Genomic DNA, 111,799 nt, shown 5'->3' on the forward strand with positions numbered 1-111,799 from the left:
GGTGGGCGTGACGCCCGACCTGTTCGACAAGGTGATCGACGGCGCGATGGCCGACCACTGCCACAAGACCAACCCGCGCCTCGCGACGCGCGACGACTACCGCGAGATGCTCGAAGCCTCGATGTGAGGCACGCGCTTCAGAGCGACGGCGCGATCGCCTCGGCGTACTCGTAGAGCAGGCCCAGCAACTCCTCGCCTTGTTCGTCGGCCGTTTCGGCCGCGGTGTCGATCTCGGCGAAGAACTGGTCGACGTTGCGCGCCCCGCCCTCGCCTTCGAGCAGCCGCGCCGCGCGGTGCGCCTCCCAGCGCTCGGCCTCTTCCTCGGTCAGCGTGTCGAGGAAATTGCGCGCGCGGTAGCGGAAGAAGATCTCCTCGAGCCGCGGGTCGTCGAAGCCGGTGCGGGCCTGCGCGAGCGCGGCCGGTGCCAGTTCACGCAACTGGTTGAGCCGCCGCCGGTCGGCGTTGCCCACGAAGCCGCCATACAGATCCTCGTCCACGTCGGGCGTGGCCTCCTTGGGCCGTGCGTACACCTGCGGCCAGATCGCGCTCATGTCGGGCAGGCCGGCCGCGATCTCGGCGTTGCGCAGGGCCGCCTCGAGGTCGATGTTCCAGCGCTCGGCCATGGCCGGCGCCAGCGTCCGGAGCTTGCCCACCACCATCGGCGACTTGTTCAGGTGGATGCCCTTGACCGGCAGCCGCGTCACGCCTTCGGGCAGGTCTGCGCTGCGGGTGAACAGGCGCAGCCGCAGGGTCTCGACGTCGAGGTCGCGCAGTTCCGACGGATCGTGCGCCAGGTCCCAGGCGATCAGTTCGTTCTTGTTGGTCGGGTGGCTGGCCAGCGGCCACATCACGGCCAGGCAGCCCCGCTCGGCCGGGAACATGCCCGAGACGTGCAGGAAGGGCCGCGCGGTCTCGCGCGTCGCGGGCAGGCCGAGTTCGTTGGCCACCCGGTCCTTGCGGTGCAGGCCGAAGGCGAAGTCGAACAGCTTGGGTTGTCGGTCGCGGATCAGCCGCGCCAGCGCGATGGTGGCGCGCACGTCGGACAGCGCGTCGTGCGCCGCTTCGTGCAGCAGGCCGTTGGCACGCGCCAGGTCGCCGAGCTTGAAGCTGGGCTTGCCGTCTTCCTTCTTCGGCCACGTGATGCCTTCGGGGCGCAGCGCATAGGTCAGCCGCACCACGTCGAGCAGGTCCCAGCGGCCGCAGTCGTTCTGCCACTCGCGCGCATAGGGGTCGATCAGGTTGCGCCAGAACAGGAAGCGCGTGACCTCGTCGTCGAAGCGGATGGTGTTGTAGCCCACGCCGATGGTGCCGGGCTGCGAGAACACGCGCTCGACTTCGGCCGCGAACTGGTGTTCGGGTACGCCACGCTCGAGCGCGAGCTGCGGCGTGATGCCGGTGATCAGGCAGGCTTCGGGGCTGGGCAGGTAGTCGGGCGCAGGCTGGCAATAGAGCATCAGCGGCTCGCCGACTTCGTTCAGCTCGGCATCGGTGCGGATGGCGGCGAACTGCGAGGGCCGGTCGCGGCGCGGCACGGCGCCGAAGGTTTCGTAGTCGTGCCAAAGGAAGGTGTGGGAGGCCATGAGGATGCGGAGTCAGCGGTCGTGCAAAGACAAGGAGAATACTTTCATTGGCCGCCCGGGCAGAATCGCCGCCAAAAGGAGACGACACATGGACCCCTGGCTCAAAGCGGCGATCGACTACATCCCGACCTGGATGGCACTCCAGATGCAGGTCACGGAGCGTCCCGGGTGCGCCGTCGCCATCCATCACAAGGAGCGCACGGTGCTCGACCTGGCGCTGGGCCAGGCCGACATCTCCACCGGCGCGGCGCTCACGACCCGCCACCGGTTCCGCGCCGCCTCGCACTCGAAGACCTTTGCCGCTGCCGGCATCCTCAAGTTGCGCGAACAGGAGCGGCTGCAGCTGGACGACCGGATCGGTGAGCACCTGGATGGGCTGCATCCCGAGATCGCGAAGGTCCGCATCGCGCAGCTGCTCTCGCACGGCGCGGGCGTCACGCGCGACGGCGCCGACAGCGGACAGTTCGTCGACCGCCGGCCCTTTCTCGACGCGGCCGCGTTGATGGAGCAGCTGGCACAGCCCGCGGTGCTGCCCGCCAACACGCGCTTCAAGTACTCCAACCACGGCTATGCCTTGCTGGGCCTGCTGGTCGAGAAGCTGAGCGGCGAACCCTACGTCGACTGGCTCCAGCGCGAGATCATCGACGCGGCGGGCCTGACGAACACCCGGGCCGATGCCGTGCCCGGCGAGCGGCTCGGCCTGGCCTCGGGGCACAGCGGCAAGGCCCTGCTCGGACATCGCGTGGTGATCCCCGGCGACATGCCGACGCATGCCATGGCCGCCGCTGCCGGCATCGTCAGCACCGCGGCCGACCTGGCGCATTTCTATGGGCAGCTGGCGCCCGAGGCCCGGCGCAGCGTGCTCAGCCGTGAAAGCCGCCACGACATGCTGCAACGCCACTGGCAAGCGCCCCACACCACCGTGCCCGGCTGGTACGGCCTCGGCGTGATGCAGGGCAACGGGATCCCCGGCTGGGACTGGTTCGGCCATTCCGGCAGCCTGCAGGGCTACATCACGCGGACCTGCGCGGTGCCGCAGCAGCAACTGACGATCTCGGTGCTGACCAACTCGATCGACGGCTTTGCCTGGCCCTGGGTCGACGGCATCCTCCAGATCCTCCAGCGCTTCGCCACCCATGGCGCACCCAGCGCCCGCACCCGGGCCTGGTCGGGTCGCTGGTGGAATCTTTGGGGGCCGATCGACCTGGTCCCCATGCGCGACAAGGTGTTCGCCGTCTCGCCGACGCTGGCCGCGCCCTTCACCGACGCGACCGAACTCACGGTGCTGGGCAAGGACCGCGCCGTGATGAGCCTGGCCAGCGGCTATGCGAGCCATGGCGAGCCCGCACGGCTCGAGCGCGATGCGCGTGGCGAGGTCAAGGCGGTCTGGCTCGGCGGCTCCTGCCTGCGGCCACGCGCGCAGGTGGCGCGCGAAGTCAGGCGACGCTACGAGGACTGAGGCTCACAACAAGGGCGAGAACAGCCTTGCCACCGCATCGCCGAGTCGGCGCGGGAAGGTCTGCGGCCGGTTCAGGCGCACCGACGCCGCGCTGTGCAGGTCGGTCTCGAACTGGGCCGCCAGCGGGCGCGCCAGGGCCGGACCGTAGACCACCGCCATCACCTCGAAGTTGAGTCGGAAGCTGCGGTTGTCGAAGTTGGCGGTGCCGATCATCGCGCAATGGTCGTCGACCACCAGCGTCTTGGAATGCAGCATGCGGGCCTTGTACTCCCAGACCTTGACGCCCGCCGTGATCAGCTCGTCGTAGTACGAGCGCGCGGCCGCGCTCACGATGGCCGAGTCGCTGCGGCGCGGCACCAGCAGGCGCACGTCGACACCGCGCAACGCAGCGCTGGTCAGCGCCATCAGCGCGGGCTCGCCGGGCACGAAGTACGGCGTGGTCAGCCAGGCGCGCTGGCTGGCCGAGTGGATGGCCTCCACATGCATCCGGTGGATCGCCTCGAGCGGGCTGTCGGGGCCGCTGGTCACGATCTGCGTGGGGATCTCGCCGGCCGTCATGCGCGGCAGCATGTGCTCGAGCGACTCGTCCACCACGCGGCGCGCGCTCTCGCCGGTGGCGTAGCTCCAGTCCTCGAGAAAGGTGGTCTGCAGCCAGCGCACCGCGCTGCCCTCGATGCGCAGGTGCACGTCGTGGTAGGCGTCGGGCTGGGTGCGCCGGTCTTCCTCGTCGGTGATGTTCACACCCCCGGTGAAGCCCACGTGCCCGTCGCATACCACGATCTTGCGGTGGGTGCGGTAGTTGGTCACGGGCCGCAGCCGGCGGCCGATGCGCGTGTCGTGGAACAGCGCGACGTGGATGCCGGCCGCGTGCATGGGCGCCATGAACTTGCGGCCGATGCGCTTGGAGCCCAGCGCGTCGAGCAGCAGCCGCACCGTCACGCCCTGCTGCGCGCGCTCGATCAGCAGGTCGCGCAGCGCGGTGCCGATGCGGTCGGGTTCAAAGATGTAGTACTCGAGGTGGACATGGTGGCGCGCCGCGCGCACCGCCTCGAAGATCGCGTCGAAGGTGCGGGCACCGCCCGACAGCAGCTGGACATCGGTGGCACTCGACACCGGGATGCCGCAGGCGGCCGTGCTCAGCGCCGCCATGTGCCGCAGTGCGGGCGGCGCCTTCTCCGCCCCTTCGCGCAGCAGCGCGATGTCGGCCGGCGCCTGGGCGATGGCCCGGCTGCGCAGCCGCTTGAGCCGCTGCTTCTTCAGGCGCTGCGGTCCGAGGAAGTAATAGACCAGGAATCCCGCGAAGGGCAGCAGCGCCATCGACAGGATCCAGCTCATGGTGGACACCGGCGCACGCTTCTGCAGCACGATCCAGATCGACAGCACCGCGATGTAGCCGCTCCACGCCAGGGAGAGGCCGGTTTTCCATTCCTGGCTGAGTTGGGGGAGGATCAAGGCTGAAGTGCTGCCGGTAGAAGGGATGGCGGGCCGGCACCACGGACGCCCAAAGAAAAAGGCCGGCAGCGTGATGCTACCGGCCTTTGGCCGTCATGCCAGACGGGATGCTCAGCCCGCCGCGGCCTCTTCAGGCTCGGGCTTGGCGCCACGGCCTTCCTTCTTCGGCAGCGGCTGGATGTCGAGCTGGACTTCGTCCTTGTCGTCGATGTCCACCGTCAGGCGGCCGCCGTCCTGCAGGCGTCCGAACAGCAGCTCGTCGGCCAGTGCACGACGGATCGTGTCCTGGATCAGGCGCTGCATCGGGCGGGCGCCCATCAGCGGATCGAAGCCCTTCTTCGCCAGGTGCTTGCGCAGCGCGTCGGTGAAGGTAACGTCGACCTTCTTCTCGGCCAGTTGCGTCTCGAGCTGCAGCAGGAACTTGTCGACCACCCGCAGGATGACCGTTTCGTCCAGTGCCTTGAAGCTCACGGTCGCGTCCAGGCGGTTGCGGAACTCGGGCGTGAACAGGCGCTTGATGTCGGCCATCTCGTCGCCCGATTCACGGGCGTTGGTGAAGCCGATGGTCGCCTTGTTCATGGTCTCGGCACCCGCGTTGGTCGTCATGATGATGATGACGTTGCGGAAGTCGGCCTTGCGTCCGTTGTTGTCCGTCAGCGTGCCGTGGTCCATGACCTGCAGCAGCACGTTGAAGATGTCCGGGTGCGCCTTCTCGATTTCGTCGAGCAGCAGCACCGCGTGCGGCTTCTTGGTGACGGCCTCGGTCAGCAGGCCACCCTGGTCGAAACCGACGTAGCCCGGAGGCGCGCCGATCAGCCGGCTCACCGCATGGCGTTCCATGTACTCCGACATGTCGAAGCGCATGAGCTCGATGCCCATGATGTAGGCCAGCTGCTTGGCGGCTTCGGTCTTGCCGACGCCGGTGGGGCCGCTGAACAGGAAGGAGCCGATCGGCTTGTCGCCCTTGCCCAGGCCCGAACGCGCCATCTTGACCGCAGAAGCCAGCACTTCGAGGGCCTTGTCCTGGCCGAACACCACGCTCTTCAAGTCGCGCTCGAGCGTCTGCAGCTTGCCGCGGTCGTCGTTGGAGACGTTGGCGGGAGGAATGCGCGCGATCTTCGCCACGATTTCCTCGACCTCGGCCTTGGTGATGGTCTTCTTGCGCTTGCTCGGCGCCAGGATGCGCTGGGCCGCACCGGCCTCGTCGATCACGTCGATCGCCTTGTCGGGCAGGTGACGGTCGTTGATGTACTTGGCGCTCAATTCGGCCGCGGCCTGCAGGGCCGCCACCGCGTACTTCACGCCATGGTGCTCCTCGAAGCGCGACTTCAGGCCCTTGAGGATGTCGACGGTTTCCTGCACCGTCGGCTCGACCACGTCGACCTTCTGGAAGCGACGCGACAGGGCCGCATCCTTCTCGAAGATGCCGCGGTACTCGGTGAAGGTGGTCGCGCCGATGCACTTGAGCTGGCCGCTGGAGAGCGCCGGCTTGAGCAGGTTCGATGCGTCCAGCGTGCCGCCCGATGCGGCGCCCGCGCCGATCAGCGTGTGGATCTCGTCGATGAACAGGATCGCGTTCGGCTTGTCCTTGAGCGACTTGAGCACGCCCTTGAGGCGCTGCTCGAAATCGCCACGGTACTTGGTGCCAGCCAGCAGCGCGCCCATGTCGAGCGAGTAGACCTGCGCTTCGCCCAGGATCTCGGGCACGTCGCCCTGCGTGATCCTCCAGGCCAGGCCCTCGGCGATCGCGGTCTTGCCCACGCCGGCCTCACCCACCAGCAGCGGGTTGTTCTTGCGCCGGCGGCACAGGATCTGGATCACGCGCTCGACCTCATACTCGCGCCCGATCAGCGGATCGATCTTGCCGTCCTTGGCCATCTGGTTGAGGTTCTGGGTGAACTGCTCGAGCGGCGAGGCCTTCTCGCTCTTCTCGTTGCCGCCCTCCTCGCCCTCGTTCGAAGGCGACTCGGCGTTGCCCTTGGCGGCTTCCGGCGGATCGCTCTTCTTGATGCCGTGGGCAATGAAGTTCACCACGTCGAGGCGGGTCACGCCTTGCTGGTGGAGGTAGTACACCGCGTGCGAATCCTTCTCGCCGAAGATCGCGACCAGCACGTTGGCGCCGGTGACTTCCTTCTTGCCGTTGCCGGTGGACTGCACGTGCATGATGGCGCGCTGGATCACGCGCTGGAACCCGAGCGTGGGCTGGGTGTCGACGTCGTCGGTCCCTGCCACCTGGGGCGTGTTGTCCTTGATGAAATTCGTCAACGACGCGCGCAGGTCGTCGACGTTGGCCGAGCAGGCCCGCAGTACTTCCGCAGCGCTCGGGTTGTCCAGCAAAGCGAGCAGCAGGTGCTCCACCGTGATGAACTCGTGGCGCTGTTGCCTGGCCTCGACAAAGGCCATGTGCAAGCTGACTTCCAGTTCCTGGGCAATCATGAGATTTCCTTTTGCCTTGCTGTAAATAACTTCTTCTCAAATGGGTCAGAGTCCGATTTATTCAACCGGTTCACTGACACATTGCAATGGGTGGCCGGCCTGGTGCGCCGCCTCCATCACCTGGTTGACCTTGGTGGCGGCCATGTCGCGCGAGTACACACCGCAGACGGCACGGCCGTCGAGGTGGATCTTCAACATGATCTGGGTCGCCGTCTCGCGGTCCTTGTTGAAAAATTCCTGAATGACGACCACCACGAACTCCATCGGGGTGTAGTCGTCGTTGAGCATCACCACTTGATACATCTGTGGCGGGGCGGTCTTCTGCGGCCGGCGCTCCAGGACGACTGCATCGCCGTCACCCCGACCCGGCTTCTGGGCCGGTGGCGTGGTGGGTTTGGAGGGGATTCTGGTTGCCATGAAAATCATTCTATCGAGCGAGCAAGCGCCATGCCGACGCCAGAGGAATTGGTGGCGGGTTTCGGAGAAAACAAGGGCCGGCGAAGCGCACAAATTGCGTTCTGCGCAAAGAAAAAACCCCGGCATCCTTGCGGACGCCGGGGCGGGATCGGGCCGGCGCCCCGCCCGGCACAGGGCCGGGAGGCGCGCGTCGGCGATCGGGATCAGCCGTGCACCGCTGCGAGCGCCGCGTTGAGCGTCTCGCTGGGGCGCATCACGGCGTCGCACTTGGCCTCGTCGACCAGGTAGTAGCCGCCGATGTCGACCGACTTGCCCTGCACGGCCTGCAGTTCGGCAATGATCTTCTGCTCGCCGTCGGCCAGCGCCTTGGCCAGGCCGGCGAACTTCGCCTGCAGCGTCTTGTCGTCGGTCTGGGCGGCCAGTTCCTGGGCCCAGTACAGCGCCAGGTAGAACTGGCTGCCGCGGTTGTCCAGCTGACCGGTCTTGGGCGACGGGTTCTTGTTGGTGTCCAGCAGCTTGCCGGTGGCGGTGTCCAGCGTCTTGGCCAGCACCTTGGCCTGCGCGTTGCCGGTCTTCAGGCCCAGATCCTCCAGCGAGACGGCCAGCGCGAGGAACTCGCCCAGCGAATCCCAGCGCAGGTGGTTTTCCTCGACCAGCTGCTTGACGTGCTTGGGGGCCGAACCGCCCGCGCCCGTCTCGTACATGCCACCGCCGGCCATCAGCGGCACGATCGACAGCATCTTGGCGCTGGTGCCCAGTTCCATGATCGGGAACAGGTCGGTCAGGTAGTCGCGCAGGATGTTGCCGGTCACCGAGATGGTGTCCAGGCCGCGGATCACGCGTTCCAGCGTGTAACGCATGGCGCGGACCTGCGACATGATCTGGATGTCCAGGCCCTTGGTGTCGTGGTCCTTCAGGTACTTCTGCACCTTCTTGATCATCTCGGCTTCGTGCGGGCGGTACGGATCGAGCCAGAACAGGGCCGGCATGCCCGAGTTGCGGGCGCGCGTGACGGCCAGCTTGACCCAGTCGCGGATCGGGGCGTCCTTGACCTGGCACATGCGCCAGATGTCGCCGGCTTCCACGTCCTGCGACAGCAGCACTTCACCGGTGGCGAGGTCGACGATGTTGGCCTGGCCGGCTTCCGACACCTCGAAGGTCTTGTCGTGCGAGCCGTATTCCTCGGCCTGCTGCGCCATCAGGCCCACGTTCGGCACGGTGCCCATGGTCACCGGGTCGAAGTTGCCGTTGGTCTTGCAGAAATTGATGATTTCCTGGTAGATGCGGGCGAAGGTGCTCTCCGGGATCACCGCCTTGGTGTCCTTGGGCTTGCCGTCGGCGCCCCACATCTTGCCGCCGATGCGGATCATGGCCGGCATCGAGGCGTCGACGATCACGTCGTTGGGTGCGTGCAGGTTGGTGATGCCCTTGGCCGAATCCACCATCGCCAGCTCGGGGCGGTGTTCATGGCAGGCGTGCAGGTCACGGATGATCTCTTCCTTCTTGCTCGAAGGCAGCGTCTCGATCTTCGTGTACAGGTCGACCATGCCGTTGTTCACGTTCACGCCCAGCTCGTCGAACACCTTGCCGTGCTTCTCGAAGGCTTCCTTGTAGAACACGCGCACCGCGTGGCCGAACACGATGGGGTGCGACACCTTCATCATGGTGGCCTTGACGTGCAGCGAGAACATCACGCCGGTCTTGCGCGCGTCTTCCATCTCGTGCTCGTAGAACGCCAGCAAGGCGTTCTTGCTCATGAACATGCTGTCGATGATCTCGCCGTCGAGCAGCGACACCTTGGGCTTCAGCACGATGGTCTTGCCACCCTTGGTGACCAGTTCCATCTTGACGTCGCGCGCCTTCTCGATGGTGAGCGACTTTTCGCCGTGATAGAAGTCGCCGTGCTTCATGTGCGCCACGTGGGTGCGCGAAGCCATGCTCCATTCGCCCATGCTGTGCGGGTTCTTGCGGGCGTATTCCTTGACCGCCTTGGGTGCGCGGCGGTCCGAGTTGCCTTCGCGCAGCACCGGGTTCACGGCGCTGCCCAGGCACTTCGAGTACTTGGCGCGGACGGCCTTTTCCTCGTCGGTCTTGGGATCTTCCGGGTAGTCGGGGATCTTGTAGCCGCGCGCCTGCAGCTCCTTGATGGCGCTGGTCAGCTGGTGCACCGAGGCGCTGATGTTCGGCAGCTTGATGATGTTGGTGTCCGGCAGCAGCGTCAGACGGCCCAGCTCGGCGAGGTTGTCGGGCACGCGCTGGGCGTCGGTCAGCGCATCGGGGAACTGGCCCAGGATGCGGGCAGCCACCGAAATGTCGCTGGTGGTCACGTCAATGCCCACGGGCGCCGTGAAGGCGCGCACGATGGGCAGGAATGCGCGGGTCGCGAGCGCGGGGGCTTCGTCGGTCAGCGTATAGATGATGGTTGGTTGCGTCGTGCTCATGCGCCTACATCCTTGATTCGTATGGTCTGTGTGTTCACCGGTTTTCACCGGAATTTGCAATTGTCGCCGCTTGCCGGGCACGCCCGCCGTTCGGGTGTCCGATGAGCTTGCCGGAGGAAGGGCGACCGCGCCTTGTCGGCGGTCAGGAAAACGCGTGTGGCCGGGGGGCCGGCCTCACATGTTCTCGATCATCTCCCGCCCGAAACCCGAGCAGCTGACCTGCGTCGCGCCTTCCATGTTGCGGGCGAAGTCGTAGGTCACGCGCTTGCTGGCGATCGATTTCTGCAGCGCGCTGATGATCAGGTCGGCGGCCTCCTTCCAGCCGATGTGCCGCAGCATCATCTCGGCCGACAGGATCTCCGACCCGGGGTTGACGTAGTCCTTGCCCGCGTACTTGGGTGCCGTGCCGTGCGTGGCCTCGAACATCGCGACCGTGTCGCTCAGGTTGCCGCCGGGCGCGATGCCGATGCCGCCGACCTGGGCCGCCAGCGCGTCGGAGATGTAGTCGCCGTTGAGGTTGAGCGTGGCGACCACCGAGTACTCGGCCGGGCGCAGCAGGATCTGTTGCAGGAAGGCGTCGGCGATGCTGTCCTTGATCGTGATGTCCTTGCCGGTCTTGGGATTCTTGAAGCGCATCCAGGGGCCGCCGTCGAGCAGCTCGGCGCCGAATTCCTTGGCCGCCAGGCCATAGGCCCAGTCGCGGAAGCTGCCTTCGGTGAACTTCATGATGTTGCCCTTGTGCACGATCGTGACCGAGGGCTTGCCGTTGTCGATCGCGTACTGGATCGCCTTGCGCACCAGGCGCTCGGTGCCTTCGCGCGAGACCGGCTTCACGCCGATGCCCGAGGTGTCGGGGAAACGGATCTTGTGGACGCCCATTTCCTCCTGCAGGAACTTGATGAGCTTCTTCGCCTTGTCGCTCTCGGCCTCGAACTCGATGCCGGCGTAGATGTCCTCGGAGTTCTCGCGGAAGATCACCATGTTGGTCTTCTCGGGCTCCTTCACCGGGCTGGGCACGCCCTTGAAGTACTGGATCGGGCGCAGGCAGACGTACAGGTCGAGCTGCTGGCGCAGCGCCACGTTGAGCGAGCGGATGCCGCCACCGACCGGCGTGGTCAGCGGGCCCTTGATCGAGATCACGTAGTCGCGCACCGCCTGCAGCGTCTCCTCGGGCAGCCAGACGTCGGGGCCATAGATCTTGGTCGACTTCTCGCCGGCAAACACCTCCATCCAGTGGATCTTGCGCTGGCCCCCGTAGGCCCTGGCGACGGCCGCATCGACCACCTTGAGCATCACCGGCGTGATGTCACGGCCGGTGCCGTCCCCCTCGATGAACGGAATGATCGGCTGGTCCGGCACATTCAGCGTGTTGTCGGCGTTGACCGTGATCTTTTGACCCTCGGTCGGGACGGTGATGTGCTGGTAGGTGGACATGGGCGGAGGGGCTCCCGGGGAACGTTGATGGCTGAAGGAATTCTCAGCGCTGAAATGGCGGCGCGGAATGACCGCATAAAGGCCGTAGAATTTTAAACGCAGGCAATGAAATCGCAGGCGCTGTCAACCGCGGCCGGATTGGCTTCGTTGTTTGCAGACCTTCTGCTGGGCGGAAGGCGTCTTCATCTAACTTCTCGAGGAATTCCTAAATGAACAAAGCTCTCGCAGTCATGATCGCCGGCCTTTTCGCAGCGGGCGCCTACGCTCAGAATCCGCCCGGCGCGTCGGCTGAACAGTCGGCTGTGACCAACACCAAGCCCCAGGCACGTGCCGATGCCAAGGTCGCATCCAAGCCCGCAGGCCAGGTCAAGGCCGGTGCTGGTGGCGACATCAACAAGACGCCTGAAGGCGGCGCCATCGGCACCGACAAGGCAGCTACGGCCGGCGAAAAGCGCGCTGAAACGCGCGACAACCGTCGCCGCGCCAAGGACGGCAGCGTGAAGCGCAAGTCGACCCAAGGCGGCACGCCTAACTGATCGACCCCGGTCGATTGAAAAAAAGCGCTCTTCGGAGCGCTTTTTTTTTCGCCCGCGTCCGGTCCCCGTCAGGCAGAGCGCGCTCGCAATTGCTACGCTTCGGTTTGATCGTCAGAAAGAAGAAAGCTGATTCCATGTCATTGCGTCTCCCCGCCCTCCTCTCGGGGCTTCTCGCGCTCTGGATGTCCACGACCTCCGCCTTCGCCCAGGATCCGCAGATGGACCTGCAGCGCACCCGGATCTCGGCCGGCATGTACCAGATCGACGCCCAGGTCGCCCTCACGCCCCAGCAACAGCAGACCGGCCTCATGTACCGCAAGGAAATGCCCCAGGCCGAGGGGATGCTGTTCGTGTTCGAGCAACCCAGCACCCAGTGCTTCTGGATGAAGAACACGCTGCTGCCGCTGAGCGCGGCCTTCGTGGCGGACGATGGGCGCATCGTGAACCTGGTCGACATGCAGCCGCTGACGCTCGACTCGCACTGCTCGGACGAGCCGGTGCGCTATGTGCTCGAGATGAACCAGGGCTGGTTCGCCAAGAAGAACATCAAGAAGGGCACCAAGCTCACGGGCGCGCCCTTCCAGGTGCGGCGCTGAGGCGCGCGGGCACCATCAAAAAAGCCGGCTGCGAGCCGGCTTTTTCATGGCTTGCCCGAAGGCATCCGCGGGCGATCAGCCGAAATTCTTCTCGGCGAATTCCCAGTTGACCAGCTTGGCCAGGAAAGTCTCGACGAACTTCGGACGCAGGTTGCGGTAGTCGATGTAGTAGGCGTGTTCCCAGACGTCGACGGTCAGCAGTGCGGTGTCGGCGGTGGTCAGCGGCGTGCCGGCAGCGCCGGTGTTCACGATGTCGACCGAGCCGTCGGCCTTCTTCACCAGCCAGGTCCAGCCCGAACCGAAGTTGCCCACGGCCGACTTCACGAAGGCTTCCTTGAAGGCGTCGTAGCTGCCCCACTTGGCGTCGATGGCCTTGGCCAGCGCGCCGGTCGGAGCGGCGCCGCCTTGCGGCTTCATGCAGTTCCAGAAGAAGGTGTGGTTCCAGATCTGGGCGGCGTTGTTGTAGATGCCGCCGCTGGCCTTCTTCACGATCTCTTCGAGCGTCAGGGACTCGAACTCGGTGCCCTTCTGCAGGTTGTTCAGGTTCACGACGTACGCGTTGTGATGCTTGCCGTAGTGGTACTCGAGGGTTTCCTTCGAGTACTCGGGCGCCAGCGCGTCGAGTGCGTACGGGAGAGGAGGAAGAACGTGTTCCATATTTTTTGCTCGTGGGTTGGTTGAAGGACTCAAGGATTCTAGAAAGGATTCAATGCCCCTGCGTCGGCGGACGCCGCGTCGTGGCCGGTGTCACGGTGAGGTCCAGGGTGCCGTCGGCCAGACGCGCACGCAGCGCCTCGCCGGGCTGCGCTTGCGCGACGCTCGTGAGGGCCTGGCCCTGCGCATTCTCGAGCCAGGCATAGCCGCGTTGCAGCACCTGCGCCGGATCGAGCAGGCGCAGCCGCGCCGCCAGCCGGTCGAGCCGCTCGGCCTGCGCGCGCGTGCCGTCTTTCCAGGCGGTCGGCCACGCCTGCTGCACGGCCTGCTGGCGCAGCGCCAGACGCTCGCGCTGCGCGGCCACGGCGTAGCGCAGCCGCTGGGCCTGGTGCGTCAGGCGCATCTGCTGACGCAGCACCAGAGTCGAAGGCCGGCCCATGCGGCCGGTCGCGAGGTCGAGCCGCTGGCCGAGCGCATCGAGGCGCCCGCCGACCGCATCGCGCAGCTTCTGCTCGATCAGGTCCAGCGCGCCCAGCCACACATCGCGCGGCGCCGACACCAGTTCGGCCGCTGCCGTGGGCGTGGGCGCGCGCAGGTCGGCGCAGAAATCGGCGATGGTGAAGTCGGTCTCGTGGCCGATGCCGCTGATCACCGGCACCGGGCTCTCGACGATGGTCCGGGCCAGCGCTTCGTCGTTGAAGGCCCAGAGATCTTCGATCGAGCCGCCGCCGCGCACCAGCAGGATCACGTCGACCGGCGCAGGCATCGCGTAGAGCGCGCGCAACGCACGCACCAGTTCGGCCGGCGCCGCGGCGCCCTGCACCGCCGCCGGCGCGAGCACCACCTGGATGTGCGGCACGCGCCGGCGCAGCGCGGTCACGACGTCATGCAGCGCGGCCGCACCCAGCGAGGTAACCAGGCCGATGGCGCGCGGCAGGGTCGGCAGCGCACGCTTGCGCGCCGGGTCGAACAGGCCCTCGGCCTCGAGCATCGCCTTGCGCTGGAGGAACTGCTCGAACAGCGCGCCCTGCCCCGCGCGCGTCAGGCTCTCGACGATGAGTTGCAGGTCGCCACGCGGTTCGTAGACCGCCAGCCGGCCGCGTACCTCGACCTGGTCGCCCTCGCGCGGCGAGAAGTCGATCAGGCCTGCCGCGCGCCGGAACATGGCGCAACGCAACTGGCCGCTGGCGTCCTTCAGCGAGAAGTAGCAATGCCCGCTGGCAGCCCGCGAAAAGCCCGAGATCTCGCCACGCACCGTGACCGGATTGAAGCGCGCATCGAGCGCATCGGCGACCGCATGGCACAGCGCGCCAACGGCCCAGATCCGCGGTCCGGCCCCCAGGGAATTTTCGCGCCCGCTCATGCCGCGCGCGCGCTGGACGGCGTCACTCTTCCACAGTCGGCCTCTTGCGGTCGTGCCCGACCAAAAGACCACCCCGGCACGCACAGCTTGTGGTGCAACTCATTGATTTGAAAGAAGAAATAGCTGCTCAAAATTAAGTCGAATCAATGACAGGGCCTGTTCATGCGGGTTGGGGCCCGCTGCCCACGCAGTTAATCACAAAGTTATCCACAGAAACTGTGCGTCGCTGCCTACAGCCGGACGACCGCCGCCGCGCCACGCCGCTCGGTGATAATCGCCGCGCATTTGCAGTCCACGGGCCGGAGGGATTCCTTGTTTTCCATCATAGTTGCTGCGGGTTGGCCCATCTGGCCGCTTCTCGCCTGTTCGGTGCTCGCACTGGCGCTCGTGATCGAGCGTTTCAGCAGCCTCAAAACCTCTCGCGTGATCCCGCCCAAGCTGCTCGACGAGGCCATCACGGTCTCGCGCAACACGGTCCCCGGCCCCGACGTGGTGGCCAAGCTCGAACAGAATTCGGCGCTCGGCGAGGTGCTCGCCGCCGGTTTTCGCGCGCTCAACGCCAATCCGCATTGCGCCGAGGACGAGCTGCGCGCGGCCATGGAGGCCTCGGGCCGCACCGTGGCGCACCGGCTGGAGCGCTGGCTGCCGGCGCTGGCGACCATCGCCTCGGCCGCGCCGCTGCTGGGCCTGCTCGGCACCGTGATTGGCATGATCGAGATCTTCGGCGCGCAGTCGCCGGCCGGCGGCGCGGTCGGCTCCGGCAACCCGGCCCAGCTCGCGCACGGCATCTCGATCGCGCTCTACAACACGGCCTTCGGCCTGATCGTGGCCATTCCCACGCTGATCTTCTGGCGCTACTTCCGCACGCGCGTCGACGCGTACCTGATGAACCTCGAGCTCGCCGGGGAGCGCTTCGCCCGGCATCTCAACGCCTTGCGCAAGTGACGCGATGAAGCCCGGCCGCATGCACTTTCGCCACGGTTCGCGCGACGAGCCGGAGATCAACCTGATCCCCTTCATCGACGTGCTGCTGGTGGTGCTGATCTTCCTGATGCTCTCGACCACCTACAGCAAGTTCACCGAGATGCCGCTGCGCCTGCCGGTGGCCGACGTCGATGCACAGCGCGACCATCCCAAGGAAGTGATCGTCGCGGTGTCGGCCGACGGCCGCTATTCGATCAACCGCAACGTGCTGCCCGACCGCAGCGTCGAGACGGTCACGGCCGCCCTGGGCGCCGCGACCGGCGGCAACCGCGAGGCCGTCGTGATCATCAGTGCCGATGCCAGTGCCGCCCACCAGACCGTGATCACGGTGATGGAGGCTGCGCGCCGTGCCGGCCTGATGCAGATCACCTTCGCCACCCAATCCACCGCGCAGGCGGGGCGCTGAGTTGGCGCTGCAGCGCGCCTGGCGCAAGCGCGGCCCGCTCGCGTGCCTGCTGTGGCCCGTCTCGCTGCTGTTCTGGGCGCTGGCGGCGCTGCGGCGCGCGCTCTACCGGCTCGGCTGGCTCGCCACCGAGCGCATCGACGTGCCGGTGATCGTGGTGGGCAATGTGGTGGCCGGCGGCGCGGGCAAGACACCCGTGGTGATGGCCATCGTGCAGCATCTCCAGGCGCGCGGCATGGCGGTCGGCGTGATCTCGCGCGGCCATGGCCGCCGCACCGACGACTGCCGCGAAGTCCGCGCCGACAGCGATCCGCGCGACGTGGGCGACGAGCCGGCGTTGGTGCGGCGCGCGACCGGCGCGCCGATGTTCGTGGCACGCCGCCGGATCGAGGCCGCGCGGGCGCTGCGCGCGGCCTACCCGGCGGTCCGCGTGCTCGTCAGCGACGACGGCCTGCAGCATCTGGGGCTGGCGCGCGACATCGAGATCTGCGTGTTCGACGACCGCGGCATCGGCAACGGCTGGCTGCTGCCCGCCGGCCCCCTGCGCGAGCACTGGCCGCGCCCTGCCGACCTTGTGCTGCACACCGGCGCACACCCGGCCTTCGCGGGCTACACGGCAAGGCGCGCGCTGGCCGACGTGGCGCGGCGCAGCGACGGCACGTCCGTGCCGCTGTCGACCTTGCGCGACCGCCCGCTGATCGCGGTTGCCGCGATCGCGAAGCCCGAGGCCTTCTTCGAGATGCTGCGCGGGCAGGGCCTGGCACCGTCGTCCTGCATCGCCTTGCCCGACCACCATGACTTCGAGGATTGGGCGCCGGTTCCGGCGGCACGGGCCACGGTGCTGTGCACCGAGAAAGACGCCGTGAAGCTCTGGCGCCACCAACCCGATGCGCTGGCCGTGCCGCTGCGCTTCACGCCCGAGCCGGCCTTCCTCGCGGCACTGGATGCGCAGCTATCATCGCTCGATGGACACCAAGCTTCTTGAACTGCTCGTTTGCCCCGTGACCAAGGGGCCGCTGCAATGGGATGCCGACAAGCGCGAACTGGTCTCGCGCAGCGCGCGCCTGGCCTATCCGGTGCGCGACGGCATTCCCGTGCTGCTCGAAAACGAAGCCCGTACGCTCTCCGACGAAGAACTCGGCCTCTGAAGGCCGCCGCGGCGCCGCGGCCCTCCGGTCTTCGCACCTTTCTCCTGTCGTCACCATGCACGTCCCCTTCACCGTCCTGATCCCGGCGCGGCTCGCCTCCACACGCCTGCCCGACAAGCCCCTGGCCGACATCGGCGGCCTGCCGATGGTCGTGCGCGTCGCGCAACGGGCGCGCGCCTCGGGTGCGTCGCGTGTGGTGGTGGCGGCGGACGACCGCCGCATCGTCGACGCCTGCACCGCGCATGGCGTCGAAGCCCTGCTCACGCGCACCGACCATCCGAGCGGCAGCGACCGGCTGGCCGAGGCCTGCACCCGGCTCGCGCTGGCCGACGACGCCATCGTGGTCAACGTGCAGGGCGACGAACCGCTGATCGACCCCGCGCTGATCGACGCCGTGGCCAGGGTGCTGGCGGCGCAGGACGAAGCCGTGATGAGCACGGCCGCCCACCCGATCGGCAGCACCGAGGAGTTCGCCAATCCCAACGTGGTGAAGGTGGTGCTCGACGCACGCGGCCACGCGCTCTATTTCAGCCGGGCGCCGATTCCCTGCTGGCGCGACGGCGCGACGCTCGAAGGCGCGCCGGCCCTGCCGCGCGACCCGGCGCCGCTGCGTCACATCGGCATCTACGGCTACCGCGCCGGCTTCATCCGGCGTTTTCCGAGCCTGCCGCCGGCACCGGTCGAAAGCACCGAGGCGCTGGAACAGTTGCGTGCGCTGTGGCACGGCTTCCGCATCGCGGTGCACGTCAGCGCGGACAACCCGGGCCCGGGCGTCGACACGCCGGAGGACCTGGCGCGCGTGCGCGCCCTCTTCGCCAGCGGCTGAGTCCCTGTCCCGCGCGGCATTTCGTCACGAAAAACGCATGCTATCCTCGACGCAATTCCGTCTTGCAGAGGGCCGCTTTGGCGTGCACGACGTGACAGAAATCTAAGAACCGTCCGAGGACACCATGAGACTGATTTTGTTGGGCGCCCCCGGCGCAGGTAAAGGCACGCAAGCCGCTTTCATCTGCCGCAAATACAACATTCCGCAAATCTCCACCGGCGACATGCTGCGCGCCGCCGTGAAGGCCGGCACGCCGCTGGGCCTGCAGGCCAAGGCCGTGATGGACGCAGGCGCGCTGGTCAGCGACGACCTGATCATCAACCTGGTGAAGGAGCGCATCGCGCTGCCCGATTGCGCCAGCGGTTTCCTGTTCGACGGCTTCCCGCGCACCCTGCCGCAGGCCGATGCCATGCGCGCGGCCGGCGTCAAGCTCGACTACGTGCTCGAGATCGACGTGCCCTTTGGCGACATCATCGAGCGCATGAGCGGCCGCCGCTCCCATCCCGCCTCGGGCCGCACCTACCACGTCAAGTTCAATCCGCCGAAGGCCGAAGGCAAGGACGATGCGACCGGCGAGGAACTGATCCAGCGCGAAGACGACAAGGAAGAGACCGTGCGCAAGCGGCTCGACGTCTACAGCCAGCAGACCCGTCCGCTGGTCGACTACTACGCCGCCTGGGCCAAGGCCGAGCCGGCACTTGCGCCCAAGTACCGCGCCATCAGCGGCGTCGGCACGGTCGACGAGATCACCCAGCGCGCGCTGGCCGCCCTCGGCAACTGATCGGGCAAGGGCTCGATTCGCCGGACGGCGTCACGCCCCCGGCATGGCCAGCAGGAGCGCCAGCATCAATGCGATGCGCGCCTTCACCGGCGTGAGCGCGCCGGCATCGCGCAGCACGGCCTGCGGGGTGGCGAGAATCCGGCCTTCGCAGCAACGCGTGGCACGCACCACCGCCACGCCCTCTTCCTGCGCCGTCAAGGCCGCACTCTCCAGTCCCTGATGCAGCGAGCCATTGCCCGTGGCCGCCAGCACCAGGCCCTGCACGGCCTGCGCAACGCCTGAGCGGCGTTCCTGCAGCAGGGCCTCGACCAGGCGCCCTCCAGCACCAGCGTGGCTGGTGAGGATCTCGACGCGCGGCCAGTCCGCGACATCGGTCCGCAGCACGCACGCCAACCGCCGGGCCGCCTCGCGGTCGTTGTCCGGCCCGGTGCGAAGCCATCGAACCGCCCCCTCCTCCACGTAGCCCAGCGGGCCGGCATCGCCCGAAGCGAAGGCGTCGAGCCGGTAGGTGTGAACCTTCTGCACGTCGAAGGCGCCATGCACCGTGCCGGCGCAGACGGCCATCACGCCATGCGGGCCGGGCGTCGCGGCCACCGCGATCGCATCACGCAGGTTCTGCGGTCCGTCGGGTGCCAACGCGGTGGCCGGGCGCATGGCGCAGGTCAGCACCACGGGCTTGGTGGGCGCCAGCACCGATTGCAGGAAGAAGGCCGTTTCCTCGAGCGTGTCGGTGCCGTGGGTGATCACCACGCCGGCCACGTCGTCGCGCGCGAGCCAGTGGCTGCAGCGCGCCGCCAGCGCCTGCCACACCGAGAAGTCCATGTCCTTGCTGTCGAGCTGGGCGACCTGTTCGCTCTTCAGCGTCAGTCCGTCGGGCAGCGCCAGCTGCTGCACAAGCGCTTCGACCCCGATCTGCCCCGCGACATAACCCAGGTTGTCGCCCGCGGAGGCCGCCTGCCCGGCGATCGTGCCGCCGGTTCCCAGCACCACCACGCAGGGGCTTGCTTCACTTTTTGTCACCATGGCTTGCAAAGTCCAGAAAACTGTTTAAAAATACAGGCACTGGATATACAGACAGTACCAAGGAGATTCACCATGCAGTTCGCCGCCAAGCTTACCGCCCGTCAGCAGCAGATTCTGGACCTGATCCGCGCCACCATCGCCCGGACCGGGGCGCCGCCGACGCGCGCCGAAATCGCGACCGAACTCGGTTTCAAATCCGCCAATGCCGCCGAGGAGCACCTGCAGGCCCTGGCGCGCAAGGGCGCGATCGAACTGCTCAGCGGCACGTCGCGCGGCATCCGGCTCAAGGGCGATGCGCTGCGCTCGCTCAACCAGTCCCGCGACAACCAGTTCTCGCTGTCCCTGCCGGGCATGGCGCAACTGGCCCTGCCTTTGGTCGGCCGCGTGGCTGCCGGCTCGCCGATCCTGGCCCAGGAACATGTGGACCAGACCTACTACGTCGAGAACACCCTGTTCCAGCACCAGCCCGACTACCTGCTCAAGGTGCGCGGCATGTCGATGCGCGACGCCGGCATCATGGACGGCGACCTGCTGGCCGTGCAGTCCACCAAGGAAGCCCGCAACGGCCAGATCATCGTGGCCCGGCTCGGCGACGAGGTCACCGTGAAGCGGCTCAAGCGCAACAAGCTGGTGATCGAGCTGCATGCCGAGAACCCCGACTACCCCACCATCGTGGTTCAACCCGGCGAGCCCTTCGAGATCGAAGGCCTGGCCGTCGGGCTCATCCGCAACACGATGCTGATGTAGTTTTTTCAAACACATCCAAGACAAACGGCTGCGACAGGTGGCGGGCGTATGGCGAGAGGCCATCACCCTGTCGCAGCTGGATCGACGCAATCCTGCCTGTGTTCAACCTCTGACTTCTGGAGTTCGCATGGGATTCGTTTTACTCACTTTCGTGGATCTGCTCTCGCCGCTGCAATCGCTGGCTGCCCGCTGGATGCCGGCGCAACGTGCACGCCGCAGTGGCGGCATTGACCTTCACTCGGACCTGCGCTATGTGGCGGTACGGCCCTCGTGCGCGGCACAGGCCAACGAAGCGCCGCACACGGCGACCGGCACGTCGCGCGTCACGCGTCCGCTGCGCGTGGTGCGCACGGTCGACGCGCAGCAGCCGGGCCGCCGCGCCGGGCGTGTGGTGATCTCGGGTCGTCTGGCCGATGTCTGCGCCGAACTCGACCGCCTGGCCGCACTCGAGGCCGCAGAGAACATGCACAAGCCGCACGCACTGCACTGAGCCCCACGACAGTGGGACAGGGGCCTTCGGCGCGCAGCGCCACGCCCCTGTGCATTCCGTTACGGGTCGTCGATGTCATGGCATGCGCGTGCTTTCGGATGACGCGAGGCACAATGGCACGCCATGAACATTGTGATTCTTGACGACTACCAGGATGCGGTGCGCAAACTGCAATGCGCGGCCAAACTCGATGCCTACGCGGCGAAGGTCTACACGAACACAGTCAGGGGCGTCGGCCAACTGTCGGTGCGGCTCAAGGATGCCGACGTGATCGTGTTGATCCGCGAGCGCACCCAGATCTCCAGGCAACTGATCGAGAAGCTGCCCAAGCTCAAACTGATCTCGCAGACCGGCCGCGTGGGCAGCCACATCGACGTCGGCGCGTGCACCGAGCAGGGCGTGGCCGTGGCCGAAGGCAGCGGCTCACCGCTGGCACCGGCCGAATTGACCTGGGCCCTGATCATGGCGGCGATGCGCCGCCTGCCCCAGTACATCAGCAACCTCAAGCACGGGGCCTGGCAGCAGGCAGGGCTCAAGTCGGCCTCCATGCCGGCCAACTTCGGGCTGGGCTCGGTGCTCAAGGGCAAGACGCTCTGCATCTGGGGCTATGGGCGCATCGGCCGCATGGTCGCGCGCTATGGGCAGGCTTTCGGCATGCAGGTGCTGATCTGGGGCCGCGAACAGAGCCGCAGCCAGGCCCGTTCGGACGGCTTTCAGGTCGCCGCCAGCCGGGAGGCCTTCTTCGCGGCCGCCGACGTGCTGACCATCCACTTGCGGCTCAACGACGAGACCCGCGGCATTCTGACGCTGGAGGACCTGTCGCGCATGAAGCCGACGGCCCTGTTCGTCAACACCTCGCGCGCCGAACTGGTCGAACCCGATGCCCTGCTGGCAGCCCTGAACCGCGGGCGGCCCGGCATGGCCGCCATCGACGTGTTCGAGAGCGAACCGCCGCTGCAGGGCCATGCCCTGTTGCGCCTCGAGAACTGCATCTGCACGCCGCACATCGGCTATGTCGAGCAGGACAGCTACGAGCAGTACTTCGGGCAGGCCTTCGACAACGTCGTGAGCTTCATTCGCGGCAACCCCACGAACATCGTGAACCCGGGCGCGCTGCAGGTCAGACGCTGACGTGCCGCGGAGGGAGCGCCACGCTGGCGCGCCCTTCGTGCCTGATTCCGCCCTTCACTTGCGCCGCTTGGGCTTGGGCGCGATCTCGGCTTCGGTGGCCGGATCGAAAAGCTGCAGGTCCAGCGGCGGGGGCGCGGGCGTTTCGATGTCGAACGACAGCCAATCGGATGGCGCCGGCGTCGGCCGCTGTGACGCGTCCGCAGGCTCCAGCCCGGCCGGCGTCGTCGTGGCGAGCAGCGTGGTGTCGAAGTCGATGATGCCGTTGGCCGCCTCGCGCTGCGCGCGCTCGATGGCGGCGAGTTCCGTGTCGTGCGCCATGCCCGCGTCGAGCGGGCCGTAGATCGATGGCAGCGATGCGCCCGGCACCGTGACCGCCGCATCGTCGCGCAGCACATCCGGCTGCGTATCCTGCATCTCCTGACGCGCCTGCAGATCGACCGCCAGCATCCTCGACTCCAGTGCGGCATCGTGCGTGTCCAGAAAGGACAGCGGCGTCACGGGCGTCGGCGGCGCACTGTGGGGGTCGATCACCTCCTTGGCCACCGAATACAGCAGCAGCAGTTCGCGATAGGCCGCCAGATCGAAACTCTCGTCGCTGCCGCGGGCGCCCGGCTTGCGGAACACCAGTTCCTCGATCAGGCCCAGCGTGCCCGGCCCCGGCCATTGGGCCTCGATGCGCGTGAGGGCGTCACGGTAGTGCTCGAGGCCGTTGCCCACCTCGGCGAACTGCTCGAAGGCCGGGACTTCGGCATTGAAGGCGCGCTCGAATTCGCTGGCCACCCGTGCATAGTCGTCGCGACGCTCCAGCGAGTGGAAGATGCGCAGCAGGTCCAGGTAGGCCAGCGCGCTGGTCTCCGGGTTGTCGGCAATGTGCTCGCTGAGCACCGCGATGGCCTGGTCGTGCTGACCCAGCGAGACGAAGAAGTCCGACTGCTGCTGCACATCAAAGAGTTCCTCGGTGTTGACATAGCGTGCCGGCATGTCGGCCTCGTCCAGCGACTGCGGCACCGTGTCGTCGAAATGCCCGTGGTGCACCACGGGCTCGGCGCTCAATGCACTCACAGCGCTCGACGAAGACAGGACGACCGGCCGCGGATCGGCATCGATGCCGCCGTACACGGCACTCGCGACAGGAGGCTCGATCGCCTCGGGCGCGATGCTGCTCGGTCCGCCGTCGTCCTTGAGTGGCGCGTCGCCCCACCATGCGGGTCGATCGCCACCGTTGCGCACCAGGCGCCACAGCAGGGCCAGCGCGATGAGCGCGAGCAGCAACAACAGGACCAGCAGGTAGACCAGCGGATTGGCATAGCGGCTGTCGCGCGACTCGGCCAGTTCGCTGCGCATCTCCATCAGCATGCGCTGGTTCTGGGCGCTTTGCTCACGCAACGCCTTGAGTGTCGCTTCGAGGGATTGCAGGCGCTCGTGGGCACGCTGCAGTTCCTCGGTCTGCGCGGTGGCCGCGGCAACCTCTGATGCTGCAGGGGCCGAGGCGCCCTGGGCCGGCGACGGCGCGGCCGCCGAAGCGCCCGTGACCGGCGCGGACGCGGCGGCTGCGGGATTGCGCAACGACGCCGAATCCACCCCTTCGAGTTGCAGTCGCGCACCGCTGGCCGGGGCCTGAGGTGCCTGTGCGGCGGCGGACGGAACGGCAGGTGCGGCCGATGCGACCACGGGCGGCTTGGCCGACGCCACGGCGCGGCGCGGCGCGGCGGCCCGCTGCACCGGCCGACGGGCTTCGCCGGCGTCCGCAGCGCGATTGCGCACGGTCGCCGGTCGCGGTGCCGGCGAACGGACGCGCTCGCGGGGCGTTGGCGCCGGCAGCGCTGCAGCACCGTTGTCCGCATCGCTTGCCGAGGCGGAAGAGGAGGAAGACACGCCGCTGCGCGTGCCACCGAAAGGCTCGCTGCGGGCACTGACGGAGGGAAGCGCGCGCGCCGCGGCCGCGTCCGGCCCACCCACCACGCCCACATCGGAGGGCATGTCGGCCAGCATCACGTACTGGCGCGACGAGTTCATCGCGCAGCCGGCGCGAACGGTCAGTTGCAACACCGGCTCGTCGACGGGCACGCTCGAGCGCACGTGCAGGCGCACGGTGTTCGGCGTCGCACCCGCGCCTACAGATACAGTCACGCGTCGATCATCGACGCGCGTGCTGCCATGCATGAGTTCGGCTTCCGCGCACAGCGCGTCCCGGCTCTCGCCTTCTGCCAGCGACACCGGGATCACGACGTCGAACGGACGGCCGACCCAGGCCACCCCCTGCGGCTGGCCCAGCGTCAGTGCGACAGATGGCAGGGCAAAGCCGAGTAAAAACAGGGGCGCCGCGAGTTTGTGGAAGTGCAAGATGAACCCAGAAGGCAACCTAAAGTAAACACATTTTGACACGTTTGTCACGTCACCCATTACACACCGGATATTTATCGAAATGATTGTGAACTATTCCAAAGTGGCCTTGGTCGGCGCCGGCGCCATGGGGCGAGGCATCGCCCAGATCGCGGCCCAGGCCGGCAGCACCGTGCTGATCTTCGACAGTTTCGCCGGTGCGGCCGAACGTGGCCGCGGCGCCGTGGTCGCGCAATGGCAAAAGCTGCACGAGAAGGGAAAATTTGATGCGGCTCAGCTGGCCGCGTTGAGCGAACGGCTGCACGCGGTCGCGTCCTTGAGCGATCTGGCCGGTTGCGATCTGGTCATCGAAGCCGTGGTGGAAGACATGGCGGTCAAACGCCAGCTTTTCCATGACCTGGAGGCCGTGGTGGCGCCCTCGGCCACGCTGGCGACCAACACCTCCTCGCTGTCGGTCACGGCGATCGCCGCCGGGCTCGCGCATCCGGAGCGCGTCGCCGGCTTCCACTTCTTCAATCCGGTCCCGTTGATGAAGGTGGTCGAAGTCGTCGCAGGCTTCAAGACCGATCCGGCCGTCTGCCGGCAACTGGCCGCGTATGCGGTGCAGATGGGCCACAGCGCGGTGCAGGCGCAGGACACACCCGGCTTCATCGTCAACCATGCCGGACGCGGCTTCGGCACCGAGGCGTTGCGCATCGTGGGCGAAGGCGTGGCCGATTTCGCGACGGTCGACCGCATCCTCAAGGACCAGGCCGGTTTCCGCCTCGGCCCCTTCGAGCTCATGGACCTGACGGCACTGGACGTCTCGCATCCGGTCATGGAATCGATCTATCGGCAGTACTACGAGGAACCGCGCTACCGCCCCAGCGTGATCACCGCGCAGCGCCTGGCCGCCGGCGCGCTGGGCCGCAAGACCGGCGAAGGCTTCTACCGCTACGTGGACGGCGCCGCGCAGGTCGCGCCCGAGCCGGCAGCGCCCACGGTCGACGCACTGCCGCCGGTCTGGGTGTCGCCGCGCGCCGCACGCCGCGCCGAACTGCTCAAGCTGATCCACACGCTGGGCGCACAGATCGAAACCGGTGCCGCGCCCTCCTCGCAGGCCTTGATCCTGGTGGCGCCGCTGGGCTTCGACGTAACCACCGTGGCGGCGGTCGAGCGCCTCGATGCCACGCGCACCGTGGGCATCGACCTGATGATCGACGACGCCGCGACCAAGCGCCGCGTGCTGGCCACCAACCCCGCGACGCGCATCGACATGCGCGACGCGGCGCACGCGCTGTTCGCGCGCGACGGCAAGGCGGTGAGCGTGATCCGCGACAGCGGCGGCTTCGTGACGCAACGCGTGGTCGGCACCATCGTCAACATCGCGACCGACATGTGCCAGCAGCGCGTCTGCTCGCCGGCCGACCTCGAGACGGCGGTGCGCCTGGGCCTGGGCTACCCCCGCGGTCCGCTCGCGATGGGCGACCTGTACGGTCCGACCAACATGCTGGAGGTGCTGTTCAACCTGCAGACCGTCTACGGCGACCCGCGCTATCGCCCGAGCCCGTGGCTGCGCCGGCGCGGCGCGCTGGGCCTGAGCCTGATGCACGAAGAAGAATAGAACAAACACGACACAAGACCAGAGACAGCCATGACCGCCGAACTCAAGAGCACCACCGAAGGCAGCACGATGGTGCTGACCCTCTCCAACCCCTCGCTGCGCAATGCGCTCGATCCGGCCATCTATGCGGCCGGCGTCGAGGCCCTCAACGGCGCCGAGAACAGCGCCGAGATCCGCAGCGTGGTGATCGTGGGCGAAGGCCCGTGGTTCTGTGCCGGCGGCTCGCTCCAGCGGCTGCAGGCCAACCGGCAGCAGCCCGCTTCGGTGCAGGCCGAGTCGATCGAGGGCCTGCACAACTGGATCGATTCGATCCGTACCTTCCCCAAGCCGGTGATCGCGGCGGTCGAGGGCGCGGCCGCCGGCGCCGGCTTCTCGCTGGCGCTGGCCTGCGACCTGCTGGTGTCCGCACGCGATGCGGTGTTTGCGGCCTCGTACGTCAACGTCGGCCTTTCTCCCGACGGCGGCATGAGCTGGCACCTGGCGCAGGCGTTGCCGCGCCAGCTGGCGACCGAATGGCTCATGGGCGGCGAACGCATCGGCGCAGCACGCCTGCATGCGGCCGGCCTGGTCAACGAGCTCGCCGACACTGGGCAGGCGCTGTCGGCCGCGCTGCGCCTGGCGGCCCACCTGGACGGCAAGGCGCCCAATGCGCTGGCCAGCATCAAGGAGCTGCTCAACGAGGCGCGCGGCAACGCGCTGTCGACGCAGCTCGCGCAGGAGCGCGACCACTTCGTGCGCAACCTGCACCATCCCAACGCCGGGATCGGCATCGAGGCCTTCCTCGCCAAGCAGAAACCCCGCTACGCCTGACACCCCACGCGTCGCTCCCGGGACATCTTTGCCCCTTTCAGTCTCCGACAGGACAGACCTATGGACGAGCCCATTCTTACCATCGACGAACGCGAGGCGATCAACAACGGTCGCTGGTTCTCCTCTCTTTCTCCCTCACTGCGACACGACATCCTCCGATGCGCCTACGTCAAACGTCACAAGGACGGCGATCTGCTCTGCGCCCGCGGCGACCCGCCCGAGCAATGGATCGCCTGCGCCCGGGGCGCGGTCCGCGTGAGCTCGACGACGGTGTCGGGCAAGCAGGTGACGCTGACCTACGTCGAGCCGGGCATCTGGTTCGGCGACGTGGCGATGTTCGACGGGGACCGGCGCACCCACGATGCCTATGCGCATGGCGACACGACCACGCTGAACGTGGCGCGCGCCGACTTCCAGAAGATCCTGGCCAACCACGTCGAGCTCTACGAAGCGCTGATGCGCCTGCAGGCGCGGCGCATCCGACAGCTGTTCGGACTGGTCGAGGACCTCAACACCCTGCCCTTGCGCGCACGCCTGGCCAAGCAGCTCACGCACCTGGTGCGCAGCTACGGTGCCCCGGCGCTGGACGACGGCAGCCACATGCGCATCGGCCTGCACCTGGCGCAGGAAGAACTGGCACAGCTGCTGGGCGCCTCGCGCCAGCGCGTCAACCAGGAGCTCAAGGCCATGGAGCGCGAGCACATCATCCGCATCGAACAGGGCGGCCTGGTGGTGCTCGACCGGGCCGGGCTCATGCGCCTGTCCGAAGCCGATCTTTGACGACGAACCCCATCGCCACCTCATGACCCAGCAGGACTTCAGCAACTTCATCGGCACCCGCGCGGTCTCGCAGCAGCACGCCTTCGACGTCGACACGCTCACCGCGTGGCTCGAGGCCCATCTCGACGGCTTCAAGGGTCCGCTGACGGTGGAGATGTTCAAGGGAGGCCAATCCAACCCGACCTACAAGCTGGTCACGCCGACCAAGAGCTACGTGATGCGCGCCAAGCCCGGCCCGGTCGCCAAGCTGCTGCCCTCGGCCCACGCGATCGAGCGCGAGTTCAAGGTGATGAGCGGGCTCGCCGGCACCGACGTGCCGGTGCCGCAGATGCACTGCCTGTGCGAGGACGAGTCGGTCATCGGCCGCGCCTTCTACGTGATGGAATTCAAGCAGGGCCGCGTGCTCTGGGACCAGGCCCTGCCCGGCATGGACACCGCCGAGCGCAGTGCCATCTACGACGAGCTCAACCGCGTGATCGCGGCGCTGCACAAGGTGAAGTTCGCCGAGCGCGGCCTGGCCGACTACGGCAAGCCCGGCAACTACTTCGAGCGCCAGATCGGTCGCTGGAGCAAGCAGTACATCGCCTCGATCACCGAGCCGATTCCCGAGATGGACCGCCTGATGGCATGGCTGCCTGCCAACATGCCCGACAGCGCGCGCGACGCGTCGATGACCTCGATCGTGCACGGCGACTACCGGCTCGACAACGTGATGTTCCACCCGACCGAGCCACGCGCCATCGCGGTGCTCGACTGGGAACTGTCGACGCTGGGCCACCCGCTGGCCGACTTCAGCTACCACTGCATGTCCTGGCACATCGCGCCCGGTGCCTTCCGCGGCATCGGCGGCCTCGACGTCGAAAGCCTGGGCATCCCCACGCAGAGCGCCTACATCCGACGCTACTGCGAACGCACCGGCCTGACCACGCCCGAAGCGCTGGCGCCCGACTGGAACTTCTACCTCGCCTACAACCTGTTCCGCATGGCGGCCATCCTGCAAGGCATCGCCAAGCGGGTCGAGGCCGGCACCGCCTCGAGCGAACAGGCCGTGGCATCGGGGCGCGGCGCGCGCCCGATGGCCGAGATGGCCTGGGCCTTCGCCAGCAAGGCCTGAGCGCCCGCATTCACACCCGTTCACCCCAGGAGACGACAAATGGACTTTGAGTATTCCGCCAAGACCAAGGAACTGCAGCAGCGCGTGAGCGCGTTCATGGACGCGCACATCTACCCCGCCGAGTCGGCCTACACGGCCGAACTGGCCGCGAACACGGCCGCCGGCAAGCGCTGGACCGCGCTCAAGACCGTCGAGCAGGTCAAGGAGAAGGCCAAGGCCCAGGGCTTGTGGAACCTGTTCCTGCCGGTCGACAGCGCTGCCGCTTCGGGCTATGAAGGTGCGGGCCTGACCAACCAGGAATACGCGCCGCTGGCCGAGATCATGGGCCGGGTGCCATGGGCCAGCGAGGCCTTCAACTGCTCGGCGCCCGACACCGGCAACATGGAGACCATCGCGCGCTACGGCTCCGAAGCCATCAAGGCGCGCTGGCTCAAGCCGCTGCTCGAAGGCCAGATCCGCTCGGCCTTCGCGATGACCGAGCCCGACGTGGCCTCGAGCGATGCGACCAACATCGCCACCCGCATCGAGCGCCAGGGCAACGAGTACGTGATCAACGGCCGCAAGTGGTGGATCTCCGGCGCCGCCGACCCGCGCTGCGCGGTCTACATCACCATGGGCAAGACCGATCCCGAAGCGGCGCGGCATTCGCAGCAGAGCATGGTGATCGTGCCGGCCGATGCCAAGGGCATCAAGGTGATCCGTCCGCTCAACGTGCTGGGCTACGACGATGCGCCGCACGGCCACGTCGAGATGACCTTCGAGAACGTGCGCGTGCCGGTCGACAACATCCTGCTGGGCGAAGGCCGCGGCTTCGAGATCGCCCAGGGTCGCCTCGGCCCGGGACGCATCCACCATTGCATGCGCCTGATCGGCCTGGCCGAGCGCGCGCTCGAGCTGATGTGCCGTCGCGCCTCGTCGCGCGTGGCCTTCGGCAAGACGGTCGCCTCGCAGACCGTCACGCAGGAACGCATCGCCGAAGCGCGCTGCAAGATCGACATGGCGCGCCTGCTCACGCTCAAGGCCGCCTGGCTGATGGACGTGGCCGGCAACAAGGTCGCGAAGAACGAGATCGCGATGATCAAGGTGGTGGCGCCGTCGATGGCCTGCCAGGTGATCGACTGGGCCATGCAGGTCCATGGCGGCGGCGGCATGTCCGACGACTTCCCGCTGGCCAACGCCTACGCCCATGCGCGCACGCTGCGCTTCGCCGACGGCCCGGACGAAGTGCACCGCAATGCGATCGCCAAGTGGGAGCTGGGCCGCTACGCTGCCGACAAGCGCGAGATCGAGCCGCCCGTCACGCGCTTCTGATCCACCCGCGCCATGAAGCCGCCCGCGCCTTGCGCCGGCGGCTTTTTTGCTGGTGCGCGCTACAGCGGCTTCTGCATGAACAGCGCCGAGCCGAAGGCCGGATCGAGCTGGTAGCCCGCGAAGCCTTCACGCTCGTAGGCGCGCACCGCCGGCGCATTGCCTTGCAGCACTTCCAGCGTGAGCTTGCAGGCGCCGCGCGCCACGGCCTCTTTCTCCACACGCGCGAGCATGCGCTGCGTGATGCGCTGGCCGCGATGGCTGGCCGCCACCACCACGTCGTGCACGTTCACCAGCGGACGGCAGGCGAAAGTGGAGAAGCCCTCGATGCAGTTGACCAGCCCGACAGCCTCTTCACCGTCGAAGGCGAGCACGCTGAAGGCCTGCGGCCGGGCTGCGAGCGCGGCCGGAAGCGCCGCCAGCACGGCCTCGCTCAGCGGCGTGCCGCCACCGGCCGGATCGCGCGCGTAAGCATCGAGCAGGTTCACCAGGGCGGCGGCGTGGACAGGATGGCCGTAGTCGGCCAGGACGATATCGATCACACAGGCTCCAGTCGCCGGGTGATGCCCGCCGGCATTTCGATGCGGATGGGGTCGCCGCTTCGGACTTCCCCGCCTTGGCAGACAACCGCCATCACGCCCGCCTTGCGCACCAGCTCGCCCTGGGCGTCGCGCGCCAGCGTAGCGGCCATCAGGCCGCGCTGGAAGCGGTCGATCTGGCTGCAGGGGTTGCGCAACCCGGTCAGCTCGAGCACGGCGGCTGCGCCGAGGTGCAGCCGCGTGCCGGTCGGCAGTTCCAGCAGCGCGATGCCCTGCGTCGTAAGGTTCTCGCCCAGGTCCCCGGGCCAGACCGCGAAGCCCGCTGCCATCAGCTCGTCGAACAGCTCGGCGTGGATCAGGTGCACCTGCCGCAGGTTGGGGGCGCCCGGGTTGCGGGCCACGCGCGAGCGGTGCTGGACCGTCGTGCCGGCATGCGCGTCGCCTTCGACGCCCAGCCCCGCCACCAGCCGGATCGCAGGCTCGGCGAATTTCGAGAAGCTGTGCAGCGTGCTGCGATGCACCGCGCTGACCGTGGCGCCCGCCATGCCGTCAATCCTCCAGTGTGGCCGCCATGCGCTGTGCGAAGGCATCGGCCTGGGCACGGTCGCGCGCCTCGACCATCACGCGTACCAGCGGCTCGGTCCCGCTGGCGCGGATCAGCACCCGGCCCGCATCGCCCAGTTCGGCTTCGGTGCGCTGCGTCTCGGCGGCCAGCGCGGCATTGCTTTTCCAGTCCTGGCCGGGCTTGAGCCGCACGTTGATCATGGTCTGGGGAAACAGCACGACATCCGACAGCAGCTCGGCCACGGTCTTGCCGCTGCGCTGGCAGGCCTGCAGCACCTGCAGCGCGCTCACGATGCCGTCGCCCGTGGTGTGGCAGTCGAGTGCCAGCAGGTGGCCCGAGCTCTCGCCACCCAGCAGCCAGCCGCGTTTCTCGAGTTCCTCGAGCACATAGCGGTCGCCGACCTTGGCGCGCACGAACTCGACGCCCAGCTTGCGCAGCGCGATCTCCACCGCCTTGTTGGTCATCAGCGTGCCCACCACCCCGACGGGCTTGTCGCCGCGCTCGATGCGCTCGCGCACCATCAGGTAGAGCAGTTCGTCGCCGTTGAACAGGCGGCCGCTGGCGTCGACCAGCTGCAGCCGGTCTGCGTCGCCGTCGAGCGCGATACCGTAGTCGGCCTGCTGCGCCAGCACCGCGGCCACCAATGCCTCGGGGTGCGTCGCACCGACGTTCTTGTTGATGTTGAGCCCGTCGGGCGACACGCCGATGGTGCTGACTTCGGCGCCCAGTTCATGGAACACGTTGGGCGCCACCTGGTAGGCCGCGCCATGCGCTGCGTCGACGACCAGCTTCATGTCGCGCAACGTCAGGTCGTTGGCGAAGGTGCTCTTGCAGAACTCGATGTAGCGGCCCGACGCATCGTCGAGGCGGCGTGCCTTGCCGAGGTTGGCCGAATCGGCCCACACCGGCGCCTCCTGCAGCGCGGCCTCGACCGCCAGTTCCCAGGCGTCGTCGAGCTTGGTACCCTGCGCGCTGAAGAACTTGATGCCGTTGTCGGCAAAGGCGTTGTGGCTGGCGCTGATCACCACACCCAGGCTGGCGCGCTGCGCCCGCGTGAGGTAGGCCACACCGGGCGTCGGCAGCGGGCCGAGCAGCACCACGTCGACGCCGGCCGAGTTGAAGCCCGACTCGAGCGCCGATTCGAGCATGTAGCCGGAGATGCGGGTGTCCTTGCCGATGAGCACCGTGGGGCGCTTCTGGGTTCTCTTGAGCACGCGGCCCACGGCATGCGCGAGGCGCAGCACGAAGTCCGGCGTGATGGGGGCCTGGCCAACCGTGCCGCGAATGCCGTCGGTGCCGAAATACTGTCGAGTCATGGTGTCGTCTTGTCTTGTTGATCTTGTGTCCCGGCGTCCTGCATCGCCTGCCGCACGGCCAGGGCCGCGACGGTATCGCGCACATCGTGCACACGCAGGATGACAGCGCCGCGCTCGGCCGCCAGCAGGGCTGCGGCCACGCTGGGCACCATGCGCCCGCTCGCATTCTCGATGCCTGTGACGGCACCGAGCGAGGACTTGCGCGACCAGCCGGCCAGCAGCGGATAGCCCAGGTCCAGCAGCGCGTGCTGGTGCGCCAGCAGGGCGAAATTCTGCCTCACGGTCTTGCCGAAGCCGATGCCGGGATCGAGCACGATGCGTGCAGCATCGACCTGCAGGTCGCGCAGGCCCTGCGCGTGGACCGAGAGGAAAGCGCGCACCTGCGCCACCACGTCGCCGTCCATGGGCCGGGCCTGCATGGTCCGGGGCTCGCGGTGCATGTGCATCAGGCAGATGCCGCAGGAAGGATGCTGCGCCACCGCGGCCAGCGCGCCGGGCTGGCGCAGCGCCCAGATGTCGTTGACGATGTCGGCGCCCAGGTCCAGCACGGCACGCATGACCTCCGCCTTCGAGGTGTCGACCGAGATCGGCACGCCCAGACGCACCGCCTCACGCACCACCGGCAGCACGCGTTCGAGCTCCTGCTCCAGCGGCACGGCGGGGCTGCCCGGCCGGGTCGATTCCCCGCCGATGTCGAGCAGCTCGGCGCCCTGCGCCACCAGCAGTTCGCAATGCCAAACCGCGGCCTGGGTCGAGGCATGGGCGCCGCCATCGGAGAAGGAGTCGGGCGTGACGTTGACGATGCCCATCACGCGGGGCCGCGACAGGTCGATCAGGAAGCGCGTGGTGCGCCAGTTCAAGGTGGCGGTCATCTCGCGGCGCCAGGACGAAAAAACGGGGCCAGAGGCCCCGTCGATCTGCACTGCACCATGTCAGGCCGCAGTGGGCGCCGGATCGGTCGCGACCGCCGGCGTGCCGCCGCTGCCGCCGTTGTTCGACGGCGGGATGCGCGGCGTCCAGTCCTTGGGCGGACGCGGTTCGCGGCCGGCCATGATGTCGTCGAGCTGTTCCGAATCGATGGTTTCCCATTCGAGCAGGGCCTTGGCCATGGCGTGCATCTTGTCGCTGTTCTCTTCGATCAGGCCACGCGCCAGCGCGTACTGCTCGTCGATGATGCGACGCACTTCGCCGTCGACCTTTTCCATGGTCTGTTCGCTCATGGTCGTGGTCTTGGTCACCGAACGGCCCAGGAACACTTCGCCTTCGTTCTCGGCATAGACCATCGGACCCAGCGCGTCGGTCATGCCGTAGCGCGTGACCATGTCGCGGGCGATCGAGGTCGCACGTTCGAAGTCGTTGCTGGCGCCGGTGGTCATCTGGTGCATGAACACTTCCTCGGCGATGCGGCCACCGAACAGCATGCTGATCTGGTTGAGCATGTATTCGCGGTCGTAGCTGTAGCGGTCCTGTGCGGGCAGGCTCATGGTCACGCCCAGCGCACGGCCGCGCGGGATGATCGTGACCTTGTGGACCGGGTCGCACTTGGGCAGCAGCTTGCCGATCAGGGCGTGGCCGGACTCGTGGTAGGCCGTGTTGCGGCGCTCTTCCTCGGGCATGACCATGCTCTTGCGCTCGGGGCCCATGAAGATCTTGTCCTTGGCCTTCTCGAAGTCCTGCATCTCGACCACGCGCGCATTGCGGCGGGCGGCCATCAAAGCGGCTTCGTTGCACAGGTTGGCGAGATCGGCGCCCGACATGCCGGGCGTGCCGCGCGCGATGATGCTCGGGTTCACGTCCTGGCCGAGCGGCACCTTGCGCATGTGCACGCCGAGGATCTGCTCACGGCCGCGGATGTCCGGCAGCGTGACGTAAACCTGGCGGTCGAAACGACCCGGGCGCAGCAGTGCGGCGTCCAGGATGTCCGGGCGGTTGGTGGCCGCGACCACGATCACACCCAGGTTGGTTTCGAAGCCGTCCATCTCGACCAGCATCTGGTTCAAGGTCTGCTCGCGCTCGTCGTTGCCGCCGCCGAGGCCGGCGCCACGCTGGCGACCGACCGCGTCGATTTCATCGATGAAGATGATGCAGGGAGCGTTCTTCTTGGCGTTCTCGAACATGTCGCGCACGCGGGCTGCGCCCACGCCGACGAACATTTCGACGAAGTCGGAACCGGAGATCGAGAAGAAAGGCACCTTGGCCTCGCCGGCGATCGACTTGGCCAGCAGCGTCTTGCCGGTGCCCGGAGGGCCGACCAGCAGCAGGCCGCGCGGAATGCGCCCGCCGAGCTTCTGGAAGCGACCCGGGTCCTTGAGGAAGTCGACGACTTCCTTGACTTCTTCCTTGGCCTCGTCGCAACCGGCCACGTCGGCGAAGGTCACGGTGTTCGTGTTCTCGTCGAGCATGCGGGCCTTGCTCTTGCCGAAGCTGAACGCACCGCCCTTGCCTCCGCCCTGCATCTGTCGCATGAAATAGACCCAGACACCGATCAACAGCAGCATCGGCCCCCAGCTGACCAGCAGCGTCATGAGCAGCGAGCCCTCTTCGCGCGGCTTGACGTCGAACTTGACGTTGTGGTCGATCAGATCACCCACGAGTCCGCGGTCGAGCACCGTGGCCGTCGTGCGGATCCTGCGATCGTCGTTGGTGACCGCGACGATCTCGCCGCCGCCCACGCCCTCGGGGATGAGCGCACTCTTGATTTGGTTGTTCCGGACCTGGTCCAGAAACTCGGAGTAGCTGACAGCTCCCGAGCCGGCGCCACCGCGGGTGTCGAACTGCTTGAACACAGTGAACAACACCATCGCGATGACAAGCCAGACGGCAACTTTGGAAAACCACTGATTGTTCAAACGAAGCTCCAGTCAAAAGCGCGTGACAGCGAAATGAAACTTCGCCCAGGTCACGCAATTGATGGCCATTTTAGGCTTTTCAAGCCATGAAACACCGTGTTTTCCCGCAAGCAGCCACAGCCCGGGCACGGTTTTGGCACGGTCCGCAAGGTATCAATTCGTGTCGACGGCTTTCAGGCCGATGCCGACCATGAAGGTTTCCGACGATTTGTCGCGCGAGGCCTTGGGCTTGATCGGCTTCACGGTCTTGAAATTGGCCTTGAACAGCTGGGTCAGCTCGGCGTAGCCGCCGCCATGGAACAGCTTGGTGACGAGCGCCCCCTCGGGCTTCATGTGCTGGCGTGAAAAATCGATCGCCAGCTCGACCAGGTGCGAAATGCGCGCCGCATCGGCCGAGGCGATGCCCGAGAGATTCGGCGCCATGTCCGACACCACCACGTCGGCCTTGCGGCCCGCCAGCGCGGCTTCGAGCCGTGCCAGCACCTCATCCTCGCGGAAATCGCCCTGGAGAAAGATCACGCCTTCGATCGGCTCCATCGGCAGGAGGTCGAGCGCGATGATGGTGCCGTCCAGCGTGCCGGATGCGGCGCCGTGGGGCGAAAGCCGACGCCGCACGTACTGGCTCCAGGCCCCCGGCGTCGAGCCCAGGTCGACCACCAGATGCCCGGGACGGATCAGTCCCATGGTCTCGTCGATCTCCTTGAGCTTGTAGGCGGCGCGTGCGCGGTAACCCTCGCGGGTGGCCAACTTGACGTACGTGTCGTTCACGTGATCGTTCAACCACGCCTTGTTGACCTTGTTGCTTTTCGTCTTGACTTTCATTCGCCTCGATAATACGGGTATGACAGCCATTCAACTTACCCCTGCGCAACGCAAGGTGCATCGCGCCGATGCCCACCACCTCGATCCGATCGTCATGATCGGTGGCGACGGGCTCACCCCGGCTGTCACGAAAGAAGCCGAAGCCGCCCTCAAGGCCCATGGCCTGATCAAGGTCCGCGTCTTCTCCGACGACCGTGCCGCCCGCGAAGCCATGCTGGCCACGCTGGCCGACGAACTCGACGCCGCGCCGATCCAGCACATCGGCAAGCTGCTGGTGCTGTGGCGCCCGAAGGTCGAGAAGGTCCGCGAGATCGACGAAGACCGCATGCCCGGCCCACGTGACGTCAAGGTGCTCAAGTACAGCAAGCGCGGCGGCCAGCGCCCCGAGATCAAGACCCTGCGCGTGCTGGGCAACCAGCGCCTGACGCCCGGCGGCACGATCAAGCGCGCCAAGCCGCCGCGTCCGCTGTCGGCCAAGAAGCGCAACCAGGCAGACTGAGCTTGGCGGCAGTGCAAGGCGCCCGGCGCCATATCCTCTGCATGAAGTGGGGCACGAAATACGGCCCCGAATACGTCAATCGCCTCTATGCGATGGTGCGCCGCAACCTCAGCGGCGACTTCAACTTCGTCTGCCTGACCGACGACGGCCAGGGCATCCGCAGCGAAGTGCAGTGCCTGCCGATCCCGCCACTCGACCTGGAAGTGCCTGCGGGCCAGCCGGACCGGGCCTGGAAGAAGCTCACGACCTTCGAGGCCGACCTGCACGGCCTGCGCGGCACCGCCCTCTTCCTGGACCTCGACGTGGTGGTGGTCGGCAGCCTCGACGCCTTCTTCGAGCAGCCCGGCGAGTTCCTGATCATCCACGACTACGCGCGGCCCTGGCGCACCGAGCGCATCACCGGCAACTCGTCGGTCTACCGCTTCGAGCTGGGCGCCCATGCCGACGTGCTGGCATATTTCCGCGCCAACATGGACGCGGTGCAGGCCAGGTTCCGCAACGAACAGGCCTACCTGTCGGACTTCATGCATGCCCAGGGGCGGCTGCAGTACTGGCCCGACGCCTGGTGCCCGAGCTTCAAGTACCACGGCATCCCGACCTGGCCGACCAACTACTGGCAGGAGCCCTTCGTGCCCGACGGTGCGCGCATCGTGGTGTTCCACGGCGAATGCAATCCGCCGGATGCGCTGGCGGGCCGGCGCAACCGCGCCTTCCGCTTCATCCGGCCGGCGCGGTGGATCGCCAGGTACTGGACGACCACCTGATCAGACGACGCTGATCAGCCCCCGCTGCGGCGTCCCATGCGCCACAGCAGCACGCCGGTGCAGGCCCACTGCAGCAGGTACATGGCGCTGCCCACCGGGTGCCAGAGCTTCAGGTTGTCGCGCGCCATGATGCGCGGCGCCACTGCGTACTGCTGCAGCAGGGCCAGCAGCAGCGCGGCCAGCACCAGGCCGATGGCGAAACGGGTCGCGTCGTCGAAGCCCTGATCGGCCTTCTGACGCAGGTACATCAGCAGGATCAGCCCGCAGGCGATCGCGATCCAGCTCTGGGCCGCGAACAGCTGACCGGCGAAGTTGCCGGCCACCGACGGGTTGCCCAGCCGGGCGAACAGCATCGGCACCACCAGGAAACCCACGGTGCTCAGGCTGCCCCACCAGAAGGCGGCCAGCATCAGCGCGATACGGTCCTTCATGTGTCGCGGCCGGCGCTCAGACGTAGCTGATCGCGACGATTTCGTAGTGCTTGAGCCCGCCGGGCGCCTGCACTTCGGCGGTATCGCCCTCCTCCTTGCCGATCAGCGCGCGCGCGATCGGGCTGGAGATGTTGATAAGGCCCAGCTTCAGGTCGGCCTCGTCCTCGCCCACGATCTGGTACTTGACGGCCTCGCCCGTGCTCTCTTCCTCGAGCTCGACGGTGGCACCGAACACCACCTTGCCGCCGGCGTCGAGCGCGGTCGGGTCGATGATCTGCGCGGCCGACAGCTTGCCTTCGATTTCCTGGATCCGCCCTTCGATGAAGCCCTGGCGGTCCTTGGCGACTTCGTACTCGGCGTTCTCGCTCAGGTCGCCCTGGGCGCGGGCCTCGGAGATCGCGTTGATCACCCAGGGACGGTCGACCGTCTTGAGGCGATGGAGTTCTTCGCGCAGTTTTTCGGCGCCGCGCTTGGTGACGGGGATGGTGCTCATGTTCTGTTGCTCCAGAAAGCGAAAACGCCGAACGCTGCCGTTCGGCGGTGCATGTGGGGAGAGAGGATCAGACGAGGGTTCGTCCGGTCAGCCGGCTCAGGATGGCGAGCGGGCTTGCCTCGGGATTGTATTGCCTCGCCGCGGGCAGATGCAGCGTCTGTTCGAGCATGTACTGGCCCGACATCACGGCATGCGAGGTCTGGTCGGAAAAGCAGACCCAGACCGATCCGGCCGGGAAAGGCACGGTCTGCTGGGGCGCGTTCTTCTGGTAGTCGAGGTCGGCCTTCATCCCGTCGTGCAGTTGCAGCATCAGGTGGTCGTACTCGCTGCGCAGCGACTTGGTCACGCGCAGCGCCCGCAGCAGCCTCGCCTGCCAGGCCGAATAGGGCTTGGCGCGCGGCAGGAAGCGTTGTGCAACGGTCTCGAAGGGCTCGCCCACCCGCCAGACGCGCGGTGCGCCCTCAGGGTTGGCATTGGTGAAGACGCGCAGGATGCGCTCGCCGTAGTTGGGCCGCGAGGGAAAGGCATCGACGTGCATGCGCTTGTCGTCGGCGCGCCAGGACTGCACGCGCGTCTCGACCTGCGCCGGCCGGTAGCTCGTGGGCGCGAGCCGCAGCGCCGGCGTGTAGTGCGGCAGCAGGCCGTGGATCAGCTGCTGCGCCTGGGCACGGAAGCGCCCCACCATCGCCGCGGCGGCGCGCTGCACCGCCTCGTCGCCGACGGCGCCCTTGAGGCGCCCTTCGGCATCGAGGCTGATGTTGCGCACCTTGGGCGCCAGCAGGCTCGGCGTCAGCAGGCTACGCTCCCCGGGCAGAAGCTCGAAGCCCAGCCGGGGGAAATACAGCACCTTGCCGGCCTCCAGCGCCGCGATCCACGCCTCATTGGGCGTGGCCGCGGCCCAGTCGGCCAGGTCGAGTTCGACGAGCTGCGCGTCCATGTGTGGCCTCAGGCCGCCGCCAGCTGCGCGTGCATCTCCTGCACCGAGATCACGCCGAGTTCGTCCATGTGCTGCATGCCTTCGACCGCGGCTTCGGCACCGAAGATCGTGGTGAAGGTGGTCACACGGGCCAGCAGCGCCGAGGTGCGGATCTGGCGGGAGTCGGTGATCGCGTTGCGGCGCTCTTCGACCGTGTTGATGACCAAGGCAATCTCGTTGTTCTTGATCATGTCCACGATGTGCGGGCGGCCTTCGGTCACCTTGTTGACGGTCGCGCAGGCAATGCCGGCCGCGCCGATTGCAGCAGCCGTGCCCTTGGTCGCCGTCAGCTCGAAGCCCAGCTTGACCAGGCCGCGCGCCACCTCGACGGCGCGTTCCTTGTCGTTGTTCTTCACCGAGATGAAGACCTTGCCCGACTTCGGCAGCAGCGTGCCGGCACCGATCTGCGATTTCACGAAGGCCTCGCCGAAGGTCTTGCCCACACCCATGACTTCGCCGGTCGACTTCATCTCGGGGCCGAGGATGGTGTCCACGCCCGGGAACTTGACGAAGGGGAACACCGCTTCCTTCACGCTGAAGTAAGGCGGCGTCACTTCCTTGGTGATGCCCTGCGAGGCCAGCGACTGGCCGGCCATGCAGCGTGCCGCCACCTTGGCCAGCTGGATGCCCGTGGCCTTGCTCACGAAGGGCACGGTGCGCGATGCACGCGGGTTCACTTCGAGCACGTAGATGACGTCCTTGCCATCCTTCTGCTGGATCGCGAACTGCACGTTCATCAGGCCGACCACGTTGAGCGCCGCAGCCATGGCCGCGCTCTGGCGCTTGAGTTCTGCGATGGTGTCGGCGCTCAGGCTGTAGGGCGGCAGCGAGCAGGCGGAGTCGCCCGAGTGCACGCCGGCCTGTTCGATGTGTTCCATCACGCCGCCGATCAGCGTGCCGCCTTCGGCATCGCGGATGCAGTCGACGTCGCATTCCACCGCGTCGTTGAGGAAGCGGTCCAGCAGCACCGGCGAGTCGTTGCTGACCTTCACGGCTTCGCGCATGTAACGCTCGAGGTCGCGCTGCTCGTGCACGATTTCCATCGCGCGGCCGCCCAGCACGTAGCTCGGGCGCACCACCAGCGGGTAACCCAGTTCGGCGGCCTTTTCCAGGGCCTCGGCTTCGGCGCGGGCCGTCGCGTTCGGCGGCTGACGCAGGCCCAGCGTGTGCAGCAGCTGCTGGAAGCGCTCGCGGTCTTCGGCCGCATCGATCATGTCGGGCGAGGTGCCGATGATCGGCACGCCGTTGGCTTCGAGGTCGAGTGCGAGCTTCAGGGGCGTCTGGCCGCCGTACTGCACGATCACGCCGACCGGCTTTTCCTTGTCGACGATCTCGAGCACGTCCTCGAGCGTCAGCGGCTCGAAGTACAGGCGGTCGGAGGTGTCGTAGTCGGTCGAGACGGTCTCGGGATTGCAGTTGACCATGATGGTCTCGTAGCCGTCCTCGCGCATGGCGAGTGCGGCGTGCACGCAGCAGTAATCGAACTCGATGCCCTGGCCGATGCGGTTGGGACCGCCGCCGAGCACCATGATCTTCTTGTTGTTCGTCGGCTCGGCTTCGCACTCGTCCTCGTAGGTCGAGTACATGTAGGCCGTGTTGGTCGCGAACTCGGCCGCGCAGGTGTCGACGCGCTTGTAGACCGGGCGCACGCCCAGGGCACGGCGCTTCTCGCGGATGGCGGTGTCGGTGGTCTTCAGCTGGCGCGCCAGGCGGCGGTCGGAGAAGCCCTTCTTCTTGAGCGCGAGCAGCGTGTCGCGGTCGATGTCGTCGAGCGACTTGGTCTCCAGCTCGAGCTCGATCTTCACGATCTCCTCGATCTGCACCAGGAACCACGGATCGATTTTGGTGAGCGCGAACACTTCGTCCACGCTCAGGCCCATCGCGAAGGCATCGCCCACGTACCAGATGCGCTCGGGGCCGGGCTCGCCGAGTTCCTTCTCGAGCACTTCGCGGTCCTGCGTCTTCTCGTTGAGACCGTCGACGCCCACTTCGAGACCGCGCAGGGCCTTCTGGAAGGATTCCTGGAAGGTCCGGCCCATGGCCATCACCTCGCCCACCGACTTCATCTGCGTCGTCAGGCGCGAGTCGGCCTGCGGGAATTTCTCGAAGGCGAAACGCGGGATCTTGGTGACCACGTAGTCGATCGAGGGCTCGAAGGACGCGGGCGTGGCACCGCCGGTGATCTCGTTGCGCAGCTCGTCGAGCGTGTAGCCCACGGCCAGCTTGGCCGCGACCTTGGCGATCGGGAAGCCCGTGGCCTTGGAGGCCAGTGCCGACGAACGCGACACGCGCGGGTTCATCTCGATGACGACCATGCGGCCGTCCTGCGGGTTGATCGAGAACTGCACGTTCGAGCCGCCGGTGTCGACGCCGATCTCGCGCAGCACGGCCAGCGAGGCGTTGCGCAGGATCTGGTATTCCTTGTCGGACAGCGTCTGCGCGGGCGCCACGGTGATCGAGTCGCCGGTGTGCACGCCCATCGGGTCCAGGTTCTCGATCGAGCAGACGATGATGCAGTTGTCGGCGGTGTCGCGCACCACTTCCATCTCGTACTCTTTCCAGCCCAGCAGCGACTCTTCGATCAGCAGTTCGTTGGTCGGCGAGGCCTCCAGGCCGCGCTTGCAGATGGTCTCGAATTCATCGGGGTTGTAGGCGATGCCGCCGCCGGTGCCGCCGAGCGTGAAGCTCGGGCGGATCACGGTCGGGAAGCCCAGCGTCTTCTGCACGGTCCAGGCCTCGTCCATCGAGTGCGCGATGCCGGAGCGGGCCGAGCCCAGTCCGATCTTGGTCATCGCGTCCTTGAACTTCAGCCGGTCCTCGGCCTTGTCGATGGCTTCCGGCTTGGCGCCGATCAGCTCGACCTTGTACTTGTCGAGCACGCCGTTGCGCCACAGGTCGAGCGCGCAGTTGAGCGCGGTCTGGCCACCCATGGTCGGCAGGATCGCGTCGGGCCGTTCCTTGGCGATGATCTTCTCGACCGTCTGCCAGGTGATGGGCTCGATGTAGGTGACGTCGGCCGTGGCCGGGTCGGTCATGATCGTCGCGGGATTGCTGTTGATCAGGATGACCTTGTAGCCCTCCTCGCGCAGCGCCTTGCAGGCTTGCACGCCCGAGTAGTCGAACTCGCAGGCCTGGCCGATGATGATCGGGCCGGCGCCGATGATGAGGATGCTCTTGAGATCTGTGCGCTTAGGCATTCTTGTTTCCTGCTTTGTGCTTTTCCATCAATGCCGTGAAGCGATCGAACAGGTAGCCGATGTCGTGCGGGCCGGGCGAGGCTTCGGGGTGACCCTGGAAGCAGAAGGCCGGCTTGTCGGTGCGCGCCAGGCCTTGCAGCGTGTTGTCGAACAGGCTGATGTGGGTGGCACGCAGGTTGGCCGGGAGCGACTTCTCGTCGACCGCGAAGCCGTGGTTCTGGCTGGTGATACTCACGCGGCCGTTGTCGAGGTCCTTGACCGGATGGTTCGCGCCATGGTGGCCGAACTTCATCTTGAAGGTCTTCGCACCCGAGGCCAGCGCCATGATCTGGTGACCCAGGCAGATGCCGAAGGTCGGGATGCCGGTCTCGATCAGTTCCTTGACGGCGTCGATCGCGTAGTCGCAGGGCTCCGGGTCGCCGGGGCCGTTGGACAGGAAGATGCCGTCGGGCTGGAGCTTCAGCACATCGGCCGCGGGCGTCTGCGCCGGCACCACGGTGATGCGCGCGCCGCGCTGGGCCAGCATGCGCAGGATGTTCTTCTTGACGCCGTAGTCGAAGGCCACGACGTGGAACTTGGGCGTGATCTGCACGCCGTACCCCGGCTTGCCGTTCAGGTTCACGAGCTTCCACTCGGTCTCGGTCCACTCGTAGGTCTGCGTGACCGACACCACCTTGGCCAGGTCGAGGCCGGCCATGCTGGGCACGCCCTTGGCGGCGGCGATGGCCTGGTCGATGCGCGCCTGCGTGACCGTCTCGCCGGCGGCGAGGCCGACGATGCAGCCGTTCTGCGCGCCGTGCGTGCGCAGATGACGCGTGAGCTTACGGGTGTCGATGTTGGCGATGGCCACCGTCTTGCTGCGCACCAGGTAGGCGTCGAGCGTTTCGGTCTGGCGGAAATTCGAGGCAAGGAGTGGCAGGTCCTTGATGATCAGGCCTGCGGCATGGACCTTGTCGGCTTCGATGTCTTCCTCGTTGACGCCGTAGTTGCCGATGTGCGGATACGTGAGGGTCACGATCTGCTGGCAGTAGCTGGGGTCGGTCAGGATTTCCTGATAGCCGGTCATCGAGGTGTTGAACACCACTTCGCCGGCTGTGGAGCCGGTGGCTCCGATCGAATTGCCGAGAAAGACCGTGCCGTCTGCGAGCGCCAGGATGGCGGGAGGAAAAGCTCCCTTGAGAGACAAAAGCACTGGGTTCTCCGGATGGATGACGCCCAAAGCGAACCCAAGGTGCCCAGCATGCAATGACATGGATGCGGGGGGCGGGCTGCGGCTTTCGTCGAAGGGTAAGCTTGTGTGCGCTGTGGGCGGGGTGTGAGCGGGAAAGCCGCTGATTATAGCCGGCGCGCTGTCACGATCCGGACAAAGCCGCGCTGGCATGCAGACAAATCGCTGCCGCGGCCGCCACATTCAGCGACTCCTCGCCACCCGGCTGGGCGATCCGGATGCGGTGCGAGGCCCGCGCCTCCAGCGCCGCCGAGACGCCCTGGCCCTCGTGCCCGAGCAACCAGGCACAGGGATGCGGCAGTTGCGCCTGGTGCAACCAGTCGCCGTGATGCGAACTCGTCGCCACCAGCGGCACCGTCAATCCGTCGAGCAGTTCGGCCTCTACGCCTTCGATCAGCCGCAGGCCAAAGTGCGCACCCATACCGGCGCGCAGCACCTTGGGCGCCCACAGCGCGGCGGTTCCCTTGAGCGCCACGATCTGGCTGAAGCCGAAGGCGGCCGCGCTGCGCAGCACCGAGCCGACGTTGCCGGCATCCTGCAGGCGGTCGAGCACCACGGTCGGCGCATCGGCCACGAGTTCGGGGCGCATCGGCAGGTGCATCACGAAACCCATGGGCGCGGGCGACTCGAGGCCGCTCACGCCGGCCAGCAGCGCATCGGCCACGATCAGGGTGCGATCGGCGGCGTCGGTCCATTCGAACTGCGCCTGCGGCCAGAAGGATTCGGAAAACACCGCAATCGCCGGCCGCACACCGCGCTGGCGCGCCGCACGGCAGAGGTGGTCGCCCTCCAGCCAGATGCGGCCCAGCTTGCGGTAGGCGCCGGGATCCTGCGCGAGCTTGCGCAACTCCTTGAGCAGCGCGTTGTCGCGCGAGGTGATGTGCTCGGGTGCCGCGTTGCTCATGCGTCGATCCGTTCTGGCTGCACGCCGATCGCCGCCTGCTGCATCGCCATCCGCTCGAATGCCGCCGCCACGGGCGCGAAGGAACGTCGGTGATGCACGCAGGCGCCGTGAAGCTGCAAGGCGTCGAGATGGGCCCGCGTGCCGTAGCCCTTGTGGCCTGCGAAACCGTAATGCGGGTATTCGAGGTCGAGCTCCCGGCACAGCCGGTCGCGGTGCACCTTGGCCAGGATCGAGGCGGCGGAGATGGCCTTGACCCGCGAGTCGCCCTTGACGATGGCTTCGGCCAGCACGTCGAGCGTGGGCAGCCGGTTGCCGTCGACCAGCACCTTGACCGGCTTCAGGCGCAGGCCCTCGACCGCGCGGCGCATCGCCAGCATCGTGGCCTGCAGGATGTTATAGGTGTCGATCTCCTCGACGCTGGCCTGCGCCACCGAGCAGCACAGCGCCCGGGCCAGGATCTGCTCGCAGAGGCGCTCGCGCTGCAGCGCCGTCAGCGTCTTGGAGTCGGCCAGGCCGGGGATCGGGCGGCGATCGTCGAGGATGACGGCCGCAGCCACCACCGGGCCGGCCAGCGGGCCGCGGCCGGCCTCGTCCACGCCGGCCATCAGGCCGGGCGCATCCCAGACCAGGGCGGCCTGTTCAGCCTTCAAGAACTTTCTCGATCGCATCGGCGCAGAGTGTCGGAGTGTCGCGCAGCAAATCGGCGTGCAGCGCGGTGAAACGTTGTTGCAGGGCCTCGACTTTGGCGGGGTCTTCCAGCCAGCGCAAGGTGGCGGCGGCCAGCGCCTCGGGCGTGGCCGCATCCTGCAGCAGCTCGGGCACGACGAATTCGCCGCACAGGATGTTCGGCAGGCCCACCCAGGGCTGCAGCTGCTGGCGATGCATGAGGTGCCAGGAGACCCGGTTCATGTTGTAGGCGATCACCATCGGGCGCTTGAACAGCGCGGCCTCGAGCGTGGCGGTGCCGCTGGCGATCAGGGTCGCGTCGCAGGCGGCCAGCGCGGCATGCGACTGGCCATTGAGCAGGCTCACCCTGCCCTCCATGCCGCAGGCCTTGATCGCCGCCTCGACCTCGGCGCGCAGGCCGGGAATCGCCGGGCAGATGAACTGGATCTCGGGCCTCGACTTCGCCATCAGCGCGGCGGCCGCGAAGAAGCGCGACGCCAGGTAGCGCACCTCGGAGCGGCGACTGCCGGGCAGCAAGGCCACGACCGGCGCCGCGGGGTCCAGACCCAGGGCCGCACGCGCGGCGGCCCGATCGGGCTGCATCGGGATCACGTTGGCCAGCGGATGGCCGACGTAGCTGGCGGCCACGCCCTGCTCCGCCAGCAGGGCCGGCTCGAAGGGGAAGATGCACAGCACATGGTCGGCCGCCGCACGGATCTTCTCGATGCGGTCGGGCCGCCAGGCCCAGATCGAGGGGCAGACGAAATGCACGGTCTTGATGCCGCGCCCGCGCAGCCCGGCCTCGAGGTCGAGATTGAAATCCGGCGCATCGATGCCGATGAACAGCCCCGGCCACTCGCGCAGCAGGCGCGCCTTGAGCTGGCGACGGATGCCGGCGATCTCGGCGTAGTGACGCAGCACCTCGATGTAGCCGCGGACCGCCAGCTTTTCCTGCGGCCACCAGCTCTGGAAGCCGCGCGCCAGCATCTGCGGACCGCCGATGCCGACGATCTCGACCTCGGGCCAACGGGCCTGGAGACCGTCCATGAGCAGGCCGGCCAGCAGATCGCCCGAAGGCTCGCCGGCGACCATCGCGAAGCGTCGCGTCGCTGTTTGCTCTGCGCTCATGCGCGAATCAGCGGGCGATGCCGCTGACGGAGCTGCCGAGGAAGCCATCCATCAGCGCCACGTCGGCCGCGGCTCCAGGCACCTGGATCGCCAGCTCGGAGAGCGCAATGCGCGCCTCGTCCAGCGTTTTGCCTTGTCGATAGATCAGCTTGTGCATCTCGCGGATCGCGGTGATGCGTTCGGCCGAGAAGTCCCGCCGGCGCAGACCCACCAGGTTCACGCCACGCACCGCGAGCGGATTTCCGTCCACCACCATGAACGGGGGGACATCCTTTCCGATGTGGCTGGCAAAGCCGAGCATGGCGTGCGCGCCGATGCGCATGCGCTGCAGGATGCCGGTGAGCCCGCCCACCGTGGCCCAGTCGCCGATCACCACATGGCCCGCCAGCGTGGCATTGTTGGCCATGGTGATCTGGTTGCCGAGCTGGCAGTCGTGCGCGATGTGCACGTAGGCCATGATCCAGTTGTCGTCGCCGATGCGCGTCACGCCCACATCCTGGGCCGTGCCCAGGTTGAAGGTGCAGAACTCGCGGATCGTGTTGCGGTCGCCGATCACCAGTTCGGTCGGCTCGCCGTCGTATTTCTTGTCCTGCGGCACCGCACCGAGCGACGCGAACTGGAAGATCCGGTTGTCGCGCCCGATGGTCGTGTGCCCTTCGATCACGCAATGCGGACCGACGCTCGAACCGGCACCGATGCGCACGTGCGGACCGATCACCGTGTAAGGCCCGATCGACACCGAGGAATCGATTTCGGCCTTCGGATCGACGATGGCCGTCGGATGAACCTGCGTCATTGCCCGCGAGAATTTCAGTTGATCTGGCGCATCGCGCACATGAGCGTGGCCTCGCAGGCCAGCTCGCTGCCCACCAGGGCACGGCCCTTGAACTTCGAGATGCCGGCCTTCATGCGATCGATCTCGACTTCCAGCGTCAGCTGGTCGCCCGGCTCCACCGGCCGCTTGAAGCGTGCACCGTCGATGGCCGCGAAGTAGTAGACCGTGTTGTCGTCGGGCACGATGTCCAGCGAGTGGAAGGACAGCAGCGCCGCGGCCTGCGCCATGGCTTCGAGCATCAGCACACCCGGCATCACCGGGCGGTGCGGGAAGTGGCCGTTGAAGAAGGGCTCGTTCATCGTGACATTCTTCAGCGCCGTGATGCGCTTGCCCTTCTCCATGGCCGTCACGCGGTCCACCAGCAGGAAGGGATAGCGGTGCGGCAGGAGCTTGAGAATCTGATGGATGTCGAGCGTCGTCATGTTTGTTCTATCGTTCAATTTCTTTTTTCTCAAGCGCCTTGAGCCGGTCCCGCAGGCCGTGCAGCTGCTTCAACGTGGCGGCATTCTTTTCCCAGCTGGCATTGTCGTCGATGGGAAACACGCCCGTGTAATGCCCCGGCTTGAGGATGGAACGCGTCACCAGCGACGCGGCCGAGATGTTCACGCCGTCGGCCAGGCGCAGGTGTCCCAGCACGATCGCGCCGCCGCCCACGGTGCAATGCGCACCGATGACGGCACTGCCCGCGACACCGACGCAACCCGCCATCGCGGTGTGCTTGCCGATGTGCACGTTGTGGCCGATCTGGATCAGGTTGTCGAGCTTCACGCCATCTTCGATGACCGTGTCTTCCAGCGCACCTCGGTCGATGCAGGTGTTGGCCCCGATCTCCACGTCGTCGCCGATGCGCACGGCGCCCAGCTGCTCGATCTTGACCCAGGCCCCCTGGTGCGGGGCGAAACCGAAGCCGTCGGCGCCGATCACCACGCCGGGATGCAGCAGGCAGCGCGCACCGATGTGGCAACCCTCGCTCACCGTCACGCGTGACTTGAGCACCGTGTCGGCGCCGATGCGGGCACCGCGTTCGATCACGCACAAGGCACCGATCTGCGCACTCGGATCCACCTCGGCCAGCGGATCGATGACCGCGCTGGGATGGATGCGCGCCACATCCGCCGGGGCATGCGAGCGCTTCCAGAGCTGGGTCAGCCGTGCAAAGTACAGGTAGGGATCGTCCGAGACGATGAAGGCGCCGCGCGCCGCAGCCGCGTCGCGCATGGCCGGCGACACGATGACGCAGCCGGCCTGCGAAGCCGCCAGTTCCTTGCGGTACTTGGGGTGGCTCAGGAAACTCAGCGCGTCGGGCACGGCGCTCTGCAGCGGCGCAAGGCGCTCGATGGCCAGCTCGGGATCACCCTGGAGTTCTCCTCCGAGGGCATCGACAATGGCTCCGAGCCGCAACACCACGCGCGGTGCGGCCTACTTCGCGCCCGCAGGCGCGGCGGCAGCAGCAGCGTTCAGCGCCTTGATCACCTTCTCGGTGATGTCGTGCTTGGGGTTGATGTAGATGGCTTCCTGCAGGATGGCGTCGTACTTCTCCGCCTCTGCGACCTGCTTGACCACACGGTTCGCGCGGTCGTAGACCTGCTGGAGCTCTTCGTTCTTGCGAGCGTTCAGATCTTCCTGGAATTCGCGGCGCTTGCGCTGGAATTCACGGTCCTGGTCGACCAGGGCCCGCTGGCGCGTGGCGCGCTGGCTCTCCGACAGCGTCGGCGCCTCGCGTTCGAACTTCTCCGAAGCGGCCTTCAGGGCTTCGCCCTGTGCGCCCAGATCACGTTCGCGCTTGAGGAACTCGGCTTCGAGCTTGGCTTGCGCGGCCTTGGCAGGCTGCGCTTCGCGCAGCACGCGGTCCGGGTTCACGAAACCGATGCGAAAGCCTTCCTGTACCTGCGCTTGCGCAGGTGCGGCAAACAGGGCCATCAGCGGGAGCAGCAAGGCGCCGGCTGTGCGGTACGAATGGTTCATCAAAAAGCGGTACCGATCTGGAATTGGATGGTCTGCATTCTATCCTTGTAGATCGGATGCAGCGGGTCGGACAGGTCGTCCTCCTTCTGGGAGCGCACGGGCTTCGCATAGGCGATGCGCAACGGGCCCAGCGGCGAAATCCAGCTGATGCCCAGGCCCACGGAGGCGCGCAAGCGCTTCTGCGAGGCCCACTGGAGATCGCTCTGCGTGGTGCGCTCGGTGAAGACGTTGCCGGCGTCGAAGAAGCCGTAGAGGCGCAGCGTGCGGTCGTTGCCCGCGCCGGGGAACGGCGTGCTCAGTTCGGCGTTGAAGATCGCCTTCTTCGTGCCGCCCAGGGCCGCCTCGGTGATGCCGTCGCGCGGACCCAGCGAGTTCTGCTCGAAGCCGCGGATCGAACCCAGGCCACCGGCGTAGAAGTTCTTGAAGATCGGATAGACCTTGTCGCCCACGGCCTTGCCGTAGCCCACTTCACCGTTGATCGCCAGCGTGTACTGCTTGCTCAGCGGGAAATACTGCTGGTACTGGTAGCTCGACTTGATGTATTTCAGGTCGCCGCCCACGCCCCACTCCACGTTGGCGCGCTGCAGGCGGCCACGGGTCGGGACCAAGGCGCTGTCGCGGTCGTCGCGCGCCCAGCCGATGGTCAGCGGCAGGCCCCACTTGGTGTCTTCCCCGCAGCTGACGATGTTCGCCGCGCTGGTGGTGCACTGGAAGTAGTCGCGGTAGGCCTGCGGCGTGTACTGGGCCACGTTCGAGCCCGGCTTGAAGTTGAAGCGCTCCAGGCCAGCACCGAAAAAGATGGTGTCGACTTCGCTGAACGGCACGCCGAACTTGATGTTGCCACCCTCGCTCACCAGCGAGTAATCGCCGTCGACCGTGTAGTACGGACGCGTGGTCTGATGGAACAGGCTGAAGGTGCGCGAGATGCCGTCGCTCGTGAAGTACGGGTCGGTGGCGGTCACCGAGATCGTGCGGTAGTACTTGCTGGTGTTGACCTGCAGGCCCAGGAAGTTGCCCGAACCGAACACGTTCTCCTGCGAGATGCCGAAGGTGAACGACACCTTCTCCGCGCTCGAGAAACCGGCGCCGAGTTGCAGCGAACCGGTCGGCTTTTCCGCGACGATGACCGTCAGGTCGACCTGGTCGGGCGAACCCGCCACTTCCTGGGTCTCGACGTTCACGTCGGTGAAGAAGCCCAGGCGGTCGACGCGGTCGCGCGACAGCTTGATCTTGTCGCCGTCGTACCAGGAGGCTTCGTACTGGCGGAACTCGCGGCGGATCACTTCGTCGCGCGTGCGGTTGTTGCCGCCGATGCTCACACGACGCACATAGACGCGCCGCGAAGGCTCGGCCTTGAGCGTGAGCGTCACGCGGTTGTTGGTGCGGTCGATCTCCGGCTGCGCCTCGACGCGCGCAAAGGCGTAGCCGAAGGTGCCGAAGTAGTCGGTGAAGGCCTTGGTGGTGTCCGTCAGCTGCTCGCCGTTGTACGGCTGGCCCGGTTTGATGGTCACCAGCGACTTGAACTCCTCTTCGCGGCCCAGGTAGTTGCCGTCGAGCTTGACGCCGGCCACCACGAACTTCTCGCCTTCGGTCACGTTCACCGTCACGGTCAGGTCCGAACGATCGGGCGAGATCGCGACCTGCGTCGAGTCGATGCGGAACTCGAGGTAGCCGCGCGTGAGGTAGTAGGAGCGCAGCGTCTCGAGGTCGGCGTTGAGCTTGGCGCGCGAGTACTGGTTGGACTTGGTGTACCAGCTCAGGTAGCCGCCGCTGTCCTGGTCGAACAGGCTCAGCAGCGTCGATTCGCTGAAGGCCTTGTTGCCGACCACGCGCACTTCGCGGATGCGCGCGGGTTCGCCCTCGGTCACGGTGAAGGTCAGGTTCACGCGGTTGCGCTCGATCGGCGTGACGGTGGTCACGACCTCGGCGTTGTAGAGGCTGCGGCTCACGTACTGGCGCTTGAGCTCCTGCTCGGCGCGGTCGGTCAGGGCCTTGTCGTAGGGGCGGCCGTCGGCCAGACCCACCTCACGCAGCGCCTTCTGCAGCGCCGCCTTGTCGAATTCCTTGGTGCCGACGAAGTCGACGTCGGCCACGGTCGGCCGCTCCTCCACGATCACCACCAGCACGTTGCCGCTGACGTCGAGGCGCACGTCCTTGAAAAGGCCCAGTTCGAACAGCGCACGGATCGTGGCCGAGCCGCGTTCGTCGCTGTAGGTGTCGCCCACATGCAGCGGCATGGTGGCGAACACGGTGCCGGGCTCGACACGCTGCAGCCCTTCGATGCGGATGTCGCGCACCGCAAAAGGTTCGACGGCCTGGGCGGCGGAGCACGCCCAGGTGCAAGCCATGACGGCGACGGCGCGCGTCAGGCGGGAATGGAGAAGGGACATGCCCGCATGATCGGGAGCGACTGCGGAGAAATCTGGGAGAAGGCGCTTACGTTTGCGCCTCCGGCCCCCCGGCCTGCGCGACGGCCGATGTCAAGGCGATGCAGGCCGCGCGCACGAAACGGCGACGCTGCGCACACCTCCGACGCTCAGTGCGTGTTTTCCTTGAGCGCCGCAGGCACCGGCAGCGCCACGAAGGGGATGCCCTCCTCGCGCAACGCCTCGGCCTGCTCGGGCGAGGCCTGGCCGCGGATGCCGCGTTCCTCGGTCTCGCCGTAGTGCATCTTGCGGGCCTCGTCGGCAAAGCGCTCGCCGACGTCCTCTGTCTTGGCCATCACCTCGCGCATCGCGCGCATCCAGCGGGCTTCGGGGGAATCGACGGCCGGGGTCGCCGGGGCCGGCGCAGTGGCGCCGCTCAGGTTCAGGCGCGGTGCCGACAGCAGCTTGGTGATGGCGGTGTCGGAACAGATCGGGCACTCGACCAGGCCGGCCGCGAGTTGCGACTCGAAGGCTTCGCTGGACGCGAACCATCCTTCGAAGCCGTGGCCGTGTGCGCATTGCAGGTCGAGAACCTTCATGCGCGCATTATCGGCCGCAGTCTCAACTTGCCGCTGCGGACCAATCGAGCGTCCATGCGCCGGACAGGACGTTCTGCAGCCAGATCGCGCAGGTCAGTGTCTTGGCATCGGTCACGCTGCCGTCGCGGCAGCCGTCGAACAGTTCCTGCGGCGTGGCCGTGAACACGTCGACGAACTCGCCCTGGTCGAGCTGCCGCTCGCCCAGCACCAGGCCGCGCGCGAAGTAGATGTGGATGATCTCGGTCGAATAACCGACCGCCAGGTGCATCAGGCCGGCGCGGGCCCATTCGCGGGCGGTGTAGCCGGTTTCCTCGAGCAGCTCGCGCTGGCCGCAGACCAGGGGGTCTTCGCCGGCATCGAGCTTGCCCGCGGGAAATTCGGTCATGACCTGGCGCACCGGGTAGCGGTACTGGCGCTCCAGCACGATCCGGCCGTCGTCGAGCAGCGGCACCACCACGACCGCGCCGGGATGGATCACGTACTCGCGCGTGGCGGTGTGTCCGTCGGGCAGGCGCACGGTGTCGCGCTTGGCGTGCAGGAAGTTGCCCTCGAACAGCGACTCGCTGGCGATGCCCTCTTCCCTCAGATGCGATTCATCCATGGCTCAGTTCCTGTGCTTGAGAAGGTAGCGCCAGGTGAAGCCCGGAAACGCCAGCACGATGAACAGCGAAGCCGTCACCGCATAGAACTCCCAGCCTTGCGGGGCGATCTGTCCCACGCGGCGCTCGAACAGCAGGCCGATGCCACCGACGATGAAATAGAGCAGCACCAGCTCGGCCAGGCGCACCGCCAGCGACTTCTTCGCAGCGGCGCCCACCGGCACCAGGGCCATCAGCCGCTCATTGACGAAAGGCAGGTTGGCAGCCGCCAGTGCGAGCAGCAGCACCAGCCAGACCGAGGCGCTTTGCGACACGTCGGATCAGTTCGCCAGCGTGGCCACGATGGCCTGCGCGCACAGCGTCATCAGGCCGCCGGGCACGATGCCGAGGATCAGGATCAGCGCGCCGTTGAGCGTCAGCACGAAGCGCACGTCGCGCGGTGCCGACACGGTGGTGGCCGTCACCGGCGCGTCGAAGTACATGACCTTGACGATGCGCAGGTAGTAGAAGGCGCCGATCAGCGACATGATCACCGCGAACACGGCCAGCCCGATGTAGATGGCCTGGCCCGAAGCGATCAGTGCCTGCAGCACAGCCAGCTTGGCATAGAAGCCCACCAGCGGCGGCAGGCCGGCCAGCGAGAACATCGCGATGGCCATCACGCCGGCGTACAGCGGGCTGCGCTGGTTGAGGCCGGCCAGGTCGGTGATCTCTTCGCTCTCGAAGCCTTCGCGCGCCAGCAGCAGGATGATGCCGAAGCTGGCCAGCGTGGTCAGCACGTAGGTGATGACGTAGAACATCGACGCGCTGTAGGCGAACTGGGCGTTGTAGGTGTTGCCGTTGACCACGCCCGCCACCAGGCCGAGCAGCATGAAGCCCATCTGCGCAATGGTCGAATAGGCCAGCATGCGCTTGAGGTTGGTCTGCGCGATGGCGGCCAGGTTGCCCACCACCAGCGAGGCGACGGCCAGCACCGCCAGCATCTGTTGCCAGTCGATCGCGAGCGGCAGCAGGCCTTCGACCAGCATGCGAATGATGATCGCGAACGCAGCCAGCTCGGGGGCCGCGCCGATCAGCAGCGTGACCGCGGTCGGTGCGCCCTGGTAGACGTCGGGCACCCACATGTGGAACGGTGCCGCGCCGACCTTGAAGGCCAGACCGGCCACGATGAACACCAGGCCGAACACCAGCACCTGGTGGTCCACCTTGCGGCTCGCGACGGCCTTGAACACCTCGTTGATGTCCAGCGAACCGGTGGCGCCGTACATCATCGACATGCCGTAGAGCAGGAAGCCGCTGGCCATCGCGCCGAGCACGAAGTACTTCATGGCCGCTTCGCTCGCGACCGCGTTCTCGCGGCGCAGCGCGACCAGCGCGTAGCTCGACAGCGTGAGCAGTTCCAGGCCCAGGTAGATCAGCAGGAAGTTGCTGCCCGAGATCATCACGAACATGCCCAGCAGCGAGAACATGCTCAGCGTGAACATCTCGCCGCCGCGCAGCATGCCGCGGTCGGCCGCGTAGGGACGGCCGTAGACCAGCGTCACCATCAGCGCGAGGCTGGCGAAGCACTTGAGCCAGTTGCCCATCGGGTCGCTGACCACCATGCCGCCGAAGCCGTAGACGGTCTGGCCATGGACGGCGGCCATGCCGGTGAGGAAAGCCACCACGGCCAGCGTCAGCAGCGTGAGGATGTAGGTACGGGTGCGGCGGGCGCCGGTGGTCGACAGATCCACCAGCGCGATGATGCAGGCCATGACCAGCAGCACCACTTCGGGGTAAATCGCCATCCAGCTGAGTTTGTCAATCATCTCGTTCTCTTGTTCAGCGTGGACTCAGGGCAGCTTCGACTTGGCGACGTGCTGCAGCAGGTTGCCCACGGAGGCGTCCATCACGTCGGTGAAAGGCTTGGGATAGAGGCCCATCCACAGCACGGCGATCGCCAGCAGCGACATCATCAGGAATTCGCGGGCGTTGAGGTCCTTGAGTTCCTTGACGTGGTCGTTGCCGATCGGGCCGAGGTACACGCGCTTGTACATCCACAGGGTGTACGCGGCACCGAAGATCAGCGCGGTGGCGGCGCCGAGGCCGATCCAGAAGTTGGCCTTGACGGAGCCCAGGATCACCATCCATTCGCCCACGAAACCGGCGGTGCCCGGCAGGCCGCAATTGGCCATGGCGAACAGCAGCGCGAAGGCGGCGAACTTGGGCATGGTGTTGACCACGCCGCCGTAGTCGGCGATCTGGCGCGAATGCACGCGGTCGTAGAGCACGCCGATGCCCAGGAACATCGCGGCCGACACGAAGCCGTGCGCGACCATCTGGACGATGCCGCCCGAGACGCCGAGGTCGTTGAAGATGAAGAAGCCCAGCGTCACGAAGCCCATGTGGGCGACCGACGAGTAAGCCACCAGCTTTTTCATGTCGCGCTGCACCAGCGCGACCAGGCCGACGTAGATCACCGCGATCAGCGACAGCGCGATCATGAGCCAGGCCCACTCACGCGAGGCGTCGGGCGCGATCGGCATCGAGAAGCGCAGGAAGCCGTAGGCACCCAGCTTCAGCATGATCGCAGCCAGCACGGCCGAGCCGCCGGTGGGCGCCTCGACGTGCACGTCGGGCAGCCAGGTGTGGAACGGGAACATCGGCACCTTCACGGCGAAGGCCGCGAAGAAGGCGAAGAACAGGAAAGTCTGCGCGCTCGCGGCCAGCGGCAGCTGGTGCCAGGTCGCGATGTCGAAGCTGCCACCCGACTTGTTGTACAGGTAGATCAGTGCGACCAGCATCAGCAGCGAGCCGAGCAGCGTGTACAGGAAGAACTTGAAGGCTGCGTAGATCTTGTTCGGGCCGCCCCAGATGCCGATGATCAGGTACATCGGGATCAGCGTGGCTTCGAAGAACACGTAGAACAGGATGCCGTCGAGCGCGGAGAACACGCCGATCATGAAGCCCGAGAGGATCAGGAAGGCGCCCATGTACTGGTTCACGCGCTCGGTGATCACCTGCCAGGCCGAGATCACCACGATCACCGTGATGAAGGAGGTCAGCAGCACCATCCAGAGCGACAGGCCGTCGACCCCGAGGTGGTAGTTGACGTTGAAGCGCTGGATCCAGCTGAACTTCTCGACGAACTGCATCGATGCAGTGCCGAGCTCGAAGCGCGTGTAGAGCGGCACCGTGACGGCGAAGCTCACCAGGGAACCGATCAAAGCGGTCCAACGCACGAGGTTCGCGCGATCGTCCCGACCGAAGGCCAACAGCAGGATACCGAACGCGATCGGTATCCAGATGGCAAGGCTCAACAAACCCATTTTTCTTTTTCTCCAGCGAGAGCGCTTACTTGTTGAACCACACGAAATACGTCATGAGCACGAAGATGCCCAGCAGCATGGCGAACGCGTAGTGGTAGATGTAGCCGGATTGGAGCCAGCGCACCACGCCCGCGAGGCGGCCGATGGCTTTCCAGGACCCATTGACGATCGCGCCGTCGATGACGGCCTGGTCGCCGCCCTTCCAGAAGGCGGTGCCGAGTGCACGGGCGCCGCGCGCCACGATGTTCTCGTTGATCCAGTCGAGGTAGTACTTGTTCTCCAGCAGGCGGTAGACCGGGCCGAAGGCACGCTTGATCGCCGCCGGCAGCGCCGGGTTGACCATGTACATGTAGTACGAGAGCACCACGCCGGCCAGCGCCAGCCAGAACGGCATCGTCGTCAGGCCGTGCACCGCCATGGCCCACGGGCCGTGGAAGGCTTCGGCCATCTCGCGCATCGCATGGTGCTTGTCGAGATTGAAGAAGATCGCGTCCTTGAAGAAGTCGCCGTAGAGCATCGGCTCGATCGTGAAGTAGCCGATCACCACCGACGGGATCGCCAGCAGCACCAGCGGCAGCCAGACCACCCAGGGCGACTCGTGCGGCTTGGCGTCATGGCCGTGGCCATGGTCGTCGTGCGCGTGGTGGTCGTCGTGGTGCGCGTCCGGGTTCTGGTCGTAGCGCTCCTTGCCGTGGAACACCAGGAAGTACATGCGGAACGAGTAGAAGGCGGTCACGAACACGCCCGCGAGCACGGCGAAGTTCGCGAAGCCGGCACCCCACAGGTGGCTTTCATGCACGGCCTCGATGATGCTGTCCTTCGAGTAGAAGCCCGAGAACAGCGGCGTGCCGATCAGCGCCAGCGAGCCCAGCAGCGAGGTGATCCAGGTGATGGGCATGTACTTGCGCACACCGCCCATCCAGCGGATGTCCTGGTTGTGGTGCATGCCGATGATCACCGAGCCCGCGCCGAGGAACAGCAGCGCCTTGAAGAAGGCGTGGGTCATCAGGTGGAACACCGCGACCGAGTAGGCCGAGGCGCCCAGCGCGACCGTCATGTAGCCGAGCTGCGAGAGCGTCGAGTACGCGACCACGCGCTTGATGTCGTTCTGGATGATGCCCAGGAAGCCCATGAACAGCGCGGTGATCGAGCCGATCACGAGGATGAAGCTCAGGGCCGTGTCGCTCAGTTCGAACACCGGCGACATGCGCGCCACCATGAAGATGCCGGCCGTGACCATGGTCGCGGCGTGGATCAGCGCGGAGATGGGGGTCGGGCCTTCCATCGAGTCCGGCAGCCAGACGTGCAGCGGGAATTGCGCGCTCTTGCCCATCGCGCCGATGAACAGGCAGATGCAGATCACGGTCACGAGCATCCACTCGGTGCCCGGGAAGCTCAGCTTGGCCAGCGCGTCGGCCTGGGCGAAGACTTCGCCGTAGTTCAGCGTGTTGGCATAGGCCGCGATCAGGCCGATGCCCAGGATGAAGCCGAAGTCGCCCACGCGGTTGACCAGGAAGGCCTTCATGTTGGCGAAGATCGCGGTCGGCTTGTTGTACCAGAAGCCGATCAGCAGGTACGACACCAGGCCCACGGCCTCCCAGCCGAAGAACAGCTGCAGCATGTTGTTGCTCATCACGAGCATCAGCATGGAGAAGGTGAACAGCGAGATGTACGAGAAGAAGCGGTTGTAGCCTGCGTCTTCTTCCATGTAGCCGATGGTGTAGATGTGGACCATCAGCGACACGAAGGTCACGACGCACATCATCATGGCGGTCAGGCCGTCGACCAGGAAGCCGACTTCCATCTTCAGGCCGCCGACGACCATCCATTCGTACAGCGTGGCGTTGAAGCGCGCGCCGTCGACGACCACGCTCTTGAGCGTCATCGCGGAAATGATGAAGGCCGCCAGCACGCCGAGGATGGTCAGCGAATGGGTGATCTTGCGGCCGATGTGGTTGCCACCGAACTTCGTGCCGAACAGGCCCGCCAGCACGGCGCCGACCAGCGGCGCCATCGGAACGGCCAGCAATGTGGATGCAGAGAGGGTTGCGCTCATGGTCGAGTCTTCTTATCCCTTGAGCGAGTTGAGTTCGTCGACATTGATGCTCGACTTGTTGCGGAACAGCAGCACCAGCAGCGCCAGCCCGATGGCCGACTCGGCCGCGGCCACCGTCAGGATGAAGAACACGAAGATCTGGCCGTGCATGTCGCCCAGGTAGTGCGAGAAGGCCACGAAGTTCATGTTGACCGCCAGCAGCATCAATTCAATGCACATCAGCAGCACGATCAGGTTCTTGCGGTTCAGGAAGATGCCGACGACCGACATCGCGAACAGCATCGCACCGAGCGACAGGAAATGAGGGAGGGTCAGAGTCATGCCTTCTTCTCCGGAGCGGGGGCGGCACCGGCGGCCGTCGGGGCCGGTTCGGGCGCGGGCGGCGGCGGTGGCGGCGCGGGCTGCGTCGCGTCGAGCTTGACCAGCTGCAGGCGGTCGCGCGACTTCACGCGGACCTGGTCGCCCACGTCGATGAACTTGGTGTCCTTGCGCTGGCGCAGCGTGAGCGCGATGGCGGCGATCATGGCCACCACCAGGATCACCGCGGCGATCTGCACCGGGTACACGTACTCGGTGTACATCAGGATGCCCAGCGCCTTGGTGTTGGAGCCGCCGGCCGTCATGGCGGCCTGCGTGGCCGCCGGTTGTCCGCGGAAGCCGCCCATCAGCACATAGGCCATTTCGAGCGCGATCACCACGCCGACCAGCGCCGCCAGCGGGAAGTGCCGCCAGAAGCCTTGCCGCAGGCTGTCCATGTTGAGGTCGAGCATCATCACGACGAACAGGAACAGCACCATCACGGCGCCCAGGTAGACCAGCACCAGCACGATGGCCAGGAACTCGGCCTGCAGCAGCAGCCACACGGCCGATGCCTGCGAGAACGCGAGCATCAGGTAGAGCACCGCATGCACGGGGTTGCGCGCGGTGATGACTCGGAAGGCCGCGAACAGCAGCACCAACGAGAACAGATAGAAGAAGCCAGTCTTGACGTCCATGGATTTTTTTTCTTTGGGGCGTCTGCCGTTAACGGTATTTCGCGTCGGCGGCCTTGTTGGCCGCGATCTCGGGTTCGTAGCGGTCACCCACGGCGAGCAGCATTTCCTTGGTGAAGTACAGGTCACCGCGCTTTTCGCCGTGGTACTCGAGGATGTGCGTCTCGACGATGGAGTCGACCGGGCAGCTCTCTTCGCAGAAACCGCAGAAGATGCACTTGGTCAGGTCGATGTCGTAGCGCGAGGTGCGGCGCGAACCGTCGTCGCGCACTTCGGACTCGATGGTGATGGCCACCGCCGGGCAGACGGCCTCGCACAGCTTGCAGGCGATGCAGCGCTCTTCGCCGTTTTCATAACGGCGCAGCGCGTGCAGGCCGCGGAAGCGCGGCGACAACGGGGTTTTCTCTTCGGGGAACTGGACCGTGATCTTGCGACGGAACGCGTAGCGACCCGTCAGGACCATGCCCTTGAACAACTCCGCGAGCATGAAGCTCTTGAGGAAGTCCTTGACCGAAAAGGAGGAAGCAGCAACAGCTGAAGACATCGTGTGTTTCTCCGCTTATTTCCAGATGTTCCAGGGCGTCTGCATCCAGCCCCCGACCACCAGCAGCCACACCAGGGTGACCGGAATGAAGATCTTCCAGCCCAGACGCATGATCTGGTCGTAACGGAAGCGCGGGAAGGTGCCGCGAATCCAGATGAAGAGCGAGACCACGAAGAAGGTCTTGATCCCCAGCCAGATCCAGCCCGGAATGAAGTCGAGGAAGCCGACCGGCGACAGCCAGCCGCCGAGGAACATCAGCGCGGCCAGGATCGACACGAGCCACATGCTGGCGTACTCGGCCAGGAAGAAGATCGCGAAGCCCATGCCCGAGTACTCGACCATGTGGCCGGCCACGATTTCCGCTTCGCCTTCGACCACGTCGAAGGGGTGACGGTTGGTCTCGGCCACGCCGGAGATCACGTAGACCACGAAGATCGGCAGCAGCGGCAGCCAGTTCCACGACAGGAAGCCCAGGCCCATGTCGGCGCCCATGCCCTTGCCCTGCGCCGCGACCACGTCGCCCAGGTGCAGGCTGCCCGTGACCATGATCACCACGACCAGGCAGAAGCCCATCGCGATTTCGTAGCTCACCATCTGGGCCGAGGCGCGCAGCGCGCCCAGGAAAGCGTACTTCGAGTTCGAGGCCCAGCCCGCGATGATCACGCCGTAGACCTCGATCGAGGTGATGGCCATGATCAGCAGCAGGCCCGCGTTGACGTTCGCGAGGATCGCTTCGGGACCGAAGGGAATCGCGACCCAGGCGGCCAGCGCCGGCATGATGGCCATGATCGGGCCGAGGCGGAACAGGCCCTGGCTGGCGGCCGTCGGGCTGATGATTTCCTTGGTCAGCAGCTTGAGCGCGTCGGCGATGGGCTGCAGCAGGCCGAAGGGGCCGACCCGGTTGGGGCCATGGCGCACCTGGATGAAGCCCAGCAGCTTGCGCTCCCAGAGCGTCAGGTAGGCGACCGCGCCCATCAGCGGCGCGAGCACGCAGATGATCTTGATCAGCGCCCAGATGACGGGCCAGCCGCCCGCCGTCCACCAGTGGGCCGCGATCAGGCCCTGGCCGAAGTTGAAGATCGAATCGATCATGCCGCCACCTCTTCCGCCGCGGGATGCGGGCCGGGACGGACACCGGTCGCCGCATGGCGTCCGCGTGCGTCGGCCGTCAACTGCAGCGACGTGGCACGGCGCACGAGGCCGTCCAGTTGGTAGATCGAGGCGGTCACGGGCACGGCCGCGGCATTGCCGGGCGCAGCCAGGTCGAGATTGGCCGGCGCGTCATTGTTCAGGCGTTCGGCGGCCACATGCGTCACGGCATCGGCGCCGCGCACGCTGGCCAGCACTTCCTGTGCGGTCTCGAAGTCGAAGCCCGGCACACCCAGCAGGTTGGCCAGCACGCGCAGGACCTTCCAGCCCGGACGTGCTTCGCCGCGCGGCTTGACCACCGCATGGAAGCTCTGGATCCGGCCTTCGGCATTGACGAAGGTGCCCGGCGTCTCGGTGAACGGCGCGATCGGCAGCAGCACGTCGCTGATCGCGAGGTTGGCCTTGAAGGGGCTCAGCGTCACGACCATCTGCGCATGCTCCAGACCGGCGGCCGTGCGTGCACCGGCGGCCGAATCGAATTCGGGTTCGTTGTTGAGCAGCAGCACGGCCTTGAGGCCGCCCGCCAGCATCTGGCCGGCGTTGAGACCGCCCTGCCCTGGCAGCGCGTTGACCCATTGCGCACCGACGGTGTTGGCGGCTTCGGTCAGGTAGCCGACGCTGGCGCCGGTCTGGGTGCCGATCCACTGCGCGAGCGCCAGCAGGCGCGAAGCGTCCGCATGGTGCGCGGCGGCATTGCCCAGCAGGATGGCCTTGCGTTCGCCGCCGATCAGCGACTGGGCGAAGGCCTTGGCTTCGTCGGTGGCGTGGCCTGCGGCGGGCGCCGCAACGCCCTTCTCCGCGCCGATGGCGCTGGCGACGTCGGCCAGGGCCTGCAGCCAGCCGCCGGCGGCCACGGTGCTCACGCCGGCCAGCGACATGGCCCACGCGTCACGCGTCGCGAGCTCGTTCGACGACGCGATCACGCTCACGGCGGCGCCCTTGCGCACGGCCTGGCGGATGCGCTGCGCGAACAGCGGATGGTCCTTGCGCAGGTTCGAGCCCACGACCAGCACGCGCTGCAGGTTCGACAGCGAGGCGATCGGCGTGCCGAGCCAGCGGATGCCGCTGCTCGCGGTGAAATCGGCGTGGCGCAGGCGGTGGTCGATGTTCTCGCTGCCCAGGCCGCGCACCAGCGCGCCGGCCAGGGCCAGTTCTTCCACCGTGCTGTGCGGACTCACCAGCGCGCCGACCGCGGCGGCGCCGTGGTCGGTCTTGATCTGGCGCAGGCCGTTGGCCACGTACTCGAGCGCGGTCTGCCAGTCGACGGTCTGCCATTGTCCGCCCTGCTTGAGCATGGGCTGCGTGAGGCGCTCGTCGCCGTTGAGCGATTCGTAGGAGAAACGGTCGCGGTCGGCGATCCAGCATTCGTTGACGTCTTCGTTCTCGAGCGGAACGACGCGCATCACCTGGTTGTTCTTGACCTGGACGATCAGGTTGGCACCGGTGGAATCGTGCGGGCTCACCGACTTGCGGCGCGACAGCTCCCAGGTGCGGGCGCTGTAGCGGAACGGCTTGCTGGTGAGCGCGCCGACCGGGCAGATGTCGATCATGTTGCCCGACAGCTCGGAGTCGACGGTCTCGCCGACCACGGTCGTGATCTCGGAGTGCTCGCCGCGGTGGATCATGCCGAGCTCCATCACGCCGGCCACTTCCTGGCCGAAGCGAACGCAGCGCGTGCAATGGATGCAGCGGCTCATCTCTTCCATGCTGATGAGCGGGCCCACGTCCTTGTGGAAGACCACGCGCTTCTCTTCCTCGTAGCGCGAGGTCGAGCCGCCGTAGCCCACGGCCAGGTCCTGCAGCTGGCATTCGCCGCCCTGGTCGCAGATCGGGCAGTCGAGCGGGTGATTGATGAGCAGGAACTCCATCACCGATTGCTGGGCCTTGATGGCCTTCTCGCTCTTGGTGCGGACGATCATGCCCTGGGTCACGGGCGTGGCGCAGGCCGGCATCGGCTTGGGCGCCTTCTCCACGTCGACCAGGCACATGCGGCAGTTGGCCGCGATGCTGAGTTTCTTGTGATAGCAGAAGTGCGGGATGTAGGTCCCCGCCTTGTCGGCCGCATGCATGATCATGCTGCCTTCGATGATGTCGACCTTCTTGCCGTCGAGTTCGATTTCAACCATATGTGTCGCGTTTTCGTGCTCAGGCTTGGGCCGGCGTCTTGGGGACGTAGCCAGGGATCAGCGCCTCGAACTCGTGGCGGAAGTGCTTGATCATGGCGCGTACCGGCATGGCCGCGGCGTCGCCCAGTGCGCAGATGGTGCGGCCCTGGATGTTGTCCGCGACCGAGTTGAGCAGGTCCATGTCGTTGGCCTTGCCCTGACCGTTGTGGATGCGGTCGACCACGCGCCAGAGCCAGCCCGTGCCTTCGCGGCAGGGCGTGCACTGGCCGCAGGATTCGTGCATGTAGAAGTACGAGAGGCGCTTGAGCGACTCGACCATCGAGCGGCTGTCGTCCATGACGATCACCGCGCCCGAGCCCAGCATCGAGCCGGCCTTGGCGATGGAGTCGTAGTCCATGGTGCAGGCCATCATGATGTCGGCCGGCAGCACCGGCGACGACGAGCCGCCGGGGATCACGGCCTTGAGCGTGCGACCCTTGCGCACGCCACCGGCGAGTTCGAGCAGCTTGGAGAACGGCGTGCCCATGGGCACTTCGTAGTTGCCCGGCAGTTCTACGTCGCCGCTGACCGAGTAGATCTTGGTGCCGCCGTTGTTCGGCTTGCCGCACTCGAGGTAGGCCGGACCGCCGTTGCGGATGATCCAGGGCACTGCCGCGAAGGTCTCGGTGTTGTTGATGGTGGTCGGCTTGCCGTAGAGGCCGAAGCTGGCCGGGAACGGCGGCTTGAAGCGCGGCTGGCCCTTCTTGCCTTCGAGCGATTCGAGCAGCGCGGTTTCCTCGCCGCAGATGTAGGCACCGAAGCCGTGGGCCGCGTGCAACTGGAAGTTGTACGTGCTGCCCATGATCTTGTCGCCCAGGTAGCCGGCGGCGCGCGCCTCTTCCAGCGCTTCCTCGAAACGGTCGTAGCTCTGGAAGATCTCGCCGTGGATGTAGTTGTAGCCGACGCTGATGCCCATCGCGTACGCCGCGATGGCCATGCCTTCGATCACGATGTGCGGGTTGAACTGCAGGATGTCGCGGTCCTTGCAGGTGCCCGGTTCGCCTTCGTCCGAGTTGCAGACCAGGTACTTCTGGCCCGGGAACTGGCGGGGCATGAAGCTCCACTTGAGGCCGGTCGGGAAACCTGCGCCGCCGCGGCCGCGCAGGCCCGAAGCCTTGACTTCGGCGATCACCTGGTCGGGCGTCAGGCCCTCGGTCAGGATCTTGCGCAGCGCCTGGTAGCCGCCGCGCGCTTCGTAGTCGGCCAGGCGCCAGTTGGTGCCGTCGAGGCCCGCATAGATCTGCGCACCGATGTGGCGATCATGGAAGCAGGTCTGGACACCGGTCGCCTGGAACTGCGACAGGACTTGTTCGGGCGTCATGCGGCGTCTCCCTTCGACGAGGCACGCAGGCCGTCGATGAGTTGGTCGAGCTTGTCGTTGCTCATGAAGCTGCACATGGTGCGGTCGTTGACCAGCATCACCGGCGAATCGGCGCAGGCGCCCAGGCATTCGCTCTGCTGCAGCGTGAACAGGCCGTCGGCAGTGGTGCCGCCCATCGAGATGCCCAGCTTCTTCTCGAGGTGCGCGAGCGCCGTCGCGCCGTCACGCAGCTGGCACGGCAGGTTGGTGCAGACGTTGAGCTTGAAGCGGCCCGTGGGCTGCTGGTTGTACATGTTGTAGAAGGTCGTGACTTCGTGCACGGCGATCTGCGGCATGCCGAGGAAGTCGGCCACGACCTTCTCGCTCTCGAGGCTCACGAAGCCCTGCTCCTGCTGCACGATGGCCAGGCAGGCCATCACGGCGGACTGTGCCTGCTCGGCCGGGTACTTGGCGACTTCGCGCGCAAAGCGTTCCAGGGCGTGGGCGGACAGCGGCTTCGCCGCCGCCGGGGTGCTGGTGTTGGGATTGCTCATCGATCGATTTCTCCGAACACGATGTCCAGGGTGCCGATCACGGCCACGGTGTCCGCGATCATGTGGCCGCGCGTCATTTCGTCGAGCGCTGCCAGGTGCGCAAAGCCGGGTGCGCGGATTTTGAGGCGGTACGGCTTGTTGGCGCCGTCGCTCACCAGGTAGATGCCGAACTCGCCCTTGGGGTGTTCCACGGCCGCATAGGCTTCGCCTTCGGGCACGTGGAAGCCTTCGGTGAAGAGCTTGAAGTGATGGATCAGCTCTTCCATGTTGCCCTTCATCGACTCGCGCGCAGGTGCTGCCACCTTGTGGTTGTCGGTGATGACGGGGCCGGGGTTCACGCGCAGCCAGTCGACGCACTGCTTGATGATGCGGTTGGACTGCACCATCTCTTCCATGCGCACCAGGTAGCGGTCGTAGCAGTCGCCGGTCTTGCCCACGGGGATGTCGAAATCCATGCGATCGTAGACGTCGTACGGCTGCTTCTTGCGCAGGTCCCAGGCCACGCCGGAGCCACGCAGCATCGGGCCGGTCAGGCCCAGGCTCAACGCGCGCTCGGGCGTCATGACGCCGATGCCCACGGTGCGCTGCTTCCAGATGCGGTTGTCGGTCAGGAGCGTGTGGTACTCCTCCATGTGCTTGACGAAACGCTTCGTGAAGTCATCGATGAAGTCGAGCATCGAACCCTGGCGGTTCTCGTTCATGCGCTCGAGCGCCTTGGCGTTCTTGATCTTGCTGACCTTGTACTGCGGCATCGTGTCCGGCAGGTCGCGGTAGACGCCGCCCGGGCGGAAGTAGGCGGCGTGCATGCGCGCACCCGACACCGCTTCGTAGATGTCGAACAGGTCTTCGCGCTCGCGGAAGGCGTAGATCAGGATGGTCGAGCTGCCGCAGTCGTTGCCATGCGAGCCGAGCCACATCAGGTGGTTCAGCAGGCGCGTGATCTCGGCGAACATCACGCGGATGTACTGCGCGCGGATCGGCACCTCGATGCCCATCAGCTTCTCGATCGCGAGGCAGTAGGCATGCTCGTTGGACATCATCGACACGTAGTCGAGGCGATCCATGTAGGGCAGCGACTGGATGTAGGTCTTGCCTTCGGCCAGCTTCTCGGTCGCGCGGTGCAGCAGGCCGATGTGCGGGTCGGCGCGCTGGACGACTTCGCCGTCGAGCTCGAGCACGAGACGCAGAACGCCGTGGGCGGCGGGATGCTGGGGCCCGAAGTTGAGCGTGTAGTTCTTGATTTCAGCCATGTCAGTGCGTCAGTGCAGTCCGCCGCCGTAGTTCTCTTCGCGGATCACGCGCGGCGTGACCTCGCGCGGCTCGATGCTCACCGGCTGGTACACCACGCGCTTGAGCTCTTCGTCGTAGCGCATCTCGACATGGCCCGACAGCGGGAAGTCCTTGCGGAACGGATGCCCGATGAAGCCGTAGTCGGTCAGGATGCGACGCAGGTCTTCGTGACCTTCGAACACGATGCCGTACAGGTCGAAGGCCTCGCGCTCGAACCAGTTGGCCGAGTTCCAGAGGTGCATCACCGAGGGCAGCACGGGGAAATCGTCGTCTTCGCAGAAAGCCTTCACGCGCACGCGCTGGTTCAGGCTCACCGACAGCAGGTGCGAGACCGCGCAGTAGCGCAGGCCGTCCCACTCGGTGTCGCGGTAGGTCGAGTAGTCGAGTCCGCAGATGTCGATCAGCTGCTCGAACTTGCAGCCGGGCGCGTCGCGCAGGGTCTGCATGGCGGCCAGGTAGTCGGCCGCCTTCACCACCAGCGTGACTTCGCCGAGCGCCACGGTGATACGTTTCACCTTGTCGCCCAGGGCCAGGGAAATGGTGTCCTTCAGGACATCAGGATCGATCGCGAAAGCTGTCATGGGGTTCCCGTCAGGCACGGGCGATGGTGTTGGTGCGGCGCACCTTCTGCTGCAGCTGGATGATTCCGTAGATCAGCGCTTCGGCCGTCGGCGGGCAGCCGGGCACGTAGACGTCGACCGGCACGATGCGGTCGCAGCCGCGCACCACGGAATAACTGTAGTGGTAGTAGCCGCCGCCGTTGGCGCACGAGCCCATCGACAGCACCCAGCGCGGCTCGGCCATCTGGTCGTAGACCTTGCGCAGCGCGGGCGCCATCTTGTTGCACAGCGTGCCGGCCACGATCATCAGATCGGACTGGCGCGGACTGGCGCGGAACACCTCGGCGCCGAAGCGGCCGATGTCGTAGCGCGCGGCAGCCGCATGCATCATTTCGACTGCGCAGCAGGCCAGACCGAAGGTCATGGGCCACAACGAGCCTGTCTTGGCCCAGTTCACCACCGAATCGTAGGATGTGGTGACGAAGCCTTCTTTGAAAACGCCTTCAATGGCCATGGCTGTACCTTGTTGCCGTTGTACGGCTATTCCCAGTCAAGCGCACCCTTTTTCCATTCGTAGGCGAAGCCCACGACGAGGATCGCCAGGAAGATCACGACCGCCCAGAAGCCCGCTGCACCCACATCCTTGAGCGCCACGGCCCAGGGGAAGAGGAAAGCGATTTCCAGGTCGAACAGGATGAAGAGGATGGCCACCAGGTAGTAGCGGACATCGAATTGCATGCGGGCGTTTTCGAACGCTTCGAAACCGCACTCGTAGGGGGAGTTTTTGGCCGCGTCGGGCCGGTTCGGGCCAAGGATGTAGCCGAGAACCTGGGGGGCGATGCCTACCCCAATACCGACCAGAATAAACAACAGGACGGGGAGGTAGGAATCGAGGTTCATCAGGGTTCTATCACCGCTTGCCACCGACAGAAGCCAACTTTGCGCTGACTCCTGCCGATGAGATTTGGTGCGGTCGGCGAGACTCGAACTCGCACAGCTTTCGCCACTACCCCCTCAAGATAGCGTGTCTACCAATTTCACCACGACCGCGGTTTTTTGCTGCCCGGATGGCATGAGGAACCCAGAGGGTTTTGGCTTTCCGGTGCAGATTTAGAGTTTACCCTGAAATGCAGCCTTTTTCACTTGAGGCTGCATTGTCACAAAGATTATTTGGAGGGAATCTGGCCAGCACCCGCGGCAGGGGCGGCAGGCGCCGAAGCCGGAGCGACCGCAGCCGGTGCGGCCGAGGGGATCTGCGAGGCCGAACCCGACGCGCCAGGCGCCGGTGCCGTGACCGCCGAACGCTCCAGCAGGCTGTTGCCGCCGGCCGAAGGACGCGCATGGCTGAAGTAGGCCAGCAGCAAGGTGGTCACGAAGAAGACCGCTGCCAGCACCGCGGTGGTGCGCGACAGGAAGTTGGCACTGCCGCTGGCGCCGAACAGGCTGCCGGCACTGCCGCTGCCGAAGGCCGCGCCCATGTCGGCACCCTTGCCGTGTTGCACGAGGATCAGGCCGATCATCGCGAGGGCGGTCAGCATCTGCACGCCGACGAGAATGTTGAGGACCAGGTTCATTTCTTGTTTACTCCTAAGGGGACCGCCGTGCGCTCAGCGCGCCGCGGCAATGATTTGCAGAAAGTCGGGGGCCTTGAGCGACGCGCCGCCGATCAGGCCGCCGTCGATGTCGGGCTGGCCCAGCAGCTCGGCGGCATTGGCCGCGTTCATGCTGCCACCGTAGAGGATGCGGATGCCGGCAGCATGCTCGCTGGCCGCATGGTGCAGCTGTGCGCGCAGCACCGCATGCACACTCTGCGCCTGCTCGGGCGAGGCCGTCTTGCCGGTGCCGATGGCCCACACGGGTTCGTAGGCCACGACGATCTCGCTGATGCAGTGGCCGTTGACGTGGATCACCGCCGCCAGCTGGCGCTTGACCACCTCTTCGGTGCGCCCTGCCTCACGCTCGGCCAGCGTCTCGCCGACGCAGACGATCGGCGTGATGCCGCGCGCCAGTGCCGCGGCGGTCTTGGCCGCCACGACCTCGTCGCTCTCGCCATGGTACTGGCGGCGTTCCGAGTGACCGACGATCGCATAGCGCACACCGAAGTCGTTGAGCATCGCGGCCGACTGCTCGCCCGTGAAGGCGCCCTGCGGCTGGGCGGACACGTCCTGCGCGCCCAACGCGATCGGCGAGCCCGCCACCCTGCCCTGCACCTGCGCCAGGTACGGCGCCGGCACGCAGACGGCCACGTCGCAGCCCGGCGCGCCCACGCCCTGCAGCAACGCGTCGAGCAAGGCCTCGTTGGCAGCCAGGCTGCCGTTCATCTTCCAGTTGCCGGCGATCAGCTTCCTGTTCGTCATCGTCTTTTTCGTTCCGTTCACCAGGTCAGCACGATCTTGCCGATGTGCTGGTTCGATTCCATCAGGACATGCGCCTGCGCCGCGCCGCTGGGTTCTCCTGCGGCCGCGAAGATGCTGTGAATGACCGGCTTGATCGCACCGCTGGCCAGCAGGGGCCAGACCTTGGCACGCAGTGCCTGCGCGATCGCCGCCTTGAAGGCGATCGGACGCGGCCGCAGGGTCGAGCCCGTGACCGTCAGCCGACGCCGCAGCACCAGACCGGCATTGATCTCGGCCTTCAGGCCACCCTGGACGCCGATGATCACCAGGCGACCGTCTTCGGCCAGGCACTCGATCTCGCGGGCCACATAGGCGCCCGCGACCATGTCGAGCACCACGTCGACGCCCTTGCCGCCGGTGAGCGTCTTCACCTCGGCCGCAAAGTCGGCGCTGCGGTAGTTGATGGCGTGGTCCGCGCCCAGCTTCAGGCAGGCCGCGCACTTCTCGTCGCTGCCGGCCGTCGCGATCACGGTCGCGCCCATGGCCTTGGCCAGCTGGATCGCGGTCACGCCGATGCCGCTGGTGCCGCCCTGGATCAGCAGCGTCTCGCCCTTTTGCAGGCGGCCGCGCTCGAACACATTGCTCCAGACGGTGAAGAAGGTCTCGGGCAGCGAAGCCGCCTCGGTATCGCTCCAGCCCTCGGGCACCGGCAGGCATTGCGCGACCGGGGCCACGCAGAGCTCGGCATAACCGCCGCCCGCGACCAGCGCGCAGACGCGGTCGCCAACGGACAAACCGGCTTCGGCCAGGGCCTTGGCGTCGCCCGAGACGATCGTGCCCGCGACCTCGAGGCCCGGCAGATCGGAGGCACCCGGCGGCACCGGGTAGTTGCCGGTGCGCTGCAGCACATCGGGGCGGTTCACGCCGCTCGCGGCCACCCGAATCAGCAGCTCGCCCTCACCCGCGACGGGATCGGGACGCTCGACGGCGCGCAGGACGTCCGGCGCGCCGAAGGATGTGATTTCAATGGCTTTCATGGGTCTTCCTGACAGCAACGCCCGCCTCCAGGGAGTCGGGCGTCACATTGGAAAAAAAGACGGAAGCGGCACAGGCCGCTCCGTCCGCATCCGCATCAACCTTGATGGTCGCCGCGCGGGGCGTCTTGCGACGACTGCTCGGGCTGCTGTTGCTGCGGCTCGGCGCCGCGGTCGCCGTTGCCTTCGAAGCGCGGCGCACGGTCGCCGCGCGGTGCGCGATCGCCACCACGGTCACCACGGCGCTCGCCGCCACGGTCACCACGGTCACCGCGATCGCCACCACGGTCTTCGCGCGGTGCACGTTCCTGGAACTCCATGCCGGCCGGACGCTCGGTCAGGGCCTTCATGGACAGCTTGACGCGACCCTTCTCGTCGGTCTCGAGCACCTTGACCTTGACGATCTGGCCTTCGCTCAGGTAGTCGGTCACCTTCTCGACGCGCTCGTGCGCGATCTGGCTGATGTGCAGCAGGCCGTCCTTGCCGGGCAGCAGGTTGATCAGTGCGCCGAAGTCCAGGATCTTGGTGACCGGGCCTTCGTACACCTTGCCGATTTCGACTTCCGCCGTGATCTGCGCGATGCGCTGCTTGGCCGCCTCGGCCTTTTCCGGATCGGTCGACGCGATGGTGATGGTGCCGTCTTCGTCGATGTTGATCTGGCAGCCGGTTTCTTCAGTCAGCGCACGGATGACCGAGCCGCCCTTGCCGATCACGTCGCGGATCTTTTCCGGATTGATCTTCATGGTGAACAGGCGCGGTGCGAAGTTCGAGACTTCGGCCTTGGCCTCGCCCATGGCTTCCTGCATCTTGCCCAGGATGTGCATGCGCGCTTCCTTGGCCTGCGCCAGTGCGACCTGCATGATTTCCTTGGTGATGCCCTGGATCTTGATGTCCATCTGCAGGGCGGTGATGCCGTTGGTGGTGCCTGCCACCTTGAAGTCCATGTCGCCCAGATGATCTTCATCGCCCAGGATGTCGGTCAGCACCGCGAAGCGGTTGCCTTCCTTGATCAGGCCCATGGCGATGCCGGCCACATGGGCCTTCATCGGCACGCCGGCGTCCATCATCGAGAGGCAGCCGCCGCAGACCGAAGCCATCGACGAAGAGCCGTTCGACTCGGTGATTTCCGACACCACACGGATCGTGTAGGGGAATTCTTCCTTGTTCGGCAGCACCGCGACGAGCGCGCGCTTGGCCAGACGGCCGTGGCCGATTTCGCGGCGCTTGGTCGAGCCCATGCGGCCCACTTCGCCGGTGGCAAAGGGAGGCATGTTGTAGTGGAACAGGAAGCGGTCTTCGTACTCGCCGGCCAGCGCGTCGATGCGCTGCGCGTCACGTTCGGTGCCCAGCGTGGTGATGACCAGCGCCTGGGTTTCGCCGCGCGTGAACAGGGCCGAACCGTGGGTGCGCGGCAGCACCGAGTTGCGGATCTCGATCGGGCGCACGGTGCGCGTGTCGCGACCGTCGATGCGGGGCTCGCCTTCGAGGATCTGGCTGCGCACGATCTTGGCTTCGATTTCGAACAGCAGGTCGTTGACCTTGCCGGCTTCGAAAGGCTCGCCGCTTTCCTTGAGCGAGGCCAGCACGCTGGCATTGGCTTCGCGCAGGGCCTGGGTGCGGGCCTGCTTGCTGCGGATCTGGTAGACCGCACGCAGCTTTTCTTCGGCCAGGCCCTTGACCTTGGCGATGAAGGCTTCGTCCTTGGCGGCCGGCTGCCAGTCCCACACCGGCTTGCCGGCTTCGCGCACGAGTTCGTGGATCGCGTTGATGGCGATGGCGGCTTGCTCATGGCCGAACACCACGCCGCCGAGCATGATTTCTTCGCTCAGTTGCTGGGCTTCCGACTCGACCATCAGCACGGCGGCTTCGGTGCCGGCGACGACCAGGTCCATCTGCGAATCCTTGCGCGCAGTCTGGCCCGGGTTCAGCACGTACTGGCCGTTGATGTAGCCCACGCGGGCTGCACCGATCGGGCCGCTGAAGGGGATGCCGGACACCGACAGCGCGGCGGACACGCCGATCATGGCGGCGATGTCGGCGTCGACTTCGGGGTTGAGCGACAGCGTGTGGATGACCACATGCACTTCGTTGAGGAAACCTTCGGGGAACAGCGGGCGGATCGGACGGTCGATCAGGCGGCTGGTCAGGGTTTCGTGTTCGCTGGGCTTGGCTTCGCGCTTGAAGAAGCTGCCGGGGATCTTGCCTGCGGCGTAGGTCTTCTCGATGTAGTCGACGGTCAGCGGGAAGAAGTCCTGGCCGGGCTTGGCCGACTTGGAAGCCACGACGGTGGCCAGCACCACGGTGCCGTCGATGTCGACGATGACCGCGCCGCCCGACTGGCGTGCGATCTCACCCGTTTCCATGACGACGGTCTTGTCGCCCCACTGGAAGGACTTGGTGACTTTGTTGAAGAGGCTCATGTTTTGCTCCTGTTTGTAGGGCGGCGACCGGTCGGATTGACAGGTCCCGCAGGGCTGGAGCGCTTCTCAGAACACGATGCCATTCCAGTGAAGCTCGGCCTCGAACTTCATTGGAATGACACAGCTTCGCTCTGTTTTGGCACTCCGATTGAAACGCGAAGTAAAAAACGCCTGAGCTAGCGGACTAACCCAGGCGTTTTTTTCATGCGATCCGGATTACTTGCGCAGACCCAGCTTGGCGATCAGCGCGGTGTAGCGGTCGGCATCGCGGGACTTGAGGTAGTCCAGCAGCTTGCGGCGACGGCTCACCATGCGCAGCAGGCCGCGGCGACCGTGGTGGTCCTTGGCGTGCGTCTTGAAGTGGGGGGTCAGCTCGTTGATGCGAGCGGTCAGCAGTGCAACTTGCACTTCCGGGCTGCCCGTGTCGTTGGCGGCGCGGGCATTGTCTTTGACGACTTCGGCCTTGATGGAGGCTGCGATCATGTTGATTTCCTTGTGTTCCGGGATGTTTGACTTGCGGTGTGCGCTGGAACTGCACGCACCGTGCGCCTTGCGGCATGCAAAGCCCTGGGATTATAGCCCGCCCCCGAGGCGGCGCGCACTTCGTGTCGCTTGCCCTCCAGAACTTGGCTCTCCCCCGGGGCTCGCGCACTGCGTGTCGCGTCGCCCTCCCCCTTCCGGGGGCGATGCCTGCGGCCCGGCAAAGCCGGTTCCGCGGCATCCCGCGAAGGGGCGGCTCGCCTATTGCGGGCGGTTTTTTTGCAGCCAGGTCTTGAGGCGGGCGACGCCTTCGACCAGGCGCTGGGGGTCCTTGGAGGCGAAGCACCAGCGCAGCCAGCCCTGGGCTTCGGGGGCGAAGGCGTTGCCGGGGGCCAGGCCGAGGCCGGCTTCGGTGACCAGGCGCTTGGCGACGGCCAGGGAATCGTCGAAGCCGTCGAGCTTGAAGAAGGCGTACATGCCGCCCTTGGCCGCGACCACCTGCACGCCCGGGATCTCGGCGAGCAGGGGCACCAGCACGTCGCGGCAGGCCTTGAGGTGGGCCACGACGCGCGGCGTGATGTCGGGGCCGTGTTCGATGGCGGCGATGCCGGCGCGCTGCGTGAAGACGCTGGTGCAGGAGGTGTTGAACTCGATCAGCTTGCCCATGCCCTCGACCATCGCCGGCGGCATCACCAGCCAGCCCAGGCGCCAGCCGGTCATGAGGAAGCTCTTGGAGAAGCTGTGGGCCACGACCAGCCGGTCGTCGGGCACCGACACGTCCAGGAAGCTGGGCGCGCAGGCCTTGGCGGTCGGCTCGAAGTACAGGCGCTCGTAGACCTCGTCGGCCAGGATCCAGGTGCCGGTGTCGCGGCAATGGGCCAGGATGGCTTCCTGCTCGGCGCGCGTCAGCGTCCAGCCGGTCGGGTTGTTGGGTGCATTGACGATCAGCAGCTTCGTGCGTGGCGTGATGGCGGCGCGCAGCGTGTCGAGGTTGAGCGTCCACTCGCCGCCCACCGGCTCGAGCGGCACGGTGCGCACGGTCGCTCCCATGATCGCGGGCTGCGCGACCAGGTTGGGCCACACGGGCGTGACCGCCACCACCTCGTCGCCGGCATCGACCAGCGCCTGCACCGCCAGCATCAGGGCGCTGACGCCGCCCGAGGTGACCGCGATGCGCGCGGCATCGACTGCGGGATGCAGGCTGCTCGTGTAGCGCGCGATGGCCTCGCGCAGTTCGGGCAGGCCCAGGTTGTGGGCATAGAAGGTCTCGCCCTTCTGCAGCGACTCGATCGCGGCCTGACGCACCACCTCGGGCGTGACCTCGTCGCTCTCGCCGAACCAGAAGGCGAGCACGTCGTCGCGGCCCATGCCGGCGTTGGCGACCTCGCGGATCTTGGAGGCTTCGAGGTCATGGATGGCTTGGCGCATTGCTTCTTTCTCCTGGCCCTCAGGGCCGTTGCATCTGGCAGGTGGTGGGCATCTCGGCCCGTTCGGCGGACACGGTCTTCACCACGCGGAAGCCGTAGCCCGAACCCTCGACATCGAATTGGACACCGGGCGCACCCTGGCGGTCCATCACGCCCACCACCAGTTGCTGCTGGAACTGGTGGTCGGACGCGCGCATGCGGCCGCGCTGGCCGGCCAACGACACGTCGGCGCGCTCCATGGCACGCGCCACGGCGACCGTGTCGACACTGCGTGCGCGCTCGATGGACTGCGCCAGCGCCTCGATCACCAACTGCATGCGCATGTGCACGTAGTCCTCGGACGGCTTGGGGAAGCGCGCGCGGAAGGCGCGGTAGAAATCCTCGGAGGCCGCGGTCTGCACGTTCGGCAGCCAGTCGGCGACCGCGATCACGCGGCCGATGCCGGCCTCACCGATGGCCGCGGGTGCGCCCAGCGCATTGCCGTAGAAGGTGTAGAAGCTGCCGTTGAAACCCGCTTCGCGCGCCGCCTTGACCAGCAGCGTGAGGTCGTTGCCCCAGTTGCCGGTGACCACCGCCTGCGCGCCGCTGGCGATGATCTTGCTGGCATAGGGCGCGAAGTCCTTCACGCGGCCCATCGGATGGAGTTCGTCGCCCACGATCTGCACGTCCGGGCGCAGCACGCCGAGCTGGCGCCTGGATTCGCGCAGCACCGCGCGGCCGAAGCTGTAGTCCTGGCCGATCAGGTAGACGCGCTGGAGCGAAGCCTCGTCCTTCACCACGTCCATCAGCGCCGTCACGCGCATGTCGGCATGGGCGTCGAAGCGGAAGTGCCAGAAGCTGCAGCGCTCGTTGGTCAGCACCGGATCGACGGCCGAGTAGTTGAGGAAGAGCACGCGCCGCTGCGGGTCGCGCTCGTTGTTCTTGTCGATGGCGTCCAGCAGCGCCGCGGCGGTGGCCGAGGAGTTACCCTGCAGCACGATGCGCGCGCCATCGTCCATCGCGGCGCGCAGTGCCGACAGGGCCTCCTCGTTCTGCCCCTTGCTGTCGTAGCGCACCAGCTCCAGCCGGCGCGAACCGCCCGGCAGCTTGACGCCGCCCCGGGCATTCACGCGTTCGACGGCCCAGAGCAGGTTGCGGAACACGGCCTCGCCGGTGTTGGCAAAAGGGCCGCTCATGCTCTCGATCAGCGCCAGCCGGATCGGGCCCGCCGGCGCGCTCCTGGCCACCGACGGCAGGGCTGCCGCGCATAGCGCCGACGCAGCGAATTTCAAGGCCTGGCGACGCCAAATAAAGCTCTGATGCATTCTCTTGAAAGGCCTGGGCCCATGCCTAGATGGGGAGCAAGCGGCACTCATGTAAAGGCCGCGCAGTGTAAGGGACACACCTTCTTGTCCCGTCGTGTACATCAGGAGTTTCACCATGTTCTTCGCACCCGCCGTCCGCACCGCCCGCTTCGTTCCGCGCAGCCTCGATCGCAACTTCGAACGCTTCGTCAACGACGCCCTCGTGAGCGGCCCGCAACGATCGCTCCACGTCGAGCAGGACGACACCAGCTGGACCCTCACGCTCGACGTGCCCGGCCTGTCGCGCGACGAGCTCAGCATCGGCATCGAGGCCTCGGTGGTCCGCATCGAGAGCAAGGCCGAAGCCAAGCGCCAGTTCAAGGCAGCCTATGAACTGCCGCAGGCCATCGACGCCGCCACCAGCGAAGCCAAGCTCGAAAATGGCGTGCTCTCGCTCAAGCTCGGCAAGCTGGCGCCGGTCAGCAACGTCCACAGCCTGACCATCAACTGACCCGGTTTCCCTGCCTTCCGGACGCGCATTCAGGGCGCCACCGGAAGCAGCAGTTCAGCCGATCCGCCAAAAAGACCGCAATTCGCGGTCTTTTTTTTATGCTTCAATGTGAAATGAATGTAAAACATCGCGCTATGTGCTTGTTTTATAGAACTTTTTTCTTATTTTGAAGTCGCGGCTGCGCTGACGTCTCTCTTCAGCAGGTTCTCGACCTCAAGGGGACACTGTTGGACACACATTTGCATGCCGCCCGCCCGGGCACCCGTTCGGACACGCTCCTCGTGTTTCTGCCAGGCGCCTTCCTCCAACCCGAGGCGTTCGAGCGAGAGGGTTTCGTGAGTGCCGTGCGCGGTCACGATGTGGCCGCCGATGTGATGCTGGTCGATGCCAATGTCTCCTACTACTACGACCAGAGCTTCGTACAGCGTGTGCACGACGACGTGCTGACGCCGGCGCGCCAGGGCGGCTACAGCAAGATCTGGCTGGTCGGCATCTCGATTGGCGGCTTCGGGGCGCTGACCCACGAACTGAGCCGGCCCGGCCTGGTCGACGGCATTGTGGTGCTGGCGCCCTACCTGGGCCGCCGCCCCGTCGGTGCCGAGATCCAGAAGGCTGGCGGACTGCGCGCGTGGCAGGCGCCAGAATCCCCGTCCGACGACGAAGTCGACCGCAAGCTCTGGCCCTGGCTGCAGCAGTATGCGTCCCCCGAGCAGGCCGCCACCCTGCCGCCGCTCTATCTGGGTTACGGCCTGGCCGACCGTTTCGCCCCCAACCACCAGCTGCTGGCCGAAGTGCTGCCGCCGGGCCATGTGTTCACCACCGAAGGCGGGCACGACTGGCCGCAGTGGTCACGGCTGTGGCGCAGCATGCTCGACGTGCTGCCACTGCCCAGGCACGAAGAGGCCGAAGCGCTGCTCGCCTGCGCCTGAGTTCCCGGCGAGCGCGGCCCCACAATGGGCGCCGGGCGGCACCGGGGTGCTGCCGCATCTTTCAGGGAGCCACCCCATGAAGCGCCTCCAGGGCCTCGCCCTTCTCGTCGCGGCGTTGGCTGTGCCCGTGCATGCCGAAGGCATCGCGATCGTGCTGCCCGCGCCCTCCTCCGGCGCCACCGCCGAAGTCTTCTTCTCGCCCGACGCCGGGACCGACCGTGCCATTGCGCGCGCCGTGGGCGAGGCGCGCCGACGGGTCTGGGTCGCGGGCTATTACTTCACCTCCTCGACCCTTGCCAAGGCGCTGGACCAGGCCCATGCGCGCGGCCTCGACGTGCGGGTGGTGCTCGACAGCTCGCAGGCCACGCTCAGGTACTCGAGCGCCACCTACTTCCACAACCAGGGCGTGCCGCTGTGGATCAACGCGCGCTACCCCGTCATGCACCACAAGTTCCTGCTGATCGACGCCGACACCGTGGGCTTCGGTTCGATGAACTTCACGCGTGCGGGCGCCCAGCAGAACGCCGAGAACTTCAACCTGTTCCGGCGCTGGCCGCAGCTCGCGGCCACCTACGCGCAGGCGTTCGAGCGGCTGCAGGACGAATCCGAGCGCTACCGGCCCGGCATGACCTTCGATGCGCGCGGCGGCGCGGCAGGCGAAGCCAGGCCTTGACGAGGCCGGCAGTGTCGGCCCGCAAGCTCGGGCCCGCGCGCTCAGGCCAGCGCGTCTTCGGGCGCCCGCACCAGGCTGTCGAGCGGCCAGCGCGGCTTGACGTCGAAGGCATAGACCTCGGTCGGCTGCTGCATGCCGGCCTGCAGCCGCATGGCCGCGGCCATCGCGATCATCGCGCCGTTGTCGGTGCACAGGTGCAGTTCGGGGTAGTGCACGCGCACGCCACGCCTGGCGCAGGCCGCGTCGAGCTGCGTGCGCAGGTCGCGGTTGGCACCCACGCCGCCGGCCACCACCAGCCGCTTGAGGCCGGTCTGCGTCAGCGCCGTCATGCTCTTCTTCAACAGCACCTCGACGATGGCCGCCTGTGTCGCCGCGGCCAGGTCGGCCTTGCGGCCCTCGAGATCGTCGCCGAGCTTGCGTGCCTGCGTCATGACCGCGGTCTTGAGGCCGGCAAAGGAGAAGTCGAGGTCGCCGCTGTGCAGCAGCGGCCGCGGCAGCTTGAACGCCGCCGGATCGCCCTGCTCCGCCAGCTTCGCCAGCCAGGGACCGCCCGGGTAGGGCAGGCCCATGAGCTTGGCCGACTTGTCGAAGGCCTCGCCGGCCGCGTCGTCGATGGTTTCGCCCAGCATCTCGTAGCGGCCGACGCCGTCGACCCGCATCAGCTGGGTATGGCCGCCCGACACCAGCAGGGCCACGAAGGGGAATTCGGGCGCATCGGCGCTCAGGAAGGGCGAGAGCAGGTGGCCCTCGAGGTGATGCACGCCCAGCACCGGCTTGCCCAGCGCCGCGCCCAGCGCGCAAGCCACGCCCGCGCCGACCAGCAGCGCACCCGCCAGGCCGGGACCGCGGGTGTAGGCCACCACGTCGACGTCGGCCAGCCGCTTGCCGGCTTCGTCGAACACGCTCTGCGCCAGCGGCAGCACGCGGCGGATGTGGTCGCGGCTGGCGAGTTCGGGCACCACGCCGCCGTAGGCCTGGTGCATGGTGATCTGGCTGTGCAGCGCGTGGGCACACAGGCGCGGCAGTGCGGCTCCCTGCGTCTCCACCAGCGCCACGCCGGTTTCGTCGCAGGACGATTCGATTCCAAGTACGAGCATGGGTCGAGTGTAGGTGGCGCCCGCCTCCGAGGCACGGTTGTTGCTGCATGCCCTTGCGGGACACCCCCGCGACCGCCCAGGCCCTGCCCACGATGACCTCCGGACTGAATTTCTTGATTGCCGCCCTGCGGTGCGAAATCGATGCGCTCGACCAGTTGGGCCGCACCAGCGCGCTGGTGACGACCATCGCGCGGCTGGTGCATGCGCTGCAGCGCGAGCGCGGCCTGTCCAACGTGCTGCTGGGCTCGGGCGGGCGCCGTTTCGCCGGCGAACTGGCGGCCCAGGTGGCCGAATGCCGACGGCTGGAACAGCAGGTGCGCGCCTGCTTCGACCTGCTCGAAGCCGATCCGCGCCGCCTCGGCAACGGCGCGCGCCTGTTCAGCCGCATCGCCGCCGTGCTGCCCGGGCTCGACGCCCTGCCCGACCTGCGCCGGCGCATCGGCGGCCTGCAACTGCCGCCGGAGCAGGCCACGGCCGCCTTCGTCAAGCTCGTGGCCGGCCTGCTGGGTGTGGTCTTCGAAGCGGCCGACGGCGCCACCGACCCGGAGGTCTCGCGCCTGCTCGCGGCCCTGTTCAACTTCATGCAGGGCAAGGAGTTCGCGGGTCAGGAGCGCGCCTGCGGCAGCGCCGCCTTCGCCTCGGGCCGCAATGACGCCGAGCGGCAACAGCGCTGGCTGCACCTGATCGATTCGCAGGAACGCTGCTTCCAGGTGTTCTCCGGCTTCGCCGGCCCGGCACTCGAAGCCGAATGGCTGGCCGGCCTGCAGCCCGCGCAGACCGCCGAACTCGAGCGGCTGCGTCGCATCGCGTGCGCGGCCCCGCCCGGCACGCGGCTGGACCCGGAACTCAGCGCCGTCTGGTTCGACTGCTGCACGCGGCGCATCGACGCCATGCAGACCGTCGAAGAGCGGCTGACCGCCGACCTGCACCAGCTGTGCGATGCCAAGACCGCGCGTGCGCGCGCTGAACTGGCGGCCCACGAGCTGCTGCAGGCGCAGCTCTCGACAGAACCCCCCTTGCCGTCGACCGCCTTCTTCGACGAGCCGGCGGCCGGCGCGTCCGAAGGCGCGCCGCCCTATGGCCGCCAGCTCGAACGCTCGATCCTCGACATGGTGCAGGACCAGTCGCAGCGGCTGCAGGCCATGAGCGACGAACTCGACACCGTGCGCGCCTCGCTCAACGAGCGCAAGGTGATCGAGCGCGCCAAGGGCCTGCTGATGGCGCACCGCCGCCTGAGCGAGGAAGAGGCGCACAAGATGCTGCGCCAGACCGCGATGAACCAGAAACGGCGGCTGATCGATGTAGCCGAGTCGGTGCTGTCGATGGCCGAGTACCTCGAAGGCCCGCAGGCCCCCTGAATTGGTGCATCGCACAGGAAGCGTGCCTGCCGCCCGGGCATCGGTAGCCATGCCAGGGCACCGCTCTCCCCTGTAGACCCGACAGTCGATGCATCGCCGCGCCCTGGCACGGCCTTTGCATCGCATCTGGCACAGACCCACGGGTCTTCAGGCAGGCGGCATCCAACGGCGGATGCCACCCACCGCCCCGGACAAAGGCGTCCGTATCCCGCAGGGGCTCGTTCTTCGAGCCTTGCCTGCGCGATGCGGACGCCTTTTTTGTTTTCTGTTCCCGTCATTTCCTTCCGGAGTCCGCCCCATGTCCGATCTGCTGAAAACGAAGTTGAGCCGCCGCCGCGTGCTGCAGGCCGCCGCCCTCGGTGCCGCCGGCATCGACCCGGCGCTGCGGGCGCTGGCCTACGCCCAGGGCTCCGACAAGCCCGAGAAGGAGGAAGTCAAGATCGGCTTCATTCCGCTGACCGACTGCGCCAGCGTGGTGATGGCCTCGGTGCTGGGCATCGACAGGAAGTACGGCGTGAAGATCGTGCCGAGCAAGGAGGCCAGCTGGGCCGGCGTGCGCGACAAGCTGGTCAACGGCGACCTCGACATGGCCCATGTGCTCTATGGCCTGGTCTACGGCGTGCACCTGGGCGTGAGCGGGCCGAAGAAGGACATGGCGGTGCTCATGACCCTGAACAACAACGGCCAGGCGATTACGCTGTCGAAGAAGCTGGCCGACAAGGGGGCGGTCGATGCGCCCTCGCTCGCGAAGCTGATCGCCAAGGAAAAGGGCGACTACACCTTCGCCCAGACCTTCCCCACCGGCACCCACGCGATGTGGCTCTACTACTGGCTGGCTTCGGCCGGCATCGACCCCTTCAAGGACGTGAAGAACATCGTGGTGCCGCCTCCGCAGATGGTGGCCAACATGCGCATCGGCAACATGGACGGCTACTGCGTGGGCGAGCCCTGGAACCAGCGCGCGATCATGGACGGCATCGGGGTCACGGCCATCACCACCCAGGACATCTGGAAGGACCATCCCGAGAAGGTGCTGGGCTGCACCGCCGACTTCGTGAAGAAGTACCCCCACACCGCGCGCGCCGTGACCGCCGCCATCCTCGAGGCCGGCCAATGGATCGACACCGGCCTGCAGAACAAGAACAAGATGGCCGAGACCATCGCCGACAAGAGCTACGTCAACACCAGCGTCGACGCCATCAACCAGCGCATCCTGGGCCGCTACACCAACGGCATGGGCCGGAACTGGGACGACCCGAACCACATGAAGTTCTACAACGACGGCGCGGTGAACTTCCCCTACCTGTCGGACGGCATGTGGTTCCTCACGCAGCACAAGCGCTGGGGGCTGCTCAAGGAGCACCCGGACTACCTCAAGGTCGCCACCGAGATCAACCGCATCGACATCTACAAGCAGGCCGCCACGGCCAGCAAGACCCCCGTGCCCGCCTCGCCCATGCGCACCAGCAAGCTGATGGACGGCGTGGTGTGGGACGGCAAGGAGCCGAAGAAGTACGCCGAATCCTTCAAGTTGCATGCCTGAGGAGAACACCATGGTCAGTGCCGTCTTTCATTCGCCGCTCGATGCCTCGCCCCCTCTCCCGCGTGCGGGAGAGGGCCGGGGTGAGGGTGTGTCCCGCGCAGAAGCGGCCCCTCCTCCGCAGCCCCTTGCAAGGAAGGAACGAAAGCCCCTCGACCTGCGCGCCTTCTGGATGCGCGTGCTGCCACCGCTGGTCGGCTTCGGCCTGCTGTTGCTGGTCTGGGAGCTGATCGCCATGAACAGCAGCACCGGCTTCCCCTCGCCGCTGGTGACAGGCAAGCAGGCGTTGACCGTCTTCGCCGACCCGTTCTACAGCAAGGGCCCGAACGACCAGGGCGTGGGCTGGAACGTGCTGGCGTCGCTGCAGCGCGTGGCCCTGGGCTTCGGCCTGGCGGCGCTGGTGGGCATTCCGGCAGGCTTCGCGATCGGCCGTTTCGAGTTCCTCGCGCGCATGTTCAACCCGCTGATCAGCCTGCTGCGGCCGGTCTCGCCGCTGGCCTGGCTGCCGATCGGCCTGCTGGTGTTCAAGGGCGCCAACCCGGCGGCGATCTGGACCATCTTCATCTGCTCGATCTGGCCGATGGTGATCAACACCGCGGTCGGCGTGCAGCGCGTGCCCAGCGACTACATGAACGTGGCCCGCGTGCTGAACCTCAGCGAATGGAAGATCCTCACCCGGATCCTGTTCCCCGCCGTGCTGCCCTACATGCTGACCGGCGTGCGCCTGGCCGTGGGCACCGCCTGGCTGGTGATCGTCGCGGCCGAGATGCTGACCGGCGGCGTGGGCATCGGCTTCTGGGTGTGGGACGAGTGGAACAACCTCAACGTCGCCAACATCATCATCGCGATCTTCGTGATCGGCGTGGTCGGGCTGGTGCTCGAGTTCGCGCTGATCAAGGTCGCCACCGCGTTCACGTTCGAGGAGGTGAAGTCATGAACGAACTGCAGAACAGCCGCTTCATCGAGATCAGCGACGTCGGGCAGACCTTCAAGACGGCCAAGGGCAGCTTCCAGGCGCTGCGCGACATCCACCTGACGGTGGCCAAGGGCGAGTTCGTGGCGCTGATCGGCCACTCGGGCTGCGGCAAGTCGACGCTGCTCAACCTGATCGCCGGCCTCACCCAGCCGACGCAGGGCACGCTGCTGTGCGCCAACAAGGAGATCACCGGCCCGGGCCCCGAGCGCGCGGTGGTGTTCCAGAACCACTCGCTGCTGCCCTGGCTCAGCTGCTACGAGAACATCTTCCTGGGCGTGGAGCGGGTGTTCGCCGCCACCGAATCGAAGGCCCAGCTCAAGGCCCGCACCGAGGCCGCACTGGCGCTGGTGGGCCTCACGCCCGCCACCCACAAGCGGCCCGGCGAGATCTCGGGCGGCATGAAGCAGCGCGTGGGCATCGCGCGCGCGCTGGCGATGGAGCCCAAGGTGCTGCTGATGGACGAGCCCTTCGGCGCGCTCGACGCGCTGACCCGCGCGCGGCTGCAGGACGAGCTGCTCGCGATCGTGCAGAAGACCCGGAGCACGGTGGTGATGGTCACGCACGACGTCGACGAGGCGGTGCTGCTGGCCGACCGGATCGTGATGATGACCAACGGCCCCGCGGCCACCATCGGCGAGGTGCTGCCGGTGAAGCTGCCGCGCCCGCGCCACCGCGTCGAACTCGCCGAAGACCGCGACTACGTGCACTGCCGCAAGGCGGTGATCGACTTCCTCTACACGCGGCAGGGCCACGTCGAGAAGGCGGCCTGACGAGCCCTCCCCCCTAGCACAGGCCGAGTCGGTCCAGCGCCGGCTGCAGGCCCAGCAGCTCGATCGTCGAGGTGCCGCGCTCGATGGCCAGGCGCTGCGCCCGCTCCTTGTCCTCGCGCGCCAGGCTGCTCGCCAGCGCTGCCGCCACCTCGTCCTGCGGCACCACGACCAGGCCGTCGCGGTCGCCCACCACGATGTCGCCCGGGTGCACCACGCCGCCGCCGATGGCGAGCGGCGCGTTCAGCACACCCGGCTGGTTCTTGCCCGTGCCCTTGATGGACAGGCCGCGGCAGAAGACCGGAAAGCCAAGGCCCACGATGGCGCTGGCGTCGCGGACGCAGCCGCTGATGACCAGGCCTGCAATCCCCTTGTGCATGGCCTGCAGCGTCAGGACATCGCCCCAGGGACCGGCCTCCATGAAAGCCTTGGCGTCCACCACCAGCACATCGCCGGGGCGGGCCTTCTGCACCGCCAGATGCAGGATCAGGTTGTCGGCGGGCCGGGCGTCGACGGTGAATGCCGGCCCCACCAGGATGCTGCCCGGATCGAGCGGCTTCAGCCCGCTGTCGAGGGCGCCCCTGGCGCCCTGCGCCTCGTACACCGTGGCGGCCCCCAGGCGGCGCAATGCGTCGAACTGGGCCGGCGTGCATGTCGTGTTCATCTTCAATCCACCTTCGCGCCGGAACGCTTGACCACCGTCGTCCAGTAAGGGACTTCCTTCTGGATGAATCCGTTGAATGCCTCGACGCTGCCGCTGACGTCGGTCGAGCCCATGTCCTTGAGCTTCTTCGCCACCGAGGGCGCGCGCAGGGCCTGGTTCAGCGCCTCGTTGAGCCGCTGCACCACCGGTGCGGGCGTCTTCGACGGCACCAGCACGCCATACCAGTTCTCGATCACGAAGTCGTCGAAGCCCGCCTCCTTCATGGTCGGCACATCGGGCAATCCGTCGACCCGCTTGGCCGCCGTGGTCGCCAGCACGTGCACGCGGCCACCGGACAGGTGCGGCCCCAGCGCCGTGGTGGTCTCGAAGGCCATCGAGACCTGGCCCGACAGCACGTCCGTCATGGCCGGCCCCTGCCCGCGGTAGGGCACGTGCAGCAGGTCCAGCTGGCGGTCGGTCTTGAGCAGTTCGCCCGCCAGGTGCTGCGGGCTGCCCGCGCCGCCCGATGCATAGGCGTACTTGCCGGGCGCGGCCTGCACCAGCTTCACCAGCGCCCCCAGGTCCCTGGCCGGCACCCGCGCGCTGTTGACGTAGAGCAGCAGCGGCACCGAGGCCACCGCTCCCACGCCCACCAGCGCCTTGACCGGGTCCAGGCGCAGCTCGTAGAGGGTGCGGTTGATGACCACGCCCGTGTTGTTGCCCAGCAGCGCGGTGCAGCCGTCGGGCTGCGCGCGCGCCACGAACTCGGTGCCGATGTTGCTGCTGGCGCCGCCCCGGTTGTCGACGATCACGGTCGCGCCCAGCGCGGTCGCCATGCCGGGCGCGACGAGGCGGGCCAGGATGTCGGTGGTGCCGCCGGGCGGGTAAGGCGAGACCAGCGTGACGGTCTTGCACGGGAAGGGCGCGCCGGCCGCGTGGGCGCTGGCAACCAGGGTGAGCGCCGCGGCGGCATGCGCGAGGCGGAAGGCGAACTTGCGAACGGTCATGGTGTTTTGTCTCTGGGGTGGATGTCGATCGGCCCGCCCTGCGCCGCGGGGTCGGGCGTGCGCTCAGTGGCCGGGCCGCTGCAGCGTGTGGTAGCCGAACTGCCGGCGCGCCTCCCGCAGGGGCACGCCGTCCAGTGCCGCGTCCAGGATGCGTTGCTCTCGCTCCCGCGTGTGCAGCGCCTTGGCCAGCACCTCTTCCACACGCGACGCCGGAACGACGACCACGCCGTCGGCATCGCCGCAGACCAGGTCGCCGGGCATCACGCGCACGTCGCCCAGGGACACCGGTCCGTTGACCGCCTCCACCTGCACCCGGTCCTTGCCGGTGCGCATGAAGGAGGCCGAGGCGTAGAGCGCATAGCCGGCCGCGTCGGCTTCGGCGATGTCGCGGCAGGCACCGTAGACGACCGTGCCGCCCACGCCGCGCCGGGCCGCCACCTGGCTCAGGATGCCGCCCCAGACGGTGCAGTCCGGGCGGCCGCCGTTGTCCACCACGACCACCGCGCCCGGCGGCACGTCGTCGATGAAGTCGCCCACGGTGCCTGGCGCGTCCTGCGAGATCGGCACCAGCCGGACCGTGAAGGCCGGGCCCATCAGTTTCCTGGCGCCGGCCACGTGGCGGATGCCCAGGGCGCTGCCCGGGAGCCGCAGTGCATCGAGCGCATCGGAGATTTCAGCGGTGGTGAGCGAACGGGCCGCGTCGTCGGCGGACGCTGGCATGGAGAGGACGGGTTCTTGCATGCCGATGAGTCTAGATCTGCATAAATCCAGAACAAAGCAGCGAATTTTGGCTATATGCTCAATAAAAATGAACTTACGCCAACTTCAGTACTTCTGCGAAATGGCCGAGGGCGGCTCCGCCGTCCAGGCGGCCCAGCGCCTCTTCGTGGCCCCGACCGCCATCAGCATGAGCGTGTCCCAGCTCGAGGCGGACCTGGGCGGCCAGCTGTTCGACCGCAGCACGCGCCCGATGCCGCTCACGCCACTGGGCAAGTTCCTGCTGCCGCGCGCGCAGGAGCTGCTGGCCCAGACGCGCCGCCTCGAAGGCGACGCCCGCCGCGTGGCGTCGGCCCGGCAGGGCTGGCTGGGCGTGGGCTTCACCCGCTCGGTGATGCTCTCGGTGCTGCCGGTGGCGGTGCGCCGCTTCCGCGAGGCCTTTCCCGATGTGCGGCTGGAGATGGTCGAACTGCTGGCCGAACACCAGCCCGCCCAGATGGAAAACGGCAAGGTGCACCTGGGCATCGCCCGCTTCATCGAGCCGGTCCCGCCGCCGCCCGGCTTCAGCATGTGCACGCTGTTCGAGGAGCCCCTGCTCGCGGCCCTGCCCATCGGCATCCGGGCCGATGCGCGCGCCCCCCTGACCCTGGCCGAACTGGCGCGCTACCCCTTCATCAGCTATCCGCGGGACCCCAAGACCCGCTACGCGGCCCAGGTGCTGGCCGCAGCCGAACAGCGCGGCTCGCCGCTGACCGTGCAGCACGAAGCGATGGAGATCCATACCGCGCTGGGGCTGGTCGCGGCAGGACTGGGCGTCACGCTGGTCGGTGCGTCGGTCGCGCTGAACGCACGCCAGGACGTGGCATTGCACGCCGTCGAAGGCCTGGACGCCACCACGACCGTGGTCGCGTTGATGCCGGACCTGGGCCGCAATGCCTTCGTCGACCCCTTCGTCGCGCTGCTGGAGGAAGCCGCGGTCCAGCTGGGCCTCGCGACCTCCGCCGCGCCTGTGATGGCCTCGACGCCGGCGCGGGTGGCGAAGCGCGCCGGCCGGCGGCCAGCTTCCTGAGGCGGCTGCGTCCCTCGGCCGGCGGGCCCGGTTCCGGTGCGCCACCGACGCACCAGGCACGCGCGCAGGCGCACCAGCGCAAGGCGCCCGGCGCGCCCGATGGCCGCCGGCCAGGGCGCACGCATGGCACAGGTCTTGCATGATTCGTCGCGACGGTTCTCCTGCGGCAATGGCGCTGCGGGGGACCCACAGGACAAAGGCGTCCGCATGACTTTTCCGGCCCCGGGCCGGACAGGTGGTGCGGACGCCTTTTTTGTTTTCAGGACAGGCGATGGAGGCCCCATGGACATGCGCGTGAAGAAGCAGAAGCTGGTGCTGGTCGGCAACGGGATGGCCGGCGTGCGCACGCTCGAGGAGCTGATCAGGATCGATCCGGCGCTCTACGACATCACGGTGTTCGGCGCCGAGCCGCACCCCAACTACAACCGCATCCTGCTGTCGCCGGTGCTGGCGGGCGAACAGACGCTCGACGAGATCGTGCTCAACCCGTGGTCGTGGTACGAGGAGAACCGCATCACGGTGCATGCGGGCCGCAAGGTGGTCGCGGTCGACCGCGTGAAGCGCATCGTGCGCGCCGACGACGGGACCGAGGCGCCCTACGACCGCCTGCTGCTGTGCACCGGCTCCGACCCCTTCATGCTGCCGGTGCCGGGCAAGGACCTGGCGGGCGTGATCGCCTACCGCGACATCGCCGACACGCAGGCCATGATCGACGCCGCAACGACGCACACCCATGCGGTGGTGATCGGCGGCGGCCTGCTGGGCCTGGAGGCGGCCAACGGCCTGATGCTGCGCGGCATGCAGGTGACGGTGGTGCACGTCAACGCCTGGCTGATGGAACGCCAGCTCGACGCGGTGGCCGGCGGACTGCTGCGCCAATCGCTGGAGCGCCGCGGCCTGAAGTTCCGGCTCAGCGCGCAGACGCAGGAACTGCTGGGCGACGCCGAGGGCCGGGTGCGCGCGATCCGCTTCCAGGACGGCGCCGAGGAGCCGGCCGACCTGGTGGTGATGGCCGTGGGCATCCGCCCCAACGTGCGGCTGGCCGAATCGATGCGCCTGCACTGCCAGCGCGGCATCGTCGTGACCGACACGCTGCAGACCGTGACCGACGCGCGCATCTACGCGGTGGGTGAATGCGCGGCGCACCGCGGCATCGCCTACGGCCTGGTCGCGCCGCTGTTCGAGCAGGCGCGCGTGGCGGCCAACCACCTGGCCGAGATGGGCTACAGCCGCTACCTGGGCTCGCTCACCTCGACCAAGCTCAAGGTGACGGGCATCGACCTGTTCAGCGCGGGCGACTTCATGGGCGGCGAAGGCGCCGAGGAAATCGTGATGAGCGACCCCTTCGGCGGCGTCTACAAGAAGCTGGTGATCAAGGACGGCAAGCTGATCGGCGCCTGCCTCTACGGCGACACGGTGGACGGCAGCTGGTACTTCAAGCTGCTGCGCGACGGCCGCGACGTGCGCGACATCCGCGACAAGCTGATGTTCGGCGAATCGAACATCGGCGACACCGGCCACGAGGGCCACAGCAGCGCCGCCACCATGCCCGACGCCGCCGAGGTTTGCGGCTGCAACGGCGTGACCAAGGGCACCATCTGCAAGGCGATCAAGGACAAGGGCCTGTTCACGCTCGACGAGGTGAAGAAGCACACCAAGGCCAGCGCGAGCTGCGGCTCGTGCACCGGGCTGGTCGAGCAGATCCTGATGTTCACCGCCGGTGGCGACTACTCGGCAACGCCGAAGAAGAAGCCCGTCTGCGGCTGCACCGACGCCAACCACCAGGACGTGCGCGAGGCGATCCGAACGCAGAAGTACCTGACGCACGACGCGGTCTACCGCGGCCTGGGCTGGCGCACACCCGACGGCTGCGCCACCTGCCGCCCGGCAATCAACTACTACCTGATCAGTACCTGGCCCAAGGAGGCCAAGGACGACCCGCAGAGCCGCCTGGTCAACGAACGCAGCCACGCGAACATCCAGAAGGACGGCACCTACTCGGTGATCCCGCGCATGTGGGGCGGCCACACCACGCCCGACGAACTGCGCCGCATCGCGGACGCGGCCGACAAGTACAAGATCCCGACGGTCAAGGTCACGGGCGGCCAGCGCATCGACCTGCTGGGCGTGAAGAAGGAAGACCTGCAGGCCGTGTGGCAGGACATCGGCATGCCCAGCGGCTTCGCCTACGGCAAGTCGCTGCGCACGGTGAAGACCTGCGTGGGCAGCGAGTGGTGCCGCTTCGGCACGCAGGACAGCACGCAGATGGGCAAGGACCTGGAGCGCGCGCTGTGGGCCATGTACTCGCCGCACAAGGTCAAGCTGGCCGTCTCGGGCTGCCCGCGCAACTGCGCCGAGGCCGGCATCAAGGACGTCGGCGTGATCGGCGTGGACTCGGGCTGGGAGCTCTACGTGGGCGGCAACGGCGGCATCAAGACCGAGGTGGCGCAGTTCCTCGTGAAGGTGAAGACCGCCGAGGAGGTGATGGAGTACACCGGCGCCTTCCTCGAGCTCTACCGCAGCGAAGGCTGGTACCTCGAGCGCACGGTGCACTACATCGGCCGGGTCGGGCTGGACTACGTGAAGCGACGCATCCTGCAGGACGAGGCCGGCCGCAAGGCGCTGTGGGAGCGCCTGCAGTTCGCGCTCGACGGCGAGCCCGATCCCTGGTTCGCGTCGGTGCAGGCGGCGGTCGACGTGCGGCAGTTCACACCGCTCGCGGCCTGAAGGGAGCGCGCACATGAGCGAATGGAAAGTCATCTGCCGCGTCGAGGACATCCCGGTGCTGGGCGCGCGCCGCGTGGCACGCCCGGCGGGCGTGGCCGTGGCGGTGTTCCGCAACAGCCAGGACCAGGTGTTCGCGCTGCTCGACCGCTGCCCGCACAAGGGTGGCCCGCTGAGCCAGGGCATCGTGTTCGGCACCAGCGTGGCCTGCCCGCTGCACAACTGGGCGATCGGCCTGGACGACGGCTGCGCGAAGTCGCCAGACGAAGGCTGCGTGCCGACGTTCGCGGTGAAGGTGGAGAACGGCGCGGTGCACCTCGATGCGGGCGAGCTGGCCACGCGTGCCATCGACCTGCTCCGCCCGGTCGCGGGCCCCAAGGTCTTGTCCCCGATCCCTCTCCCGCTCGCGGGAGAGGACTAGGGAGAGGGCAGCGTGCACACAGCCATCGCCGTCAGCCCCCACCCCGGCCCTCCCCCGAAGGCAGTGGGAGCGATGCGGGAAACGAAGTCGACCTGCCCCTACTGCGGCGTCGGCTGCGGCGTGATCATCGAATCGGCCGGTGCGCAGATCACCGGCGTGCGCGGCGACCCCGCACACCCCGCCAACTTCGGGCGGCTCTGCACCAAGGGCTCGACGCTGCACCTCAGCGCGACGGCGGAGGTCACGCTGCAGACGCGGCTGCTGCAGCCGATGCGGCGCACGGCACGCGGCGCGACGCCTGCGAACGTCAGCTGGAACGACGCACTCGACACGGCCACGCACAAGTTCGCGCAGGTCATCCGCGACCACGGCCCCGACGCGGTCGGCCTCTACCTCTCGGGCCAGCTGCTGACCGAGGACTACTACGTCTTCAACAAGCTGGCCAAGGGCCTGATCGGCACCAACAACATCGACACCAACTCACGCCTGTGCATGAGCAGCGCGGTCGCGGGCTACAAGAAGACGCTGGGCGCCGACGCACCGCCGGCCTGCTACGAGGACTTCGACGCCGCGCAGTGCCTGTTCATCGTGGGCAGCAACACGGCCTGGGCCCACCCGGTCCTGTTCCGGCGCATCGAGGACGCGAAGCGTGCCAACCCGGCGCTGAAGATCGTCGTGGTCGACCCGCGCCGCACCGACACCTGCGAGATCGCCGACCTGCACCTCGCGATCCAGCCCGGCACCGACGTGATGCTGTTCCACGGGCTGCTGCACCTGATGCTGTGGGAAGGCTGGACCCAGCCCGGCTACATCGCCGCCCACACCCACGGCTTCGAGGCGCTGAAGCGCACCGTGCGCGACTGCACGCCCGAGTGCGTCGCGCAGGTCTGCGGCATCGACCGCAACGACCTGCTGGCGGCCGCGCGCCTGTTCGCCACCTCGGCCGCGACGCTGAGCCTCTATTGCCAGGGGCTCAACCAGTCGTCCTCGGGCACGGCCAAGAACGCGGCGCTGATCAACCTGCACCTGGCCACGGCGCAGATCGGCCGGCCCGGCGCCGGGCCCTTCTCGCTCACGGGCCAGCCCAACGCGATGGGCGGCCGCGAGGTGGGCGGCATGGCCAACCTGCTGGGCGCGCACCGCGACCTGGCGAACCCGGCCCACCGGGCGGAAGTCGCGGCGCTGTGGGGCGTGCCGGACATCCCGTCGGTGCCGGGCAGGACGGCGGTCGAGATGTTCCAGGCCGCCGCCGACGGCGAGATCCGCGCGCTGTGGATCGCCTGCACCAACCCCGCGCAGTCGATGCCCGACCAGGCCACGGTGCGACGCGCATTGGAGCGCTGCGAGTTCGTCGTGGTGCAGGAAGCCTTTGCCACCACCGCGACCTGCGCCTTCGCCGACCTGCTGCTGCCGGCCACCACCTGGGGCGAGAAGGTCGGCACCGTGACCAACAGCGAGCGCCGGATCTCGCGCGTGCGCCCGGCCGTGCCGGCGCCCGGCGCAACGCGGCACGACTGGTCGGCCGCGGTCGACTTCGCGCAGCGGCTCGAGGCGCTGCTGCCCCGGCGCAGCGCCGGCACCCTGTTCCCCTACCCGCTCGACAACCCGGCCGGGGCCGAGGCGATCTGGAACGAGCACAGGGAAAGCACACGCGGCCGCGACCTCGACATCACGGGGCTGAGTTGGGCGATGCTCGATGAAAGCGGTCCACAGCAATGGCCCCTGCCGGAAGGCCTGTCGACGGGCCGCGCCCGGCTCTACGAAGACGGTGTGTTCCCCACGCCCGACGGCCGCGCGCATTTCTTCGATGCGGCCTACAAGCCCGTCGCCGAGGCGCGCGACGCGCGCTTTCCCTTCTCGCTGAACACCGGTCGCCTGCGCGACCAGTGGCATGGCATGAGCCGCACGGGCACGCTGGGCCGCCTGTTCGGCCATGTGCCGGAGCCGGTGGTGCAGATGCATCCCCAGGACATGGCACGCCGGCGGATCGGCGACGGCGAACTGGTGCAGGTGGCTTCGCGGCGCGGCGCGATCGTGCTGCCGGCCCAGGCCAATGCCGACCTCGGCCTGAGCCAGAGCTTCATCGCGATGCACTGGGGCGAAGAGGCCCTGGGCGGCCACGACGGGAACGGCCAGCGCCTGGCCGGCGTGAACGCACTCAGCACCTCGGCCTTCTGCCCCGATTCGAAGCAGCCCGAGCTCAAGCATGCGGCCGTGCGCATCGCCAAGGCGGAACTGCCGTGGTCGTTGCTGGCCATGGCCTGGCTGCCGGCGGACACCGTGCTGTCGGCGCGGCGTGCGCTCGCGCCGCTGATGGAGAAGTTCCGGTTCGCGAGTTGCGTGCCTTTCGGCGCGGACACGCAGCGCTGCGGGCTGCAGTTCCGCGCGGCCGACGAGCGCGCGCCCGACGATGCCCTGCTCGACCGGATCGAGGCGCTGCTGGGCCTGCAGGCGGCGGGTACGCTGCGCTATGCCGACCGCCAGCGCGGACAGCGCCGCGCCGCGCGGCTGCAGCCACGCGCCGACGGCAGCGCCGGCCTCGAGGCCTTCCTGCTGGGCGGCGACACGCGGGCCGGCGCCTGGATCGGCACGCTGCTGCGGGAAGACCTGCCCGCGCAGCAGCATGGCCGCGCGCTGCTGTCACCCGGCGCCACGCCGCCGACGGCGGTGCCCTCGCGCGGCCAGCCGGTCTGCAACTGCCTGAACGTGACCGACCTGGCGATCCGGTCCGAGCTCGCGCGCTGCAGCGGGAGCGCCGAGGAGCGGCTGGACCATCTGCAGGCGAGCCTGAAGTGCGGCACGCAGTGCGGCTCCTGCGTGCCCGAACTGCGGCGCATGGTGCGCGCGAGCGCGGCCGAAGCCGCGACGCAACTTCAATAGCGCAGCCAGGTCCCCTTCAACGCGGCCTGGCCCACGCCGGGCTTGGAGAAGTCGCAGACGCCATCGGGGAAGATCGCCTCGAGGCGCAGCTTCTCGGTCGGGCTGAACGCCGCCGGCGCCGTGAGGAAGTCCTCGTCGCGCAGCGGCTTGAGCTGGCACTTGATCACGTTGTCCGCCAGCGGGCCGCCCGCGACCATGCGGGGCGCCGGGGTCTTGGGGTAGAGCGTGTTGCAGCGACCGGTTGCGTTGTAGGTGGCGACTTCCTTGATGCGCGTGCCGTCGTTGAAATCCCAGCAGGAATCGACGGCATCGGCAGGCTTGTGACGGACCACCTTGTCGGCGCTCAGGGGCACGGCATCGTCCGCCATCGCATCGAGCCATTGCGCCATCAGGTCCAGGCGTGCGAGAAAGGTCGATCGCGCCAGGGCGAGGAGCGATGGCACCTGCGACGGGGCGGCCAGTGTGGGGTATGGGAACAACCAGATCACCTGGTTGTCGGCGTGCCCATTGGCTTGAACCAACTGGGTCCGGATCTTCAGGTCGTTGTAGATCGTGTGGATGTCGGAGTTCGGCTCGTTGTAGGGGTGCACGCTCAGCATCGGCACGGTCGCCAGGCCGCCGCCGCCGCTGCCGATGCGGCCCAGCGTGTAGGCCCGCGCCAGCCCTTCGGCATCGGCCACGGTGCGCTGCGTCGAGAGCTTGCCGTCGGCGTCATAACCACCGACCTTCTCGTTGATATCGAGGAACTCGGTGACCGAGATCTGGCCCTTCTTGAGCGCCTCGAGACCGTAGGCCACGCCCACGTTGTCGAGCGGACGGCGCGCAATGCCGGTGGCCGGATCGACGCCCAGCGACTTGGCGTTGATGTCGTACACGGTGCAGCGCGCGCCGTTGCGGTTGGTCACGGGGTGGTAGACCTTGGTCGAATCGATCAGGCCGCAGGCCGGCGAGACCGAGCCGCTGGTGGCCAGCACCGCGTCGCCATTGCCCGCGCTCCAGTTCGCGCAGGTGTTCTTGAGGTGTCCTTCGACGGCCTTGCGCTTGGCGTCGCTGAACGGGAAGCCCGGACTCGCGGTGTTGGTGAAATAGTTGTCGAGCAGCCGGCAATCCGAGGTCGCGAGCGCGGTGCTGAAGACATCGGGGAAGGCCGCATCGGGCATCAGGCCGTCGAGGATTCCCGGGTAGTTCTGCGCGATCAGCATCTGCTGGATTGCGCCGCCCGAGCCGCCCATGCCCACCATCCAGCGCGGCAGGCCGTAGCGCTTGGCGATGTGCTCGCGCAGCATCATCGCGGTCTCGGCCGCCAGCACGTCGTTGACGTTGACCTTGTTGATGTTCAACGTGGAGAGCACATAGGCGTAGCCCTTGCCCAGCGCGTAGACGCTCTGCTGGTCGGTCGTGTCGGCCTTGAACACCTCGCTCAGCTTGTTCACGCCCTGGTTGTACTGGGCCGCAGTCGATTCGCCGAAGCGGAACACGATGCGCCCGTTCCAGCCGGCCGGGTTCCAGCGATCGGCTTCGGCCGGATCGTCGAGCACGCCGATGCGGTAGATCGAGCGGTTGATCGTGCCCGACTCCACGCGCACGATGAAGGGCACGGTCTTGCCGTCCTGCGTGGTGGTGGTCACGAGGTCGACAGGGCGCGGACCGAGCGGGTCGAGCAGCGGCTTGGGAGTGCCGGCCGACGTGAAGTAGAACCAGTCGTAACGCGTGGCGACAGAGCAATCCGCATCCTGCGGCGCGCCCAGCGCCGATTCAACGGTGCGGCACTCGAAGGGCTGGAGGTGCGCGCCCGAGAACACCGGTCCGGTGATCGGGTGGTTGGTCAGCACCAGCTTGCCGGCGGCCTTGTCGCCCGCGCTCGCCGCCAGCGTGTTCTCGCCTGGCGCCAGGCCCGCCACCAGGCCGCGCAGCGAACGCCCGTCGGCCTGCGCGCTGAAGGCCGCGCTGACGTCGTCGCCGTTGCGTGTCACACGCACGTCGGCCGCCGCCACGCCCTCGGGCAACGCGACCTGCACCAGGGCGTCGCCGCCGGTCACCATGTCGGAGCGGCTCGACAAACTGCTCAGCGTCAGCTGGGCCACGGGCGGCGGCGTCACGGGGTCGCCGCCGTTGCCGTTGCCGTTGCCGTTGCCGTTGCCGTTGCCACCTGGCGCCACGACGACAGGTCCGGCATCGTTGCTGCTGCCGCCACCGCAACTTGCGAGCAGCAGGGCCGCAAGACTCCAGGCCAGCGGCCGCAGAAAGCGGCTCGAGGGTTGCGCACAGGATCTCATTGGAAGTCTCCGGAACATGGGCAAAGGCGCGACTGTAGGGAAAAGCGGCGTCGATATCTGTCAGATAAGCGGGCGGCGCCCATCGGGGAAACACGGATGCCGAGGCGCGCTTTCCCTCACCGACGACTGTCATCGGACCGTCATAATTCCCACGTTGGCAGCAGACCGAGCCCGTGCGCGCAGACGCGAGACAAGCGGGCCGACAAAGATGAGACAACCTTCCGACACCGCGCCCTTCGACGTGCAGTCCGTCCCGTTCCGCGGCATCGTGGAACAGTCGGTCGCAGGCATCTACATCCTGCAGGACGAGCACTTCCAGTACACCAACGCCACCTTCTCGGGCATGGCCGGCTATTCCACCGACGAGGTGGTGGGCAAGCCGCTGCGCGACTGCGTGCCCGTCTACTATGTGGGCGAGGTGATGGACCGCTACCGGCGCCGCATCTCCGGCGAGGTGCGCAGCATGCACTTCGTCACCCACGGCCTGCACCGCGACGGCAGCGTGGTCCACATCGACGTGCACGGCCAGTCGATGCAGTTCCGCGGAAGGCCGGCGGTGGTGGGCGTGGGCGTCAACGTGACCGAGCAGATCAAGCGCGATGCCGAACTGCTCGAATCGCGCTACGAATACCGCGAGCTGGCCTCGCGCCTGAACACCATGCGCGAGCAGCAGCGCGCCGAGTACGCGCGCGAAGTGCACGACGTGCTGGGCGGCCTGCTGACCTCGATGAAGCTCGACGTGGGCCGGATCGCACGGCGTTCGCGTTCGACCTCCATCCGCGGCATCGCGGCCGACCTCAACGCGCTGCTGGTCGAGGCCATCGACAACGTGCGCGAGCTGTCGGAGTCGATGCGCCCGCAGGCCCTCGACCACCTGGGCCTGGGCGCGGCCATCGCCAGCCACGTGAAGCGCTTCCGCGAGCGCTCCGAATTGCGCGTGAGCCTGGAGCCGCCGGAGTTCGACATCGACCTGCCGCGCTGGCGTTCGATCGGCGTGTTCCGCATCTTCCAGGAGGCGCTGACCAACGTGGCGCGGCATGCGCACGCCACCGCCGTGGCCATCCGCTTCCGGCGCGACGCTCAGGATTTCTGGCTGGAGATCGAGGACGACGGAAAGGGCTTCGACGTCGACGAACCCGACCTCGCATCGATGCGCCAGTCGCTCGGCCTGATCTCGATGCGCGAGCGCGCCTACGAACTCGGCGGCACGCTGACCCTCGATTCGGCGCCGAACGCCGGCACCCGCGTGACGCTGCATGCGCCCATCGTCTCGAACCCCCTGGTGCGCTCATGACCCGGCTGCTCATCATCGACGACCATGCGATGTTCCGCGCGGGCCTGCGCAAGGTGCTGCAGGACGCGCCGGAGATCACGGCGATCGCCGAGGCCGGCGACTGGCACGGCGGCATGGCCTGCCTCGAGGCACAGCCGACCGACGTGCTGCTGCTGGACATCAACATGCCGGGCTGCAGCGGGCTCGACCTGATCGGCCCGATCCTCGAACGCTTCCCGTCGCTGCGCATCATCATGCTGAGCATGTACTCCGAGCCGCAGTACGCGGTGCGCGCGCTGCGCAACGGCGCGCACGGCTACGTGGCCAAGGACATGGAGGCGGTCGACCTGATCGCCGCCATCCGCATCGTCAGCCGCGGCCGCCAGTTCGTCGCGCCCTCGATCACCCGGGCGCTGATGGACACCGCGCAGGGCCTGGCGCCCGACCCCCGGCCGCACGAGCGGCTCTCTTCGCGCGAGTCGGAGATCCTGCGCATGATCGTGGGCGGCGAGTCGCTCACGGCCATCGCCGAACGGCTGGCGATCAACGTCAAGACGGTCAGCACCTACCGCCGCCGGATGCTCGAGAAAATGGCGCTGGGCTCGAACGCCCAGCTGGTGCAGTACGCGGTGCACCACCGGCTGGTCGACTGAGCCGGCCTCCTTCGCGTCATCGATATCTGACAGCCGATGCCCGGGTGTCTGACTTGTGGCGTCGGCCCCTCCTCCCTAGCATGGGTGCGGGTCGCGGGCCTGAGCGCCGCGCCCTGTCAGCACAACAATCGAGGAGACAGACATGAGTTCTTGGAAGCAGATCGCGGCCTGCACGGCGGGCGCGATCGTGATCGCCGCCTGCGGCGGCGGCAGTGACAACAGCAGCAACAACGGCGGCGGCTCGTCCGTGACGCCGCCGACGACGACACCCCCCGTCACCACACCCCCCGCCGAATCGGCGATCTCGCTGGAGGTGCTGTCGAGCCAGCCCGAGCTGGTGTCGGGTGGCGATGCACGCATTGCCGTGCTCGCGCCGAAGGCCGACCAGGGCCAGCTCGAACTCTGGCTCAACGACGCGCAGATCAACCCCACGCTCACCGCGAGCGCCGACCGGCTCGAGGGCCTGGTCAGCGGCCTCAAGCTCGGCGCCAACACCCTGACGGTGCGCCACAAGACGCGCGGCAAGCTCGACACGCTGACGCTGACCAACCACCCGATCACCGGCCCGATGTTCGCCGGCCCCAAGCAGGAGCCCTTCGTCTGCACGGTGGCCACCGAGCTCAGCAAGGAACCGCTGGTCGACACCACCGACCCCAAGTACTACGCGGTCAAGGACGCGGCCAATGCCACCATCGGCTACAGCCAGCATTGCTCGATCGATTCGTATGTGCAGTACTACTACATGCCCGTGGGCGGCACCACGCACAGCCACTACCTGCTGATGCCGACCGACGGATCGCGCCCGGCCAACATCGCCAAGACCACGCTGACCGACGGCCGCACGGTCGACTTCATCGTGCGCTGGGAATTCGGCACCATCAACCGCTTCATCTACCAGTACGTGATGCTCGCGCCCTTCGGCGAAGACCCGACGAAGCCCGACACCACGCTGTGGAACAGGAAGCTGGTCTACCACTTCCAGGGCGGCGTGGGCTTCGGCCACTACCAGGGCGGCCCCGACAGGCGCGCCGGCCTGGTCGACGCCATCGGCAAGGGCTATGCCATCGCCTATTCCACCGGCAACCGCACCGGCGAGCACTACGACATGATCGTCGGCGGCGAGACCGCGCTGATGACCAAGGAAGGCTTCGTCAAGCGCTACGGCGTCCCCAGCTACACCGTGGGCCTGGGCGCCTCGGGCGGCGGCATCCAGCAGTACCTCTATCCGCAGAATCATCCCGGCCTGATCGATGCGGCCATCGCGGTGCAGCCCTACCCCGACATGGTGGGCCAGATCCCGCACGTGGGCGACTGCGAGCTGCTCGAGTACTACATGGACGTCACGGACCTTGCCAACGACAGATGGACCGACGACATCAAGAACCGCACCTTGCTGGTCGGCCTGAACGCCGAGGAGAGCGTCAAGAACCCCTACTTCGGCCTCCAGGGCTTTCTGACGAACGTCCGCATGGCCACCGGCTCGACCGAGTGCCGCAAGGCCTGGCAAGGCCTGACCGCCGGCGCGATGAACCCCAAGTTCGACGCCGACGACATCCTGAAGAAGGGCGCCGACCGCATGAACATGGCGGCCTTCGGCGACATTCCCTTCAGCCACTTCGACGACGTGCGCAACATCTACGGCATCGGCGCCGACGGTTTTCCGCGCTCCACCTGGGACAACGTGGGCGTGCAGTACGGCCTGCAGTCGATGAAGGACGGCAAGATCACGCAGGCCGAATTCCTCGACCTCAACTTCAAGGTCGGCGGCTGGAAGCGCATGAGCGACATGGTGGCGGAAGGCTTCCCCTACAACGGCACCAGTTCGGCCGAACAGAACAAGGCCGCCACCATTCCAGGCTACTTCGACCCCTGGGGCAGCCGCAACATGAACCGGTGGAACCCCGCCACGCCCGATGTGCCCGCACCGCGCACCCATGGCGACCTGGACGCGCTCAAGGCGATGCAGCGCTCGGGCCTGGTCTTCACCGGCAAGACCGACATCCCGACCATCGACTGGCATCCCTACCTGGAGCACAAGCTGAACATGCACAACGTGCACCAGTCCTTCGCGATCCGCCAGCGTATCCGCCACAAGATGGGCAACTCCGACCACCAGGCCATCTGGTTCACCGAGACGCGCAACGCCACCACCGAGTTCGACCAGACCCCGATGGCCTTCGAGGTGATCGACGAGTGGATGACGAAGATCCGCGCCAACCCCACGCGCACGGTGGCGGACAACCGCCCCGAGCGCGCGGTCGACAGCTGCTTCGACAAGGACGGTGCACTGATGGCCAAGGGCGAGGGCGTGTGGGGCGGCGTGCTCGACAAGCAGCCACGCGGTGCCTGCACCCAGGCCTTCCCGATGTACGGCACCTCGCGCATCGTCGCGGGCGGGCCGATCGAAGGCGGCAGCTTCAAGTGCGCGCTCAAGTCGGTGGACACCGCGCTCAGCGACGGCACCTACGGGTCCTGGAAGCCCAACGCCGCCGAGATCCGCAAGCTGCAGGCCACCTTCCCCGAAGGCGTCTGCGACTTCAGCAAGCCGGACCAGGGCGCGCCGTCCTGAGCGCGGGCTGAATTCTTCCCAAGCCACCGCACGCGGTGGCTTTTTTTATGGGCGCTGGGGCATAAGCAACTGCGCCCGGCGGCATAAGTCTTGCTGGACAATCCCCACACCCATGGGAATCAGTCAATACATCAAGGAAATCGGCCGCGGCGCGCGAGGCGCCAAGCCGCTCACGCGCGCGCAGTCGGCCGATCTGTTCGGCCAGGTGCTCGACGGCACGGTCACCGATCTGGAAATCGGCGGCTTCTGCCTGGCCATGCGCATCAAGGGCGAGACGCCCGAGGAGATGGCCGGCTTCCTCGATGCCACCCATGCGCGCTTGAACCATTTTCCGGCGCCGGGCCGCGCGCTGGTCGTGCTGCCCAGCTACAACGGCGCGCGCAAGCTGCCGGTGCTCACGCCCCTGCTGGCCCTGCTGCTGGCGCGCGAAGGCCTGCCCGTGCTGGTCCACGGCAGCGCCAGCGAATCCAGCCGGGTGCTGGCGTCGAACGTGCTCGCCGGGCTCGGCGTGCATGCGCTCGATGCGGTGCGGCCCATCGCCGATGGCGAAGTCGCCTTCGCGCCGACCGCCCTGCTCCACCCCGCACTCAAGCGGCTGCTCGACGTGCGCCGCGTGGTCGGCCTGCGCAACCCGGGCCACAGCGTGGTCAAGCTGATGCGCCCCACGACGGGCCCCTGCGTGGTGGTGGCCAGCTACACCCACCCGGCCTACGCCACGGTGATGGGCGAGACCTTCACGCTCACCGGCACCACCGCCCTTCTTTCTCGCGGGCTCGAAGGCGAAGTGGTCTCGGACCCGCGCCGCACCGCGCAGATCGACGGCTACCTGCGCGGCGAACGCCAGGAACTGCAGGCCCAGCAGCCGGGCACGCTCAGCGAAGTGCCGGGCCTGCCGGCCGAGATCGACATCGAATCGACCGTGCGCTACACGCAGCGCGTGCTGGCCGGCGAACTGCCGCTGCCCGAGGCGATTGCGGTGCAGGTCGAACACATCAAGAAACTGGCAGCCCACGCATGAACGAATTTCCCCATGGCCGCTGCACGCTGGTCGGCGCCGGTCCCGGCGACCCCGAGCTGCTGACGCTCAAGGCCGTCAAGGCGATCCAGGCCGCGACCGTGCTGTTCGTCGACGACCTGGTGAACGACGCGATCCTGGCGCACGCACGGCCGGGCGCGCGCATCGTGCACGTGGGCAAGCGCGGCGGCTGCAAGAGCACGCCGCAGGCCTTCATCGAGAAGCTCATGATCACCGCGGTGCGCGAAGGCGAGACCGTGGTCCGGCTCAAGGGCGGCGACCCCTTCATCTTCGGCCGCGGCGGCGAGGAGGTGGAACACCTGCGCGAAGCCGGCATCGAATGCACCGTGGTCAACGGCATCACCGCCGGCCTCGCGGCCGTGACCGCGCTGGGCGTGCCGCTCACGCACCGCGACCACGCACAGGGCGTGGTCTTCGTGACCGGCCATGCCCGGACCGGTGTCGATGCCCACGACCCGACCGATTGGCGCGGCCTGGCCGCCACGGCGCACAACGCCCGGCTCACGCTGGTGATCTACATGGGCGTGGCGGGCGCGGCGCACATCGAACACGAATTGCTGCAGGGCTTGCCGGGCAGCACGCCGGTGGCCGTGATCCAGCATGCGAGCCTGCCGCAACAGCGCCATATCGCGACCACGCTGGAGCAGATGTCCGGCGCCATGGCGCAGGCCCGCATGGCCAGCCCGGCGGTGATCGTGGTGGGCGACGTGCTGCAGGGCCTGCAGGCCGCGGGCGTGCCCATCGACGCGCAGCGGCAGCGCGGCGCCGGCTGAGCCGGGCGAGCGCCCTAGAATCCGCCCTCGTTCAACACCAGCGGCCGGAGGGGGCGTCATGTTCGAATTCGAGCAACCCGACACAACAGCGTTCTCTTCGCATGGCGGCGTCGCGCCCCTGATGGCCCGACGCCTCGGCACCGCACTGGCCCTCGCGGCCGCCCTGCTGCTCGCAGGCTGCGCCTCCCGCTTCGAGGCCTCGCCAGACGGCGGCCTGCCCCGGCTCAACGTCCAGAGCTCGGTCATCGCGCCGGGCAACGGCGGCGACCTCATCACGCCGGCCGCGCTCGAACCCGGCGACATCCTGCTGACCTCGGTGGCCACGCTGGGCTCCTTCGGCATCCGGCTGGGCACCTTCTCGCCCGTGAGCCATGCGGTGGTGTACCTCGGCGACGGCCAGATCGCCGAAGCCGTGGGCGACGGCGTGCGTTCACGCGCCATCGCCAAAGTCGTGGACGAAGAGCAGATGGTGGTCGCCTTCCGCCATCCCGGCATGGACGCCGCACATGCCGAACGGCTGCGCGCCTGGGCGCTGACCCAGGTCGGCACCCAGTACAACACCGTCGGCGTGATGCTCAACGCGCCCTTCGTGCTGAACCGGCGGATCTGCGAACTGCCGTTGATTCCGGGCCCGGCGCGCGAGTTCTGCCTGCGCGGCTTCGCGATGGTGCAGCTCGGCGGCAGCCGCAACGACCAGTTCTTCTGCTCGCAGTTCGTGCTCGAGGCCTACAACCAGGCCGGCCTGCCCGTGACCACCGCCGACCCGCGCTGGGTCAGCCCGGCCGACCTGCTGCACATGCGCGAGGGCGACGTGCCCTCGATTCCCTCCACCCAACCTCTGCGCTACGTGGGCCACCTCAAATACAACCCGCCGCCGGTGATCACCGCCGACGGCGCCACCTCCCGTTGAACTTCGACGCCATCATCATCGGCGCCGGCGCCGCGGGGCTCTTCTGCGCCGCGCAGGCCGGCCAGCGCGGCCGCCGCGTGCTGCTCATCGACCACAGCGAGCGCATCGCCGAGAAGATCCGCATCTCGGGCGGCGGCCGCTGCAACTTCACCAACCGCGACCTCGACCCGCGCGCGCCGCAAAAGCACTTCGTGGGCGAGAACCCCAACTTCTGCCGCTCGGCGCTGTCGCGCTACACGCCGCAGCAGTTCGTCGCGCTGATCGAACGCCACGGCATCGCGTACCACGAGAAGCACAAGGGCCAGCTGTTCTGCGACGGGCCCTCGCAGCAGATCATCGACATGCTGCTGGCCGAGTGCGCGGCCGGCGGCGTCACGCGCTGGCAGCCCTGCACGGTGCGCGCGGTGAGCTACACGCCGGACGACGGCGGACGCTACCGGCTCGAGACCGACCGCGGCCCGGTCGAGGCGCCGCGCCTGGTCATCGCGACCGGCGGGCTCTCGATCCCGCAGCTGGGCGCGAGCGACTTCGGTTACCGGATCGCGCGCCAGTTCGGCCTGCGCGTGATCGATCCACGGCCCGCACTGGTGCCGCTGACCTTCGCCGGCGACGGCTGGGCGCCTTACGCGTCGCTGGCCGGCCTGGCGCTGCCGGTGCAGATCGAGACCGGCGCCAAGAAGGAGCGCATGGTCTTCCTCGAAGACCTGCTGTTCACCCACCGCGGCTTGTCGGGCCCGGCGGTGCTGCAGATCTCCAGCTACTGGCGCGAAGGCGCGCCGCTGCGCATCGACTTCGCGCCCGGCACCGACATCGGCGCCGCGCTGGGCGAAGCCAAGGCCCGTTCGCGCAAGCGCATCGCCAACGAACTCGCCACGCTGGTACCCTCGCGCCTGGCCGACGCCTGGGTCGGCGACGATCCCGCGCTGCAGCGCCCGGTCAACGAGGCCACCGACCGCGCGCTGGCCCAGCTGGCCGAACGCATCGCGCGCTGGCAGATCACGCCCAACGGCACCGAGGGTTACAAGAAGGCCGAAGTCACGGCCGGCGGCGTCGACACGCGCGCGCTGTCGTCCCAGACCCTGGAATCGAAGCAACCCGGCCTGCACTTCATCGGCGAGACCGTCGACGTGACCGGCTGGCTGGGCGGTTACAACTTCCAGTGGGCCTGGGCCAGCGCCAACGCCTGCGCCGAAGCGCTCTGAGCCCCCCAAAACCCACCGTCCTGCCCCGCCGTTCCAGGGGCGCCGTGGCACCGGCTCCGCCGGGGCACCGGTCCCGCTCGCGCCGAGGCGGAAGGCGGAGCGACACGAAGTGCGCGAAGCCTGGGGAAGTGCGCATTCCACTGCTATAATCCAGGGCTAACTTTGGCCTCCCCTCAACGGCCGCAAAAAATTTCAGTTGAGGAACCCCGGCCTGGGGCCTCGATCTCCCCCGGCCAACTTCAGTTCAACGAATCATTCATGACCACCATTCGCGTTAAAGAAAACGAGCCCTTCGACGTCGCCCTGCGTCGCTTCAAGCGCACCATCGAAAAGCTCGGCCTGCTGACCGACCTGCGCGCTCGCGAGTTCTACGAGAAGCCGACGGCCGAGCGCAAGCGCAAGAAGGCTGCTGCGGTCAAGCGCCACTACAAGCGCGTGCGCAGCATGCAGCTCCCCAAGAAGCTGTACTAAGCAGCGCTGGCTGGCCACGCCAGCAGCACGAGCCGCGCCGGGGAGACCTGCCGCGGCTTTTTGTTTTGCCGAACGACAAACGCACAAGAAGGAAGAACGCCATGAGCCTCAAGGAACAGATCACCGAAGACATGAAGACCGCGATGCGGGCCAAGGACTCCGAACGCCTGGCCACCATCCGCCTGCTGCTGGCCGCCCTCAAGCAGAAGGAAGTCGACGAGCGCGTGGAACTCGACGACGCCATGGTCGTGGCCATCGTCGACAAGATGGTCAAGCAGCGCAAGGACTCGATCGCCGCCTTCACCACCGGCGGCCGCATCGACCTGGCCGACAAGGAAGCCGCCGAGATCAAGGTGCTCGAGGTCTACCTGCCGCAGCGCATGAGCGCCGAGGAAGTCACCGTCGCCGTGAAGGCCATCGTCGACCAGCTGGGCGCCAAGGGCCCGGGCGACATGGGCAAGGTGATGGGCGCGGTCAAGGCCCAGCTCGCCGGCAAGGCCGACATGGGCCAGGTCAGCGCCGCGGTCAAGGCCGCACTGTCCGGCGCCTGAGCATGCCCAGCCGCCGCGCCCCGATTCCCAAGGCCTGCGCCTGCCTGGTCGATGCACGGGGCCGGCTGCTGGTGTTCCGCCATCCCGAGGACGGCAACATGCAGCTGCCCAAGGGCACGATCGAGCCCGGCGAATCGCCCGAGGCCGCGGTGCGGCGCGAGTTGCTCGAGGAATCGGGCATCGCCCACACCGGCGCGCTGGAATCGCTGGGCACGCTGGCGCGCCGCTGCGAAGCGGGTGTCGAGGGCAACACCCACCGCCACGCGCAGCTCTGGCACCTGTTCCTGATGCGCGCCGAGCAGCCGCTGCCCGAGACCTTCGAGCACACGGCCAGCGGCAGCCCCGAGGAAGACGGCCTGGTGTTCGCCTTCCGCTGGCTTGCGGCCGAGGACACGCTCGAACGCTTCGCCCTGCCCTACCGCCAGACCATCGAGCGCGCGCGCGCCGCGCTGCTGCAACCGGCCGCCTGAAACCCATCAGGCCATGGCGCGCACCGCCATGTAGAGCCCCAGCAGCGCCAGCCCGATCAGGAAGCAGCGCTTGAACAGCGCCACCGACAGGCGCTTGCGCAGCCAGGTGCCCAGCACCATCCCGACGATGGCCGGCACCAGCATCGCGAAGGAGCCGCCCAGCGCGGCCACCGGCAGCCCGCCATTGCCCGCCAGGCCGATGGCCAGCACCACGGTCGAGGTGGTGAAGGAAATACCCATCGCCTGGATCAGCGAATCGCGCTCGAAGCCCAGCGCCTGCAGATAGGGCACGGCCGGCACCGCGAACACCCCCGTCAACGAGGTCACCACGCCCGTGGCCACGCCCACCAGCGGCCCCAGCCAGCGCGCCCGCGCCGGGCTCACATGCAGCTGCCGTCCGGTGAGCCCCCAGAGCGCGTAGACCATCAGCGCCACGCCCAGCGCCAGCGAGGCCCAGGCCCCGGCCGGCACGCCGAAGTACAGCGAGCCGCCCAGGGTGCCCACGACCACGCCCGCCTGCATGCCGGCGATGCGCCGCCACACCGCCCTGAAGCTCTCGCGCGGCCCGGTCTGCCAGAGGTTGGTGAGCAGCGAGGGCACGACCAGCAGCGCGGCGGCGCGCGCCGGCACCATCCACAGCGCAAGCAGCGCCATCGACACGGTCGGCAGCCCGAGGCCCACCACGCCCTTGATCGCGCCGGCCAGCATGAAGACGGCGGCGGTGGCGGCCCAGTGGCCCAGGGCCAGTTCGTTTGGATTCGTCATGGCCTGCAGTCTGCCGGCCGACGCGGCGGTTGAAAATGCGGCTCTTGCGCACCCGGCCTCAGGCACAGACTGAGGCCCCTCCGGAGTTCCCATGCGATTCGACCTGACCGACCTGCAGCTCTTCCTCCACGTGGTCGAGGCCGGCAGCCTGACCGCGGGCGCCGAGCGCGCGCACATGACGCTGGCCTCGGCCAGCCAGCGCGTGCGCGGCATGGAAGCGGTGCTCGGCACCCCGCTGCTCACGCGCCATGCGCAGGGCGTGCGCCCCACCGAGGCCGGTCGCACGCTGCTGCACCATGCGCGCGTCGTGCTCCAGCAGATGGCCCGGCTGCGCGGCGAACTGGGCGAGTACGGTCAGGGCCTCAAGGGCCATGTGCGGCTCATGTGCGGCACCTCGGCGCTCAGCGAGCACCTGCCCGAGGTGCTGAGCCGCTTCCTCGCACAGCATCCGCGCATCTCGGTGGACCTCGAGGAACGGCCCAGCCCGGACGCCGTCGACGGCCTGCGCGCGGGCCTGTGCGACATCGGCATCGTCTCGGACGCGATCGACACCGAAGGTCTCGAATGCCACCCCTTCCGCCGCGACGACCTGGTGCTGGTGATGCCGCCCGGCCATGCGCTGGCCCGGCGCAAGCGCGTGCGGCTCGCCGAGGTGGTCGACAGCGAATTCGTCGGTCTGCCCGCCGACAGCGCGCTCACGCAGCTGGTCACGCTGCATGCACGCGCGCTCGGCAAGCACCTGGCCTACCGCGTGCGCGCGGGCCACTTCGAGGCGGTGTGCCGCATGGTCGCCTACGGCATCGGCGTGGGCATCGTGCCGCAGGCCGCGGCCGAGCGCTGTGCACGCACGATGAAGATCGCCCATGCCGCGCTGGCCGAGCCCTGGGCCGAGCGCACGCTGATGGCCTGCGTGCGCTCGTCGGAAGACCTGCCGCTCAACGCGCGGCGCATGCTCGAGCACCTGATCGCGCCGCCGCCGGCCGCTACACCCTGACCGGCCGCCCCTGGCGCGCACGCGCCGCCACGAAGGCGTCGAAGGCCTGGCTGCTGGTCTTGCGCGGCACATAGCCGAAGCGCTGCTTGAGCGCGCTGTTGAGCAGCACCGGCCGGTAGCGCAGGAAATCGAGCTGCTCGGGCCCGTAGCGGCTCACCCCGAGCGCCGAACCCACGGCCAGCGCGGCCTGGAGCAGGCCCGCCGGCCAACCGATCGCACGCTTGCCCAGCCGTTCCGCGATCTCGTGGATCGTGAGCGCGCCGTCGCCCGCGAGGTTGTAGCAACCGGGCGGCGCCCCTCGCAGTGCATGCGTGATGGCGCCGGTCACGTCCTCGTCCCAGACGAAGACGAAGGGGCTGGCGCTGCCGCGGATCGCGATCAGCCGCTTCTTCTCGAACAGCGCGGTGATCTGGTTATCGACCCGCTCGCCCAGGATGGTGCCGATGCGCAGCACGGTCTGCGCGAGCGCCGGATGCTGCACGCGGGCCTCGGCCAGCAGCTCCTCGACCTGGCGCTTGTGGTCGGCATAGGCGAACACCGGGTTGCCGCGCAGCGGCTGCGACTCGTCGATCCAGTCCGGGTTGTCGGCGTGGTAGCCGTAGGCCGCACCGCTCGACGACACCACCAGGTGCCGCACGCCCTGCGCCACGCAGGCCGCGAGCACGTTGCGCGTGCCGCCCACGTCGACCGAATGCTCGAAGGCCCGGTTCGAATCCTTGCCCGGCGTGACGATGGAGGCGAGATGCACGACCGTGTCGATGCTATGCGCGGCCAGCGTGTCGGCGAGGCCCGCATCGCGCACGTCCTGCTGGCGATAGACCACACCCGGCAGCTGCCGCCCGGCGGGCACCTCGCGCACGTCCAGCGCCACCAGCACTTCGAGCGACGCCCCGGCGAGCGCGGCCAGCAGGCCGCGGCCGAGGAAGCCGTCGCCGCCCGTCACGAGCACGCGTCGGGCGATCCAGCCTTGCGCATCGCTCATGGCTTCACCGGCTTGCGCCCCCACCAGCTCGCAAGCGCCAGGCCCGCGATGATGTCCCAGAAGCCCCAGACGCCGGCCACCACCGCCATGCCGCCCAGGCCGCCGAAGAAGCTGAAGATCAGCACCAGGCCGAGCCCCGCGTTGCGGATGCCGACCTCGATGGCCACCGCGCGCCGGTCGTAGTCGCCCAGCCCCGAGAGCCGCGCGCAGAGGTAGCCGGTGCCGAAGGCCAGCGCGTCGTGGATCGCCACCGCCAGCAGCACCAGCCCCACATAGTCGAGGAAGTAGCGCCAGTTGCCCGCGATCGCGCCCACGATGAAGGCGATCAGCGCCAGGAAGCTCAGGAGGCGCGCCGGCTTTTTGATGCGCGCGGTCAGCCCCGGGAAACGGTGCGCACAGGCCACGCCCAGCACGAAGGGAATGCCGATGATCATCACGATGTGGCCCAGCATGTCGAAGGGGTCGAGCGCGATGGTCTCGAGCAGCGCCGAGGCTGTGGGATGCAGCCCGCCCCAGAACGCGAAATTGAGCGGCATCAGCACGATCGACAGCGCATTCGAGATGGCCGTCATCGACACCGACAGCGCCACGTTGCCGCCCGCGCGGTGCGTGAGGATCTGCGAGATGTTGCCCGGCGGGCAGCAAGCCACCAGGATCATGCCCAGTGCGATGCTGGGCGCGGGCTGGAGCAGCAGCGTGAGCGCGTAGGTCACGGCCGGCAGCACGACGAACTGCGCGCCGATGCCCACGGCCATCGCGCCGGGCATGCGCGCCACGCGCTGGAAGTCGGCGATGCGGGTGTCCAGCGCGATGCCGAACATCAGGAAGCCCAGCACCGCGTTGAGCAGCACCAGCGAGGCGGGGTTGAAGTTCAGGCGGATCTCGTCGACGGGCAGCATGGCGTCACTCCGGCAGGGCGAGCATCGCCGATGCACCGCGCACCGCCGCGCGGTACGTGTCCTTGTGGACGTAATAGGCCATGCGCTCGAGCTGCAGGTACTTGAAGCCGCCGGACAGGTCGGGCGGCGGCCCCTGCACCGCCGCGCGCAGGGTGCAGGCCTTGGGCGAATCCGCGGCCCGGGCGCGGAACCAGCGCGCCACCAGTTCGGCCTGCTCGTAGCGCCCCTGCCAGCCGATGCCGCTGGCCTCGATCATGCCGAGCACCGCCAGGTTCTCGAAGCGCGGCGAGAAGATGTTGAGGTACAGCCGGGGCGCCATGCCCTGCCAGTCGAGCAGTTCGCGCGCGATGAAGGGGTAGTGCAGCGCATAGCCCGTGGCCGCGAGGATCAGGTCGTAGTCGTGCGTGCCGCCGTCCTTGAAGTGCACCGTGCGACCGGCCAGCCGCGCGACGTCGGCGCGCACGCCGATGTCGCCATGACCCACGTGGTGCAGCACCAGCGAGTTCACCACCGGATGCGACTCGTACATCTTGTAGTCGGGCTTGGGAAAGCCGAAGCGCACCGGATCGCCGGTGAACCACTTGAGCACGGTGGCGTCGACCCGCTGCTTGAGCCAGGCCGGCAGCGGCCGCTTGCCGCCGAGCGTGTCCGCCGGCTTGCCGAACACGTACTTGGGCACGAAGTAGTAGCCGCGCCGCACCGAGAGGTCGACGCTCCGGGCGTAGTGCACCGCATCGACCGCGATGTCGCAGCCCGAGTTGCCGGCGCCCACGATCAGCACGCGCTTGCCCTTGAACAGCTCGGGGTGCTTGTAGTCGCTGGTGTGCAGCAATTCGCCGTCGAAGTGGCCCTCGAACTTCGGCCGCTTGGGCTCGGCCAGCGTGCCGTTGGCGATCACCACGCCCTTGTACTCGGCGGTCTCGACCCGGCCGTCACCCGCGTCCACGCTCACGCGCCAGCGGGTGTCGGGCGCCTCGCTCACGGGCTCGACGTTGAGCACGCGCGTGTGGAAGCGGAAGTGCTCGCGCAGCTCGAAGCGGTCGGCGAAGTCGCTGAAGTAGCGCCGCAGTTCGCGGTGGCTCGGGTAGTCGGCCACGCTGTCGGCCATCGGGAACTCGGCGAACTCGGTGGTGCGCTTGCTCGAGATCAGGTGGGCCGAGTGGTAGACCGTGGAGCGCGGGTTGTCGATGTCCCAGAGGCCGCCGACATCGCTGTGCGCCTCGAAGCCCTGGAAGGGCACGCCGTGTTTCTGCAGGTTGCGCGCGCCGGCCAGGCCCGAGGGGCCGGCACCGATCAGCGCGATCTGTTCATGGGTGGGTTCGGTGGCGGACATCAGCGCGGTGGTTCCTTCGAAAGACCCGGGATGGCGGTGGCGCCGGCCTCGCCCACGCGCGGCTTGCGCGGCTGGGCACGCAGCAGGCGGTCGTGCAGGGTGTCAGGCAGCAGGCCCAGCGCGCGCGAGAGCCAGCCGATGCGGCGCGGCAGCACGATCTGTTCGCGGCCCGCGCGCACGCCGGCCAGCAGCTGCCGCGCGGCCGTGTCGGCCTCGAGCAGGCCCGGCATCGCGAAGCGGTTGCCGGCCGTGAGCGCGGTGCGGATGTAGCCGGGGCTGACGGTGTGCACCGTGAGGCCGGTGCCGCGCAGTTCGGCGCGCAGGCTTTCGAGGTAGCGGATCAGGCCGGACTTGCTGGCGCAGTAGGCGCCGTTGCCCGGCATGCCGCGCCAGCCCGCGATGCTGGCCACGCCGACCAGCGCGCCGCGCGGTTGCGCGCGCATTCGCTTCAGGAAGGGCTGGAAGGTGGTGGCGGCGCCCAGCAGGTTGATCTCGAGCATGCGGCGCAGCACCGCCAGGTCGTCGGCCTCTGCCGTGTCGTAACCGCCCGCGACGCCCGCATTGGCGATCACCAGGTCGGGCACGCCATGGCGCCCCATCCAGTCGGCGGCCATGGCCTGCATGGGCTCGCCCTGCGACACGTCGGGTGTGTAGGCCGCACAGCGCGCGGGCGCCAGCGTGGCCAGTGCGGCGAGTCGGTCCGCGTCGAGACCGACCAACGCCACCTGGGCGCCGCTCGCGATCAGTTCACGCGCCAGCGCCTGGCCCAGCCCTCCGCAGGCCCCCGTGAGGACAACGTTGCGAAACGGCGGCGAAAGCGAAGTCACAGGCGGGCGGCGCGGGCGCCGAGTGGCGAAGACCGAATCACTTTAGCCGCGGCGATGCAGTGCACCCCCTGGCATTTCCCCTTGCTGGCGCGTTCCGTCGAAACGAGCGGATCGCGCGGCGCCCGCATCGGACCACGGATGCGCGTGCGCGCAAACAACGCGAGCGTGTTTGCTTATGCGCTGTGGCGCGCCCTGCCTGCGGGGCGCGCCCGGCCCGACTCAGGAGCCGGCGATCTTCATCCGGTTGATCAGCAGCGAGCCCGTGGTCTTGGCACCGTAGTTGTAGGTGTCGGCGCCCACGGCCTGGATGCCCATCAGCATGTCCTTGAGGTTGCCGGCGATGGTGATCTCCTGCACCGGGAACGCGATGCGGCCCTTCTCGACCCAGAAGCCGCTGGCGCCGCGCGAGTAGTCGCCGGTCACGTAGTTCACGCCCTGGCCCATGAGCTCGATCACGAACAGGCCGGTGCCCAGCTTGCGCAGCATCTCGTCGAGGTCGTCGCCGGCCTTCGTCAGGCGCGAACTCAGCACCAGGTTGTGCGAGCCGCCGGCGTTACCGGTGGTCTTCATGCCCAGCTTGCGCGCCGAGTAGGTGCTGAGGAAATAGCCCTCGAGCCGGCCGGCGTCGACCACCTTGCGCGCCCGCGTGGTCACGCCTTCGTCGTCGAAGGGGGCGCTGCCCTTGCCGCGCAGCAGGTGCGGGTCTTCGGACACGTCGATGTGCTTGGGCAGCACCGGCTTGCCCAGCGAGTCGAGCAGGAAGGTGCTCTTGCGGTAGAGCGCGCCGCCGCTGGTGGCCTGCACCAGTCCGCCCAGCAGGCCGGCCGCGAGCGGCGACTCGAACAGCACCGGGCACTCGATGGTCTTGATCTTGCGCGACTTCAGGCGCGACAGCGCGCGTTCGGCCGCATAGCGGCCCACCGCCTGCGGGCTGGCCAGTTCGTCGGCCGAGCGCATCGAGCTGTACCAGGCGTCGCGCTGCATGTCGTTGCCCTTGCCGGCGAT

The 111,799-nt window shown here is 67.5% G+C and carries 106 protein-coding genes and 1 tRNA gene (2 of these 107 only partly in view); 42 read left to right on the forward strand and 65 right to left on the reverse strand.

Annotation, left to right across the window (positions count from 1 at the left end):
• Positions 1 to 127 carry the 3' end of an iron-containing alcohol dehydrogenase gene (locus K0H49_RS23490; protein ID WP_219217668.1) on the forward strand. Its footprint begins 1,010 nt before the window's first position, so only the last 127 of its 1,137 coding nucleotides appear in the window; its start codon lies off the left edge, out of view; its stop codon occupies positions 125 to 127.
• A gap of 10 nt (positions 128 to 137) precedes the next feature.
• Here the strand turns inward: K0H49_RS23490 and sbcB are convergent, their stop codons facing one another.
• Complete coding sequence (sbcB, locus tag K0H49_RS23495) at positions 138 to 1,580, reverse strand: exodeoxyribonuclease I (protein WP_219217680.1); 1,443 nt, start codon at positions 1,578 to 1,580, stop codon at positions 138 to 140.
• Between the two features lie 88 nt (positions 1,581 to 1,668).
• Between sbcB and K0H49_RS23500 the strand changes: the two genes are divergently transcribed.
• Positions 1,669 to 3,039, forward strand: coding sequence for a serine hydrolase domain-containing protein (locus K0H49_RS23500; protein WP_257625094.1), 1,371 nt, complete (start codon positions 1,669 to 1,671; stop codon positions 3,037 to 3,039).
• A 3-nt stretch (positions 3,040 to 3,042) separates the two neighbouring features.
• On the opposite strand, the gene cls is transcribed toward K0H49_RS23500, so the two are convergent.
• The 5 genes from cls to icd all read right to left on the reverse strand — a co-directional run bounded on the left by cls (position 3,043) and on the right by icd (position 11,219).
• The gene (cls, locus tag K0H49_RS23505) at positions 3,043 to 4,491 is read right to left on the reverse strand and encodes a cardiolipin synthase (protein ID WP_219217682.1); all 1,449 of its coding nucleotides are present in this window, start codon (positions 4,489 to 4,491) and stop codon (positions 3,043 to 3,045) included.
• 111 nt (positions 4,492 to 4,602) lie between these two features.
• Positions 4,603 to 6,927, reverse strand: coding sequence for an ATP-dependent Clp protease ATP-binding subunit ClpA (gene clpA / locus K0H49_RS23510; protein ID WP_219217693.1), 2,325 nt, complete (start codon positions 6,925 to 6,927; stop codon positions 4,603 to 4,605).
• A gap of 57 nt (positions 6,928 to 6,984) precedes the next feature.
• A complete protein-coding gene (gene clpS / locus K0H49_RS23515) occupies positions 6,985 to 7,344 on the reverse strand; it encodes an ATP-dependent Clp protease adapter ClpS (protein ID WP_183023649.1) in 360 nt (119 codons plus the stop codon).
• A gap of 203 nt (positions 7,345 to 7,547) precedes the next feature.
• Positions 7,548 to 9,785, reverse strand: a complete 2,238-nt coding sequence (locus K0H49_RS23520; RefSeq protein ID WP_219217695.1) for an NADP-dependent isocitrate dehydrogenase — start codon at positions 9,783 to 9,785, stop codon at positions 7,548 to 7,550.
• 174 nt (positions 9,786 to 9,959) lie between these two features.
• Positions 9,960 to 11,219: an NADP-dependent isocitrate dehydrogenase gene (gene icd / locus K0H49_RS23525; RefSeq protein ID WP_219217697.1), complete on the reverse strand. Its 1,260-nt coding sequence runs from the start codon at positions 11,217 to 11,219 to the stop codon at positions 9,960 to 9,962.
• Positions 11,220 to 11,428: 209 nt separating this feature from the next.
• Between icd and K0H49_RS23530 the strand changes: the two genes are divergently transcribed.
• Together K0H49_RS23530 and K0H49_RS23535 are read left to right on the forward strand one after the other, a co-directional pair.
• Entirely contained in the window at positions 11,429 to 11,755 is a 327-nt protein-coding gene (locus K0H49_RS23530; protein ID WP_183023646.1) for a cell envelope biogenesis protein TolA, read from the forward strand.
• 134 nt (positions 11,756 to 11,889) lie between these two features.
• The gene (locus K0H49_RS23535) at positions 11,890 to 12,351 is read left to right on the forward strand and encodes a DUF192 domain-containing protein (RefSeq protein WP_219217699.1); all 462 of its coding nucleotides are present in this window, start codon (positions 11,890 to 11,892) and stop codon (positions 12,349 to 12,351) included.
• Between the two features lie 75 nt (positions 12,352 to 12,426).
• Here K0H49_RS23535 and K0H49_RS23540 read toward each other — a convergent pair whose 3' ends face one another.
• Together K0H49_RS23540 and xseA are read right to left on the reverse strand one after the other, a co-directional pair.
• Entirely contained in the window at positions 12,427 to 13,008 is a 582-nt protein-coding gene (locus K0H49_RS23540) for a superoxide dismutase (protein WP_183023644.1), read from the reverse strand.
• Between the two features lie 49 nt (positions 13,009 to 13,057).
• Positions 13,058 to 14,368 (reverse strand): exodeoxyribonuclease VII large subunit, encoded by a 1,311-nt coding sequence (gene xseA, locus K0H49_RS23545; protein ID WP_219217701.1) that lies wholly within the window; start codon positions 14,366 to 14,368, stop codon positions 13,058 to 13,060.
• A gap of 312 nt (positions 14,369 to 14,680) precedes the next feature.
• On the opposite strand from xseA, the gene K0H49_RS23550 reads away from it, so the two are divergent.
• The 6 genes from K0H49_RS23550 (at position 14,681) to adk (ending at position 18,510) form a co-directional block, all read left to right on the forward strand.
• Complete coding sequence (locus K0H49_RS23550; RefSeq protein WP_219217703.1) at positions 14,681 to 15,313, forward strand: MotA/TolQ/ExbB proton channel family protein; 633 nt, start codon at positions 14,681 to 14,683, stop codon at positions 15,311 to 15,313.
• 19 nt (positions 15,314 to 15,332) lie between these two features.
• Positions 15,333 to 15,758 carry an ExbD/TolR family protein gene (locus tag K0H49_RS23555; protein WP_219217706.1) on the forward strand — a complete coding sequence of 142 codons (426 nt, stop codon included), beginning with the start codon at positions 15,333 to 15,335 and terminating at the stop codon, positions 15,756 to 15,758.
• A 1-nt stretch (position 15,759) separates the two neighbouring features.
• Positions 15,760 to 16,740: a tetraacyldisaccharide 4'-kinase gene (gene lpxK, locus K0H49_RS23560; RefSeq protein WP_219217709.1), complete on the forward strand. Its 981-nt coding sequence runs from the start codon at positions 15,760 to 15,762 to the stop codon at positions 16,738 to 16,740.
• A complete protein-coding gene (locus tag K0H49_RS23565) occupies positions 16,721 to 16,903 on the forward strand; it encodes a Trm112 family protein (protein WP_219217725.1) in 183 nt (60 codons plus the stop codon). The genes lpxK and K0H49_RS23565 overlap by 20 nt, the downstream gene beginning before the upstream one ends.
• Before the next feature lie 55 nt (positions 16,904 to 16,958).
• Positions 16,959 to 17,729, forward strand: coding sequence for a 3-deoxy-manno-octulosonate cytidylyltransferase (gene kdsB / locus K0H49_RS23570; RefSeq protein WP_219217728.1), 771 nt, complete (start codon positions 16,959 to 16,961; stop codon positions 17,727 to 17,729).
• Between the two features lie 124 nt (positions 17,730 to 17,853).
• On the forward strand, positions 17,854 to 18,510 hold the full coding sequence (gene adk / locus K0H49_RS23575) for an adenylate kinase (RefSeq protein ID WP_219217740.1): 657 nt from the start codon (positions 17,854 to 17,856) through the stop codon (positions 18,508 to 18,510).
• 30 nt (positions 18,511 to 18,540) lie between these two features.
• On the opposite strand, the gene K0H49_RS23580 is transcribed toward adk, so the two are convergent.
• Positions 18,541 to 19,533, reverse strand: coding sequence for an asparaginase (locus tag K0H49_RS23580; protein ID WP_219217742.1), 993 nt, complete (start codon positions 19,531 to 19,533; stop codon positions 18,541 to 18,543).
• A gap of 72 nt (positions 19,534 to 19,605) precedes the next feature.
• Here K0H49_RS23580 and lexA point away from each other — a divergent pair, with 72 nt between their 5' ends.
• The 3 genes from lexA (at position 19,606) to K0H49_RS23595 (ending at position 21,901) form a co-directional block, all read left to right on the forward strand.
• Positions 19,606 to 20,280: a transcriptional repressor LexA gene (lexA, locus tag K0H49_RS23585; RefSeq protein ID WP_219217744.1), complete on the forward strand. Its 675-nt coding sequence runs from the start codon at positions 19,606 to 19,608 to the stop codon at positions 20,278 to 20,280.
• A gap of 127 nt (positions 20,281 to 20,407) precedes the next feature.
• Positions 20,408 to 20,770, forward strand: a complete 363-nt coding sequence (locus K0H49_RS23590) for a hypothetical protein (protein WP_219217748.1) — start codon at positions 20,408 to 20,410, stop codon at positions 20,768 to 20,770.
• Between the two features lie 123 nt (positions 20,771 to 20,893).
• On the forward strand, positions 20,894 to 21,901 hold the full coding sequence (locus K0H49_RS23595; RefSeq protein ID WP_219217751.1) for a D-2-hydroxyacid dehydrogenase family protein: 1,008 nt from the start codon (positions 20,894 to 20,896) through the stop codon (positions 21,899 to 21,901).
• A gap of 54 nt (positions 21,902 to 21,955) precedes the next feature.
• Here K0H49_RS23595 and K0H49_RS23600 read toward each other — a convergent pair whose 3' ends face one another.
• Entirely contained in the window at positions 21,956 to 24,244 is a 2,289-nt protein-coding gene (locus tag K0H49_RS23600; protein WP_219217763.1) for a hypothetical protein, read from the reverse strand.
• An 82-nt stretch (positions 24,245 to 24,326) separates the two neighbouring features.
• Here K0H49_RS23600 and K0H49_RS23605 point away from each other — a divergent pair, with 82 nt between their 5' ends.
• From K0H49_RS23605 to K0H49_RS23625, 5 genes are read left to right on the forward strand one after another with little or no spacing between them, the layout of a single operon-like run.
• A complete protein-coding gene (locus K0H49_RS23605; protein WP_219217766.1) occupies positions 24,327 to 25,847 on the forward strand; it encodes a 3-hydroxyacyl-CoA dehydrogenase in 1,521 nt (506 codons plus the stop codon).
• Between the two features lie 30 nt (positions 25,848 to 25,877).
• Positions 25,878 to 26,657, forward strand: a complete 780-nt coding sequence (locus tag K0H49_RS23610; RefSeq protein WP_219217768.1) for an oxepin-CoA hydrolase, alternative type — start codon at positions 25,878 to 25,880, stop codon at positions 26,655 to 26,657.
• A gap of 60 nt (positions 26,658 to 26,717) precedes the next feature.
• Complete coding sequence (locus K0H49_RS23615; RefSeq protein ID WP_183023630.1) at positions 26,718 to 27,437, forward strand: Crp/Fnr family transcriptional regulator; 720 nt, start codon at positions 26,718 to 26,720, stop codon at positions 27,435 to 27,437.
• Positions 27,438 to 27,459: 22 nt separating this feature from the next.
• Positions 27,460 to 28,551 (forward strand): phosphotransferase, encoded by a 1,092-nt coding sequence (locus tag K0H49_RS23620; RefSeq protein WP_219217769.1) that lies wholly within the window; start codon positions 27,460 to 27,462, stop codon positions 28,549 to 28,551.
• Between the two features lie 39 nt (positions 28,552 to 28,590).
• Positions 28,591 to 29,862, forward strand: a complete 1,272-nt coding sequence (locus K0H49_RS23625; protein WP_219217771.1) for an acyl-CoA dehydrogenase family protein — start codon at positions 28,591 to 28,593, stop codon at positions 29,860 to 29,862.
• Between the two features lie 59 nt (positions 29,863 to 29,921).
• Here the strand turns inward: K0H49_RS23625 and K0H49_RS23630 are convergent, their stop codons facing one another.
• From K0H49_RS23630 to K0H49_RS23655, 6 genes are all read right to left on the reverse strand, one after another.
• On the reverse strand, positions 29,922 to 30,401 hold the full coding sequence (locus K0H49_RS23630) for a GNAT family N-acetyltransferase (RefSeq protein WP_219217773.1): 480 nt from the start codon (positions 30,399 to 30,401) through the stop codon (positions 29,922 to 29,924).
• Complete coding sequence (locus tag K0H49_RS23635) at positions 30,398 to 30,943, reverse strand: MOSC domain-containing protein (RefSeq protein WP_219217775.1); 546 nt, start codon at positions 30,941 to 30,943, stop codon at positions 30,398 to 30,400. The genes K0H49_RS23630 and K0H49_RS23635 overlap by 4 nt, the downstream gene beginning before the upstream one ends.
• 4 nt (positions 30,944 to 30,947) lie before the next feature.
• Positions 30,948 to 32,279 carry a phosphoglucosamine mutase gene (gene glmM, locus K0H49_RS23640; RefSeq protein WP_219217786.1) on the reverse strand — a complete coding sequence of 444 codons (1,332 nt, stop codon included), beginning with the start codon at positions 32,277 to 32,279 and terminating at the stop codon, positions 30,948 to 30,950.
• A complete protein-coding gene (gene folP, locus K0H49_RS23645) occupies positions 32,276 to 33,139 on the reverse strand; it encodes a dihydropteroate synthase (RefSeq protein WP_219219132.1) in 864 nt (287 codons plus the stop codon). Before folP ends, glmM begins: the two co-directional genes overlap by 4 nt.
• A 72-nt stretch (positions 33,140 to 33,211) precedes the next feature.
• Complete coding sequence (gene ftsH / locus K0H49_RS23650) at positions 33,212 to 35,128, reverse strand: ATP-dependent zinc metalloprotease FtsH (RefSeq protein WP_219217788.1); 1,917 nt, start codon at positions 35,126 to 35,128, stop codon at positions 33,212 to 33,214.
• A gap of 153 nt (positions 35,129 to 35,281) precedes the next feature.
• Complete coding sequence (locus tag K0H49_RS23655; protein ID WP_219217789.1) at positions 35,282 to 35,950, reverse strand: RlmE family RNA methyltransferase; 669 nt, start codon at positions 35,948 to 35,950, stop codon at positions 35,282 to 35,284.
• A 19-nt stretch (positions 35,951 to 35,969) separates the two neighbouring features.
• On the opposite strand from K0H49_RS23655, the gene K0H49_RS23660 reads away from it, so the two are divergent.
• Positions 35,970 to 36,449: a YhbY family RNA-binding protein gene (locus tag K0H49_RS23660; RefSeq protein ID WP_219217791.1), complete on the forward strand. Its 480-nt coding sequence runs from the start codon at positions 35,970 to 35,972 to the stop codon at positions 36,447 to 36,449.
• A gap of 41 nt (positions 36,450 to 36,490) precedes the next feature.
• Complete coding sequence (locus K0H49_RS23665; RefSeq protein ID WP_257625096.1) at positions 36,491 to 37,213, forward strand: glycosyltransferase; 723 nt, start codon at positions 36,491 to 36,493, stop codon at positions 37,211 to 37,213.
• Positions 37,214 to 37,227: 14 nt separating this feature from the next.
• On the opposite strand, the gene K0H49_RS23670 is transcribed toward K0H49_RS23665, so the two are convergent.
• The 38 genes from K0H49_RS23670 to K0H49_RS23855 form a co-directional block, all read right to left on the reverse strand.
• Positions 37,228 to 37,644 carry a DUF4149 domain-containing protein gene (locus K0H49_RS23670; RefSeq protein WP_219217803.1) on the reverse strand — a complete coding sequence of 139 codons (417 nt, stop codon included), beginning with the start codon at positions 37,642 to 37,644 and terminating at the stop codon, positions 37,228 to 37,230.
• A gap of 16 nt (positions 37,645 to 37,660) precedes the next feature.
• The gene (gene greA / locus K0H49_RS23675; protein ID WP_219217805.1) at positions 37,661 to 38,137 is read right to left on the reverse strand and encodes a transcription elongation factor GreA; all 477 of its coding nucleotides are present in this window, start codon (positions 38,135 to 38,137) and stop codon (positions 37,661 to 37,663) included.
• A gap of 67 nt (positions 38,138 to 38,204) precedes the next feature.
• A complete protein-coding gene (locus K0H49_RS23680; RefSeq protein WP_219217807.1) occupies positions 38,205 to 39,074 on the reverse strand; it encodes a Kdo hydroxylase family protein in 870 nt (289 codons plus the stop codon).
• 8 nt (positions 39,075 to 39,082) lie between these two features.
• Positions 39,083 to 42,310 (reverse strand): carbamoyl-phosphate synthase large subunit, encoded by a 3,228-nt coding sequence (gene carB / locus K0H49_RS23685; RefSeq protein WP_219217816.1) that lies wholly within the window; start codon positions 42,308 to 42,310, stop codon positions 39,083 to 39,085.
• The gene (gene carA / locus K0H49_RS23690) at positions 42,303 to 43,502 is read right to left on the reverse strand and encodes a glutamine-hydrolyzing carbamoyl-phosphate synthase small subunit (RefSeq protein ID WP_219217818.1); all 1,200 of its coding nucleotides are present in this window, start codon (positions 43,500 to 43,502) and stop codon (positions 42,303 to 42,305) included. The genes carB and carA overlap by 8 nt, the downstream gene beginning before the upstream one ends.
• A gap of 160 nt (positions 43,503 to 43,662) precedes the next feature.
• On the reverse strand, positions 43,663 to 44,442 hold the full coding sequence (locus K0H49_RS23695; RefSeq protein WP_219217829.1) for a TrmH family RNA methyltransferase: 780 nt from the start codon (positions 44,440 to 44,442) through the stop codon (positions 43,663 to 43,665).
• Complete coding sequence (rnhB, locus tag K0H49_RS23700) at positions 44,439 to 45,110, reverse strand: ribonuclease HII (protein WP_219217831.1); 672 nt, start codon at positions 45,108 to 45,110, stop codon at positions 44,439 to 44,441. Before rnhB ends, K0H49_RS23695 begins: the two co-directional genes overlap by 4 nt.
• Positions 45,082 to 46,236, reverse strand: coding sequence for a lipid-A-disaccharide synthase (gene lpxB, locus K0H49_RS23705; protein WP_257625097.1), 1,155 nt, complete (start codon positions 46,234 to 46,236; stop codon positions 45,082 to 45,084). Before lpxB ends, rnhB begins: the two co-directional genes overlap by 29 nt.
• Positions 46,237 to 46,243: 7 nt before the next feature.
• Entirely contained in the window at positions 46,244 to 47,032 is a 789-nt protein-coding gene (gene lpxA / locus K0H49_RS23710) for an acyl-ACP--UDP-N-acetylglucosamine O-acyltransferase (protein WP_219217832.1), read from the reverse strand.
• A 14-nt stretch (positions 47,033 to 47,046) separates the two neighbouring features.
• Complete coding sequence (fabZ, locus tag K0H49_RS23715; RefSeq protein ID WP_219217834.1) at positions 47,047 to 47,493, reverse strand: 3-hydroxyacyl-ACP dehydratase FabZ; 447 nt, start codon at positions 47,491 to 47,493, stop codon at positions 47,047 to 47,049.
• A gap of 7 nt (positions 47,494 to 47,500) precedes the next feature.
• Positions 47,501 to 48,478 (reverse strand): UDP-3-O-(3-hydroxymyristoyl)glucosamine N-acyltransferase, encoded by a 978-nt coding sequence (lpxD, locus tag K0H49_RS23720; protein WP_219217836.1) that lies wholly within the window; start codon positions 48,476 to 48,478, stop codon positions 47,501 to 47,503.
• A 12-nt stretch (positions 48,479 to 48,490) separates the two neighbouring features.
• A complete protein-coding gene (locus K0H49_RS23725) occupies positions 48,491 to 49,036 on the reverse strand; it encodes an OmpH family outer membrane protein (RefSeq protein WP_219217838.1) in 546 nt (181 codons plus the stop codon).
• Positions 49,036 to 51,426 carry an outer membrane protein assembly factor BamA gene (bamA, locus tag K0H49_RS23730; RefSeq protein WP_219217847.1) on the reverse strand — a complete coding sequence of 797 codons (2,391 nt, stop codon included), beginning with the start codon at positions 51,424 to 51,426 and terminating at the stop codon, positions 49,036 to 49,038. The genes K0H49_RS23725 and bamA overlap by 1 nt, the downstream gene beginning before the upstream one ends.
• Before the next feature lie 146 nt (positions 51,427 to 51,572).
• Positions 51,573 to 52,001: a DUF1178 family protein gene (locus K0H49_RS23735; protein ID WP_219217849.1), complete on the reverse strand. Its 429-nt coding sequence runs from the start codon at positions 51,999 to 52,001 to the stop codon at positions 51,573 to 51,575.
• A gap of 22 nt (positions 52,002 to 52,023) precedes the next feature.
• A complete protein-coding gene (locus K0H49_RS23740; RefSeq protein ID WP_219217851.1) occupies positions 52,024 to 52,602 on the reverse strand; it encodes an NUDIX domain-containing protein in 579 nt (192 codons plus the stop codon).
• A 3-nt stretch (positions 52,603 to 52,605) separates the two neighbouring features.
• The gene (locus K0H49_RS23745) at positions 52,606 to 52,914 is read right to left on the reverse strand and encodes a DUF2818 family protein (protein WP_219217852.1); all 309 of its coding nucleotides are present in this window, start codon (positions 52,912 to 52,914) and stop codon (positions 52,606 to 52,608) included.
• Between the two features lie 6 nt (positions 52,915 to 52,920).
• The gene (nuoN, locus tag K0H49_RS23750) at positions 52,921 to 54,408 is read right to left on the reverse strand and encodes an NADH-quinone oxidoreductase subunit NuoN (RefSeq protein WP_219217854.1); all 1,488 of its coding nucleotides are present in this window, start codon (positions 54,406 to 54,408) and stop codon (positions 52,921 to 52,923) included.
• 24 nt (positions 54,409 to 54,432) lie between these two features.
• Complete coding sequence (locus tag K0H49_RS23755) at positions 54,433 to 55,908, reverse strand: NADH-quinone oxidoreductase subunit M (RefSeq protein WP_219217858.1); 1,476 nt, start codon at positions 55,906 to 55,908, stop codon at positions 54,433 to 54,435.
• A gap of 25 nt (positions 55,909 to 55,933) precedes the next feature.
• Positions 55,934 to 57,964, reverse strand: a complete 2,031-nt coding sequence (gene nuoL / locus K0H49_RS23760; RefSeq protein ID WP_219217860.1) for an NADH-quinone oxidoreductase subunit L — start codon at positions 57,962 to 57,964, stop codon at positions 55,934 to 55,936.
• A 12-nt stretch (positions 57,965 to 57,976) separates the two neighbouring features.
• Positions 57,977 to 58,285 (reverse strand): NADH-quinone oxidoreductase subunit NuoK, encoded by a 309-nt coding sequence (gene nuoK / locus K0H49_RS23765; protein ID WP_219217861.1) that lies wholly within the window; start codon positions 58,283 to 58,285, stop codon positions 57,977 to 57,979.
• A complete protein-coding gene (locus tag K0H49_RS23770; protein WP_219217863.1) occupies positions 58,282 to 58,959 on the reverse strand; it encodes an NADH-quinone oxidoreductase subunit J in 678 nt (225 codons plus the stop codon). The genes nuoK and K0H49_RS23770 overlap by 4 nt, the downstream gene beginning before the upstream one ends.
• 28 nt (positions 58,960 to 58,987) lie before the next feature.
• Positions 58,988 to 59,500: an NADH-quinone oxidoreductase subunit NuoI gene (gene nuoI / locus K0H49_RS23775; protein ID WP_219217865.1), complete on the reverse strand. Its 513-nt coding sequence runs from the start codon at positions 59,498 to 59,500 to the stop codon at positions 58,988 to 58,990.
• Positions 59,501 to 59,515: 15 nt separating this feature from the next.
• Positions 59,516 to 60,592 (reverse strand): NADH-quinone oxidoreductase subunit NuoH, encoded by a 1,077-nt coding sequence (gene nuoH, locus K0H49_RS23780; RefSeq protein ID WP_219217874.1) that lies wholly within the window; start codon positions 60,590 to 60,592, stop codon positions 59,516 to 59,518.
• Positions 60,589 to 62,775 carry an NADH-quinone oxidoreductase subunit NuoG gene (gene nuoG / locus K0H49_RS23785; protein ID WP_219217876.1) on the reverse strand — a complete coding sequence of 729 codons (2,187 nt, stop codon included), beginning with the start codon at positions 62,773 to 62,775 and terminating at the stop codon, positions 60,589 to 60,591. The genes nuoH and nuoG overlap by 4 nt, the downstream gene beginning before the upstream one ends.
• 19 nt (positions 62,776 to 62,794) lie before the next feature.
• The gene (nuoF, locus tag K0H49_RS23790) at positions 62,795 to 64,135 is read right to left on the reverse strand and encodes an NADH-quinone oxidoreductase subunit NuoF (protein ID WP_183026585.1); all 1,341 of its coding nucleotides are present in this window, start codon (positions 64,133 to 64,135) and stop codon (positions 62,795 to 62,797) included.
• Entirely contained in the window at positions 64,132 to 64,668 is a 537-nt protein-coding gene (nuoE, locus tag K0H49_RS23795) for an NADH-quinone oxidoreductase subunit NuoE (RefSeq protein WP_183026586.1), read from the reverse strand. Before nuoE ends, nuoF begins: the two co-directional genes overlap by 4 nt.
• Positions 64,665 to 65,918, reverse strand: a complete 1,254-nt coding sequence (locus K0H49_RS23800) for an NADH-quinone oxidoreductase subunit D (protein ID WP_219217878.1) — start codon at positions 65,916 to 65,918, stop codon at positions 64,665 to 64,667. The genes nuoE and K0H49_RS23800 overlap by 4 nt, the downstream gene beginning before the upstream one ends.
• A 9-nt stretch (positions 65,919 to 65,927) precedes the next feature.
• Complete coding sequence (locus tag K0H49_RS23805) at positions 65,928 to 66,539, reverse strand: NADH-quinone oxidoreductase subunit C (protein ID WP_219217880.1); 612 nt, start codon at positions 66,537 to 66,539, stop codon at positions 65,928 to 65,930.
• A gap of 10 nt (positions 66,540 to 66,549) precedes the next feature.
• Positions 66,550 to 67,032, reverse strand: a complete 483-nt coding sequence (locus K0H49_RS23810) for a NuoB/complex I 20 kDa subunit family protein (protein ID WP_140839331.1) — start codon at positions 67,030 to 67,032, stop codon at positions 66,550 to 66,552.
• A gap of 26 nt (positions 67,033 to 67,058) precedes the next feature.
• Entirely contained in the window at positions 67,059 to 67,418 is a 360-nt protein-coding gene (locus K0H49_RS23815) for an NADH-quinone oxidoreductase subunit A (RefSeq protein ID WP_219217882.1), read from the reverse strand.
• Positions 67,419 to 67,483: 65 nt separating this feature from the next.
• Positions 67,484 to 67,568: transfer RNA gene (locus K0H49_RS23820), tRNA-Leu, on the reverse strand.
• A gap of 116 nt (positions 67,569 to 67,684) precedes the next feature.
• Positions 67,685 to 68,092, reverse strand: a complete 408-nt coding sequence (secG, locus tag K0H49_RS23825; RefSeq protein ID WP_219217883.1) for a preprotein translocase subunit SecG — start codon at positions 68,090 to 68,092, stop codon at positions 67,685 to 67,687.
• 33 nt (positions 68,093 to 68,125) lie between these two features.
• Positions 68,126 to 68,875 carry a triose-phosphate isomerase gene (tpiA, locus tag K0H49_RS23830; protein ID WP_219217886.1) on the reverse strand — a complete coding sequence of 250 codons (750 nt, stop codon included), beginning with the start codon at positions 68,873 to 68,875 and terminating at the stop codon, positions 68,126 to 68,128.
• A gap of 17 nt (positions 68,876 to 68,892) precedes the next feature.
• Positions 68,893 to 69,891: an NAD(P)H-quinone oxidoreductase gene (locus K0H49_RS23835; protein ID WP_219217888.1), complete on the reverse strand. Its 999-nt coding sequence runs from the start codon at positions 69,889 to 69,891 to the stop codon at positions 68,893 to 68,895.
• 95 nt (positions 69,892 to 69,986) lie between these two features.
• The gene (gene pnp, locus K0H49_RS23840) at positions 69,987 to 72,308 is read right to left on the reverse strand and encodes a polyribonucleotide nucleotidyltransferase (protein WP_219217890.1); all 2,322 of its coding nucleotides are present in this window, start codon (positions 72,306 to 72,308) and stop codon (positions 69,987 to 69,989) included.
• A 216-nt stretch (positions 72,309 to 72,524) separates the two neighbouring features.
• Positions 72,525 to 72,791, reverse strand: a complete 267-nt coding sequence (gene rpsO, locus K0H49_RS23845; RefSeq protein WP_183026594.1) for a 30S ribosomal protein S15 — start codon at positions 72,789 to 72,791, stop codon at positions 72,525 to 72,527.
• A gap of 258 nt (positions 72,792 to 73,049) precedes the next feature.
• Positions 73,050 to 74,216 (reverse strand): pyridoxal phosphate-dependent aminotransferase, encoded by a 1,167-nt coding sequence (locus tag K0H49_RS23850; RefSeq protein WP_219217893.1) that lies wholly within the window; start codon positions 74,214 to 74,216, stop codon positions 73,050 to 73,052.
• 19 nt (positions 74,217 to 74,235) lie between these two features.
• Complete coding sequence (locus K0H49_RS23855) at positions 74,236 to 75,519, reverse strand: branched-chain amino acid ABC transporter substrate-binding protein (RefSeq protein ID WP_219217895.1); 1,284 nt, start codon at positions 75,517 to 75,519, stop codon at positions 74,236 to 74,238.
• A 115-nt stretch (positions 75,520 to 75,634) separates the two neighbouring features.
• Between K0H49_RS23855 and K0H49_RS23860 the strand changes: the two genes are divergently transcribed.
• From K0H49_RS23860 to K0H49_RS23870, 3 genes are all read left to right on the forward strand, one after another.
• Positions 75,635 to 76,009: an Hsp20/alpha crystallin family protein gene (locus K0H49_RS23860; protein WP_219217897.1), complete on the forward strand. Its 375-nt coding sequence runs from the start codon at positions 75,635 to 75,637 to the stop codon at positions 76,007 to 76,009.
• A 335-nt stretch (positions 76,010 to 76,344) separates the two neighbouring features.
• Positions 76,345 to 76,938: an alpha/beta hydrolase gene (locus K0H49_RS23865; protein WP_374122407.1), complete on the forward strand. Its 594-nt coding sequence runs from the start codon at positions 76,345 to 76,347 to the stop codon at positions 76,936 to 76,938.
• A 76-nt stretch (positions 76,939 to 77,014) separates the two neighbouring features.
• Positions 77,015 to 77,611, forward strand: coding sequence for a phospholipase D family nuclease (locus K0H49_RS23870; protein WP_219217902.1), 597 nt, complete (start codon positions 77,015 to 77,017; stop codon positions 77,609 to 77,611).
• Between the two features lie 41 nt (positions 77,612 to 77,652).
• Here K0H49_RS23870 and tsaD read toward each other — a convergent pair whose 3' ends face one another.
• Positions 77,653 to 78,708 carry a tRNA (adenosine(37)-N6)-threonylcarbamoyltransferase complex transferase subunit TsaD gene (gene tsaD, locus K0H49_RS23875; RefSeq protein WP_219217904.1) on the reverse strand — a complete coding sequence of 352 codons (1,056 nt, stop codon included), beginning with the start codon at positions 78,706 to 78,708 and terminating at the stop codon, positions 77,653 to 77,655.
• A gap of 92 nt (positions 78,709 to 78,800) precedes the next feature.
• Between tsaD and K0H49_RS23880 the strand changes: the two genes are divergently transcribed.
• From K0H49_RS23880 to K0H49_RS23895, 4 genes are all read left to right on the forward strand, one after another.
• Positions 78,801 to 80,066, forward strand: a complete 1,266-nt coding sequence (locus K0H49_RS23880; protein WP_219217905.1) for a nitrate- and nitrite sensing domain-containing protein — start codon at positions 78,801 to 78,803, stop codon at positions 80,064 to 80,066.
• 298 nt (positions 80,067 to 80,364) lie between these two features.
• Positions 80,365 to 81,609 carry a CmpA/NrtA family ABC transporter substrate-binding protein gene (locus K0H49_RS23885; protein WP_219217907.1) on the forward strand — a complete coding sequence of 415 codons (1,245 nt, stop codon included), beginning with the start codon at positions 80,365 to 80,367 and terminating at the stop codon, positions 81,607 to 81,609.
• A 10-nt stretch (positions 81,610 to 81,619) separates the two neighbouring features.
• Positions 81,620 to 82,543 (forward strand): nitrate ABC transporter permease, encoded by a 924-nt coding sequence (gene ntrB / locus K0H49_RS23890; RefSeq protein ID WP_219217909.1) that lies wholly within the window; start codon positions 81,620 to 81,622, stop codon positions 82,541 to 82,543.
• Complete coding sequence (locus tag K0H49_RS23895; protein ID WP_219217911.1) at positions 82,540 to 83,352, forward strand: ABC transporter ATP-binding protein; 813 nt, start codon at positions 82,540 to 82,542, stop codon at positions 83,350 to 83,352. The genes ntrB and K0H49_RS23895 overlap by 4 nt, the downstream gene beginning before the upstream one ends.
• A gap of 13 nt (positions 83,353 to 83,365) precedes the next feature.
• Here K0H49_RS23895 and K0H49_RS23900 read toward each other — a convergent pair whose 3' ends face one another.
• The 3 genes from K0H49_RS23900 to K0H49_RS23910 all read right to left on the reverse strand — a co-directional run bounded on the left by K0H49_RS23900 (position 83,366) and on the right by K0H49_RS23910 (position 85,719).
• Positions 83,366 to 84,013, reverse strand: a complete 648-nt coding sequence (locus K0H49_RS23900) for an RraA family protein (RefSeq protein WP_219217913.1) — start codon at positions 84,011 to 84,013, stop codon at positions 83,366 to 83,368.
• Positions 84,014 to 84,015: 2 nt separating this feature from the next.
• Complete coding sequence (locus tag K0H49_RS23905) at positions 84,016 to 84,999, reverse strand: Bug family tripartite tricarboxylate transporter substrate binding protein (protein ID WP_219217915.1); 984 nt, start codon at positions 84,997 to 84,999, stop codon at positions 84,016 to 84,018.
• A 63-nt stretch (positions 85,000 to 85,062) separates the two neighbouring features.
• The gene (locus tag K0H49_RS23910; protein ID WP_219217917.1) at positions 85,063 to 85,719 is read right to left on the reverse strand and encodes an RraA family protein; all 657 of its coding nucleotides are present in this window, start codon (positions 85,717 to 85,719) and stop codon (positions 85,063 to 85,065) included.
• Positions 85,720 to 85,807: 88 nt separating this feature from the next.
• Between K0H49_RS23910 and K0H49_RS23915 the strand changes: the two genes are divergently transcribed.
• From K0H49_RS23915 to K0H49_RS23930, 4 genes are all read left to right on the forward strand, one after another.
• On the forward strand, positions 85,808 to 86,785 hold the full coding sequence (locus tag K0H49_RS23915) for a LysR family transcriptional regulator (RefSeq protein ID WP_219217919.1): 978 nt from the start codon (positions 85,808 to 85,810) through the stop codon (positions 86,783 to 86,785).
• A 282-nt stretch (positions 86,786 to 87,067) separates the two neighbouring features.
• Positions 87,068 to 89,512 (forward strand): nitrite reductase large subunit NirB, encoded by a 2,445-nt coding sequence (gene nirB / locus K0H49_RS23920; protein WP_257625098.1) that lies wholly within the window; start codon positions 87,068 to 87,070, stop codon positions 89,510 to 89,512.
• Between the two features lie 13 nt (positions 89,513 to 89,525).
• Positions 89,526 to 89,930: a nitrite reductase small subunit NirD gene (gene nirD, locus K0H49_RS23925; protein ID WP_219217921.1), complete on the forward strand. Its 405-nt coding sequence runs from the start codon at positions 89,526 to 89,528 to the stop codon at positions 89,928 to 89,930.
• Positions 89,931 to 90,002: 72 nt separating this feature from the next.
• Entirely contained in the window at positions 90,003 to 92,810 is a 2,808-nt protein-coding gene (locus K0H49_RS23930; protein WP_219217923.1) for a nitrate reductase, read from the forward strand.
• Here K0H49_RS23930 and K0H49_RS23935 read toward each other — a convergent pair.
• Positions 92,804 to 95,086 carry a DUF6351 family protein gene (locus tag K0H49_RS23935; protein ID WP_219217925.1) on the reverse strand — a complete coding sequence of 761 codons (2,283 nt, stop codon included), beginning with the start codon at positions 95,084 to 95,086 and terminating at the stop codon, positions 92,804 to 92,806. The two genes, K0H49_RS23930 and K0H49_RS23935, sit on opposite strands and share 7 nt — an antisense overlap.
• Before the next feature lie 208 nt (positions 95,087 to 95,294).
• Between K0H49_RS23935 and K0H49_RS23940 the strand changes: the two genes are divergently transcribed.
• From K0H49_RS23940 to K0H49_RS23985, 10 genes are all read left to right on the forward strand, one after another.
• Positions 95,295 to 96,380, forward strand: a complete 1,086-nt coding sequence (locus K0H49_RS23940; protein ID WP_219217927.1) for a PAS domain-containing sensor histidine kinase — start codon at positions 95,295 to 95,297, stop codon at positions 96,378 to 96,380.
• A complete protein-coding gene (locus K0H49_RS23945) occupies positions 96,377 to 97,012 on the forward strand; it encodes a response regulator (protein ID WP_219217929.1) in 636 nt (211 codons plus the stop codon). The genes K0H49_RS23940 and K0H49_RS23945 overlap by 4 nt, the downstream gene beginning before the upstream one ends.
• A gap of 142 nt (positions 97,013 to 97,154) precedes the next feature.
• On the forward strand, positions 97,155 to 99,581 hold the full coding sequence (locus tag K0H49_RS23950; protein WP_219217930.1) for a DUF6351 family protein: 2,427 nt from the start codon (positions 97,155 to 97,157) through the stop codon (positions 99,579 to 99,581).
• A gap of 112 nt (positions 99,582 to 99,693) precedes the next feature.
• Positions 99,694 to 100,599 (forward strand): DNA-binding protein YbiB, encoded by a 906-nt coding sequence (gene ybiB, locus K0H49_RS23955; RefSeq protein ID WP_219217932.1) that lies wholly within the window; start codon positions 99,694 to 99,696, stop codon positions 100,597 to 100,599.
• Positions 100,596 to 101,390 (forward strand): uroporphyrinogen-III C-methyltransferase, encoded by a 795-nt coding sequence (cobA, locus tag K0H49_RS23960; RefSeq protein WP_219217934.1) that lies wholly within the window; start codon positions 100,596 to 100,598, stop codon positions 101,388 to 101,390. The genes ybiB and cobA overlap by 4 nt, the downstream gene beginning before the upstream one ends.
• A 121-nt stretch (positions 101,391 to 101,511) precedes the next feature.
• Positions 101,512 to 102,300, forward strand: coding sequence for a YaeF family permuted papain-like enzyme (locus tag K0H49_RS23965; protein WP_219217936.1), 789 nt, complete (start codon positions 101,512 to 101,514; stop codon positions 102,298 to 102,300).
• The gene (locus K0H49_RS23970) at positions 102,297 to 103,502 is read left to right on the forward strand and encodes an NAD(P)/FAD-dependent oxidoreductase (protein ID WP_257625099.1); all 1,206 of its coding nucleotides are present in this window, start codon (positions 102,297 to 102,299) and stop codon (positions 103,500 to 103,502) included. Before K0H49_RS23965 ends, K0H49_RS23970 begins: the two co-directional genes overlap by 4 nt.
• A gap of 258 nt (positions 103,503 to 103,760) precedes the next feature.
• Entirely contained in the window at positions 103,761 to 103,973 is a 213-nt protein-coding gene (rpsU, locus tag K0H49_RS23975; protein WP_007833691.1) for a 30S ribosomal protein S21, read from the forward strand.
• A 101-nt stretch (positions 103,974 to 104,074) separates the two neighbouring features.
• Positions 104,075 to 104,524: a GatB/YqeY domain-containing protein gene (locus K0H49_RS23980; RefSeq protein WP_219217938.1), complete on the forward strand. Its 450-nt coding sequence runs from the start codon at positions 104,075 to 104,077 to the stop codon at positions 104,522 to 104,524.
• A gap of 2 nt (positions 104,525 to 104,526) precedes the next feature.
• Positions 104,527 to 104,994, forward strand: coding sequence for an NUDIX domain-containing protein (locus K0H49_RS23985; RefSeq protein WP_219217941.1), 468 nt, complete (start codon positions 104,527 to 104,529; stop codon positions 104,992 to 104,994).
• A gap of 6 nt (positions 104,995 to 105,000) precedes the next feature.
• Here the strand turns inward: K0H49_RS23985 and K0H49_RS23990 are convergent, their stop codons facing one another.
• Positions 105,001 to 105,759, reverse strand: coding sequence for a sulfite exporter TauE/SafE family protein (locus tag K0H49_RS23990; protein ID WP_219217943.1), 759 nt, complete (start codon positions 105,757 to 105,759; stop codon positions 105,001 to 105,003).
• Between the two features lie 91 nt (positions 105,760 to 105,850).
• Here K0H49_RS23990 and K0H49_RS23995 point away from each other — a divergent pair, with 91 nt between their 5' ends.
• Positions 105,851 to 106,753 (forward strand): LysR family transcriptional regulator, encoded by a 903-nt coding sequence (locus K0H49_RS23995; RefSeq protein WP_219217954.1) that lies wholly within the window; start codon positions 105,851 to 105,853, stop codon positions 106,751 to 106,753.
• On the opposite strand, the gene K0H49_RS24000 is transcribed toward K0H49_RS23995, so the two are convergent.
• The 5 genes from K0H49_RS24000 to pmbA form a co-directional block, all read right to left on the reverse strand.
• On the reverse strand, positions 106,743 to 107,735 hold the full coding sequence (locus K0H49_RS24000; protein ID WP_219217963.1) for an NAD-dependent epimerase/dehydratase family protein: 993 nt from the start codon (positions 107,733 to 107,735) through the stop codon (positions 106,743 to 106,745). The two genes, K0H49_RS23995 and K0H49_RS24000, sit on opposite strands and share 11 nt — an antisense overlap.
• On the reverse strand, positions 107,732 to 108,634 hold the full coding sequence (locus K0H49_RS24005; RefSeq protein WP_219217965.1) for a bile acid:sodium symporter family protein: 903 nt from the start codon (positions 108,632 to 108,634) through the stop codon (positions 107,732 to 107,734). Before K0H49_RS24005 ends, K0H49_RS24000 begins: the two co-directional genes overlap by 4 nt.
• 4 nt (positions 108,635 to 108,638) lie before the next feature.
• The gene (locus tag K0H49_RS24010) at positions 108,639 to 109,967 is read right to left on the reverse strand and encodes a flavin-containing monooxygenase (RefSeq protein WP_219217975.1); all 1,329 of its coding nucleotides are present in this window, start codon (positions 109,965 to 109,967) and stop codon (positions 108,639 to 108,641) included.
• Positions 109,967 to 110,794: an SDR family oxidoreductase gene (locus K0H49_RS24015; protein ID WP_219217977.1), complete on the reverse strand. Its 828-nt coding sequence runs from the start codon at positions 110,792 to 110,794 to the stop codon at positions 109,967 to 109,969. The genes K0H49_RS24010 and K0H49_RS24015 overlap by 1 nt, the downstream gene beginning before the upstream one ends.
• A 219-nt stretch (positions 110,795 to 111,013) precedes the next feature.
• Positions 111,014 to 111,799, reverse strand: the 3' portion of a protein-coding gene (gene pmbA, locus K0H49_RS24020) for a metalloprotease PmbA (protein WP_219217979.1). 585 nt of this gene lie beyond the right edge of the window; the window shows 786 of its 1,371 coding nt (coding positions 586-1,371); the start codon falls outside the window, past its right edge — the gene reads right to left on this strand; its stop codon occupies positions 111,014 to 111,016.

The organism is Variovorax boronicumulans (assembly GCF_019352895.1).
Taxonomy (GTDB): domain Bacteria; phylum Pseudomonadota; class Gammaproteobacteria; order Burkholderiales; family Burkholderiaceae_C; genus Variovorax; species Variovorax boronicumulans_A.

Coding starts and splice junctions, on each gene's coding strand:
- sbcB (WP_219217680.1), bottom strand. CDS start 1,580: ATGGCCTCCCACACCTTCCTTTGGCACGACTACGAAACCTTCGGCGCC.
- K0H49_RS23500 (WP_257625094.1), top strand. CDS start 1,669: ATGGACCCCTGGCTCAAAGCGGCGATCGACTACATCCCGACCTGGATG.
- clpA (WP_219217693.1), bottom strand. CDS start 6,927: ATGATTGCCCAGGAACTGGAAGTCAGCTTGCACATGGCCTTTGTCGAG.
- clpS (WP_183023649.1), bottom strand. CDS start 7,344: ATGGCAACCAGAATCCCCTCCAAACCCACCACGCCACCGGCCCAGAAG.
- K0H49_RS23520 (WP_219217695.1), bottom strand. CDS start 9,785: ATGAGCACGACGCAACCAACCATCATCTATACGCTGACCGACGAAGCC.
- icd (WP_219217697.1), bottom strand. CDS start 11,219: ATGTCCACCTACCAGCACATCACCGTCCCGACCGAGGGTCAAAAGATC.
- K0H49_RS23530 (WP_183023646.1), top strand. CDS start 11,429: ATGAACAAAGCTCTCGCAGTCATGATCGCCGGCCTTTTCGCAGCGGGC.
- K0H49_RS23535 (WP_219217699.1), top strand. CDS start 11,890: ATGTCATTGCGTCTCCCCGCCCTCCTCTCGGGGCTTCTCGCGCTCTGG.
- K0H49_RS23540 (WP_183023644.1), bottom strand. CDS start 13,008: ATGGAACACGTTCTTCCTCCTCTCCCGTACGCACTCGACGCGCTGGCG.
- xseA (WP_219217701.1), bottom strand. CDS start 14,368: ATGAGCGGGCGCGAAAATTCCCTGGGGGCCGGACCGCGGATCTGGGCC.
- K0H49_RS23555 (WP_219217706.1), top strand. CDS start 15,333: ATGCACTTTCGCCACGGTTCGCGCGACGAGCCGGAGATCAACCTGATC.
- K0H49_RS23565 (WP_219217725.1), top strand. CDS start 16,721: ATGGACACCAAGCTTCTTGAACTGCTCGTTTGCCCCGTGACCAAGGGG.
- kdsB (WP_219217728.1), top strand. CDS start 16,959: ATGCACGTCCCCTTCACCGTCCTGATCCCGGCGCGGCTCGCCTCCACA.
- adk (WP_219217740.1), top strand. CDS start 17,854: ATGAGACTGATTTTGTTGGGCGCCCCCGGCGCAGGTAAAGGCACGCAA.
- K0H49_RS23580 (WP_219217742.1), bottom strand. CDS start 19,533: ATGGTGACAAAAAGTGAAGCAAGCCCCTGCGTGGTGGTGCTGGGAACC.
- lexA (WP_219217744.1), top strand. CDS start 19,606: ATGCAGTTCGCCGCCAAGCTTACCGCCCGTCAGCAGCAGATTCTGGAC.
- K0H49_RS23590 (WP_219217748.1), top strand. CDS start 20,408: ATGGGATTCGTTTTACTCACTTTCGTGGATCTGCTCTCGCCGCTGCAA.
- K0H49_RS23595 (WP_219217751.1), top strand. CDS start 20,894: ATGAACATTGTGATTCTTGACGACTACCAGGATGCGGTGCGCAAACTG.
- K0H49_RS23605 (WP_219217766.1), top strand. CDS start 24,327: ATGATTGTGAACTATTCCAAAGTGGCCTTGGTCGGCGCCGGCGCCATG.
- K0H49_RS23610 (WP_219217768.1), top strand. CDS start 25,878: ATGACCGCCGAACTCAAGAGCACCACCGAAGGCAGCACGATGGTGCTG.
- K0H49_RS23615 (WP_183023630.1), top strand. CDS start 26,718: ATGGACGAGCCCATTCTTACCATCGACGAACGCGAGGCGATCAACAAC.
- K0H49_RS23620 (WP_219217769.1), top strand. CDS start 27,460: ATGACCCAGCAGGACTTCAGCAACTTCATCGGCACCCGCGCGGTCTCG.
- K0H49_RS23625 (WP_219217771.1), top strand. CDS start 28,591: ATGGACTTTGAGTATTCCGCCAAGACCAAGGAACTGCAGCAGCGCGTG.
- K0H49_RS23635 (WP_219217775.1), bottom strand. CDS start 30,943: ATGGCGGGCGCCACGGTCAGCGCGGTGCATCGCAGCACGCTGCACAGC.
- glmM (WP_219217786.1), bottom strand. CDS start 32,279: ATGACTCGACAGTATTTCGGCACCGACGGCATTCGCGGCACGGTTGGC.
- K0H49_RS23655 (WP_219217789.1), bottom strand. CDS start 35,950: ATGAAAGTCAAGACGAAAAGCAACAAGGTCAACAAGGCGTGGTTGAAC.
- K0H49_RS23660 (WP_219217791.1), top strand. CDS start 35,970: ATGACAGCCATTCAACTTACCCCTGCGCAACGCAAGGTGCATCGCGCC.
- K0H49_RS23665 (WP_257625096.1), top strand. CDS start 36,491: ATGAAGTGGGGCACGAAATACGGCCCCGAATACGTCAATCGCCTCTAT.
- K0H49_RS23670 (WP_219217803.1), bottom strand. CDS start 37,644: ATGAAGGACCGTATCGCGCTGATGCTGGCCGCCTTCTGGTGGGGCAGC.
- greA (WP_219217805.1), bottom strand. CDS start 38,137: ATGAGCACCATCCCCGTCACCAAGCGCGGCGCCGAAAAACTGCGCGAA.
- K0H49_RS23680 (WP_219217807.1), bottom strand. CDS start 39,074: ATGGACGCGCAGCTCGTCGAACTCGACCTGGCCGACTGGGCCGCGGCC.
- carB (WP_219217816.1), bottom strand. CDS start 42,310: ATGCCTAAGCGCACAGATCTCAAGAGCATCCTCATCATCGGCGCCGGC.
- K0H49_RS23695 (WP_219217829.1), bottom strand. CDS start 44,442: ATGAGCAACGCGGCACCCGAGCACATCACCTCGCGCGACAACGCGCTG.
- rnhB (WP_219217831.1), bottom strand. CDS start 45,110: ATGCGATCGAGAAAGTTCTTGAAGGCTGAACAGGCCGCCCTGGTCTGG.
- lpxB (WP_257625097.1), bottom strand. CDS start 46,236: ATGAGCGCAGAGCAAACAGCGACGCGACGCTTCGCGATGGTCGCCGGC.
- lpxA (WP_219217832.1), bottom strand. CDS start 47,032: ATGACGCAGGTTCATCCGACGGCCATCGTCGATCCGAAGGCCGAAATC.
- fabZ (WP_219217834.1), bottom strand. CDS start 47,493: ATGACGACGCTCGACATCCATCAGATTCTCAAGCTCCTGCCGCACCGC.
- K0H49_RS23725 (WP_219217838.1), bottom strand. CDS start 49,036: ATGAACCATTCGTACCGCACAGCCGGCGCCTTGCTGCTCCCGCTGATG.
- bamA (WP_219217847.1), bottom strand. CDS start 51,426: ATGTCCCTTCTCCATTCCCGCCTGACGCGCGCCGTCGCCGTCATGGCT.
- K0H49_RS23735 (WP_219217849.1), bottom strand. CDS start 52,001: ATGAAGGTTCTCGACCTGCAATGCGCACACGGCCACGGCTTCGAAGGA.
- K0H49_RS23740 (WP_219217851.1), bottom strand. CDS start 52,602: ATGGATGAATCGCATCTGAGGGAAGAGGGCATCGCCAGCGAGTCGCTG.
- nuoN (WP_219217854.1), bottom strand. CDS start 54,408: ATGATTGACAAACTCAGCTGGATGGCGATTTACCCCGAAGTGGTGCTG.
- K0H49_RS23755 (WP_219217858.1), bottom strand. CDS start 55,908: ATGGGTTTGTTGAGCCTTGCCATCTGGATACCGATCGCGTTCGGTATC.
- nuoL (WP_219217860.1), bottom strand. CDS start 57,964: ATGAGCGCAACCCTCTCTGCATCCACATTGCTGGCCGTTCCGATGGCG.
- nuoK (WP_219217861.1), bottom strand. CDS start 58,285: ATGACTCTGACCCTCCCTCATTTCCTGTCGCTCGGTGCGATGCTGTTC.
- K0H49_RS23770 (WP_219217863.1), bottom strand. CDS start 58,959: ATGGACGTCAAGACTGGCTTCTTCTATCTGTTCTCGTTGGTGCTGCTG.
- nuoI (WP_219217865.1), bottom strand. CDS start 59,500: ATGTCTTCAGCTGTTGCTGCTTCCTCCTTTTCGGTCAAGGACTTCCTC.
- nuoH (WP_219217874.1), bottom strand. CDS start 60,592: ATGATCGATTCGATCTTCAACTTCGGCCAGGGCCTGATCGCGGCCCAC.
- nuoG (WP_219217876.1), bottom strand. CDS start 62,775: ATGGTTGAAATCGAACTCGACGGCAAGAAGGTCGACATCATCGAAGGC.
- nuoF (WP_183026585.1), bottom strand. CDS start 64,135: ATGACGCCCGAACAAGTCCTGTCGCAGTTCCAGGCGACCGGTGTCCAG.
- nuoE (WP_183026586.1), bottom strand. CDS start 64,668: ATGAGCAATCCCAACACCAGCACCCCGGCGGCGGCGAAGCCGCTGTCC.
- K0H49_RS23800 (WP_219217878.1), bottom strand. CDS start 65,918: ATGGCTGAAATCAAGAACTACACGCTCAACTTCGGGCCCCAGCATCCC.
- K0H49_RS23805 (WP_219217880.1), bottom strand. CDS start 66,539: ATGACAGCTTTCGCGATCGATCCTGATGTCCTGAAGGACACCATTTCC.
- K0H49_RS23810 (WP_140839331.1), bottom strand. CDS start 67,032: ATGGCCATTGAAGGCGTTTTCAAAGAAGGCTTCGTCACCACATCCTAC.
- K0H49_RS23815 (WP_219217882.1), bottom strand. CDS start 67,418: ATGAACCTCGATTCCTACCTCCCCGTCCTGTTGTTTATTCTGGTCGGT.
- secG (WP_219217883.1), bottom strand. CDS start 68,092: ATGAACCTGGTCCTCAACATTCTCGTCGGCGTGCAGATGCTGACCGCC.
- tpiA (WP_219217886.1), bottom strand. CDS start 68,875: ATGACGAACAGGAAGCTGATCGCCGGCAACTGGAAGATGAACGGCAGC.
- K0H49_RS23835 (WP_219217888.1), bottom strand. CDS start 69,891: ATGAAAGCCATTGAAATCACATCCTTCGGCGCGCCGGACGTCCTGCGC.
- pnp (WP_219217890.1), bottom strand. CDS start 72,308: ATGAGCCTCTTCAACAAAGTCACCAAGTCCTTCCAGTGGGGCGACAAG.
- rpsO (WP_183026594.1), bottom strand. CDS start 72,791: ATGATCGCAGCCTCCATCAAGGCCGAAGTCGTCAAAGACAATGCCCGC.
- K0H49_RS23850 (WP_219217893.1), bottom strand. CDS start 74,216: ATGCGCCAAGCCATCCATGACCTCGAAGCCTCCAAGATCCGCGAGGTC.
- K0H49_RS23855 (WP_219217895.1), bottom strand. CDS start 75,519: ATGCATCAGAGCTTTATTTGGCGTCGCCAGGCCTTGAAATTCGCTGCG.
- K0H49_RS23860 (WP_219217897.1), top strand. CDS start 75,635: ATGTTCTTCGCACCCGCCGTCCGCACCGCCCGCTTCGTTCCGCGCAGC.
- K0H49_RS23870 (WP_219217902.1), top strand. CDS start 77,015: ATGAAGCGCCTCCAGGGCCTCGCCCTTCTCGTCGCGGCGTTGGCTGTG.
- tsaD (WP_219217904.1), bottom strand. CDS start 78,708: ATGCTCGTACTTGGAATCGAATCGTCCTGCGACGAAACCGGCGTGGCG.
- K0H49_RS23880 (WP_219217905.1), top strand. CDS start 78,801: ATGACCTCCGGACTGAATTTCTTGATTGCCGCCCTGCGGTGCGAAATC.
- K0H49_RS23885 (WP_219217907.1), top strand. CDS start 80,365: ATGTCCGATCTGCTGAAAACGAAGTTGAGCCGCCGCCGCGTGCTGCAG.
- ntrB (WP_219217909.1), top strand. CDS start 81,620: ATGGTCAGTGCCGTCTTTCATTCGCCGCTCGATGCCTCGCCCCCTCTC.
- K0H49_RS23895 (WP_219217911.1), top strand. CDS start 82,540: ATGAACGAACTGCAGAACAGCCGCTTCATCGAGATCAGCGACGTCGGG.
- K0H49_RS23900 (WP_219217913.1), bottom strand. CDS start 84,013: ATGAACACGACATGCACGCCGGCCCAGTTCGACGCATTGCGCCGCCTG.
- K0H49_RS23905 (WP_219217915.1), bottom strand. CDS start 84,999: ATGACCGTTCGCAAGTTCGCCTTCCGCCTCGCGCATGCCGCCGCGGCG.
- K0H49_RS23910 (WP_219217917.1), bottom strand. CDS start 85,719: ATGCCAGCGTCCGCCGACGACGCGGCCCGTTCGCTCACCACCGCTGAA.
- K0H49_RS23915 (WP_219217919.1), top strand. CDS start 85,808: ATGAACTTACGCCAACTTCAGTACTTCTGCGAAATGGCCGAGGGCGGC.
- nirB (WP_257625098.1), top strand. CDS start 87,068: ATGGACATGCGCGTGAAGAAGCAGAAGCTGGTGCTGGTCGGCAACGGG.
- nirD (WP_219217921.1), top strand. CDS start 89,526: ATGAGCGAATGGAAAGTCATCTGCCGCGTCGAGGACATCCCGGTGCTG.
- K0H49_RS23930 (WP_219217923.1), top strand. CDS start 90,003: ATGCGGGAAACGAAGTCGACCTGCCCCTACTGCGGCGTCGGCTGCGGC.
- K0H49_RS23935 (WP_219217925.1), bottom strand. CDS start 95,086: ATGAGATCCTGTGCGCAACCCTCGAGCCGCTTTCTGCGGCCGCTGGCC.
- K0H49_RS23940 (WP_219217927.1), top strand. CDS start 95,295: ATGAGACAACCTTCCGACACCGCGCCCTTCGACGTGCAGTCCGTCCCG.
- K0H49_RS23945 (WP_219217929.1), top strand. CDS start 96,377: ATGACCCGGCTGCTCATCATCGACGACCATGCGATGTTCCGCGCGGGC.
- K0H49_RS23950 (WP_219217930.1), top strand. CDS start 97,155: ATGAGTTCTTGGAAGCAGATCGCGGCCTGCACGGCGGGCGCGATCGTG.
- ybiB (WP_219217932.1), top strand. CDS start 99,694: ATGGGAATCAGTCAATACATCAAGGAAATCGGCCGCGGCGCGCGAGGC.
- cobA (WP_219217934.1), top strand. CDS start 100,596: ATGAACGAATTTCCCCATGGCCGCTGCACGCTGGTCGGCGCCGGTCCC.
- K0H49_RS23965 (WP_219217936.1), top strand. CDS start 101,512: ATGGCCCGACGCCTCGGCACCGCACTGGCCCTCGCGGCCGCCCTGCTG.
- rpsU (WP_007833691.1), top strand. CDS start 103,761: ATGACCACCATTCGCGTTAAAGAAAACGAGCCCTTCGACGTCGCCCTG.
- K0H49_RS23980 (WP_219217938.1), top strand. CDS start 104,075: ATGAGCCTCAAGGAACAGATCACCGAAGACATGAAGACCGCGATGCGG.
- K0H49_RS23985 (WP_219217941.1), top strand. CDS start 104,527: ATGCCCAGCCGCCGCGCCCCGATTCCCAAGGCCTGCGCCTGCCTGGTC.
- K0H49_RS23990 (WP_219217943.1), bottom strand. CDS start 105,759: ATGACGAATCCAAACGAACTGGCCCTGGGCCACTGGGCCGCCACCGCC.
- K0H49_RS23995 (WP_219217954.1), top strand. CDS start 105,851: ATGCGATTCGACCTGACCGACCTGCAGCTCTTCCTCCACGTGGTCGAG.
- K0H49_RS24000 (WP_219217963.1), bottom strand. CDS start 107,735: ATGAGCGATGCGCAAGGCTGGATCGCCCGACGCGTGCTCGTGACGGGC.
- K0H49_RS24005 (WP_219217965.1), bottom strand. CDS start 108,634: ATGCTGCCCGTCGACGAGATCCGCCTGAACTTCAACCCCGCCTCGCTG.
- K0H49_RS24010 (WP_219217975.1), bottom strand. CDS start 109,967: ATGTCCGCCACCGAACCCACCCATGAACAGATCGCGCTGATCGGTGCC.